We start from the raw sequence: 115,343 nt of genomic DNA on the forward strand, positions 1-115,343 counted from the left end.
ACAAGCCGGCACTCGATGAAACAGGCTTCCGACCTCTCCCGTTCTCGGTCTGATCCCCCTACCGTATATCTGTGCCCCTTTAATGTTCAGGGGCCCGGATGCGGCTTCCGAAAAAACAGGGTTGGACACGGGGCAGGACAAGGCGGACTGACCGTTTGCAACTTTGGGGCTGCACGTATTCGGCCCGCCGTTGCGTTATCGTCATGGGGTTGCGGAGCGGCGCAGGTCGAGCGTCATCGGGAATTCCGGATGCGTCGTCTCAGGCGGTGGCCAGAACAGGCCCGGCGTGTGGCCATGTGTCTGAAAACGCGCCAGCCGCCGCGCCTCGGCTTCATTGCCGTTGACCGGGAATGTCTCGTAATTACGCCCCCCCGGATGCGACACATGATAGACGCAACCCGCCAGCGCCCTGCCAGACCATGTATCGAAGATGTCGAACGTCAACGGTGCATCGACCGGGTGCTCGGGGTGCAGTGAGCGGGCAGGCTTCCACGCCTTGAAACGTACGCCCGCAACCGCGACGCCATTTGTCCCGGTTCGAGACAGCGGCACGCGCCGTCCGTTACAGGTGACGATGTAGCGCTGCGTATCCGCCGCCTCCAGCGTGACTTGCAGCCTTTCCGTCGAACTGTCGGCATAACGCACCGTGCCGCCGATGGCTCCGGTTTCTCCCAGCACATGCCACGGTTCAAGCGCCTGACGCAGTTCAAGCCGCATGCCTTCGCAGGCAATCTCGCCGCAGAAGGGAAACCGGAATTCGGCCTGCGCTTTATACCATTCTTCCCGAAGATTGAACCCATGTTGGCTAAGGTCTGCCAGCACGTCGCGGAAGTCCGCCCAGAGATAATGCGGCAGCATGAAGCGGTCATGCAGCGCTGTTCCCCAGCGCGTGCAGGAGCCTTTCAGCGGATGATGCCACAGGCGCGCGATGATCGTGCGGATCAGCAATTGCTGGGCAAGGCTCATGCGCGGGTCAGGCGGCATCTCGAAGCCGCGGAATTCGACAAGGCCCAACCGGCCTGTCGGGCCGTCCGGCGAATACAGCTTGTCGATGCAGATTTCGCTTCTGTGGGTGTTGCCGGTCACGTCGACCAGCAGGTTGCGCAGCAGCCTGTCCACGAGCCACGGCTTCGGCGGCGGGCCTGCATCGGGCGCGGGAATGCTGGCCAGCGCGATTTCCAGTTCGTACAGGCTGTCGTGCCGCCCTTCATCAATGCGCGGCGCTTGCGATGTGGGGCCTATGAACAGGCCAGAGAACAGATAGGACAAGGCAGGGTGGCGCTGCCAATAGAGAATAAGGCTTGCCAGCACGTCCGGCCGACGCAGAAACGGGCTGTCGAGTGGCGTCGCTCCGCCGACAACGACATGATTGCCGCCGCCGGTGCCGTTATGCCGCCCGTCGATCATGAACTTGTCCGCGCCAAGCCGCGTCTGCCGCGCTTCCTCGTAGATGCCCTGTGTGATGGTTACGCACTCATCCCATGACGCCGCCGGATGGACGTTGACCTCGATAACGCCGGGGTCCGGCGCGACGCGGATGACGTTCAGCCGGGGATCATGGGGCGGCGCATAACCTTCGACGTGGATTGGCAGCCCGGTGCGTTCCGCCGCGACTTCCGCGGCCGCGATGAGTTCAAGGTAATCCTCCACGGCAGCCACCGGCGGAAGGAAGACGCACAGCCGGTTTCCGCGCGGCTCCACGGATATGGCGGTGCGCACAACACCTTCGATCTGCGATATCTCCTGCTCCACGAGCGTCTGGCCGCCTTCCGCCGCCGCGATGTGCGCCACGGGTTGCTCTCTTGCTCGGCGTGCCGTCTCAACGTCACCCCCCGCGTCGGGCACATCACCGCCGGGCAAGGGGCCGCGCGGCTCCGTGGGGTCGGCGGGAATGATGTGAGGGTAATTCGCCTCGGGCACGAACGGCAAGGCACCGAGCGGCAGGCGATATCCCACGGGGCTGTCGCCCGGCATCAGAAAAAGATGCCCGCGCCGTGTCTGCCATTTTTCAGATACCCAGCCGGACGTCGCTTTGCCTTGCCAGTGTTGCACGGGCAGCACGAATCCTTTGGGGGATGTCAGGCCATTGCTGAAAACGGTGGCGATGCGGTGGCGTTCCTCTGGATCTTCCAGACGCGAGTTGGCCGGGGTCACGTTTTCAGGCAGTTGAGCCTCGCGCAACACCCACTCGGCAGGATCTTCATAGGCCGGGGCCACGAAATCCGCGTCCAAACCAAGCTGCTGCGCGAAGGTTGTCAGATATCGCTGCGCATCGTCCGGCGCGAGCGGGGTAGACGTTTGCGACGCCTCGTCGGTCGTCTCGGGGGCGATCAACCCGGCATCGCGCCAGAGGGGTCTGCCGTCGCGCCGCCAGTAGAGCGAGAAGGTCCAGCGCGGCAGGCTTTCGCCCGGATACCATTTTCCCTGCCCGTAGTGCAGCAGGCCGCCGGGCGCGAAACGGTCGCGAAGGCGGCGGATCAGCTTGTCGGCCAAGGCCCGTTTGGTCGGGCCGTTGGCGGCGCTGTTCCATTCATCGCTCTCGAAATCATCGATTGAGACGAACGTCGGCTCACCGCCCATGGTCAAGCGAACGTCCCCGGCTGCAAGGATCGCATCGACCCGTTTGCCCTCGGCATCGAGCGCCTGCCAGCTTTCCTCCGGGAAGGGCTTGGTAATGCGCGGATGCTCCGCCATGCGCATGATATGCATGTCGAAGGTAAAATCGACCTCGGCATAACTGGCGCCGCCGCAAACAGGCGCGGCATTGCGATAATGGGGCGTGGCGGCAAGCGGAATATGGCTTTCGCCCGCCAGCAGGCCGGATGTCGGGTCCAGCCCGATCCAGCCAGCGCCGGGAATGTAGGCCTCCGCCCAGGCGTGCAGGTCCGTGAAGTCATGATCGGTGCCAGCCGGCCCGTCGATGGCGATGAGGTCGGGCTTGAGCTGGATCAGGTATCCCGACACGAAGCGGGCGGCGATGCCCAGATGCCGCAGAACCTGCACCAGCAGCCAGCTTGAATCGCGGCATGAGCCGGTGCCGCGTTCCAGTGTTTCCTCCGGCGTTTGCACGCCAGGCTCCATACGGATCACGTAACCAACATCCGCAGCGATGCGCTGGTTCAGCGACACCAGAAAATCAGTGGTGCGCATGCGCCCGCGCGCGATGGAGGCGAGGAAGGCTTGAAACCGTGGCCCTTCGGAATCGCGTGCCAGATAGATCGACAGATCCTGCTCTATCTCGGATGCATAGGCGAATGGCCAGAATTCCGCCGCCTCTTCGACGAAGAAATCGAACGGGTTGTAGACCGTCATATCCGCGACAAGATCGACCTCGATCAGCAACTCGCGCACCGGCTCGGGAAACACATACCGGGCCAGCCAGTTGCCATAGGCATCCTGCTGATGATTGACGAAATGAGGCTGCGGCGCGACCTTCAACGAATGCGAGATAATGCGTGTCCGGCTGTGCGGAGCAGGGCGCAGCCGAATGATCTGCGGCCCTAACGTGACCGGGCGGTCGTATCTGTAATGGGTTACATGGCGTATGGCAGCCTTGATGCTCATACCGGGCCTCCAGTTCAAGGTCGACCGGGCGGGGACATATCCCGTCCGGCCATTCCACTGAAAAAGCAAGGTGCATGCCAGAATCCCGGCCGGCTGCTTGCCGGGATTCGGCTTTAGAAGTAGGGCGGATCCGGAATGGCCTTATGGGCGGCTCGCAGCGCAGCCGACCAGCGTTCACTGAGATCGTGGAAATAATGGTCGTCAACCTCCACGCGAAAGCTGGTTTCCACTTTCAGTGCGCCGCGCCGCACCGTCACGAGATCCAGCGGCATGCCCACGCTGATGTTGGATCGCAATGTCGAGTCCATCGATATCAGGCCCAGCTTCAGCGCTTCATGCAGACTGGTGTCGTAGGTGATGGAGCGGTCCAGTATCGGCTTGCCATACTTGTGTTCTCCAACCTGAAGGAACGGTGTTTCCGGCCCGCATTCGATGAAGTTGCCCGCGGAATAGACCATGAAAAGGCGCAGATCCTCGCCCGCGACCTGCCCGCCGAGAAGAAACGTAACATCTGCCGACACATTCGCCCGCGCCAGTGCATCTCCCTGTTCCTCAACGAGTTGCCGCGCCGCGCGGCCGATAAGCTGCGCCGCATGGAAGGTCGAGGTGACATCAAGCAGACGCTCCCGCTCTCCGGTTTGTTGATCGACGAGCCCCTCCTCCAGCAGGTTGATGACCGATTGCGATATGGACAGGTTGCCTGCCGTGGCAATTGTGAAGATCTTTTCTCCCGGAACCGAGAACAGAAACAGTTTGCGGTAGGTCGAGATATTGTCGACCCCCGCGTTGGTGCGTGTGTCGGCGATGATCACCAGTCCATCTTTCACGCATATGCCTACACAATAAGTCATTCTGGTTTGCTCCGTCGTGATGCATTCTCAGCGGGTATGGGGCTGCTGCCGCCGTCAGGCATTCTGCGCTGCGTGCGGATAGGGGTCGTTCGGCCCGCTGGGAGCCGGACGTGCAGGAATCGTGGCGATCAGATATTGTTGCGCAATTCTGTCGCCGAGCTTGTTGTTGCGCCCGATGAACGCGGTGATGAACTCGTGCAGCCCTTCCTGGAAAAGGCGTTCAACGCAGTGCCCGCGCAACTCCGCGAATGTCTCCCGCGCGATCGTCTGCGCCTCGCCGGACTGGTCATAGGTATCTGCCAGCAGATCCAGATATTGCGTCAGCACGCCGTAGCAGCCGGTCAGCGACCGTGGCATCTGGCGGTTGAGGATGAGCAGATCCGCCACGAGCCACGGTTTGATGCTTTCGCGATAAACCCAGTGATAAGCCGTCAGTGCCGAGACCTCGCGCAGGATGGTGCTCCACTGGAAGTAATCAAGGCTGCCGCCAACGGTTTCGCTTGGCGGAAGCAACAGGTGATACTTGACATCGAGGATGCGGGCAGTGTTATCGGCCCGCTCGATCGAGCCGCCGATGCGTGTAAAATAAAACGCATCGTTGCGCAGCATCGTGCGATGCGCCGCACCCTCGAAGCTCTGTGCGACGTTCTTGACCCACGCGATGAACCGCGCGAACGCATCCCTGTCCATGTCTCGCCCGGTGCCGTTGCCCAGTTCGAGCCAGGCGTCGTTGATGACCTCCCACATCTCGCTGGTCAGCGCCGTACGCACAGCACGGGCGTTGTTGCGCGCGGTCATGAGACAATTGCTGATGGACGACGGGTTGGCCGGGTTGAAGGCAACGAAATCGCGCACGGTCCATTCGTCGACGCGGTCATAGAGCGTACGAAAAAACTGCGCGCCGCCCGTTGAAGCGATTGCTCCATCCCACGCGCTTCCCTTGCCCGTATAGTTCGCGGGCAGGGATGAAAGTCTTATACATGCATCGAGAATTCTGGCCTGGAAATCGGCGCGTTCCAGATATCGGGAACTCCAGTAAATGTTTTCTGCTGTTCTTGATAGCATCGGCGCCCCCTTTGACGAAAAAACCTGTCCGGTACGGAGCTATGATTTTGTATCAGTGCTCATTTGCTCAACTTTATGCCGCTTTATTAGTCATCGATGATCCAGGTATCTTTTGTTCCGCCGCCTTGGCTTGAATTGACGACAAGGGACGCTTCTTTGAGCGCAACGCGCGTCAGTCCGCCGGGCACCACCTGGATTCCATCCGCGCCGGACAGCACGAAGGGGCGCAGGTCGACATGGCGCGGGGCGATGCCGGACGATACGAATGTGGGACATGTCGACAGTGCCAGTGTCGGCTGGGCGATGAATTGTCCCGGCGCATGTTTCAGCTTCCTGCGGAACTGGTCGACCTCCGCTTTCGTGGCCGCCGGCCCAACAAGCATGCCGTAGCCGCCCGACCCGTTCACCTCCTTCACGACCAGTTCGTGCAGATGCTCCAGCACGTAGGCCAGGGCTTCCGGCTCCCGGCACCGCCATGTCGGAACGTTCCCCAGCAATGGATCCTCGCCCGTAAAAAAGCGTATGATCTCCGGCATATAACTATAAATAGCCTTATCGTCCGCAATGCCGGTGCCGACAGCGTTCGTCAGTGTGACATTGCCGGCGAGATAAGCATCCATCAGCCCCGGCACGCCCAGAACCGAATCTTCCTTGAAGGCGAGGGGGTCGAGGTACTCGTCGTCGATGCGCCTGTAAATCACGTCGACCCGGCGCAAACCCTGCGTCGTGCTCATATACACCACATCGTCGAGCACGATGAGATCGCGGCCTTCCACCAGTTCCACGCCGAGTTTGTCAGCCAGAAAAGAGTGCTCATAAAAAGCCGAATTGTACTGCCCCGGCGTCAGCAGCGCGATGGTCGGACTCGCCGGCGCTCCATTGGGCGCGACAGATTGCAACGTTGCCAGCAGCGCCTCGGGATAATCTTCCACCGGCGCGATCCTGTGCGACGAGAACAGCTCCGGAAACAGCCGCATCATCGCTTCCCGGTTTTCAAGCATGTAGGACACGCCGGACGGTGTGCGGACGTTGTCTTCCAGCACATAGAAGCTGTCCTCATCCACGCGGACGATGTCGATGCCCGCGATATGGACGTAGAGATCATGCGGGACACTGCGCCCGGCCATTTTGCTTGAATAACCGGCGTTTTTGTAGATGAGTTCGGCCGGCACGATACCGGCGCGGATGCATTCGCCCGCGCCATAGACGTCCGCCAGAAACATGTTCAGGGCGGTGACGCGCTGGCGCAACCCCTGTTCGAGCGTAGACCATTCCGTCCGTCGCAGAATGCGGGGAATGATGTCGAAAGGAATGATCCGTTCATTGGCCTCCGCCTCGCCATAGACGGAAAAGGTTATGCCGATACGCCTGAAGAACAGCTCGGCCTGGCTACGGCGAACGGCAAAATGTTCACGGGGCGTGGTTTCGAGCCAGTGCTGCAGGGACTCGTAAGGCGCTCTTGTGCTTCCCGCTCCGGGAGCACCATACATCTCGTCGAAAGCTACCATCGCATCCCTCCGTCGTGATTGTGCTTCTGTGCACGACAACAGGGACAAGCAAGAGCCGGGCCAGATGACGCATCCCGGGTCTTATCAAGATGGAAACGACCGTCATCATGGTGGATCCGCCGTCAAGCGCCCGGTCTGGCGCTGACGCTGGACCTGAACGACGCTATCGTCGTCATCAGTAACGCGTCTGACTAATTTATGGTTTCACGGAAACAGAAAACGATTTGATAAACACCCTCTGCCGATTATTTGTCGCTTGATGAAATAACATCTCCCTGAAATCAGGCTTCAGCTTTCTCGATGCTTTGCATTTCCTGAGACCACGCGGCAACCTCGGCCACAAGCCAGTGCCGGAATGCGACGACGGGTGGCAGGTCCGCCCTGTCATGCGGCGACAGAAGGTAATAAGATCGCGGGCTTCTGACGGGATGATCGAAAGCCACGACCAACTGGCCGCTTTCGATTTCCGATGTAATCAGGAATTGCGGCAGCAGCGCTATGCCCACCCCGGCGATACACGCCTGCGTCACGATGGAAAACTGCTCGAAACGCATGCCATGCATGGCCGGTGCCTCCACGCCGACGCTGCCGAACCAATGTTCCCATGCCTCGGGGCGCGATTCCAGATGCAGCAGCGGCAACCGCGCCAGATCGCCCGGTGCGGCAATCGGGTTATCGCGAAGAAATGCCGGGCTTGCCATCGGCGCCACGGTCTCGTGCATCAGGAAGGTCGTCTCCATCCCCGGCCATTCCGGTGAGCCGATCTGGATGGCGGTGTCGAAATCGTCGTGAGCAACATCGAAATGCCCGATGCGCGTCGCGAAGTTAAGCGTCACCTCCGGGTGCTGCGTGATGAAGGATGGAATGCGCGGCATCAGCCAGCGCGTGCCGAAAGTCGGCAATATGGCGAGGTTCAGCGTTTGGCTTGCCTTGCCAGACATGGCCCGCAGCGAGGCAGCGCGGATCATCGCCAGCGCCTCCCTGATGGTGGTGGCATAGGCGGCGCCTTCTTTCGTCAGCACAACGCCCCGGCCCCTGCGCTCGAACAGCACAATGCCGAACTGCCCCTCAAGGGTCGCCATCTGCTTTGAAACAGCGCTTTGTGTCAGCGACAGTTCTCGCGCCGCTTCGGAAAAGCTGCCCAGTCTCGCCACGGCTTCAAAAGCCGCCAGTGCCCCCATGGCGGGCAGCAGGCGACGTTGCATCGTACTCATGACATATGAATATATCTCATGAGATCGGTGAGTAAACGTCGTTTGAGGCACATGCTGAATCCGTGCATATTGCGCCAATCAAGGGCGGAGCACGCTTGACACCTGGCGCGCTACCGACACGCCGGATGGGGAGGAACATGCCGTGGCGGAATATAGCTCTTTTCAGTGGAACGACCCTTTTCTGCTTGATGCCCAATTGACGGAAGACGAGCGCATCATCCGCGATGCCGCAGCCGCCTTCGCCGCCGACAAGTTGGCGCCGCGCATTCAGGACGCATACCTGCATGAAACAACCGACCCGGCCATCTTCCAGGAGATGGGGCAGGCGGGTCTGCTCGGCCCGACAGTGCCGGAGGAATACGGCGGCGCGGGTGCGAGCTATGTCGCTTACGGCCTTATTGCCCGCGAGGTGGAGCGCATCGACAGCGGCTATCGCTCGATGATGAGCGTGCAGTCGTCGCTGGTCATGTATCCCATCTATGCCTACGGCTCTGAAGAGCAGCGGCACAAATATCTGCCCAAACTGGCCTCGGGCGAATGGATCGGCTGCTTCGGCCTCACCGAGCCGGATGCCGGTTCGGACCCCGGCGGGATGAAGACGCGGGCGGAAAAAATCGACGGCGGCTATCGCCTCAATGGTTCCAAGACGTGGATCTCCAACTCGCCAATCGCTGACGTCTTCGTCGTATGGGCGAAATCGGCAGCACACGATGGCCAGATTCGCGGTTTCGTGCTGGAGAAAGGCACAAAGGGCCTGTCCGCGCCCAAGATCGACGGCAAGCTCAGCCTGCGCGCGTCCATCACCGGCGAAATCGTGCTGGCGGATGTCGAAGTGGGTGAGGATGCGCTGCTGCCGAATGTCGCCGGTCTCAAGGGGCCGTTCGGTTGCCTCAACCGCGCGCGTTACGGCATCTCGTGGGGTGCGCTCGGTGCGGCCGAGGACTGCTGGTTCCGCGCGCGCACATATGGGCTGGACCGCAAGCAATTTGGCAAGCCGCTGGCCGGCACGCAGCTTTACCAGAAGAAGCTTGCCGATATGCAGACGGAAATCGCGCTAGGGCTTCAGGCCAGCCTGCGCGTTGGCCGGTTGATGGACGAGGGGTCATTCGCGCCCGAGATCATTTCCATCGTCAAGCGCAACAATTGCGGCAAAGCGCTGGATATCGCGCGGCAGGCCCGTGACATGCACGGCGGCAACGGCATCCAGATCGAGTATCACGTCATGCGCCACGCGCAGAACCTTGAAACCGTGAACACCTATGAGGGCACGCACGATGTGCACGCGCTCATCCTCGGTCGTGCGCAAACGGGGTTGCAGGCTTTCTTCTAAGCCCATCCACGCCATTCGTTCGCTTCCCTCCACTGCGCCCGCGCCGGCTGTCCATCGGGCAATGTCGATGCGGGCATTTTTTCAAGGTGTTCAGTGATGCCAGACATCAACCGCGCTGCCGGCAGCGACGATGCGCCTCTTGCGGGGCTGAAGGTCATTGAGTTGGCGCGCATCCTCGCCGGGCCATGGATCGGCCAGACACTCGCTGATCTTGGCGCGGATGTCATCAAGGTGGAAAGCCCGCAAGGCGACGATACACGCCGATGGGGACCGCCGTTCATCACCGTCGACGACGAACAATCGGCTGCCTATTTCCATGCCTGCAACCGGGGGAAACGCTCGATCACCGCCGATTTCGCCAGCGAGGAAGGGCAGTCTCTCGTGCGCCGTCTCGTGCGCGATGCAGACGTTCTGATTGAGAACTTCAAGGTCGGCGGTCTGGCGAAATATGGCCTGGATTACGACAGCCTTCGCGAGATCAATCCACGGCTGATTTATTGCTCGGTGACGGGCTTTGGCCAGAATGGCCCTTACGCGAAACGCGCGGGCTATGACTTCATGATTCAGGGCATGGGCGGCATCATGGATCTGACCGGCGAGATGGATGGGCCGCCGGAGAAAATCGGCGTCGCCTTCGTCGACATTTTCACCGGGGTTTATGGTGTCGTCGCCATTCAGGCCGCGCTATGGCAGCGCGAGCGCACCGGCCTTGGCCAACATGTGGACATGGCGCTGTTCGATTGTATCACCGGCGTTCTGGCAAATCAGGCCATGAATTATCTTGCCTCCGGCATTGCCCCGAAGCGCCTCGGCAATGCGCACCCGAATATCGCGCCTTATCAGACCTTTTCTGTCGTGGATGGCTTCATCATCCTCGCCGTGGGCAATGACGGCCAGTTCCAGCGCCTCCTTCAGGTGCTTGGCCTCAATGCGCTTGCATCAGATCCGCGCTTTGCCAGCAACGCCAGCAGGGTCAGCAATCGGGATGCGCTGGCAACGCTTCTGGGTGAGGCTATCGCGCAATGGCCACGCGATAAGCTGTTATCCGCGCTGGAAGCTGAAGGGGTGCCGGCGGGGCCGATCAACACCGTGGCGGATGTCTTCGCCGATCCTCAGATCAAGGCGCGTGGCATGCAGATTGCGCCGCAGGGGGTGCCCGGCGTTCGTACGCCGATCACACTGAGCGGCGCAAGCCTCACTCTGGACAAGCGCTCTCCGCGTTTGGGGGAGCACACAGCGGAGATTCTGGCTGAACTCGACGCAGCCGAGCAGGTCAAGAGCACATCGTAACGGCGGTCCAGTCACCAGTTTCCTTCCGCATTTCAATGAGATGCGGAAGGAAGCTTATCGGGTGAAACAGGGCGCTGCTGCCTCAGGCCACGCCCACCTCGGCCTCGACTTCACGCAGCGATCGGGCGACGATCTCGAACATATCGTCCGCCTGCGCGCGGGTGATGATGAGCGGCGGGCAGAAAGCCACTGCATCGCCCATGCCGCGCGAGATCAGGCCATTGCGCTGCATGGTTTCGTTCATCAGGCGACCAAGCTTGCCAGCAACCTTGACGGACTTCGCGGCCTTGTCATCGACCAGTTCAAGCGCGGCAATGAGGCCGACGCCGCGAACCTCGCCCACCAGCGGGCTTTCCGACAAGGTGTGCAGGCGATTAAGGAAGTGCGTGCCCGTTTCCTTGGCGTTTGCCACGAGATCGCGTTCCTTGATGATAGCGAGGTTCTCCAGCGCGACGATGGCGCCAAGCGGATGGCCACCCCCCGTGAAGCCATGACCGAACGTGCTGATCCGGTGGCTCTCGTCAGCGATGGGCTGGTAGAAACGGTCGTTCATCATGATGGCCGAGAACGGCACGTAGCTGGACGTGATCTGCTTCGACATCACCATGACATCGGGGCGGATGTCATAGGTTATGGAGCCGAACATCTCGCCGGTGCGGCCGAAGCCGCAGATGACTTCATCGGCAACGAAAAGCACGTCGTATTTTGCCAGAACGGCCTGAATCTTCTCAAAATAGGTGGCTGGCGGCACCACGACGCCACCGGCGCCCATGACCGGCTCCGCCCAGAAGGCCGCAACCGTGTCCGGCCCCTCGCGCTGGATCAGGGCATCAAGCTCATCCGCACAGCGGGTGGCGAACTGCTCTTCGGTTTCGCCGTTCTGGCCCTCTTTCCAGTAATGCGGCGCGAGGGTGTGCAGCACGCCGTTCAGGGGAAGATCGAACGACCGATGATTGTTCGGCAGGCCGGTAAGGCTAGCGGCCGCAATGGTAACCCCGTGATACGCACGGTTGCGGGCAATGACCTTTTTCTTCTCCGGCTTGCCGAGCGCGTTGGAGCGATACCACACCATCTTTAAAACGGTGTCGTTCGCTTCCGAACCGGAGTTCGTATAAAACACCTTCGACATTGGCACGTGTGCAAGCTTGATGAGCTGCTCCGCCAGTTCGATGGCCGGACCATGAGTTTTGTGGCCGAAGTTATGATAATACGGCAGCTGCCGCATCTGCTTGACCACGACATCGATCAACCGCTGTTCCTGGAAACCAACGGCCACGCTCCACAACCCGGCCATGCCTTCGATAAAGCGCTTGCCGTTGTTGTCCTTCACGTAGATGCCCTGACCGCTTTCGATGATCATCGGCCCCACTTCCTCGTGGCGCCGTGCATCGGTATAGGCATGGAAATGGTGCGCGATATCGCGCTCTTCAGGGGTTTTATCGAAGTTCTTCAAGTCACTCATGGTCGAGATTCCTTTGGTCATGCATGCAGCCCGCATGCATGAGGCAACATTTTTCCGGTTGCCTGTTCAGACGCGCGATTTTTTTGTGTGCTTTCGTTTGCTGCTCGCAGCCTGCTTCGCCGTCCAAGGCATCTGCTATCTCATCCATTCGGCTTCGTCGATATTCGTTTGCTTGACCAAAGTTTGATAAAATGAAAACGATTAGCCGGACTAAGGAGTGTGGCATGAAACTGATTCCCAAACCTTTTCGCGGCAATCTTTCGGAGGCCGATATCGCCGGCTTGCGCGAGTTCGTCGAGATCGTCAAGGCAGGCGGGATCACGGCGGCGCAAGCACGTCTGGGAAAAGGTAAATCTGCCATAAGCTTGAGTCTCAGCCGCCTTGAAGGGCGTCTTGCGATGCGTCTTTGCGAGCGGGGCCGTTCGGGGTTCAGCCTGACGGAGCAGGGGCAGATGGTGCACTCCGCAGCCGTCCAGCTTCTCGCCGATATCGGGCGCTTCAATGACTTCGTTGGTGCCGCGATTCACAAACTGGAAGACACGGTCACGTTGCTCGCCGACGACAGCTTCCTGTTTGAGTTCACCGAACCGCTCACCCGTGCCATCGCCCGCATTGGTGACCGCTATCCCGATCTTGGCCTGAACGTGCGCATGACATCGCCCGATCATATCTATGCCTCTGTTTTGGAAGGCACGGGCGATCTGGGGTTCACGACCCTGAACCGGCTCAACGATGCCCTTGATATTACGCCGGTTTGCATGGAGCGGATGGGTATCTTCTGCGGCAAGGATCATCCGTTGTTCAATTGTGACGATGCCGAGCTTACCCCGGAAACCTTCCGTCAATATGGTTTTGTCGCCCCCGAAGTTACGCAGGAGGAGCTGTATTCAGAGTTCGTGCGTGGTCTTAAAATAAAGGCGCGCGCACCGACGATTCTCTCCCGTATGTTGCTTGTTCTGTCATCGCGATACCTCGGTATTGTGCCACTCACCTTTGCGCAACATTGGGTAGACAAGGGGGATATTCGCGAACTCCGGGTCGACGGCAGCCGGACGGATAACATCTGCCATCTCGTGCATCGCAAGGCACGCCCGCTCGGTCTGGGAGGCACGATCTTTCGCAGCATATTGATTGAAGAGTTAAGCAACAAGACCTGAATATCCGGAGTTAAATCCTCTTACGATCACTATATTCAATCAAATCCAGCCGCGTTTTAATTCAAACAATCATCTGTGCTTGACCTTTGACCGGCGCGGATTAAGCGCGTCGCGCATGGCAAGGCTCGAATGGATACGCGTCACACCGGGAAGACGCGACAGCACCTCGCCGTGAAGCGCTTCATAGGCTGCGGTGTTTTCAACCTCGACACGCAGCCAGTAGTCCACCGCGCCAGTCATAAGAAAACATTCTTTTATTTCCGGACGCTTACGAACTGCAGACTCAAAGCGGGCCAGAAAGTCCTCCGTCTGCCGCTCAAGCGTCACCTGCACCACAACGCTGACAGCATCTTCGCCCTGGCTCACCCCGCTCGTCAAAACCGTATAGCCACGGATGACGCCAATTGTTTCAAGCAGCTTGATCCGACGATGGCAGGCAGATGGCGACAGCCCGACCTCTGCTGCAATCGCGGCATTTGTACGCCGCGCGTTTTGTCGCAGCAGCAACAGGATGGCGCGGTCCACTGCATCCAGGGTTGTGGTCATTTATTTCAGCCTGTCTCGTTTTTATATCAAAATGGCATTATTTTTCGCATAAAATTCGACGAATCGATAACATAATTCACGATCATCCGCATACCATTTAAGAAAAATGGGGGAATGCGGGATGATCGGTCTCGTTCATATTGCCGGTGCGGTGTTGCGCATCGATCTAGGCGCAATCGTTGCTAATTATCACATCATTCGGAAACAGGCCGCCGGTGCCGAGGTGGCGGGCGTCGTTAAAGCCAACGCATATGGGCTTGGCGCGCCGGAAGTTGCGGCGGCATTGGCACAGGCAGGTTGCCGCCATTTCTTCGTCGCGCAGCTCAGTGAGGCTGTGTCGTTGCGTCACGCACTTGACGCGAGTGGGGCGCTCAGCAATGCCACGCTGTACGTTTTAAACGGCCTTCAGCCGGGCGCGGAGTCGGTTGCAGCGGAAATCGGGGTCACCCCGGTCCTCAACTCGCTGGATCAGGTTGATCGCTGGTCCGCCGAAGCTGCCGCGTGCGGACGCGCTCTCCCGGCGGCGCTTCAAGTCGATAGCGGCATGTCTCGCCTCGGCCTGCCGCCTGCGGAGGTGGAGACGCTGGCATCCGCTCCCGAGCGGCTGAATGGCATCGACCTGCGCGTGATCATGAGCCACCTTGCTTGTGCGGACGACGCTACGGCGAAGGCTAATAAAGCGCAAACCGAGGCTTTCGAGGTACTCGCCAGCCGTTTTCCGGGAGTGCCGCGTTCGCTCGATAATTCCGGCGGCAGTTTCCTGCCCCGCGGCCATTTTAATATCGTCCGTCCAGGTATCGCGCTTTATGGAGGGGCACCGCAGGCGGGAAGTCCGAATCCCATGCACCCGGTCGTGACGCTTGAAGCACGGATCGTGCAGGTTCGTGATGTCCCGGCCGGCGTCGGTGTGGGGTATGGTCTCAGTTCCGTTGCCGGCTATGCACGCCGTATCGCCACCATCGCCGTGGGCTACGCCGATGGATGGCCGCGTCATCTGAGCAATTGCGGTTCGGTTTTCATCGGCGGGCACCGGGCACCGATTGCCGGCCGCGTCTCGATGGACAGCATCACAATCGACGTGACTGAAGTGCCTCCGGCGCTGTTGTATCCAGGCGCGTCGGTCGAGCTGCTCGGGCCGCATCAGACTATTGATGACGTAGCGTCCGATGCCGGCACCATCTCCTATGAAATCCTCACCCAACTCGGCCAGCGCTACGCACGGGAGTACATCCCGGTGGCGGAGGGCTGAAATCGGCACGGGGACGCGTCAGAAAATTAATTTGGATGAATCCAATTGCTGAATACATCCGAATTCGAAATATTTAAGAATAAAACTTCTCAATAGTTTGAATAAAAATTCAAGAACAGAGAAATACAGAAAGTAAACCGTCGTTCAACATAAAGATCGCTATCTCCAGAGGTCACAGTCTTATGAAAATCGCTATTCTTGGAAGCGGTGTGATCGGCGTCACATCCGCGTGGTATCTGGCGGAGGCAGGGCACGAGGTGGTCGTTATCGATCGCCAGCCCGGTCCTGCGCTCGAAACAAGTTTTGCCAACGCAGGTGAAATATCACCCGGCTATGCTTCGCCATGGGGCGCGCCAGGCATCCCCTCCAAGGCGCTCCGCTGGTTGTTCATGGAGCACGCGCCGCTGATCCTGCGCCCACAGGCCGATATGGCCATGGTGCGGTGGCTTCTGGCGATGCTCGCCAATTGCACGGAAGCGGCCTATCACGTCAACAAAAGCCGCATGGTTCGTCTTGCCGAGTTCAGCCGCGATGAGTTGATCGCGCTGCGCACCCGCACGGGCATCGCGTATGACGAGCGCAGCCTTGGCACGCTTCAGCTTTTCCGCGAGCAGAAGCAGATGGACGGTATCGCGAAGGACATTGAGGTCTTGCGGGAAGACGGCGTGCCGTTCGAAGTTCTGGACCGCGCGGGCTGCATCGCGGCTGAGCCAGGTTTGGCTAATAGCGCCGTGCCCTTCGTCGGGGGGCTGCGCCTGCCGAACGATGAAACCGGCGATTGCTTCAAGTTCACAAACGCGCTCGCCGATATGGCAAAGGCGAAAGGCGTTACCTTCCTTGCGGAACACTCCATCAAGAGGCTTGTGTCCGAAGGTGGCAAAATAACCCGCATTGAGACGGACAAGGGTAACGTTTCAGCCGATGTCTATCTGGTGGCTTTGGGAAGCTATTCGCCCCATATTCTGGCGCCGCTCGGCATCAAGCTGCCAGTTTATCCGGTGAAAGGTTACTCGATTACCGTGCCGATTACCGAAGAAGCACGTGCTCCGGTTTCGACCATTCTCGATGAGAGCTTCAAGGTGGCCATCACCCGGCTTGGCGACCGCATCCGGGTTGGCGGCATGGCCGAAATTTCCGGGTTCAATCTTGATCTGCCGCCAAGGCGGCGGGCGACACTGGAACATTCCGTCGGTTCGCTTTTCCCCGGTGCCGGCGATCTGCGACAGGGAACCTTCTGGAGCGGTCTGCGTCCCATGACGCCCGACAGCACGCCGGTTATCGGGCCGACATCCATCTCCAACCTGTTCCTCAATACGGGCCACGGCACGCTCGGCTGGACGATGGCATGTGGCTCGGCAAGCTTGATTGCTTCCCGGATCAGTGGCACGACACCACCCGTCGACCCCGAGGGCCTTGACATCACGCGCTACTCCAACTGACCCCTTTATCATTAAGGAGATCTGCTATGAGCATCCAACGTCTGAAATCCGGCCCGCGCATGAGCCAGGCCGTCATCCATAACGGCATCGTTTATCTCGCAGGGCAGGTGGGAACCCCCGGCAAGGACACCGAGACGCAGACCCGCGAAGTGCTGGCCTCCATCGACGACCTGCTTGGCCTGGCCGGAACCAACCGCTCGCGCATTCTTCAGGCGACCGTCTGGCTTGCCGATATGGCCGACTTCGATGTCATGAACGGCGTGTGGGAAGAGTGGACCGGCGGCAAGGATACGCCCGCCCGCGCGACCGGCGAGGTTCGCCTGGCGACGCCTGAATATAAGGTCGAGATCATCGTCGTCGCTGCGCTTCCCTGATAATAGATGCAGGGTGCGGCAAGTTGTAGCATTGAGCGATCAAGGCGACAGCTTGCACGCATCCTGCATTGATTTTTTCATTAAATATATTATTAGACAGGATGCTGCTGCTTCTGTTCCGGCAATTGTCTGCCGATGTCTTCTTTGAGCACCCCCATGCCCGGCAATGAATGCTGCCGTTGATTGCGGGGGAGGTAAGCGTATCAAGGCGCTGTAGAGCGCGACTCCGGACGCTATAGAAAGCCGCAGTTCGCAGTTCAACCGCTCCCTGACGGGGCGTGCACAATTTGCGATGTGTATAAGTCGACACTTCTATTCCGGCCAGGCAGCATCTGCTCTCCGTGGAAAAGAACTATACCTTATGTTCTATCGAAAATGTTTCCGGTGCAATGAATAGCGCTGGATAACCTTCACATTCATGTGGCAGGAGACTCGACCTGCCGGTGCAAATGTCGCACGTATCGATCCCGTAGCTCGACTGGAGCTGCGATCGTCATCCACTCCAAATGCACACTTCAAATCTATAATGGCAGGATCGTTCGATTAGCTGTGGATAGTTATCGAAAATCCATCAATTTGTCGTCAGATGTTTGCAGCGTCTCTAAACTGTAATTCTCGGTTGTTAGGGTTTGCACGCGGCCATTTGCAATGACATACGAGCGGTTTCTGTCGCGCCCGGTCATGTGAGCTATCCGCCAGAACTTCGGGACTGTCCTGACGCCATAGGCCATCTGGGCTCCCGCAATTTTCCAACCATTTAACAAGATGGGACTAGGATCATGAAGAACGCACTCAAGGTAAGCGTTGCCGCTCTCGCTATTGCTGGCGTCTTCTCCGCCACCGGAGCCATTGCCCAGCAGAACCGCGACACCATTCAGATCGCCGGCTCGTCCACGGTTCTGCCGTTCGCATCGATCGTCGCTGAGGAATTCAGCGCCGCGAACCCGCAGTTCAAGACGCCGGTCGTCGCTTCGGGCGGTTCGGGCGGTGGTCTGCGCCAGTTCTGCGAGGGCGTCGGCCCCGCCACCATCGACATCGCGAATGCCTCGCGCCGCATCCGCGCCGGTGAAGTCGAGACCTGCAACAAGAACGGCGTCAACGACATCCGTGAAGTCCGCATCGGTTATGACGGCATCGTCTTCGCCGTTCCGCTGGAAAAGGGCGACTTCGCGCTGGAGCCGGTCCACATTTATAAGGCAATCGCCGACAAGCTCTATGTTGACGGCAAGTGGGTCGCCAACCCCAACAAGACCTGGAAGGACGTTGACGCGTCGCTTCCCGATCAGCCGATCGTGCTCGCCATCCCGGCTCCGAACCACGGCACGCGTGAAGTGTTCGAAGAGCGCGTGATTGCACCTGGCTTCAAGGCCAGCAACCCGCCGGCCGATGCGCCGAAGGAAGCTCAGTCCGCTCTGCGTCAGGACGTCGTCGTCGAGATCGCCGGCGATTACACCGAGACGCTGGCTCGTCTGAAGTCCGACCCCAACACCGTCGGCGTGTTCGGTCTGTCGTTCTACGACCAGAACCGCGATTCGCTGAAGGTTGCCACGGTGTCGGGCGTCGAGCCCACGCTTGAGACCATTGCCAAGGGTGAATACCCGGTGTCGCGTCCGCTCTTCTTCTACGTGAAGGGCGAGCACGTCGGCGTTATCCCCGGCATCAACGAGTACGTCGAGTTCTTCCTTTCCGACGACGTCGCCGGTGAGGGTGGTCGTCTTGAGAGCGCCGGTCTGATCCCCGCTCCGAAGGATGAGACCGCAGCCGTTCTCGAAGCCTACAAGGCAGGCACCAAGCTCACGGCTGACGACGTGAAGTAATCCTGCCGCGGCAATGGCCGGCAGGTTCCACCCGCTGGCCGTCACCGTGACGATATGAACCGATGCATCTGCCGGCCTGAGCGCGGGCAGATGCATTCCCGTTCACTGCGTTCGAGAAGATCATAAAACGTGACATCCTTCATCGTCGCCGCGCTGCTTTTGATCCTGCTGGGGTTGTCTTACAGTCAGGGCTATCTCGGTGGTCGGGCGCTGGCGGCCACAGGTGTGCGTCTGCATTCGCGCCCGCGCTATCACGGCATTCTCGTTGCGATCTGGTGTCTGCTGCCCGCTATTCTCGTGCTCGGCGCATGGGCATTGCTCGGGCCGGGCCTGATGCGCGCATTCGTCATGTCGTATCTGCCGCCGGACGTGCAGGAGCTTGGTCCGCATCAGCTCAATGCCGCCATTCGCCGTGTCGAGGCAATTGCCTCCGGCTATGGCGTTGCAGGGGCGATGGAGCCATGGGAAACCGCCGCCGGCGTTGCGTTGCGCCGCATGCGGGAGTTCGCGTTTCTGGTTGTGATCGCCTCAGCAGCCGGCCTCGGTATTCTGGGGCTGCTTTTTGCCCGCCGCCGCATTTCGCCGCGCCTGCGAGCGCGCAACAGCGTGGAATGGCTGATCCGGCTCTTGCTGCTGGCCTGTTCCGTGGTGGCGGTAATGACCACGCTGGGCATCGTGGTGTCACTGTTCAACGAGGCGATCCAGTTCTTCACCTTTGTTCATCCGTTCGACTTTTTCTTCGGCACGGTATGGAATCCCGGTTTCAGCACCACCGGCACGGCGGCCATCGGCCAATACGGGTTGCTGCCGCTGTTGTGGGGCACCGTGATGGTCGCGGGCATCGCCATGCTCGTCGCGGTTCCAATAGGGCTGTTTACGGCCATTTATCTGTCGCAGTACGCATCCGGACGCCTGCGCGCGGTCGCCAAGCCGGTGATCGAGGTGCTCGCAGGGATTCCTACCATCGTCTATGGCTTTTTCGCGCTGGTGACGGTGGGGCCCTATCTGTCCCGCGTGGGTTCGGTTCTTGGCATCGGAATCAACGCCACCAGCGCCCTTACGGCTGGGCTGGTGATGGGGATCATGATCATCCCGTTCGTGTCGTCGCTGTCGGACGATATCATGCGCCAGGTTCCGCGGTCGCTGCGTGACGGCTCGCTGGGGCTGGGGGCGACGCCTTCGGAAACGATCCGCCGCGTGCTGCTGCCGGCCGCGCTGCCGGGTATTGTGGGCGCGCTTCTGCTGGCCGTCAGCCGGGCCATTGGCGAAACCATGATCGTGGTTCTGGCGGCGGGTAACAGCCCCGTGCTACGTTTCAACCCGGCTGAACCTGTTTCGACGATCACGGTCACCATCGTCAACCAGCTCACCGGCGACTCGGACTTCTCCGGCCCGCAATCGCTCGTCGCCTTTGCGCTCGGCCTGACGCTGTTCATGATCACGCTGGTTCTCAACATGGTTGCGCTCTACATCGTGCGCCGCTTCCGGGAGCAATACGAGTAAAATGGCCAGCCCTTCCAGCACCAGCATCAAAGCACAGGCCGATCGTCGGCGCGTGCGGGTCCGCGCGTCGCTTGGCCGCCGCCATCTCGTCGAATGGCTCTTTCGCGGCGCGGGGCTGACAGCGATTGTTATCGCCCTCGGCATGGTCGTGGGGTTGTTCTGGATCATGATCAGCAAGGGCCTGCCTGCTTTCACGCAGGCAACGCTCTCGGCTGAAGTGACCTTCGATCCCGATATCATCACCGCTGGCCCGCCCCCGGTGCGCGAATCCGGGCAGTCCGAGGCGGACTATCGCGCGGCGCGAATGGCCTGGGAAGGGCAGGTTGCGCGGCTGAACTGGAATGCGCTTGTCGAGCAGGCGGTGCGCAATACCGCGCCGGCGGGGATGGAAGTCGACCGCCGCACGGCGCTGGCGCTGGTGTCGAACATCGACCGGCACAATCTGCGCGACATGTTCGTCGCCAATCCGCACCTGCTGGGCCGCACGGTGAAGGTGGACCTGCTGGCCTCCGCCAATACCGACAACTGGCTCAAAGGTACGATCAACCGCGATCTGCCGGATTCCCGCCAGCAATTGTCGGCAGCGACGCGTCAGCTTGCGGATGCGCTCTATGCGGATGGCAAAATCCGCTTCACCTTCGCGTGGCAGATCTTCACCAACACGGATTCGCGCTCGGCGCCTGCCGCCGCAGGTCTTGCCGGCGCTTTCGTCGGCTCGCTCTATATGATGCTGATCGTGATCGTGCTCGCGGTGCCCATCGGCGCGGCCAGTGCGATTTACCTTGAAGAGTTCGCGCCGAAAAACAGGTTTACCGACTTTATCGAGGTGAACATCAACAATCTCGCGGCCGTGCCATCGATTGTTTTCGGTCTGCTGGGTGCGGCTGTGTTCATCCGTTACTTCGGGCTGCCGATGTCGGCACCCATCGTCGGTGGTCTTGTATTGACCCTGATGACGCTGCCGACGATCATCATCGCTACGCGCTCGGCGTTGCGGGCGGTACCGATGTCGCTGCGGCAGGCGGCGCTTGGTATAGGCGCATCCCATAATCAAACAGTGTTTCACCATGTGCTGCCGGTGACGTTTCCCGCGATCCTGACCGCGTCGATCATCGGCGTGGCACAGGCGCTGGGCGAAACAGCGCCGCTGTTGTTGATCGGCATGAATGCCTTCGTCGCCGCCATTCCGGCGACCCCGTTCGACAAGTCCACGGCGCTGCCGGCCCAGATATTCCTGTGGCAGGGCAACGAGAACCGCAATTTCTTCGAAGCCCGCACCTCGGCGGCGATCATGGTGTTGCTCGCGCTCATGATTACACTGAACGCCCTGGCCATTTTCCTGCGTACCCGACTGGAGCGCCGCGTATGACCTCTTCTCACCCGTCCGACGCCCAAGCCGTCAGCGCCAGTTCTTCCGCCCGTGACGCCGCGCTTCACGATGTCGGCGCGACGAAGCCGGTATTAGCCAATCCGCTGACGGAGAAGGACGAGACTGTCCGCTCACCGGATCTGGAGACGCGCGAATATCGGCTGCAGGCGCGGGACGTCTGTGTTTTCTATGGCGAGAAGCAGGCCCTGTTCGACGTGTCGCTCGACGTGCCGGAAAAGGCTGTCACGTCGCTGATCGGCCCGTCGGGTTGCGGCAAGACCACGTTTCTGCGCTGCATCAACCGCATGAACGACACCATCGAGGGCTGCCGCGTCACGGGCAAGATCACGCTCGACGGGGAAGATATTTACGACCCTTCTCTCGATGTGGTGGAACTGCGTTCGCGCGTCGGCATGGTGTTTCAAAAACCCAATCCGTTCCCCAAATCGATTTATGAAAACGTGGCCTATGGCCCACGTATTCACGGCCTTGCGCGTTCGCGTACCGAGATGGACGAAATCGTCGAGGCCAGCCTCAAGCGCGCCGGCCTCTGGAGTGAGGTCAAGGATCGCCTGCGCGAATCCGGTACGGGCCTGTCAGGTGGCCAGCAGCAGCGCCTGTGCATCGCGCGGGCTATTGCCGTCAGCCCCGAGGTGATCCTGATGGACGAGCCATGCTCCGCGCTCGATCCCATCGCGACCGCCGTGATCGAGGAACTGATCGACGAATTGCGCGCGCATTACACGATCATCATCGTCACGCATTCCATGCAGCAGGCCGCGCGCGTGAGCCAGAAAACAGCATTCTTCCATCTCGGCAAACTGATCGAGGAAGGGCCGACGGAAGTGATCATGCAGACGCCGCGGCACAAGAAAACGCAGGACTACATCACGGGGCGCATTGGCTGAAACGCCGGGCGCACGCCTGTACTCTGGTGTGGTTTATTCTTATTTGCGCCCAATTCGGATCGCCGGATTGGGCGCAAGCTTTTTCAAAGGCATGCAGGCCCTCATGATGATTGACATGATTAATCAAACGTATTGTGTCGATTATAATTTCATGCTGTTGACGTTATTCCTATAGAGGCACGCGATGCGCAGCCTTGAAGATGAATGTGGCGACATAAATCCTTTGCGCGATCAAGTATATTGTTATTGAAGCATTCGAATTCGCAAGCTGACATGTTGCATTAACGTGTAAGTTGGAATCGACTGTCGTCACAGATCGAATCGAGCCTATTCGAGGAATGATGAATACCGTTTCGAACCAGCCCGCCGATGCCCCTGACCAGAAGCAGACGACAGCCACAGGTTCAGCGCCTGTCCCGCCACCTGCCGCGCCGAAAACATCGGATCACAAGGGGTTCAGGACGCTGTTGCTCGCGGGCGCGGCCGTTGTCGTGCTGGCTGTCGCGGCATGGGCGGGGTGGCAATACTGGACGGTGTGGCAATATGAAATTTCGACCGACGACGCCTATCTCCATGCGGATTTCGTCAATGTCGCGCCCGAGGTGTCCGGTTACGTCATCGCGGTCAACGTGCAGGACAACGAGCCGGTGAAGAAGGGTGACGTGATTGCCGTCATCGACCCGGTGCCGTATCAGGCCGCAGTGGCGGAGGCGGAGGCCACGGTCAGCTATAATCAGGCGCTTGCGGCGCAGACACAGGCGGAGCTGGATGCTCAGCCCGCGCTGGTCGACGAGGCGAAGGCATCCGTGGCGGTGAGCGAGGCGGCGCTGAAATTCGCGCAAGAGAACATGGCGCGTTTCGGTACGCTGGCAAACGAGGGTTTCGGCACGCAGCAGGCCCGGCAGGAAGCAACGTCCCAGCTGGGCCAAGCGCAGGCGCGGTTGGATCTGAACCGCGCTGCCGTCATTGCGGCGGAGCGCAGGATCGCGACTTTGAAAGCGGGCCTGGCCGCGTCTGAAGCCTCCATCAAGGAAAGCCAGGCGGCGCTCCAGAAGGCCAGGTTCAGCCTTGAACGCACGACGCTGCGCGCGCCGATTGACGGCGTGGTCGGCAATCGCGCTTTGCGTCTTGGCATGTTCGTGCAGCCTGGCAGCCAGTTGCTGGCCATCGTGCCGCTGGAAGCGATTTACGTCCGGGCCAATGTCAAGGAAACAAACCTTGCTGTGGTGGAGCCGGGGTTGCCGGTGTCCATCAGCGTGGACGCCTTCCCAGACAGGCCGCTGCGCGGGGTCATTGCCTCCATTGCCCCTGCGGCGGGCCAGATATTCGCGCTGCTGCCGCCTGACAACGCCACGGGCAATTTCACCAAGGTCGTGCAGCGCGTGCCTGTGCGGATCGCTATCGATCCGCACGACGAACTGGCCGGACGCTTGCGTCCCGGCATGTCGGTCACGACGACGATCCAGACGCGGGGCGAGCGGGTGGACCCGGCAACATTTGGGGCTGGACGCACTGCCGCGAACGGGGCCGACGCCGGCGCCGCAGGTCATTAAACATGAGCGCCGTCACGGCCGCGCCCGCGCCGGAGAAGGAAGACGCCAGCCTGCGCACGTGGCTGGCAATGTTCGGCTGCATGCTCGGCGCGCTCATGTCGGTGCTCGACATTCAGGTGACGAATGCGTCACTGCCGCAAATCGAAGGCGGCATCGGTACGGGTGAAGCCAACGGCACGTGGATATCGACGGCCTATCTGATTGGCGAAATCATCATGATTCCGCTGGCGGATTATCTCAGCCGCGTGTTCGGATTCCGGCGACTGCTGCTGGGCAGTACGGTGATGTTCCTCGTCTTTTCGGTCAGTTGCGCTTTCGCCACCAGCATCGACCAGATGATTTTCATGCGGGGTTTTCAGGGCTTCTCCGCCGGGGCGATGATTCCGCTGGCGTTGACGTTCGTGCTGTCGCAACTGCCGCGCCGGCAGCAGCCCATCGGCATGGCGGTGTTCGCAATGACGGCGACGTTCGGCCCGGCATTCGGCCCGACGCTGGGCGGGTATCTCACCACCCACTTCGACTGGCGCTATGTGTTCTTCATCAACCTGGTTCCCGGCGCGCTGATGCTGTCGCTGCTCTATCCCACGCTGAAGCCGGAGAAGATGCGGCTATCGCTGTTGAAGGAGGGCGACTGGTGGGGCATCGCGTTTCTCATTGTGGGCCTCGCGAGCTTGCAGACCATGCTGGACGAGGGGAACCGCTATAACTGGTTTGGCTCGTCCTATATCGTGCAACTGGCGTTGGTCGCCGGCATCAGCCTCACCATCTTCGTCATCATTGAACTGGTGGTGGAAAAGCCCGTCGTGCACCTGCGGTTGCTGGGTTATTACAATTTCACGCTGGGCACTATCGCCAATATCATCGTCGGCGTAACGCTTTACGGGTCGATCTACGTATTGCCGACCTATCTGGGCGAGGTGCAGGGCTACAGCTCGCAGCAGGTGGGCATGGTGATGGCATGGGCCGGCATTCCGCAGCTTTTCATCATTCCCTTCCTGCCGCTGCTCCAGAAGCATGTCGACGCCAGGCTGCTGATCGGTGTCGGGCTGCTGATATTCGCGTCGAGCTGCTTCATGGATATCTGGCTGACGGCCGATTTCGGCGGCGAACAGTTGCGGCAGAGCAATATCGTGCGCGCTATCGGCCAGGCCGTGGTGATGGCGCCGCTGACACTCATCGCGCTTTATGGATTGCCGAAGGAACTCTCCGGGCAGGCCTCCGGCCTGTTCAACATGATGCGAAACATCGGCGGGGCGGTGGGCACCGCTATGCTGGCCACGATCATCACCAAGCGCACCGATTATCACGCCAACATCATCGGCGAGTCCGCCACCAGCACCAATCCCACCGCGCTTGAAATGCTGAAGCAGATGCAGGCCTATTTTCTGGAGCGCGCCACGACGGACGCGGATCTGGCCTATCGCAAGGCGCAGGTACTTCTGGGGCGGATCGTGGAGAAACAGGCGCTCATCATGGGCTATTCCGATGCGTTCTTCGTGATGGGAATCCTGCTGCTGATAGCGATCGTCGCGGTGGCCTTTACACGCGCGCCTAATTGATGATCAATATAATGCATCATCGACGGAACGTTTTACGATTGAACGGCATCGGTGTTCGAAGTATTTTTCCTGATGGAACAAGACTGTCTGGCGCTCTGGTAAAGTCAAATTCCATTATGCATGCTTTGCCACGGAGAGTTGGATGTCATCATCCCGGCGGTCGAATGTCTGGCTGACGAACCTGCCGGTTCAATGGCAGCTCGTTAGCGTCATCGCTTTTCTGGTCGCCATTCTGGTGCTGGTGCTCGGCTTCAACACGCTCGCGATAAGAAGCGCGAGCGATGCCCAGATCGAGGCGGAAAATCTCACCCGGATCATCAACCAGAGCAACGTGGCCGCCCGTGCGGTGGCGGCGCGGAAAATCGCGTTGACGCGATTGATGTTCGAGCACAACGATGCAACCCGGCACACGTTCGAGGTATCGAATACGGATGTCCAATCAGAGATCGCCCGGTTGTCAGAGATTACGGGCAAGATACCCAACCTGCTGATCAAGGCGCAAAGTGCATCCAACGTGAATCAGGAATGGGTGCTTGAGGCCGCCTTGCCCATGGTTGCGTTCGCGGAGCGCATGCAGCGGGATAACGCCGTCGAAAGCGAGCGCGACGCACGGCTGAGTGCCTTCTTTGCCGCTGAGGCCAATGAAGGCGGCAGCCGCAGGATCATTACGTTTCTCGACGAACTCGCTGCGGGCGCCAACACGCGGCTGGAGGAAACCCGCCGCGAGGTCGATGCGCGCAAGGACCAGATCGGATACCTCAACGCCATCGCCCTCATCCTGACGCTCGTTGCCGGTGTCGCGTCGCTGTTTCTGGCAAATGCGCTGATCGCCCGGCCACTGCGGCAGCTGGCTGGCCTGATGGAGCGTCTCGCCCGGCACGATCACAAGATCGACATTCCGTTTCAGGACCGGGGCGACGAGGTGGGCACTATCAGCCGCGCGCTGGGTGTATTCAAGGAAATGTCCATCGCCACCCACCAGAACGAATGGGTGAAGACGAGCATCGGCGAATTGTCCGCGCGGATACAGCAAGCGGAGACCATGCGGGACTTCGCGCAGGCGCTGCTGGAAGATCTGGTGCCGCGTCTTGATGCTGGCGTCGGGCTGTTCTTCCGGTATGATGAGGCCAGCGGGGAACTGGCCCGCGTCGGCAGTTACGGCTATCGCGAGCGCCGGCACACGGCAACCACCTACAAGCCAGGCGAGGGGCTTGTGGGACAGTGTGCGCTTGAGCGCAAGTCCATTCTTCTGAGCCCCGTTCCTGACGACTATATCAACATTCACTCCGGTTCCGGGGAGGCAAGCCCCCGCAGCGTGCTGCTGATGCCTGTCCTCGCGCACGACAGGCTGCTCGGCGTGCTCGAACTTGCCAGCTTCAAACCCTTCGAGGGGAAGCGGCAGCGTCTGGTGGAAGAGGCTGTCGAGGTCGTGGCGTTGTCGCTGGACAATCTCGGCCGCGCCATCAGAACTACCGAACTGCTTGAGCAGAGCCAGCAGCAGACGCAGCAGCTTCAGGTCGCCGAAGAGGAACTGCGCATCCAGCAGGAGGAATTGCGCACGACGAACGAGCAGTTGCAGGAAAAATCGCAGCGGCTCATTGCTTCTGAGGAGGAGTTGCGCGTTCAGGCGGAGGAATTGCAACATTCCAACGACGATTTGCGTCGCCATTCCGAAGCCGTCAACCAGCAGAAAACACGACTGGAAGCGTTGCAGAAGGAAACGGAGCTGAAGGCGGCCGATCTTGAACGCGCCAACCAGTACAAGTCCCAGTTCCTCGCCAATATGTCTCACGAGTTGCGCACGCCTCTCAACAGCATGCTCATTCTGTCGCAGCATCTTGCGGAAAACCGGACGGGTAATCTGGATGAAGAGCAGGTGGAATCGGCAACGATCATCCATTCCAGCGGCTTCAACCTTCTCCAACTCATCAACGATATCCTCGACCTGTCGAAGGTGGAAGCGGGCAAGATGGAGGTCGCGCATGACGTTATCTCGCTTCCAGCGTTCCGCCAGCGTCTTGAACGCAACTTCCGCCATGTTGCGCAGGAGAAGGGGCTCGCTTTCACCGTCTCGTATGAGGGCGACGTTCCTGAGCGGGTCGTGACCGACGAGGGCAAGCTGGAGCAGATCACCAACAACCTGTTGAGCAACGCCTTCAAGTTCACCCGCGAAGGATCTGTCAAAGCAACGTTTTCTGCGATTCCCGATGAAGGAGTCCTCGTTATCGATGTGTCGGACACAGGCATCGGCATTCCCGAGGACAAGCTCGAAACCGTCTTCGAGGTGTTCGAGCAGGTCGATGCGAGCACGCGGCGGGAATTTGGCGGCACTGGCCTAGGGCTGACAATATCCCGCAATCTGGCTGTTCTGCTGGGGGGGACGCTGACGGTGCGGAGCGTCGTCAACGAGGGAACGACCTTCCGCCTGACATTGCCACTGGAGGAAGCCAAGGAACAGGACGATCGTGCAAAAGACATGCGGGGCAATGAGGTCCGCGGGAGGAACGGGCGGTCTGCGCCTGCCCCCCGGCCCGTGCCGATACCGCGCCGTGCGGTGCACGACATCGAGGATGACCGGAACGATCTGACAGAGGGCACGCCGCGCATCCTGATCATCGAAGACGATCCTGCCTTCATCCGCATTCTTGTTGGCGTCGTCCGGCGTAACGGCTGTCAGGCATTGGCGGCAACGGACGGCGAGAGTGGACTGGCGCTCGCACGCAGTTTCACCCCGACTGGCATCCTGCTCGACATTTCGCTGCCCGGTATGGATGGTTGGACCGTTATCGAAAATTTGAAGCAGGATGCGGCGACCCGTGGCATTCCGGTGCACATCGTCTCGGCCAACGATGACGTGTCACGTGGCAAACAGATGGGCGCTATCGGCTTCCTCACGAAACCCGTGAGTTCGGAGCAGCTTTCCGAGGCGCTTGGCGCGCTGGTGCGGTCCACGGCGGACCGCAGGCAGCGCATTCTCGTTGTGGATGATGACGAAAGCGCGCGCATCGCCGTGCAGAAGCTGTTGCACAAGGATGGTGTCGAGGTGGTGATGGTGGCATCCGGTGAGGAGGCACTGGAGCGCATTGCCGGCAGCGAATTCGATTGCATGGTGCTCGATCTCGGGTTGCCCGGCATGTCCGGCTTCGAACTTCTGGAAAATCTGGTCGAAGAGAAGCGGCATCTGCCCGTGGTGATTTACTCGGCACGCGATGTTTCCGCTGAGGAAAGTCTTCGCCTTCGCAGCTATACGGACAGCATTGTCATCAAGGGAGCGTTGTCTCCCGAACGCCTCATTGATGAGGTGAACCTGTTCCTGCATAGCGTGCGGAAAGATCCGGTCGCGGTGCAGGCATATCCTGAGGGTGAACTGTCGGGACGGCATGTTCTGCTGGTCGATGACGACATGCGCAACATATACGCCCTTGCCAAGGTTCTGAGGGCCGAAGGCATGACCGTCATCCTCGCGCAGGATGGTGCTAAAGCCTTGTCCCAACTTGATGCTCATCCTGAAACCGAACTGGTGTTGATGGATATCATGATGCCGGTCATGGACGGATATGAAGCCATAGCCGCCATCCGGGCGAGAAAGGGGACGTTCACCGATCTTCCCATCATCGCCCTGACGGCGAAGGCGATGAAGGACGACCGGGAAAAATGCCTTGCGGCCGGGGCCAATGATTACATGTCCAAGCCGGTCGACATTCCGCGGTTGATGTCCATGATGCGGACATGGCTGTTCAGATGACGCCCGACGACGCCTCTGTCGATCTCGAAGAGATTGAAATCGATCTCTTCATTGAAGCGATGTTGCGGCGATATGGCTACGATTTTCGCGACTATGGCCGTGCCTCTCTCACGCGCCGTGTGCTCAACCTGACGCGCAGGTTCGGCGTGCGCAATATCAGCGAACTGACGGCGCAGGTGCTGCATACGCCTCAGCGGCTGGAGGAAGTGATCTCGGGGCTTTCGGTTCCGGTATCGGAGTTTTTTCGCGATCCGCTGACTTTTCGGGCGCTGAAGACGCAGGTGTTTCCGTTCCTGGCCTCGTTTCCGCAGATCACGATCTGGCAGGCCGGGTGTGCGCACGGTGAGGAAGTCTATTCCCTCGCCATCCTGCTGACTGAAGCAGGGCTTTATCCGCGCTGCCGGATTTTTGCCACCGACATGTCCCAGCAGGCGCTGGTAGAGGCCAGAAAGGGAATCGTACCGCTCGGCGACATACGGCAGGCAAGCAGCCGCTATCTCGAAAGCGGCGGTGGCAGGAGCCTCTCACAGTATTTTCATGCCCGTTACGATCTTGCGAAGTTCGACGAAAAGCTGATCGAGAACGTCACCTTCGCCCGGCATAATCTGGCCACCGACGGTGTTTTCTGCGAAGCGCACCTCGTTCTTTGCCGCAACGTCATGATCTACTTCAACGACCAGCTTCAGCGCCGGGCGCTGCAACTCTTCGCGGAGACGCTGGTGCGCAGCGGTTTTCTGTGCATCGGTGATCGAGAGAACTTGCACGTTCACGCGGATGTGCCATTTGAACATGCGGACAAGACCTTGCCGATCTATCGTCTCCGCCGTGCGGTGGATGCGCCGTGATAACGCTCGTGATTGGCGGTTCTGCCGGGGGAACGGTTGCGCTGCGGCGTTTTCTGCCGCGTCTGTCGTCGCAATTCGACGGGGCGATAATCGTCATGAGCCATCTGGGGCCGGGTGGCGGCGATCTTCTGGTGAACGGCCTTCGGAATATCTGTGGGCTGCCTGTTCGTCTGGCGATGGAGCGAGAACCAGTTGAGCGCGGTGTTATTCACATCGCTCCGGAGGGTTATCACTTGCTCATCGAGTATAGCCGCCGCTTTTCCTATTCTGTTGACGAACGCGTGTCTTTCTCGCGGCCGTCTATTGATGTATTATTCGCGAGCGCAGCCCGGGTCTACAGGAAAGAGCTGGTTGGGCTTGTTTTGAGCGGTGCCAATGCAGATGGCGCGGAGGGCTTGCGTATCATTCGTCGTCTCGGGGGAAAGGCATTGGTTCAAGACCCTCGGGAGGCTGAAATGCAGGCGATGCCGCTTGCGGCAGTCTCTCATGCCGGTTGTGATTTATGCGCCCCCGTAGCCACGCTTGCAGACTATATCAACAACGACATGGATTGATGATCTTGGCAGAGCTTGCATGTTCCGATGCTATCGTCCCACAGCCGAAAATTCTTGTGATCGACGATATCAAGGCCAATCTCGTCGCCATGCGGCGGGTGCTCGGCAGCATGAGCGCGACCATTTATGAAGCAAGCTCCGGAAACGAGGCGCTGGCGCTGTGTCTCGATCACGACTTCGCCCTCATCCTTCTCGATGCGCACATGCCCGACATGGACGGTTTCGAGGTCGCCAGACTGCTGGCTGACGATCCGAAAACATGCAGCATCCCCGTCATCTTCGTGACAGCCGCGTATCTGGACGATCTCAACCGTCTGAAGGGGTACACGTTTGGCGCCGTGGATTATATCGCCAAGCCGATCAACGACGCGGTGCTGCTCTCCAAGGTGACGGTCTTTCTCGATCTACACGTCAGCAAGCTGCGGCTGACCGCCGCATTGCAGGAGCTTGAGAAACGCACCCGGCAGCTTGAGGAAGAGATTCACGAGCGCAAGCGCATCGAAAAGCAGATCCGCCACATGGCCATGCACGATGCGCTGACGGGGCTGGGCAACCGTATGCTGTTTCTGGATCAGCTATCCCGTGAGGCGTCTTTCGCGACGCGCCACGGCAGCATGTTCGCGCTGCTCTACATCGATATTGACGGCTTCAAGCAGGTCAACGACAACTTCGGGCATGTGGTCGGCGACAGGCTGCTCGCGGCCATCGCCACACGGTTGCGCTCGGCGATACGGCACGAGGACGTCGCGGTGCGTCTGGGCGGCGACGAGTTCGCGGTTATCATGTCTCCCGTATCTGGTAGCGAGGCAGCGCAGCAGAAAGCGCAAATGATCGTCGCATGCATCAACGAGCCTTTTTCTCTTGCCTTCAACGATGCGCAGGCGACCGTCACGATCAGCGCCAGTATCGGCATTGCTCTGTTTCCCACCGACACCGAAGATACCGATGAACTGATCCGCCTGACCGATCAGGCAATGTATGCCGTCAAGAAAAGCGGGAAAAGCGGCACTCTGCTGGTTTCGGATCTGGCCGCCGGCGTCTGAACCGCAGCGGTGTCGGATGCCTGCATCGGTTTTCCATCAAATCGGTTCATCGAACTGAATACAAGTTGCGATAGACTCTCAAATCAATGCCCGCCGGCACCGTTTTCCGTCAGGAGAGCCTGGGGCAGAGGTGGAACGTCCGAACGACAACGATATGGCTGGAAAAGCATGAGCACGAACATTCTCGGGTTGACGCGCGCGCTTGTCTACGCCGCCGATGCCCATGCCAATCAGCGGCGCAAGGGAGCGGCGCAGGAGCCTTATATCAACCATCTGATCGAAGTGCTCGATCTCGTCGCCAAGGCCACGGGCGGCGAGGACGAGGAATTGCTCATCGCGGCGCTGTTGCATGACGTGGTTGAAGACACGCCGACTTCGGCTGAAAATCTGGCTGCTGCCTTCGGGGAGCGGGTGGCGCGGATCGTCACCGAAAATTCAGACGACATGACCCTGCCCAAGGATGAACGCCGCCGGCAACGGATTGCGGCCATGACGCATAAGTCTGCGGATGCGCGCATCGTCAAGATCGCCGACGTGATCTCGAACCTGCGCGCCATCGCCGTATCGCCGCCGGCTGGCTGGACCGTGGATTATCGTCTTGGCTATCTTGAGGGGTGCCGGCAACTGATTGCGGCGGGCCGGGGCGCCAATGCGGCAATCGAGAGGCTGTTCGACGAAACTGCCGCCGTTGCCGAGCGGACGATCCGCGCCGATGCAGCTTTCGAGGTCGATGGGGCCGAGGTGATTGCACGGCATCTCGACAGCGTCATCGGGCAGGCGGTGCATTTGATTTACGTGCCGAACACCGAAGAACGGGACATCACCGACGCGGATATGGAATTGTTGTGCCAGACCATCTCGCGCAGTTTCCCGTCCGCCACGGTGCAGCATGCCGATTCGATCTTTGATGGAAGACGGCGGCAAATACTGCTTGCACGCATCCGCAGCGATAGCACCGATGCGGTGGTGGCGCTGGCGCAGCGGCTCTGCATCGTTTTCAAGCAGCGCTTTGTCGGGATCGAGGTCGGCGGGCGGTATATCCGCGTCTATGCCGACGATACCGGCGCATAACGATATGAAATACAAAGCGCCGGGACGCTCCTGTGGAACGTCCCGGCGTTTTTGATATCAGTCGAGGCCGAGCTTGCCGCGCAGGGTCGAGAGGTCTTCCGCCAGAGTGTTGACAGCGCCTGCGAGCACCTTGCGGTCAGCTTCGGTCAGCTTGTCATAATCCTGGAAGCCGTCGCCGTCCTTGTACTGAGCGAGGATGACATAGACGCGGTCGAAGTTGCCGTTGACCTTGGCGATGAACTCATCCTCGTTGACGAGCAGCGGCTTGAACAGATCGAAGATCTTGCGCGAACCGTCGAAGTTGGCCTGGAAATCCCACAGATCCTTGAGGCTGTAGCGGTTTTCCTCGCCGGAAATCTTGGTCGCAGCAACTTCTTCCATCAGAACCGCAGCGCCGCCGGCCACTTTCTCCGGCGGGAAGGTGAGGCCGGCAATGCGGCTGTTCAGCTCTTCCACGTCGGCCTGAAGCTTGTCGGCATATTCGGTGAGCCCTTCGGTGCTGTTCTTCTCCCACAGGCCATATTCGATGCGGTGGAAGCCGCCGAACGCCGGATCAGCCTCGGCCTTCTCGTGGTCGTCGGCGCGGGAGTCGATAGCCACGTCGAGGTCCGAGAACAGTTCGGCTATGGGCTCGATCTTCTCATAGCTTACGCGGGTGGGCGCATAGAGAGCCTTGGCCTTTTCCACGTCCCCGGCCTTGACGGCATCCGTGAAAGCCTTCGTATCCTTGACGAACTGCTGCGTGAGCTTGCTCACGTAGATCTTGTATTCAGCCACCGGCGCAACGAGATCCAGCGGCGCGACTGCCGTAGCCGTGGCCTGTGCCAGCGCGGGCAGCGGCCCGGCAAGGGTGAGGGAGCCGAGCGCGATTGCGGCGGCAGCGGAAAACGACAGCAGATGCTTCTTCATGATACGTCTCCATGGATTGAAAACTGGGAAAAACCGAAACGCCGCGCTCAACCCTTCGCGGGCAGGATGCCTGCCGCAGTGAGCAGCGGCCGGGCGTAGAAATCTTCCTGGTCGCGCACTCCCGGCAGCGTGAAAAAGTAGCCGCCGCCAACGGGCTTGATGTATTCCTCAAGCGGCTCGCCATCGAGCCGGCGCTGAACGGTGATGAAGCCGTCGAACAGGCTCGCCTGATAGCAGATGAACAGCAGACCCATATCGAGCTGGCCGGATTTCGTGACGCCGTTGGAGTAGTTGAAGGGCCGGCGCAGCATGAGGTTGGCATCGCTCTCAGGCGTGCGCGGATTGGCCAGCCGGATGTGCGAGTCGAAGGCCGTGACCTTGCCTTCGGGATCGCGCGTGAAGTCCGGCACGTCGAACTCCGTGGCGTGCGGCCCACCGTCCAGCGGCGCGCCGCTGTCGCGCGTGCGGCCGAAGATCTGCTCCTGCTCACGCAGGGGCGTCCTGTCCCAACGCTCGACGAAATTGCGGATGATCCGCACCGCCTGATATGTGCCGTTCGCCGTCCACGCCTGATCGCCGGGGCCGGGATGCACCCACAGAATGCGGTTCATCAGCGCGGTATCGTTGGCATCGGGGTTGGCCGAGCCATCGCGAAAGCCCAGAAAATTGCGCGCGCTTTCCGGTGGCTGTCCGGGCTTTTCCGGCAGCACCGGCACGGAGCCTTCCTGCTTCCACCGCAGCCAGAGCAGGTCCGGCAGGTTCTTGATGATGTCCCGCAGCGCGTGGATCACAGTGTCGGCGGTGTTGGCGCTGAACTGGATAGACAGATCGCCGTGGCACAGGTCGGCATTCAGCGCGTCGTTTGGAAAGGCCGTCATCCGCTCCAGTTGCTCCGGGCGGTAGGGCGCAAGGCCATACCTGTCATCGAACAACGAAGAACCGACAGACACCGTAACCGTGAGATTATCCGGAATGACAACCGGCCCGAGGATGCCGGAATCGGCTGGCGGATAACGCGGATCGCGCTCTGGCACAGGGCCGCCTTCCATCAGGAAACGCGCGCGCTCCGTCAGCGTGCGAAAGAGACGCACGAGATCCTCCGGCGACGTGGCGAGTACGTCGAACGCGGCGATCATGCCATAAGCGGGGCGGGGTGTGACGATCCCAGCCTGATGCAGGCCATAAAATGGCTGGGTCTCGGCAGTGCTGTCGCTCAAGGGAGCGGTGGCGACGTTGCCGCTGCCGGGTTCACGCGCCAACGCTGCCTGCGGCCTGAGGGCAGGGAGAAGCCCCAGCAAGCCAAGCCCGGCGAGAACCTCACGCCGCGCCAGCGATCCCGGTGTTTGAGTCCCGGCGGGCTCCGGCGCGTCAAACAATGGCGTCTTGCCTGTCGGTAAACCAGTCATCGACAGTCCCTCACTCCAGACCGATGGCGGCATTGAGCCGCGTGGTTGCTTCCGCCAGCGCCCGCAAATCATCGGCGATCGCAGCACGCTGCCCGGCATCCAGAGCATCGAAACGCGGGTAACCCTGCGGAGTGCGCAGCGCTTCAATCCGTGCGGTGGCCGCGTCGAGTTTCGCCTGCGCATCGGCCGCTATGGCCGGATCGGCTTTCACCACCAGCGGGTTGAGCAGCGAAATGATCTTGGCGGTGCCGGCCAGTGTCGCCACAAGCGAGTCCAGGTCGGTGCCGCTGTATCGCTCCTCACCGTCGCTGCCAAAGCTGCCTGCAACGCGCGTCAACAGCGTATTGGCCCCATCGGCCATGCGCTCGGGCTGCAGTTGCAGGGTGCCGAGCCGCTCTTCCAGTGTCGCGATATCAGCCACCAGCTTGTCGGCGATGGGGGCGAGGCCGGTCAGGCTGCTCTGATCGAACAGGCCGTATTCCAGCCGGTGGAACCCGGTGAAGGCGGGATCGGCCTCCCGCCTGTCGAGATAGTCCGCGCGGGCGTTGATCGCCGAATCGAGATCGACGAACCTCTGCGCGACAGGCTCGATATGGCGATACAGCGCGCGGGCAGGGCCATAGAGCTGGCGGGCGCGGTCGATATCGCCATCGCGGATCGCCTGCGCCAGATCGGCGGCAGCCGCACCAAGGGCGCTGGTTTCCAGCGCAAGGTAGACCTTGTATTCTGCAAGCGGCCCGATGAATGCCGTCAACGGCGGGCGGGCGGAGTCGGTGCTTTCGGCCGATGGCGTCACGACCAGCCGGCCTCGCGGGTTGCTCAGCAGGCCGCAGGTGATTTCATAGGTGCCGGCTTCCAGCCGTGCATTGAGGATCGATGAGAAGCCCGGTGCGATGTTCTCGCGCTCTTCGAGCACCATCACCCCGTCGAGGATTTCCCATTCCACGGTGCGGTCGGAGTTGTTGATGATCTTGAACGTGCGCCGCCCCGCTGGGACGGTCAGATCGTTGGGATCGCAGGTCTTGCCCGTGATCGTGACGGTGACGGCATCGTCCGGCACCGGCTGTACGGCTTTTTTCGATGCAAAATAGAACGCCGCACCGCCCGCGATGACCAGCACCGCGCCGCCGACAAGCGCGAGCGTCGTCAGGCGTCCGGAAGGCGGCGAAGCCTGTGGAGGCGTGCTTTGCGGGGTTTTCGTGCCGGAACCGTTGGGGGAAGATGCCATGACAATAGCCTGAGTTGCGTGCGGATAGGGCAGGAGAGGTCAGCCGATAGACCGGGCCGGCACGGAGGGTGACACAGCCGGCGCTTTCAGGAACCAGGGCAGCGTCAGCGCGAGAAAGGCGACATACACGATGACCTCGCCGACCGTGGGCGTTTCCTGATAGCCGAGGACGCCGGAGAGCACGCTGCCCAGTATGCTGTCGAGCGGCAGCACGTGGCTGGCGTCGAAAACAACGGTTTGCAGGCTGTTCCAGAGCCCGGCCTCGTGAAGTGCGCGTAGCGAGCCCGCAAGGATGCCAGCGGCCACGAAAAGAATGAAGACGCCGGTCCAGCGGAAAAAGCGGCGCAGATCCAGCCGCACGCCGCCAACATAGATGCCGTACCCAAGCAATGCGGCGACCAGCAGACCCAGCAGCGCGCCCACAGGCACGGCTAGCCCTTCGCTTTGCTGGAAGATGGCGAGCAGGAAGAACAACGACTCCAGCCCCTCGCGCGCCACGGCGAAGAACACCATACCGATCAGCGCCAGCGCGGTGTTTCCCTGTCCCGAAAAGGCCGCGTCGATATCCTGATGCAGCCCGCTCTTGACCGAGCGCGCCACCTTGCGCATCCAGAACACCATGGACGTCAACACGATTACGGCGACGAAGCCAATGATCGCCTCGAACAGTTCCTGCGTCTTCTGCGGATATCCGGATGCCAGCGTCTGCACAGCCGCGCCGACGAACAACGTCAGCGCAAGCGCAAGCAGAATGCCGATCCAGACGGCGGGCAACCATCCGGCACGGCCCGTCTGCTTGAGGTAGCTCGCAATAATCCCGACGATCAGAGCCGCTTCGAGCCCCTCGCGCAGCATGATCAGAAACGGCGCCAGCATTGATCTACATTCCAAACTGTCTGTGATGCGGCATGCTGCCGGGAAAAGCGGCGAATACTTTGCCGGATCCTGTGGGCCAAACAGTCAAGTGCTCTTGTCAGTCAAGCGCCCTTGGCACGAAGGGCACACCGACCCGCAAGGAATGATTCATTCTCCATGACAGTGCCGTTGAATTCATTGATACAAAATAACATTGTAATTCGAATACTTATAATCTGATGCCGATTGTTTATGGTTGGTATCCATTATTTGCAGTTCACATCAATCATACGCTGGATAAATGATGTATTATAAGGCAGGCAAGCGCGTTTTTGACGAATATTAGCAAATTGATATTCGCCGGCTTATTTGTTTGGACAGTATACGGCGCGTTATCCTGCGTCCGTCGATGCGAGAGGCTCACCCATGACTGACAGCGCCATCCGGTTGAAGCGCATTTACGATCCGGCATCCCCGGACGACGGCGCGCGTATTCTCGTGGATCGCCTGTGGCCGCGCGGTATTCGAAAGGATGATGCGGCCTTGACGCTCTGGCTGAAGAATATCGCCCCGAGCACTGATCTGCGACATTGGTTCAACCACGACCCCGCGCTGTGGGAGGAGTTTTGCCGCCGGTATCACGCAGAACTTTCCACAAGCGGGGAGGCGGTCCATACCCTTCGCGATTATCTGGCAAAGGGCCCGGTGACGCTTCTTTACGCCGCGCATGATACTGTGCACAATAACGCCGTCGCGCTCGCCGATTATCTGCGAAAAGCCCGGGAAGCAGACTGATCGCGCCGTGTGCGGTGGATTATGACGAAATGGAATGCGGTTGGTCTCTTGCGCCGCCGCGGCGACACGCCTATCGTGCGGCAATAGTGGACAATATCGCCTTGTTGCCGCTGATCTGAGTCGCGGAACACACAAGCAAGAGAGAATGACTTTTAATAACCTTCCCCCGCTTCTTTCAGAAGCGCTAGCGACGCGCGGCTACACTGCGCCTACCCCGGTGCAGGCTGCTGTACTTGAAGCCAATGCCGAGGGGCGCGATCTTATCGTTTCCGCCCAGACAGGCTCTGGCAAAACCGTGGCTTTCGGCCTCGCCATCGCTGGCGATCTGCTGGATGAAGACAGCAAGGCGTTGCAGGCCGCGACGCCGCTTGCGCTCGTCATCGCGCCAACGCGCGAACTGGCTTTGCAGGTCAGCCGCGAGCTGGAGTGGCTTTACAGCGCGACCGGCGCGCGCGTGGCCACCTGCGTCGGCGGCATGAATCCGTCTCTTGAGAGGCGGGCCCTGTCGCAGGGCGCACAGATCGTTGTCGGCACGCCCGGCCGCCTGCGCGACCATCTGGAGCGCGGCGCGCTGGACCTTCACGGCCTCGCCACCGTCATCCTCGACGAAGCCGACGAAATGCTCGACATGGGCTTTCGCGAGGATCTGACCGAGTTGCTGGACGCGACGCCGGAAACGCGGCGCACGCTGCTGTTCTCGGCAACGATGCCCAAGCCGATCATCGCGCTCGCGCGCCGCTATCAGCGCGATGCGTTGCGCATTTCGACGCTTGAGGAAAACCACGGCCACGGCGACATCAGCTATCAGGCGATGGCGGTTGCGCCTTCCGATATCGATCATGCGGTCGTCAATCTGCTGCGTTTTCACGAGGCGGAAACGGCCATGCTGTTCTGCGCGACGCGTGAGAACGTGCGGCGTCTGAACGCCAGCCTCACCGAGCGTGGTTTCGCCACGGTGGCGCTCTCCGGCGAGCACACCCAGAGCGAACGCAATCAGGCGCTTCAGGCGCTGCGTGACCGGCGCGCACGGGTCTGCGTCGCCACCGACGTTGCCGCGCGCGGCATCGATCTGCCCAGCCTCTCGCTCGTCATCCACGTCGAGATACCGCGCGATGCTGAAGTGTTGCAGCATCGCTCCGGGCGCACGGGCCGGGCCGGCAAGAAGGGCACTGCGATCCTGCTCGTGCCCTATACGCGTCGCCGGCGCGTTGAATCTATGCTGAGGGGCGCACGTATCGATGCGGAATGGGTGACGCCGCCCTCCGCGGAAGAGATCCGCCGCGCCGATAGCGAGAGGCTGATTGCCCGTCTGCTCGCGCCGGTTGAAGTCAGTGATGACGATCGCCCGCTGGTGGATAAGCTGCTGGCGGAGCGCAGTCCTGAGGAAATCGCCGCCGCGCTGGTCCACGTCCACCGTGCGACGCTGCCGGAGCCGGAAGAGTTGCTGGCGGATAACAAGGCGCCCGCACCGCAGCGCGCCGCTCGCTCGGACTTCGAGGACGGGGTGTGGTTCCGGCTGAACATCGGCCGCCGCCAGAACGCCGATCCCCGCTGGATATTGCCCTTGCTCTGCCGGCACGGCAATGTCAGCCGCAGCGAGATTGGCGCGATCCGCATTACCGAAAACGAGACGGTTTTCGAGGTGCGGCAATCCGTGGCTGCTCGCTTCCTGACGAAGTTCCGCAAGAAGGCCGAAGAGGACGAGGGCGTCGAGATCGCTCCCGTGGATGGCCCGCCCCGTGCCGCGTCTCGGCCTGCTCGTGCAAGGCCGGATAAGGCTGGCGGACATAAGGCAGGTCCGCGCCCGCCAAGGCCGGATAAAGCCCGCAAGCCGGCAGCGCCAGGCTCTCGCAAGCCCAGCGGCAAGGCAGGACCACGCAAAAAGCCTGACCGCCAGCGGTAATGAACATTCTCGTCGATGCCGATGCCTGCCCCGTGAAGGAGGAGATCTACAAGGTCGCCTTCCGTCACGCGGTGCCGGTGACCATCGTGAGCAACAGCCCCATGCGCGTCCCCGCGCATGATTTGGTCAACAGCGTGGTTGTCGGCGCCGCCTTCGATGCGGCAGACGACTGGATTGCCAGCCACGCGGACGCAACCACGATATGCGTGACGGCAGATATCCTGCTCGCAGATCGCTGTCTGAAGGCCGGTGCGACGGTGATCGCACCGAATGGCAAGCCCTTCACCGATAATTCCATCGGCAGCGCAATCGCGGTGAGAGCTATCATGGCTGATTTGCGCGCCAACGGGGATGCCATCGGCGGCCCGGCTCCGTTCAGCAAGAGCGACCGTTCGCGCTTCCTCTCGGCGCTCGACGAGGCGCTTGTCCGGTTGCGGCGAAAAGGGGCTTGATAACGGCCTTTGTCCCAAACACGCATTCCATCATAGCCCAAAATAATATACGCGCAGAGGGCGCGCCAGACATCAGGCCGTAATCACTCATCTGGCAATTCTGGTTGCGAATCTCTATCGTCGGCGGTCTGGCCATCGAGGCCGGAACCTCGGTATTCTTGCGGACATTTCAATGCGTTCGGCGCTCGTTCCCATCATTTCCCTGCTGATGTCCACGTTCTTCATGATGGTGGGGGCAGGGCTTGCCAGTATCGTCCTGCCGGTGCGCGGCGCCATGGAGGGGTGGCCGATCTACATGATCGGCCTGCTCGGCACCGGCTATGCTTTGGCCTTCACCGCCGGTTGCCTTATTGCGCCGCGTATTGTGAGGCGAGCGGGACATGTGCGCGCGTTCGCGTCGCTCGCCGCGCTGCTCGCGATTGCGGCGCTGTTGCACGGGCTGATCGTGCATCCGGTGTTCTGGATTCTGGTGCGTGGTGTCAGCGGATTTGCGCTGGCCGGGGCCTTCATGGTGATCGAAAGCTGGCTGAACGAACGCGTTACCAATGAAACGCGCGGGCTCGTTTTCTCCATCTACATGATTGCGTCGCTTGGGGCGATGATGACGGGGCAGTTCATCATGCCCCTGACGAATCCGGCGTTGACCATTCCCTTCATGCTGTGTGCGATCATGTTTGCCGCCGCGGTTATTCCCACGGCGATGTCCCGCCAGCAGCATCCCAAGCCGCTGACTGAGGTGCGGCTGGATCTTCCAGATCTTTTCAGAACCTCACCCGCTGCTGCCGTCGGCGTCATTCTGGGCGGCGTCATGGAAGGCTCCTGGAATAATATGGCGCCGGTGTTCGGCAAGGAGATCGGTTTCAGCACCACCCAGATCGCCACTTTGCTCGTCGTGACGATGGCAGGCGCGATTGTTTTTCAGTATCCGCTGGGACGCCTGTCGGATCGTATTGACCGCCGCCTCGTGATGTCCGGCGCTGGCGCGCTGTGCTGTGGCATCGCCGCGGTGGCGGAGTTGTTGTCGCCCACAGATGCCTCGACCATTTTCGTGCTGGCATTTCTGTTCGGCGGGTTGGTCTATCCGGTCTATTCCATTGCCGTCGCCCATGCTAACGATCACGTCGATAGTGCCAGTTTCGTCAAGATATCGGGCGGCCTGCTCATTCTGTATGGCATCGGCACCATGTTCGGGCCTCTGCTCGCGGCGGGACTGATGGGATGGTTCGGCCCGCACGGCATTTTCCTTGTCTTTGGCGCTGGTAGTGCGTTGATGGCGATCTTCTCCCTGTTCCGGACTGTTCATGCCGCACCGGCACCGGAGGAAACGCAGGATGAATTCGCGACGATGCCGCTGACGCCAACACAAAGATCGGCCCCTCTCGTTCTCGATCCACGCGCCGGAAACACAGACGACGACAGCGCGGAGCAGGCCGCTCAGCAAACCGACGATGAGCAGGGCCCAAGCGGGCAGGCGGGACCAGCGGGATGAACAGCACAAGCCGGTGACGTCAGTTTGCGTCAAGCTCAAGTATAAACACTGTTCCGCAAAAGATAATACGGCCGAAATCGAGGCGATAAGCTTATCTGTACAGCCTGAAGAAGCAGGCACGATTAGCTAAAAAGGGGAACAATCCGGCGACCGGACTGTTACGGCAGCATAGACAATCCATGTTCAACCGAACAGGGAGGTCTGACCGAACAGGAGGTCGCATGAGCGAATCCCATCCCGATCCCGTCGCCCTTCACGTCGACGATACCGGCGGCGACGGCCGTGCTGTTGTGCTTATTCACGGCTGGCCATTGTCCGGCGAAGCCTGGCATTTTCAGGTGCCGGCGCTGCAATATGTCGGATACCGCGTCATCACCTACGACCGCAGGGGCTTTGGCCGCTCCGGCAAGAACAGCACCCGCTACGACTATGACGTGCTGGCGGATGACCTTGCCAGCATTCTGGAAGAGCATGACCTGAACGACGTCACGCTGGTCGGCTTTTCGATGGGGGGCGGTGAAGTCGCCCGCTACATCGCCCGCCACGGTGAAAAGCGTGTGCGCAGCGTGGTGTTTGCAGGCGCTGTCACCCCCTACATGCTGAAAACGGAGGATAACCCGGAAGGGCCTCTGTCCGAGGAAGATGCGAAGGCGATGGAGCAATCCTTGCGCCGGGACCGCGATGCTTTCTTCGATGATTTCACGACAAAGTTCTTCAGCTCCGAAAAAGGCATTCAGGTCGAGGAAAGCGCCCGCCAGCAGGCGATCGACCTCTGCAAGCAGGCTGACCAGACCGCGGCGCTGGCATGCATGAAATCCTTCGGCACAACGGATTTCCGCGAAGACCTGACAAAAATATCGGTGCCGACACTGGTGCTGCATGGCGGTGAGGATCTCATCGTCCCCATCGAAGGGTCTGGCGCGCGCACCCACGACGCCATCGCGGGTAGTGAACTTGTCACCGTTCCGGGTGCGCCGCACGGCTTCAACGTCAGCCACGCGGATGACTTCAACGAAACGCTGCTGGCGTTTCTGGACAAACACGGGAGCTAATCATGAAACTTGATGGAAAGAAGGTCGCAATTCTGATCGCGCCGCGCGGCAGTGAGGACTCAGAGTTCGCAAAGCCGAAAGAGGCGCTGGAAAAGGCCGGTGCGCACGTCACTGTCGTCGGGCTGGAAAAAGGCAAGGCCAAGACGGTGAAGAACGATATCGACCCTGCGGCCGAGTATGATGTCGACCAGACGGTCGAAGCCGTATCCGCCGAGGACTTCGACGCCGTGGTTATCCCCGGCGGCACCGTTGGCGCGGATAAGCTGCGCGGCGATGAAAAGACGGTTGCTTTCGTGCGCGACTTCTTCGAGCAGGGCAAGCCTGTTGCCGCGATTTGCCATGGCCCCTGGGTGCTCGCCGAGGCGGATGTCATCGAAGGCCGCGAACTGACCTCGTTCAAGAGCCTGCGCACGGATCTCATCAATGCCGGCGCCGATTGGGTGGATGAGGAAGTTGTCGTGGACCAGGGCCTCGTCACCAGCCGCACCCCTGACGATCTGCCCGCTTTCATCGACAAGATCATCGAGGAAGTGGCTGAAGGCGAACATCCCGGACAGTCAGCAAGCGTTTGACGCGGGATTGCGCGTCATTGCGATTGTATCTGTCTTCGTTGAAATCATACGCACACGCAGGCCGCGTGTGCGTTTTTCATTTTCTGCCGTGATCGGAACGAGCGCTCTAAACTCTATATTTGAGCGCAAACTGCGTTAATGAGCCGCTGCCGCTACGGCATCGTCCGTCACGTGACGCAGCACAGCGCCACTTTCGATGATTTTGACCTGATCCAGATCATTGTCGGCAACAGCGATGCAGATCTGGCCGCTATCGGTCTTCAACGTTCTGGTGCTTCCATCGAAAGACTCGATGACGATCCGGACTTTATTCTGCTCGTCGATATAGAGGTGGGTGTTTGATTTTGCGTCAGAGTGCATATCGAAATCCCGCCAGTGTGAGAAATTAACAAATCATGACAATTTGTAGCCGTTTTGTCCATCACGATTTACAATCAAATGCAAGCAACGTATTTATATGTTTTCGTCATTTTACTCATCCGCTTTATAAATCAATATGATGTAATCATTCCGCACGGAATTGAAGGAATATTTCTGCCAAAAAAACACCCCCGCCTTTATTGAGCGGGGGTGTTATTTCAAGCCGGCGCAGAAATACAAGCTATCAATCGTCAAAGCGTTGCCAACTGCCGATTATCGATGCGCTCTTGCGACTCCGTCTGTAGCAGCACTTTTTTCTCAACAGACTTGATGATATGGCCGCTGAAATCGACGCCGCTCTGCTCGCGTATGTTCCAGAGGCCGCCGGGCGTGAACACGTTGACCTCCAGTATCTTGTCACCGACGATATCGATGCCGACCAGAAACATGCCGTCCATGACCAGCTTGGGACGGACATGCTCCGCTAGTGACAGAATTTCGTCGGTAATGACCGCCGGCTCCGCCGTGCCTTTGGCATGGATGTTGGAGCGCAGATCTCCCTTGGCGGGAACCCGGCGCATAGCGGCATAGGTATCGCCCTGTTTCAGCGGCTTGCCGTCCAGCAGGAAAAGCCGGATATCGCCCTCGCGGGCTTCGGCAATATAGGGCTGCGCGATCAAATAGCCCTCCACGCTGAGGGCCTCGACGATCTGGTTGAGATTGGCCTCCGAGATGGAGTTAATCTTGAAAACGTTCTTGCCGCCGGAACCCTGCAAAGGTTTCAGGATGACACCTTTCCGGTGTTTCTCGACAAAGCGGCGCACTTCATCGATGTTGCGCGATATCAGCGCCGGAGGACGCACGATCTCCGGAAAATTTTCGAAATAAAGCTTGTTCTGGGCCAGCGCCAACCCTTCCGGGTCGTTCAGCACAATAACACCTCGCTGCGCGGCGAGGCGGCCGAACAGGATGCCTGCATAGGCTGCCCAAGGCCGTGTTACGAGGTCCAACGAGGGGTCGTTACGCAGCAACAGGGCATCGATCTCGGTGACGTCGATGGTGCGGCTTTCCAGTGCTTTGTCCTGCAAGGCTGCGTGAAACGTTTCCGGTTTCTTGTATTTCGTTGCCGGCAGAACCTTGACGTGAACGGCAAGTTTACCATTAGCCAGCAATGAAAAGTCACCGGGTGTGACGTATACAACCTCATGATCCCGGTTGAGCGCCGCCATGGCCAACAGGGATGTGGCGAAGCGCGGGCCTTCCCCTGCGATAGAGTTGACGAAAAACGCAATGCGCATTGGCGTCTCCTTCCAGAACGTCGGACGTGCTGACGAAATCAGAACGTGCGCTCCTTTTTTTGTTCTACGGTGACTTGAGTTCAGTGCAGTTTGCGTTCGGCTGCCGGTTTGCTCCGAACGCAAAATGCTTTGGGCGTCATACGGCCATGTCGGTGATTTCGAGGCCGTCGCGAACCGCGCGCAGCCGCTGCTTTGCCTCGGCGGACGCCAGGAAGAATGGCGTCACCGCAGGTTGGCGCAGAAGGCCACGAAGCGCAAGCTCCTGCATGACGGGGAAATGCCGCGCAGCGATCTTGCCCATCCAGAAGGGGCTCAATGCGCCCCCGGCACGCAGATGCGCCAATATTTCCGTCAGCCCCCTGAGATAAATGGCATCCTTGGACAGACCCCCGCCGCGATAGATCCGCAGGGCAATACCAAAAGCCACAGATGCCTCGAAACCATGCGTGCTGGTGAGCAGGGAATATGTCTCGTCGAAGGTGGCACCGTCGAGCATGGCCGCGCAACCCACCACGCGACCGGCGATGAGGCGTAGGCGTTCGCGCGTCATGCCGCCGGCAAGATATTCAGCCAGCACGGCCAAGCCTTCCTGCACGCCCTCATAGCCGGAAAGCCCGGTGCGGAACAGGCGCAGCCCCTGGACAGAGCCATTGAAGTAAGTCAGCAGATGCACGCCGACTTCATGGCAGAGCAGGGCGTGCAGGCGGTTGCTGTCGACGGTGGTGGCGCTGGCGACCAGCAACCGGCTGCCGGTGACCATGAGACCCGCCGGAAGATCGCTGCGGATTTCGACACTGGCGTTGAACTCCGGCATCTTCTCGCGGTAAGCGCCGATCATGGCGCGGGCGGCTTCCGCGACGGTGTCGCGGTTGGCTGTCTCAGCTTTTTCGCGCTGCGCGCGCGTGCGTGGTGGCAGGGCTGTCAATATGGCCTCGGCCAAGGCCTTCAGCTCTTTCTCCACTGGGCCATATAGTGCGCGGCTGAACTCCGTGAATCGCGGCGTATGCATGGCCGCCAGCATGGTGAGCTGAAGATCCACTTCCTGCTGCTTCTCGCGGAAAAGCTGATAGAGCACTGGGTCTTCCAGATGCTCGAAGGAAACAGCATAAAGCTTGCGCTTCTGTGCCTCTATGTCGACGGCCAGCGGGCGATAATAAAAGCGCGGCGGCTCGCGATAGAGGCTTTTGCGGAACTCCGTCCATGCCTGGCCGGCGTTGATCGGAGTGAGCGTCGGCAGAAAATCGAACGACGAGACGATGTCGTCGATGGAGCGATCAAGGCGTCTCACTGCATCGATAAAAGCCTTACGTCCGAACGCCCGGTGCGACGTAACGGTGAATGCGCCCGTGTTGGATGCGAAAGCCTCATAGGCTTGTAGGCAGGCATCGACCACGTTCGCGATCAAACGCTGCCGCAGCTCAGGATAGCTCGCGCCGGATTCGGGCTGGCGATAAATCGGTGCGAACCGCACCGCGATGCATGGCCATCGCACGCCGGCGCGCTGTAACGCCGTCAAAGGGTCTCTGTCCGGCTCCGGCCATGCAATGAGAGGTGTGCGGAACCTGACCTCTGCCGCCTGAATGGCACGGACGAACACCCGGCGCGCATCACGGGTTTGCGGCTCATCGCTGGCCGAAACAAACATCTCGTAAGGCGGCAGATAGGGCGAGGCATCCGTGAGGAAGATGTCGTTCTTGCGCTCGCCAACGCTCATAACGATGAAAGCGCCGAACCGCTCTTGCATCACCGTGCCAACGGCCTCGATGAGCGGCGCGGCCTCTTTCAGATCGCGCGCTATCAGATAGGACGCATGGGCCGATGCAACGTCATCGGCGGCCGAGTCCCGCTTCTTATCGAAGATATGGACGCACAGGAACGGCAGAGGGCGGTCGACATGCAGGCGGCCGCCATCCGGCAACTCTTTTCGAACCGATTTTCCAGCGCGCAGGCACGCGACAATGTCTTCTATGAACGCATCATTCGCCGGTGCTTCGGCCTGTAGGGCTCGTTGTTGCTTGTTCACCGGCCTTCTCCAGCCGTTTTTCCTGTTTCGAGCGCCTTTTCGATAACCGGAGTGGCATCGGCCAGCAGCGAACGCAACTGCGCAAGCACGTTCAGGTTGGGTCGGCCCGTCCATTCATCCATGAAAATCTTCTTGAATTCGATGGCGATCGCGCACCCGCTCTGCGGAAACGCATGATGGATGAAGCGTGTCTGCTCGCCCATGCCCTTGAAGGCGACGTTCTTGCGCACATCGAGCCTTCGCCCATCGATCAATCCGCGTGCAAGGTGTTCCATCAGTGCATCGACCACGTGACCCCAGCGTCCTTCATCCATCGAATAGGTGCCGATGTTGATATCCGGCGCTTCGTCCTGCGGGGTCGGCAGAGCGTCAGGCCCATGCCGACGGTGGTTGTAGCTGTGAACATCGAGGACCACGAATGCGCCGTGCCGCTGCTCCATTTGGCGCAGCGTCGTGGCAAGCATCTCATAATAGTCGTCATGCTGGCTGCGGGATGTTTCGACGACATCATCCGGCAATTGCTCTCGCCATGCCGTCAGCCCCCAGCATTGTTCCGGTGTGAGATAGACGGATTGGTCGCGGCCTCGGTTAAGGTCTACCTCGAAGCGGGAGCGATGGACGACGATGCGGTTGGGCAAATCCCGGATCAGGTATTCCGTGAACGGATCTTCCTCGCGCAGCCGCTGCTCGTCGGACAGGGCCGTGAGCGCCAATGTGTCCGGCCGCATGCCGTGCCCGTCATGGATGGCGGTTCCAAGAATGGCTGAGGCACTGCGATGAACAGACCACAAGGCGGGTGAGGTGGTGGGACGGTCGGGCCAGTTATCGGCTCTCATGGTTTCTCCCTCTGGCATGCCCCGCCACCCGCGCCCGTCAGCGCTGGATAGATCCGGGGCGAATGACCCATCGGCATTGGCGTTTGCCGATCAGGCTGCCATCATCGTGCAACGTCTTTCTGTAACGCACAATAATATTGTCGTTTCTCAACAACGCGTAAGGGCTGTTGGTTCCGGTGAGGCCTAAAAAGACTGCGCCCGATTTGTTGACCAAACCGGGCGCATATTCTCATTGGTGACGGAAGGCTGGGCTTGTCAGCTGAACAGCCGGATCAACGCCGGAGCTGTCAGGACCGCGGTGTAGTAACCCATGAACTGCACACCAGGATTGAAGTTCAGGATGCGATAGAGAAGGCCACCGACCAACCCCATGACGGTGACGACCAGCACACCGAGGAACCCGCCTTCCCACAGCCCGATGACCAGCGCCAACCCGACGAAGGTGGAGACGATGGCTTCATGGCTGATATTACGCGACACGAAAGCCGCCGCGCCGCGCGCGTAGTTCATGGCGAAGGGATAGGCCACGAGGGCCGCCAGCACCACCGCGATCAGGCCATATCCAAGGAACTCCAGCGGCGTCAGCATCGTGTGCAGGTTGTTCACTGTGCCGGTCGCCGTATCGATGGTGAAGCGGGGCGGGGCGTTGAACAGCGGCGCGGCCGGTCCCGCCGCAACGGGGCTGAGGGGTAGGCCGAAAGCGATCAGCGGAATCAGCGCCTCGGCGATGTACGTCGATTCCGTCACGCCGTTCCGCACCGCCAGTACGCTGGTGATGCGGTGGTAGGCATGCTTGATGCGCGAGCCGACCAGCTCGCCCATGATCACCGCCATGGCCACCGGGCTGAACACGAAGGTCGCGCTGGTGATACCGGCTGCGCCGGCTGTCCACTGTGCCTGTTTCCTGTCCAGAACCTTGAACGGATTGGGGAAATATCCGCCCCAGGACTTCACATCCGGCGCAAGAGCGAACTGGCGCAGGTTGTCGCGGTGCATGCGCTTGCGCTCGGCGGGCGACAGCACGGTAAACAGATCCGCGATCAGCGGGCCGATGGCGATGCCAAGGAAGTAACTGACGCCCAGCTTGACGTTGTACTGCCCGGTCAGCGCTTGCAACGCCAGAATGATGACAACGAACGGCACCAGCGCCGCGACGGATGCGAACCGGCCTGCGGAGGAGTAGGCGATCAGCACCGCGGCGCCAAGAAACAACCACGGCGCTGCCTGCGTGATGGTCTGCCCGAACGGGGCGAGGACCAGCGCGAAAGCGACGGCCAGCGGCAGCGAGACGAATGCGGCGATCACCGCACCCGAGATCATCTTGCGCAGCGCGATATGTGGCACGCCAAGATTGCGCAGGGTCGTGGCGTCCTGCAACAGCGGTGTCGCCATGGTATCGCCGGGTATGCCCAACAGCGCGGTCGGCACGGCATGCGTCATGTGCTTCGAAACGGCAGCAGCCATCCAGAAGCTGAAGATACCCGCAGGCGGCGCGCCAAGAAGCACCACGAGGAGCGTGATGGGAGCGATGGTTGCCGTCTCGTCGGTGCCTGAAACGAGGCCGACGAGGGAGAAGAGAACTGCGCCGAAAAGGCCGAAGCCGGCGGCGACGATGATGTCGTAAACCAATCCGTCCATGACATCACTCCTTCCGCTGTGCGGGCGCGTTGGCGCCGCCGTCGCCGTAGGATGCGAAGAGCTTGCGCAAGCCAAGCTCCTCCATTTCCCGGATCACGGCGGGGTCGAGATCACGCTCGGACATCGTCGTGTTGGGGTTTTCAGCCAGATCACGCATGATCTGATCGCGCCATGCGTCGTCGTTCGTGCTTTCGATCACGACGCGCTTGGGCGGGAAAAGAAGCGCGGACACGACGCCGCTGACGATGCAGCCGAGAACGCCGGCGAGCATCGCATAGGCTTTGGCGATGGCCGGCGTATCCACGACGGACGCCAGAATGCGCTCTGCAATAAGAAACGTGCCGACGCTGATGACCGCGCCGATGATCACCGACCACAGCAGGTGGCGCGTGTCGACGACATCATTCCACACCTCGACCAGATCATAGTCGGAGGCCGGAAGCGCGGCGCTCCCCGGAGGTGAGCTGGCAGGGGTGCCAAGGGTTCTATGTCCCATGAACGTATCCTCTTAACAACCTGATTATTATATGATTATCGTCTTCCGCCGGATATGCTCCGGCGGGTATCTGTCGCGTTGTCCCGCAGATTGCGGTCTTCAGCCGCGAATGCGGGCGAGGATTTCTTTGGCCCTGTCCGTGCGCACGTCATGGGCTTCGGCCAGCTCGCGTGCCACCTGATCGATCTCATCGCCCTCGGCCCCGGCGACGATGGCAATGTTGCGCGCATGCAGCGCCATGTGGCCGCGCTGGATGCCTTCCGTCGCGAGGGCACGCAGGGCGGCCATGTTCTGGGCAAGGCCAACGGCGGCGATGACTTCCGCCAGCTCCTGAGCGCTGCCGACATCGAGAACCCGCAGCGCGGCCTGCGCCGCCGGATGCGTTTTTGTCGCGCCGCCAACGAGGCCTACCGCAAGCGGCAGTTCGAGCGTGCCCACGAGTTGCCCGGCTCCGTCCACTTCCCAGGTGCTCAGCGAGGTGTAGCGCCCGTTCTTGACGGCATAGGCATGCGCGCCGGCTTCGATTGCGCGCCAGTCGTTGCCGGTGGCGACGACAACGGGGTCGATACCGTTCATGATGCCCTTGTTATGCGTCGCGGCGCGATAGGGATCAATGGCGGCGAATTCATAGGCGTCGAGAATGCCGTCGATGATCCGCTGTCCCGAGAAATCCTTCGTCGCCAGCGCTGCTTCGGGAATACGAACCTGAGCACGGGCGATACGCAGATCTGCGAGGTTGGAAAGGATGCGCAGGCGCACTTCGCCGCCTGTCAGATTCTCAACCAATGGTGCAACAGATTCCGCCATCGTATTGACGGTATTGGCACCCATGGCGTCCCGCACGTCGACGAGAAGATGCAGAACCACCATCGGCCCACGCGCGGATGACGGGAAAACGTGGACCTCGATATCCTGACAGCCGCCGCCAAGGCCGATCAGCACCTTGTCGCGGGAGTTGGCGAGAGCGATGATATCATCGCGGGCCGCAAGCAGGCTGAGGCGCGCGCCGTACGGATCTCTGACGCGCAGAACCTGCACCTGCGCCCGCATGATGGGCCGCGTGCTCGACGTTCTGAAACCGCCGCCCTCGCGCGCAAGGCGCGCCATATAGGACGCGGCCGCAACGACCGAGGGTTCTTCAACGACCATCGGAATGAGATAGTCGCGCCCGTTGACCTGGAAATTCGTTGCGACGCCAATCGGCAACTCGAACGTGCCGATGACGTTCTCGATCATGCCGTTGGCCCGTTCGACAGGCAATGCGCCCGGTTGGCCAAGCGCCGCGACATCGTCCGCAGACAGGCTGGCTGCTTCCTTGAGCTGCGCAAGACGCTCCGCCGGAGACTTGTTGCGGTAGTTCTCCAGGCGTGAATTGAGCTGCCGCCGCGTGGCGGGAGCCGCAGCGGTTGTCGTTTCCTTATCACTCTTTTCCTGGGCCATGATGCCTCCCGATCTGTGACTCTAGCCGTATCTCTTGTTGGATACGTCAGCAAATTGTCCTATAGTCAGCGGGACAATCAAGGGACAGTTGGGGGCAATTTCCCGCACACTGTCCCCGTTTTTCGATCATGACGGTTTTTGACGAAACTATTCCGTAGCATCCGGCGGGTTCATGGCTTCAGGCAAACGCATCACCCAGGCTGAAACGATCGTGCAGCATGTTGCGCGCCAGATCGCGGCTGGCACCTTTGCCTTCGGTGGCCGGCTGCCATCGGTGCGGCAAATGGCCTGGGATCACGGCGTATCGAAGAATACCGCCGCAGAAGCCTATGATCGTCTCGTCGCGCAGGGGCTGGTCCACGCGCGGCCGGGGTCTGGATATTTCGTCAACGAGCCTGTGTCCGCCGAGCCATTTCCCGGCAAGCCGCACGTGGATGCGGCGGTAGACATCGTTTCTCTGCTGCGCGAGCAGCTTGACCAGTTCTATGAGTTGCGCCCCGGCGACGGGCGGCCACCGCCGTCGTGGATGGAGGGTTCGGAGCTGCGCCGCCATTTCGCCGGATCGCGCGGGAGTGACGCGGAGGAGGTCGACTACGGCTATGGCAGCTCGTGGGGCTATGTACCGCTGCGTGAGCGCCTGCGCACCATGCTGATGGAGCGCTCGATCAAGGCTTCCCTCGATGGCGTTCTGCTGACATATGGCGCGAACCACGCGCTGGACCTGATCATCCGCCATATGCTTGAGCCGGGTGACGTGGTGTTCGTCGATGACCCCGGATATTATCCGTTGTTTGCCAAGCTGACGCTGGCACGGGTGACAATCGTCGGCATCAGGCGCGCGATGGATGGGCCGGATCTCGACGACCTCGCCCGAAAGCTCGGCGCTTATAGGCCGAAGCTGTTTTTCACCCAGTCTCAGGCACACAATCCCACAGGAAGCGCCCTGTCGCCGGCAGTTGCCTTCGGCCTGCTGCAATTGGCGTCGCGCATGGGTTTCCATGTCGTAGAGGATGACGCCTTTGCCGACATGATTCCCAATGCGTTGCCGCGTCTGGCGGCGCTGGATCAGCTTGATCGCGTGCTTTATGTCGGTACATTTTCCAAAACGCTGTCCGCCAACCTGCGTTGCGGCTTCATCGCCGGCAAGCCATCGCTGGTGTCGGCGCTGGCCGATCTCAAAATGCTGACGATGGTGGCTTCGTCGGATTATATCGAGCGCCTGATTGCCCATCTTATCAACAGCGGCCAGTATCTGCGTCATCTGAGGCGGCTGCGCAAACGGGTCGATGATGCATTCGCCCGCTCCATTGCCGCGCTTGGCGATCTTGGATTGCAGTTTGAGGTGCCGCGCGCGCCCGGCTTCTATTTGTGGGTGTTTCTACCCGAAGGGGTCGATGAACTGGCGCTTCATGCCGAAGCTGTGGCGCAAGGCATTTTTCTGGCTCCCGGGCGGGTGTTCCACCCGGATCGCCTGTCGACGCACCCGCAGGCCATGCGCGTGAATGTGGCCTATGGCGCCGACCCGAAGTTCCTGGCGCTGATGCGCCGACATGTTGCACAGAATAAGAACTCCTAACAAAACCAACGGTGAGGAAACGATGTCCAACTCTCTGCCTGTTCTGCCTTTTCCGGTACGGTCGCTGCCGAAATCCGTCACCATTGTCGATGTCGGGCCGCGCGACGGTTTGCAGAATGAGGCCGTCACCGTGCCAGCCGCCGTCAAGCGCGAGCTGATCGAGCGGCTCGCGGACGCTGGCGTGCGCATTATCGAGGCCGGCAGTTTCGTATCGCCGCGCTGGGTGCCGCAAATGGCAGACACGGCTGAGGTTTTGCAGGGCTTGAAGCAGCGGGAAGGCGTGAACTATCCGGTGCTCGTGCCTAACCTGAAAGGGCTTGAGGCCGCGATTGCCAGCAACGTGGAAGAAGTCGCGATCTTTGCCTCCGCATCGGAGACTTTTTCGCAGCGCAACATCAACTGCTCCATCAGCGAAAGCCTTGAGCGTTTCGAGCCGGTGTTGGAACGCGCACGGGAAGAGGGCATCCGCGTGCGCGGCTATGTCTCCTGCGTGCTGGGGTGCCCTTGGGAAGGCGCTATCGCTCCGGATGCCGTTGCGTTCGTGACGGCACGACTCCACGCACTCGGCTGTTATGAAGTCTCGCTTGGCGACACCATTGGTGTGGGCACACCTGCAAAGGCGGCGGAGATGGTTGCCCGCGTCAGCAAGGATGTCCCGCCCGAAGCGCTGGCGCTGCATTTCCACGACACCTACGGTCAGGCACTGGCAAACACACTGGCCTGTCTCGATAGTGGTATCACCACATTCGACGCGTCTGTCGGTGGGCTTGGCGGATGTCCCTACGCCAAGGGCGCAACCGGCAACGTCGCCACCGAGGATCTGGTCTATATGCTGAACGGGCTTGGCGTTGAGACGGGCATCGACCTGGCCAAGCTTGTCGAAGCGGCTTGGTTCATCGCCGGTCATCTTGGCCGGCCGCCAGCGTCCAGTGTTGCAAAGGCGATGTCTGCCAGCGCTTGATTGCTGGCATAAAGCGGGTCGGACTCATCCTGATGTCACGGCCCGCAGCCAGTCTCGCACCGCCTGCACGTCTTCGCAGGCCATGTTGTCCTGTGTCGCCACCAGATGATACGCGTGCCCGTCCAGCACCGGGCCAAACGGATGCACCAGCACCCCGCGCGACAACTCATCCTCGACATGGATGAGGCTGGTGATCGCAACGCCATGCCCTGCGATGGCCGCCTGAATGGTATGGCTCTCGTCAGTGAAGCGCAGGCCTGCCTCTACGTCGATATCCGTGATGCCGGCCAGCGCGCACCATCTGGCCCAATCGGGCTGCACATCCTTGCGCCGCCATTCGGAGTGGATGAGGGTCTGCTCGCGCAGATCCGCCGGCTGCCGCAACCGGAGAGACGGGCTGCAGACAACGCCAAAGCGCTCCCTGCATAGCGGCTCACTGACAAGGCCGGGGAACGGCCCAGATCCATAACGCACGGCGATATCGGCGGCTCCGCCCGCCAGATCGACGGCATCGTCCGAAGCATATAGCCGCAATTCAAACTGCGGCCATGCCTGCTGAAACTGTCCCAGCGCCGGTATGAGACGGCGGGCGGTGAACAGCGTCGTGGCGGTGACCGTGACGGCCTTGCGCCTGCTCTGGGGGTAAAGTTCTGCAATCGCATGCGCAAAATTATCCAGCCCCTCGCGCAGTACCGGATAAAGGTGCGCACCTGCCGCCGTTAGCGAAACACGCCTGACGTGCCGCTCGAAAAGCGGCAGGCCGAGCGTCTGTTCGAGCAGCCGTATCTGGTGGCTGACGGCAGTGGGCGTAACCGCCAGTTCCTCCGCCGCCTTCTGAAAGCTGAGATGTCGCGCAGCGGCCTCGAAAGCCCGCAGCGCGCTCAGGGGTGGGAGTTTTCTCGGCTGGTTCATAAATGAATTTTGATCATCTATCGGTTGAGATATTCGCCTTTGTCTTCGTTAAATCATAATGCCAAACCTGCTGACAAGCGACGGTGTCGCATGAATTTTTCATTCTCATACTCACGGAGATTGTCATGCCGATTCAGCATCTGCTGCATATCGATGCCAGCGCCCGCGCTGGCCGTTCGGGAACCGATCCGAGGGGATCGCACACGCGCCGCTTGACGCATCGTTTCGTGGAACGCTGGCAGGCTGCGCGCCCGGCCGATGTCGTCACATATCGTGATGTCGGGCAGAACCCGCCTTCAGCGGTTAGCGGTGAATGGATTGCCGCCGCCTTCACCCCGCCGCAGCGCCGGGATGCAGCGGCAACGCAGCGCTTGGTGGAAAGCGATGCACTGGTTGCGGAATTGCTGCGCGCCGACATTCTGGTGGTTGGCGCGCCGATGTACAATTTCGGTGTTCCCGCCCAGCTCAAGGCATGGATCGATAATGTCGTGCGTGTCGGGCTTACGTTCGGCTTCGACCGGGGCCGAGAAGGTGAGCCTTACTGGCCCATGCTTCCACAAGGCAAGCAACTCGTCATACTCGGCGCGCGGGGCGATTACGGCTACGATCCGGGCGGGCGGCTTGACCATATGAATCTCGTCGAGCGCGGCATCACGGTACCGATGGCCTACATTGGATTGACGGAAAGCCGCTCGATCGGCATCGAATACGACGAGTTCGCGGATGAACGCCTTGCCGCATCCATCAGCAGCGCGGAAAGCGCCGTCGACCGTCTCGCCGACGAACTGGTGGGCCAGAGGGGCAGGGCGTCATAACCCATAGCCACGTCGTTTGCGGTCACCGGCTGCCGCGCTTGCGGCATGGAACGTTTGAGCCCGGCCAAGCATTGAAGCGCTATATATGTCCGATATGCGATAACGATGCCTATCGTAACGCATCTCCAGCCGTTTGTAGCGCCGAAGCAAAACAATGCTTATGAGCTGCAAGCCGGTAATAATGGTCTTCTTTATCGCCGTATATCGCCTGATATGCGGCGATAACGTGTTGTATCATCGTGAATCATAAAACACGATCCATAATTGTATTTAAATTATTATCCGACTTTACGTGGAACCATCCGTTTCGTTTTGCATTTTCTGTTCAAGCGATCGCTGATCGCATCGGAAAGGAGCGAAACAATGAAAAAGATATTCCTGACTGTCGCCGCGATTTCATTGGGGTCCGTTGCCGCGTTCGCGCAGCAGCCTACGCCAGCCCCCTCGCCATCCACGGAAACCGGGACTGCGCCGCTGCTCGCACCCGCCACGCCGGATCGCAAAGCGCTCGTGGCAGGCGAGAACAGCTTCACCGAGACACAGGCACGCGATCGTATCGCCGATGCCGGTTATGCAGATGTCAGCGCTCTGGCGCTCGACTCCAATGGCATCTGGCGCGGAACCGCCACGAAGGGCGGTCAGGTCGTGAACGTCGGCCTTGATTATCAGGGCAATGTGGTTGAGCAGTAAGGAGGATATGATGACAACGGTAACCGGACTTTTCGATAACTACGATGACGCTCGCCGTGCAGTCGATGCACTTGAAGAAGCCGGCGTCGCATCCTCCGACATCAGCATCATTTCCAACAACGAGACTGTCGATAACGGCAATCTCGCTGCCGAAGGCGCAGGCACGGGTGCCGGCATCGGCGCGGTCGCCGGCGGAGCTGGTGGCCTTCTCGCAGGGCTCGGCCTCGTGGCCATTCCCGGCGTCGGCCCGGTCGTGGCAGCCGGTTGGCTTGCCGCAACTCTCGCCGGTGCCGCCGCAGGCGCCGCAGTTGGTGGCGCAGCGGGCGGAATTATCGGCGCGCTGACGGACTCCGGTGTTCCCGAGCAGGAAGCGGAGTTTTATGCCGAAAGCCTGCGTCGCGGTGGTACGGTTGTGATCGCTCGTGTCAACGAAAGCCACGTCGATATCGCGACCAGCATTCTTCAGCGTTCGAACGTGGTGGATCCCGTCGCCCGTCGCCGCCTGTATGAGGATGAGGGCTGGACCCGCTTCGACGAGGCAGCTCCTCCGTACTCCGCCGAAGAGCGCCAGCGTCTGCGCGACAGGTATCGTCAGGTATAATCCGACGACGAGTAATAGAACCTCTCTGATAACCTAAAACGCATGCCGCGCCTCCGTTTTCAAACGGAAGCGCGGCATAAGCTTTTATATTACTCTTCCGGCTCCAGCACCTTTGCCAGGAACGTGTCGATGCTGGCGGTAAGCTTGCCGGCATTTTCGCCCATCTGCTTCGATGCCTGCGCGACGTGAGCGGCCGATGTTGCGGTTTCTTCAACGTCCGTTTTCACGGAACTCATGTCAACTGCGATATCGCGCGTGCCGACAGCCACCTCGTGTACGGCAGTGGAGATGGCATTGGTGGCGCCTCCCTGCTGGCTGAGTGCACTCATGATTGACGTCGTGTATGTGTTCACTTCGTCCATTACCTGGGCGATGTCCTGAATGATGCTGACGGTAGCGGCGCTGTCGGACTGTATCACGCCGATCTGGGCAATAATCTCTTCCGTAGCACGTGCTGTCTGGCCGGCAAGGTTCTTGACCTCCGTTGCCACCACCGCAAATCCTCGTCCTGCCTCGCCAGCACGGGCAGCCTCGATTGTTGCATTGAGCGCAAGAAGATTAGTCTGTTCGGTGATTTCCCGGATAAGGTCGACCACGGAACCGATCCGCTGTGCCGAATGAGCGAGTCTGCCGACCTGATCGTTGGCGCTGCTCGTTCGCGTGTTGGCATCGCTGACGATGGAGCTGGTCCGCGTTACCTGCGCGGAGATTTCGGATATGGAGGCCGACAATTCCTCCACCGCCGAAGCCACGGTCTGGGCGTTCATATTGACTTGCTCGGTCGCAACGGCGACCGACGTCGTGCGCGCCTGAGAGCCGGCAGAGACCTTGAGCAAGGTGCCGGAAACGGAGGCCATCGTCTGCGCGCTGTCCGCCACAGGCTTGAGAAGGCTGGCGGTATCGTCTCTGAAGCCGAAAACGAGATCCTCAACGAAAATCTGGCGCTTGCGTCTCTTTTCGAAGTCCTCGCGCCGTTCGGCTTCCATCTCAAGCTGCCGGCGGGCGTTGTCGCGGAAGACGGTGAGGGTGCGGGCCATCTCGCCCATCTCGTCCGTGCGCTCGGTGTAAGGGATGTTGGCGGCGAGATCGCCCTTGACCAGCGTCACCATGGTTGCGCACAACCGGCGGATCTGCCCGGTGATGCGGCCAAGCAGGCCGATCAGCGTCAGGCAAACGATCCCGATCGTGCCGACAGTGAGCGCTGCGGTGACCATCAGCGTTTCATTGCGCGCATCGCTCACCGCCGAGCGGTCGAAGGCGATCACGACATCGCCGATTTCCATGCCGTCGCGGACAACCGACAATGAACCGATCTCGAACCTGTCTGTTGAACGAAACTGCACCGTATCACTCGTATTATCGGCGAGGACATTGATTCCGATGGCCTTCAGCTCTGCTTCGGCATCTACATCTTCTGCGTCGATAGATGCGAATATGGCGCCGTTTGGCTCCAGCACGACCGCCCAGGCAAAATTCGGATTGGCGGACAGCGGCGACAAAATGGTCGCGGCGAGATCTCCATTGAACTCGAAGATGGCATTGCCGAGCGGCTGGTGCGCCATCACCGCGCTGAGACCGATCTCGGAACGGAAGGACTCCAGAAGATGGTTGATGCGCTGCGTCAGATTGAGGGCGGAGAACCCTACGAAAGCTACGGTCACGACAGCGACAACCGGCACCACCGTCTTGAACTTGATCGATTGCCAGAATTTCACGGGTGAAACCTCCGCCACTCCCAAAACGACGCCTGACAGCCCGGCTGAGAAAGACGACCCGGGGATGCCGCGTGAACGGCATCCCCCGGTCGACAAGGCTGTGTCAGTTGCCGATAGCGGCAAGGATAGCGTCGGCGGAGAAGGTGTAGTCCGTCACTCCGGCTTTGACCTTGGAGAATTTGGAGAAGTCGATGCTCTCCCAGTCCTCGTTGCCAAGCTTGGTGAGGAATTCGTCCACGTTCTCGCTCGTTATCGCCGACATCAGATATTTCACGTCGGGATTGTCGCCGGCTGCGAAATCCTTGCCGTTGAAATAATCGTAGAGCAGCACCATGGCCCACGCACCGCCGAACAGATGGCCGCCGTGGGTCAGCGTCATCTCACCGGCCTTCACGGCTTTCTGCGCATCCGTCGACCAGTTGAGGCCCACGACGCTGATGTCCGTGCCGGGCTTCAGGCCCTTTTCCCGTGCTGCATCCATGGCGCCGAAAGCGATGGGGTCGTTGGCCGCCCAGATTCCGTCCGCCTTCTCGCGGTCGAGGAATGCGGAGACGCGCTCCTTGGCGGTGTCGCGCTTCCAGTAAACGGAAATCGCGCGGACGATTTTCGCCGAAGGCTCTTCCGCAACGGCACGCTTCAGGCCATCCTCGCGCTCGGTCGCAGCAGGTGTCGCCGTATCGCCGAGAAGGGCGAGGATCGAAATGCCGTCCTTGTCCTTGCCGGACGCTTTGGCAGCGGTGATCAGCGACTGCGCCATTTCATAACCCGCGACTTCATAGTCGGGCGTGAGCGAGCCGATCAGGTTAGGGATGTCCTTGCGGGCCTTGCCAGTCTTGGCTTCCTGTTCGTCCGTCAGCTTGCTCGCCAGGAAGAACGTCTTGATGCCAGCCTTGTTAAGCGTGTCAAGCAGTTCCGGCCCCTGTCCCTGCTCGTTGACGATGACCGCGATGTCGGGTTTCTTGTCACGCGAGGCGACATCCTTCGCGGCCTTCGAGGCGCTGAAACGGTCGCGGGATGTGCTCTCGTCGGCGGTGTGGATGATTTCCAGATCGATGTCGAGATCGTTCGCGGCGGCCTGCATGGTTCCGGCGACGTTGCCCCAGAACGACGTGCCATTGCCGGGATTGATGAAGACGACGGAAAACTCACCAGCCTGAACAGGCGTCGCGGCCAGAAAAGCAAGCGTGGCGAAAGTGGAGAAAATGGCTTTCATGGTATCCTCCGCGTCCCGGCCTACCCCGGGAGGCTTTCAAATGAATTAAATAGTCAAACTGATAGACTAGAGCGCTAAATTCCCTGCTCTAATTGAGAGGCATCAAGAATGTTGCTGACGCAAGAAACTCATGCTTAAAGAAACTCATGCCTTAAAGTAAATAACACTCATCAAACAGGGAAAAACTACGAAGTGAAATTTGGCGGCTATATTTATTATATGCGCCTGAAATTTATGCACTTCCTCAATGAAAGTCAACATATATATCTACATGATTATATTTATTTATTTGCGTAATAGAAATATATATTTTACAAAACTGTCACTTTATTTACTTGTTTTATCGATTTTTTCTTTATTATGTTTAGGTATGTGGCATTTATTTAAGTAATAATGTCGTTTTTATTTATTCATCATTCTTTGGGATGCTTCCATTCATGCGGGTGGGGACATTCGGTGCTGGATGCGGGCAAAGGCCAGGACGCACAAGGCCGCCATCGAGAGGGCAAACGCCAGCAGGATGAGGAGAATCTGAAAGCCGGACGCTGCGGATGCCGCCAGCGGACCGATACTCGCGCCAATGAAAAGAACGAATCCGTTCAACGACATGCCGCCTGCGCGGTTGGGGGCGGCAGCAGTGCCGAACAGCGTAATCATCGACGGCACAGCCAGCGCGACGCCGGTGACAAAGATCAGACTGCCGAAAGCGATCCCGGCCAGTGTGTTGGCCAAAGCCGCTTCTGTCGCAAGTCCGGCTGCCGCCATCAGGAAGCCTGCGCGCGCCACTCCGGCCATGCCGATCTGTGTGGCAAGCCATCCCACTGATAGTGCGGCGAACATGCCGGGCAGTCCAACCATGCGCAGGGCAATGATGCCCGAAGGATCGAAGCCGAGCCCGGCAAGATGCGGCCCCAGTGCGCTATACATAGCCACGAAAGACAGCAGCAGCGTGATGTGAGCGCAACAGAGCAACATGATGCGTGGCTGTGCGGCGAGTTTCAGCAGTCCGGCGAAGCGTTGACCGAGGTGCGCCGGGGGGCGGTCATTAACCGGCTCGTCAACGATCAGCCAGATGAGTACGCCCGCGCCGAGCAGTGTCACACCCGTAATGATGAAGACCCAGCGCCAATCCAGCCAAAGCGCCACTGCCGACGCCAGAACCTGCCCGAAGATGCCAGCGACGAGAAATGCTGTCGACATGGCCCCGATGGCGGTCGCCCGCCGCTGTGGTGGAAGCGCCTCCGTCAACCACGCAAGCGCGATTGGCGCGAAGCTCGACGCCACCACTCCCTGAGCGCCGCGAAGCACCGCCAGCCAGCCGAGGTTCGGCGCTGCCGCACATGCGACTGTGGCGACTGCCAGAACGATGACGCCGGGCGCCATGACCCGCTTGCGCCCCCAATGATCGGAAACCGGCCCCCAAATCAGGAAGCCGACGGCATAGAACAGGCTGAACACGGTGGCGAGCGCAAAGTCCGCTCCCGCGCCGCCCAGGTCGGCGGCAACAGGCCCGGCGAGCGGAATGGCGAGATAAAGCTGGGTGAGAACGAACAAGGCAGTGAACACAAGCAGCCCCGTCGCCAGCCGTCCTGACGCAAAATCGGTCGAGGTCATATGCGAATCTACAACGTCAACGTTGGAGTTGACAGTAATGCCGGATTGACGCGAAATCAATCCTCAACCATGAGGGGAAAGGCGATGGCCTGGGACATCGAAGGCACCAAACAGAAGATTCTGGCGGCTGCGGTCACTGAATTCGCGCGTCATGGCCCTGATGCGACCACCATTGAGCGGATCGCGAAGCTGGCGGGCGTGAACAAGGAGCGCGTCTACAATTACTTCGGCGACAAGCGCGCGCTGTTTTCCACTGTTTTGCGCGGTGAACTGGCGAAGGTCGCTCTGGCGGTGCCGGTGACGTCTTTCGCCAATGACGATATCGGCGATTATGCCGGCCGTTGCTTCGACTATCATTGCGAGCACCCGGAGCTTGGTCGTTTGTTGCGCTGGGAGGGGCTGATCTTTGACAGCGAAGTGCCGGACGAGGAGCTTCGGCGCGAGTATTATGGCTACAAAACCAAGGCTGTAGCCGAAGGCCAGCAGCATGGGGCGATCACGGCGGCATTCGATGCCGATCATCTCGCGTTTATCGTGCTTGGCCTCGCAAGTTGGTGGTCGGCCGTGCCGCAGGTGGCGCGGATGCTGACCGGCCCGGACACCGGCGCTGAACGCGCGCGTCGGCGCGCTTCAGTCATGAAGGCGGCCCGTCGTCTTGCCGCGAAGCCTTGACGCATTCATAGCGCCGAGGCCATGTCTCGCGGACCCCGACGGCATCATTCCTTCGTGGAATGCCACGGGCTGTTGCCGAAGAGCGACCACACGGAAACGAACAGCGCTGCGATCAGCGGGCCGATGACAAGGCCGTTCATGCCGAAAAGCCATATGCCGCCGACAGTGGAAATAAAGATCAGATAATCGGGCAGGCGCGTGCCCTTGCCTACAAGCGTGGGCCGGAGCAGATTGTCGATGACGCTGATGACGAACAGGCCGATCAGGAACAGGATTCCGCCTCTGATATAGTCACCGGAGAAAAACAGAATGGCTGAAGCCGGCACCCACACCAGCGAGGCGCCGACCGCCGGCAGCAGCGACAGCACCGCCATGACCACGCCCCACAGCATGGCAGCCTGAATATCCAGAAACCAGAATGCAACACCGCCGATGGTGCCCTGAATCGCCGCGATAATGATGTTGCCCTTCACTGTTGCCTCGACCACGGAGGCAAACTTGTTCAGGATGTGGTCGGTGTACTGCTGATTCAGTGGGCTGGCGGTGCGGATGACGGAGATCAGCTGCCTGTTGTCGCGGAACAGAAAAAACAACAGATACAACATGATACCCAGACCAACGATGAACTGCGCCGTGTTCTGGCCGATCGCCACGGCCCGCGTGGCCGCCATCTGGCTGGCCTGCAAGGCCATCGTCGTCAACCTGTTCTGGATTTCCGCCAGGTTACCCAGATTCAACGCCTCGATACCATGATGCACAAAGGGGGGCAGGGCGTTGTGAATGTTGGCGATAATCTGGCTGAGATTGAGTTCTCGCGTACTCATCCGCATATAAATGCTCGTGGCCTCCTGACCGATCGACGCCAGAATCGCGGAAACGGGAATCACGACGATGCAGATGCAGGCCAGCATGCTGATGCCAGCCGCGATGTTTCGCCTTCCACCGAGCCAACGCTCCAGCTTCACCTGCAACGGGTTGAACAGAATCGCCAGTATGACAGCCCACAGGATAGCGCTGTAGTATGGCATCAAAAGCCAGATGAATGCCGCCGTCACGATGACGACGACGGCGATGAAGCTGAACGTTTCTACAGTTCCCTTGGACATAGGAAGCCATTCGTTTGCGGTACATGGAAGCTGCCGGCGCCGGCCGCACCGGGGAAAGCGCATTGCATCAGAGCGTTATAGCACCGCCAGGTTTCAATGGAATGTCGGAAAACTGACGAAGCAATGCCCGTCCATCAACCGCAGTCGCGATAGCACGGCTCGCTTGTATGCATTGTGCCTTCGGCGCATGCAGCCGCGTCATCCGGCTTCAGCAAGCCCGTAATGAGGCGTGCGATCAGATCTTCGACCTCCCCACCTTTATCGTGTTGAAGCGGTTCGACCCGAATGACTTCCCGCATGACACCGATTCCGGTCAGCACTGCGGCGAGCAGCGCCGCCCGCTGCTCCGTCAAACCCGGGTGCTGATTGAGAAGCGGCGCGATGAAGTTGTCGGCCAGTACCTTGCGAAGGACGCCGGCAGCACCGGGGCTGGAGAAGGAGTGGACGAGAATGTCAAACGGGCGAATCTCATTCTCGCCCCTGTCGTCAAGAATTCCCTGCGCCAGCGCGCTGGCCTGTTCTTCTGCGCTGTCCGTGGAAATAAAATCCGGTCGGCAGGCCGCCTTGACCGTTTCATAGAACAGTTTTTCCTTGGACCCGAACGAGCGATGAACGTAGGCCATGTCGATACCGACGTCGGCGGCAATCTCGCGCAAACCCGTTTCTTCATAGGATTGCGTGGAAAAACGCAACATGGCGGCCTTCAAAATCCGGTCCCGTGTCGTGTCGTTCGATGCCGAACGAATAATCTGCCTCCTCATTGTTTCCCCTCGAAACATGCGGCTGATAGATCAATATTGTTGATGCTCATTTCGTATCATGCACATTCATCATGATGAATATGACATTCACAGACAGATGTCCAAATGTTGGATGCACTATACACAACAATAAACAACAAAAATATGCATGAAACGTTCAAATATCCATCACCCCAGAGGATACACAGGTATCATCGCGTACAGGTGGCGGATGCAGCGACACTGACGCCACAGATTTTCTTGTATCGGAGGATGGTGCATTCATACCCTGCGAGCATGCAGGAGGAATAGAAGAAATATAAATGAACCACCGCATCGGTTCATTGCGGATAATGCTCTACAGTATTAAAAATGCATTAACGGTTCGATCGAGTGAATTTATCCCCTGTACCAGGCCGCCATCCGCCAAAAGAGGCAAAAAAATGGCGTCTGAACTTTGTTGTGCGCAAAATCACATATCAGCGACGCGGCGGTCATCAGGCGTTGATGGGGCGTGAATATTGATGTAGTTCATAAGCTACGCCGACTGAAAAGCGGGGTGACACGCTGAAGAAAGCCAATATGGCCCGGCCCCTTTGATTCCGGGGCGTGGGCATGTCCATAGGGGGTCTTTGCCGCGCTGTCCTACGCGCTCTCTGGTTGCAGGGGCGTCATGGTTGCCCGGAGGTTGCTTCGCAAGAGGTTACTCCGCCGGGCCGATAGTTAATGGAGGTAACTCATGAAACAGGTTTTCGAAATGAAGAAGGTTCTGATCGGCGGCGTCGTGGCCACCGGCCTGCTCGCATCGGGTGCTGCTTTCGCGGCCGATCTTCCCAGCCGTCAGGTTGAGCCTGTTGCTCCGGTCTATGCCGCTCCCGCATTCACATGGACCGGCTTCTACGTCGGTGTGAACGCAGGTTATGCGTGGAACGCCAACGACAACAACAACAACACGTTCTATGGGTCCAGCAGCAATGACGGCGGCTTCACCGGCGGTGGTCAGATCGGTTATAATTACCAGATCAACCAGTTCGTTATCGGTGCCGAGGCCGACATCAACTATGCCGACCTGAAGAACAAGAATAACGGCTGGGCCTATACCGGATTCGCTTCCAATTCCTCCAACGGCATCGAGTGGTTCGGCACCGTCCGCGCCCGCGTCGGTTTCGCCATTGACCGCGCCCTGATCTACGCCACGGGTGGTTTCGCCTATGGCGGCGGTGGCAACGACAACAACTTCGTGTACAACGGCGTGTACTACTCGCAGAGCAACGACACCCGCACCGGCTGGACCGTCGGCGGTGGTGTTGAGTACGCCTTCACCGACAACATCACGGCCCGCATCGAAGGTCTGTATGTCAACCTCGGCAAGGAAAACCGCAACTACTTCGTGCCGGTCGTCAACAACAGCCGCAAGGACAACGAGTTCGGCGTCGTCCGCGCTGGTCTGAACTACAAGTTCAACACGTTCTGATTTCAGACCCAAAAGGGTTTGATGTCTTGAATTGTTGATATGAATAAAACGCAGGCCCGGGAGAGATCCCGCTGGCCTGCGTTTTTGCATGTGACAGACGGCGCGACCTTTCTGGGTCAACGCCAAGCTTGGCAGGTCAGTATGGGCTTGCTCACCATCGTCATAAAGCAGCCGCATAAGGTTATTTGGACGCAAACACCTATCAGGTTGCCGCGAGTGAAAAATCCGCGACGGCCGCTGTGTGATCGCGCATTGTCTGAATCAGTGGCCGGGTATCTCCGCGACGCGACTGAAATGTGTATGTCAGCGATGCCAGCGGAACCGTGTCCTGAAGGCGGACCAACTGCCCGCTTTCAGCAAATTTGGCAGCCCAACTTTCCGGGATGATTCCCACGCCGACCGATAGTGTCAGCATGCCGGCCACAGCTCCCCAGTTATTGCAGCTTATGCGCTCGAAACGGGTGACGCGATGTGCCGTCAGCCAGTCGTCGATCAGCCGCGTGGTTCCTGCAGACGGCGGCAACGCGACGAGGGGCACGCCGTCGGCGAGCAAATCGGCGCAGGAGGCGTTGCGCGCGTGAATCGCTGGCGACGCCATCCACGCAAAATCGCACGTGACCAACGGTTCCGATACAATGCCGGGCCGCGAGGAGCGCCCGGCCACGACGGCAAAGTCAATTTCCCCTCGTTCCAGCCGCTCCTGCAAGACCGCACCGACATCGACATAGGCGTTCAGCATCAGTTCAGGGTGCGCCAGCCGCGCTTTCGCAATGAGATACGGAAGCCACGTCAACGCCGTCAACTCGCCGATTCCGAAGACGCAACGCCCGGTCAATGTCGACAGCTGCGTGGCCTGGTTCTTGAGGTCGTTCATGTTCTCAAGCAGCTCGATCACGCGCGGAAGAAGTCTAACGCCCGTATCCGTTAACGTCGCTCGCTGCCCAGAGCGGTTAAAGAGCGTGGTATTGAGTGATTCTTCAAGTTCAGAAATCCGCTTTGATAGTGATGATACGGCGATATTCAACCTGTCAGCCGCAATAGCGAAGCTTGAGCACGTTGCACACCAATAAAATGCCTCAAGTTGCTTCAACGTCATTGTGGACTCTATATGTTCGATATAATCGAATAAAAATATTCCATAAAAATCACTTTTATTCAAGCTCACAATCGAGTTGATCGATACATCAAGAAAATTGTCGAAGGGCAGGGAGGAATGCATGACTGTCCGGCGCATTGCCGTCATCGGGGCCGGGATCAACGGATTATCCGTTGCACGCCAGCTTCTGATCGATCACCCGGATGTTCAGCTAACGGTATTCGAAAAAGAATCCGAGGTTGCGCAACATCAGTCCAGCCATAATTCGGGTGTTGTACACGCCGGTCTCTATTACGAGCCCGGCGGTCTGAAAGCGCGCCTCTGCACGCGCGGCATACAGCTTGTGCGCGAGTATTGCGCCGCACAAAACCTGCCCTATGACGCATGCGGCAAACTTGTTGTGGCGCTGGAGTCCGAAGAACTGCCGCGGCTCGACGCGATCTATCGCAAATCCATCGCCAATGGCGTTCCGGATGTTCGTCTGATCGATGCTGGCGAAATGCATGAGATCGAGCCGAATTGCATCGGCATCAAGGCGCTGCATTCGCCGCATACGGCGATTGTCAGTTATGGCGCGATAGCCCGGCGCATTGCCGAGGAAATTCAGGAATGGGGGGCGACTATTCGCTTGAGCAGCCCCGTTGCGCGCCTGCGGGAAAGTGCGGATGGCGTCTATGTCGAAGGGGAGGCCGGCCCACTGAATGACACGCCGTTCGACCGCGTGATCGCGTGTTCTGGCCTTCAGTCAGACAGGCTGGCCACAGCGTCTGGCGATGAAGACGATCCACGCATCGTGCCGTTCTTCGGCCAGTATTACGTCATCGATCCGGCTTTCCGCGAGCATGTCAAAGGATTGATCTATCCCGTTCCCGATCCGCGTTATCCGTTCCTCGGCGTGCACTTCACCAAGCGGATCGACGGTGAAATGACGATCGGCCCCAACGCTTTCATCTCATTGGGGCGGGAGAATTATTCCGGAGACGGAATCAATCTGCGCGATGTCGCGGACTTCATCGGCTACCCCGGTTTCTGGAAGTTCGCCGCCCGCAACATGGCGGTGACGCTGCGCGAGCTGAAAACCGTTGTCAGCAAGGCGACCTTCGTCAGGGAGGCCGCGAAATACGTCCCCTCTCTCGCCACGGTTTCGGTCAAGCCAGCGGTGCGCGGTATCCGCGCCCAGGCCATGCGCCAGGACGGCCAGCTTGTCGACGACTTCGTGATCCGCCGCAGCGGCCGCATCACGCACATCCGCAACGCGCCATCGCCGGGGGCGACATCCTCGATGGCCATTGCCGAATACATCGTGAGGGAAGTGCTCGATTTCAACTGAAAAATATAAACTGGAGGAAACAATAATGCAGACAGCAACACCCGTTAAAGAAACACCCGCCGAAGCCAAGAAGCGCAACCGCAAGGTTGCCGTGGCGACCATCGTCGGATCGATGCTCGAATGGTACGACTTTTATTTGTACGCCACCATGGCATCGATCATATTTGCCCGCGTCTTTTTCGATAACAGCGATCCGAATGCTGCCGGGCTTGCGGCGTTTTCCACCTTTGCCATCGGCTTCATCGCGCGGCCCTTCGGCGGCATTTTCTTCGGATACCTCGGCGACAAGCTCGGCCGCAAGCGCATGCTTGCTTATACCTTTGCCTTGATGGGCATTTGCACGGCCTGTATCGGCCTGATCCCGTCCTATGACATGATCGGCCTGTGGGCGCCGGTTTTGCTGGTGATTTTCCGTATCGCGCAAGGGCTTGGCGCCGGGGCAGAACTGGCGGGAGCGGCGGTGACCTCGTATGAGCACGCGGACGAAAGCCGCAAGGGCCGTCAAGGGGCATGGCCGGCGCTGGGGCTCAATCTCGGCCTGTTGCTGTCATCCTTGACGATCTACGCCTTGACGATGTTCGGAGACGACTTCCTGCTGAACGGCGGCTGGCGCATTCCCTTCATTCTCAGTTTCGCGCTTGTGTTCATCGGCGTCTGGGTTCGCCGTTCGCTGCCGGAAACGCCGGAATACGCGCAGACCAACGTGCAGGAGCACAAGCGGGCGTCGCTGAAGGAACTGTTCGCAACAAGCCTGCCAAGCGTCATCGTGGTGTTCGTGCTGGCTATCGGCTACAATTCGCTCAGCTATATCTACAAGACGTTCTCGCTGGCCTATCTGACCCAGTTCCAGGGCGTGTCGCCCAGCGTGACCTCGCTGTCCGTGACCATCGCCAGCCTGATTGCCATCTTCGCCGTGCCGACATTCGGCTGGCTCTGCGATCGTTACAGCAGCCGCGCGGTGCTTGTTGTCGGCGGTTTGCTGGCAGGCGCTTTCGGTTATCCGTTCATGGCACTGCTCGGGACGGGGCAGGATACGGCGGTTTACCTCGCCCTGATTATCGGCACCGGCGTTATTGCGCCAATGATGTTCGCGCCGCAGGGGTCGTTTCTCAGCCGCCAGTTCCCGGTTTACATCCGGTCGACGGGTGTCGGCACCTCGCGTGAAATCGGTACGGCGATTGCCGGCGGTCTCGCTCCGCTCGGTGCTTTGACACTGGTCGCAAACTCCCCGACGAATTCGACGACCGGCGTTGTCATAATCCTGGTTATCTCGGGATTGCTCGTCACCGTCGCCGCCCTTTTCGATCAGGGATATCGATACAGCACCGGGAAAAACTGAAACATCCGGCGCTCAATCGCTGCTGAAATCAGGTTGCTCGGGCAGGCATCACTGCCTGAGCAACTCCGCCGCCGCCTCGCCGGCGGTTTCCATGTAACCCGGGTCGCGGTGCAGCAACACAACGGCGAAGGCTCCATCCAACAGCAGGATGACTTGCCGTGCCAGCCGGCGAGCGTGTTCCGGGGGCTTGTCCTGCTCAAGAACCGAACACAGCCAATCTTCAACACGCTTCTTGTGCGCGCGGGCGGCTACAATGGCCGGATGCCCCGGCAGGTTGATGAGTTCGACCGAGGTGCGTAAAAATCCGCAGCCTTTCCATTTTGGATGCCGTGCGGACGCCGCGAGCTGCCGGAATATGCCTTCCACCTTGTCCGCCGTGTCTCCCGGCGTTTCGGCGAACCAGCGTTGAAACAGCAGCAGATTAGGCTGGTCGCGGGTTTCGAGATAGGCGGCGATCAGGTCATCCTTGCTGCGAAAGTGATAGTAGAGCGTCCGTTTCGTCAGCCCTGCCGTTTCGGCCACTGCATCGACGCTGACGGCGCGAATGCCCTCAGCATGAAATAATTTCCCGGCTGCCCGAATAATACGATCGCGCGTTGATAAGGTCGTTGTCGTCATGCCCGCCATCTATCATGCCCGGATGTATACTGACCAGTGAATATACACACGCGGCCGGCGCATCTATGGTTGCAACATGAACGATTTGACGCACCATCGAACCATCCAGGAAGCGCAGCCGGTAGAGATCGACTGCCGCGACGGCGTTCGCCTTGGCGGGCACCTGTGGCGGGCGGAGAGCCCGAAAGCAGCCGGAACAATTGTCGTCAACCCGGCGACTGGCGTTCTGGCGCGGTACTATCACCGTTACGCCCGTTTCCTGGTTCGGCACGGGTTCGATGTGCTCACATACGACTATCGCGGCATTGGCCTGTCCCGCCCCGCAAGCCTGAGGAGCAGCGGTTATCGCTGGCGCGATTGGGGCGAGTGCGACTTCGACGCCGCTCTGCGATTGGCCCAGCAACAGGGGCGCGGTGACAGGTTGATGGTGGTGGGGCACAGCATCGGCGGGTTTTTGCCGGGGCTGGCGGAAGGCGCGGGCGCCATCAACCGGATGCTGACGGTGGGGGCGCAATATGCATGGTGGGGAGATTACGCCTCCCGGCAACGGCTGAGCCTGCTGCTAAAATGGCATGTGGCCATGCCGATGCTGACAGCGATGTATGGCTATTTTCCCGGCCGCAGGCTGGGCTGGCTAGAGGATCTGCCGGCTGGTGTCGCCCACGAATGGAGCTTCCGTGGCCCGCGTTTCGAGCGCAGCCATCCCCGCGCCGCGCGGCAGACAGTGCTGGACAGCATGTCGGCGGTGAGGGCACCGATTTTGGCGGTCACGGTCTCTGACGATGAATTCGCGACCGAGCCGGCCATTCGGCGCACGCTGGGTTACTACACGGGAGCGGAGCGCACCGCCGTCATGTTGCAGCCCTCGGATTACGGCCGTGACTCCATTGGCCATTTCAGTCTTTTCCACGAAAGCCACGCCGCCGGATTCTGGCTCGATACTTTGCTGTGGCTGCGGGACGGACGCAACCCGTGGCCGCGCCACGTCATCCCCATTCAACCGTTCACAAAACCTCGTGGGGCTGGCTGACGCGTCTTTCGTCGGGAGCAGCGAAGAGGTCGCATTATAACCGGAGGTCCAACATGCATCGTCTCTATTATTCACCCGGCGCATGCTCGCTGGCTGTGCATATCGTGCTGGAGGAGGTCGGCGTTCCCTATGAGCTGGAGCTGCGCTCGGCAGCAAATAGTGAGGGCACGACAACGGCGGAATATCTGGCGCTGAACCCCAAAGGCCGCGTGCCTGCTTTAACGGGCGTGCGGGGAGGGGCCGGCGGCGCACCGGAGTTGTTGACAGAGGCCGTCGCCATTATGCTCTTTCTCGCCCGCAGCCACCCGGAGGCAGGACTTTTGCCAGATGATGCGGCAGGCGAGGCGCGGTGTCTGGAATGGTTGAGCTGGATCTCCGTCGACCTTCACGGAATTGGCTACGGCCAGCTATGGCGTCCGCATCGGTTTGTCAGCGATGAAGCGCTGTATGGTGCGGTTCAGGCGAAGGGGCGGGACAATATCCGCGCCGGATACGATCACATCGAAAAAATCCTGTCCGATGGCCGTGACTGGGCCGTGCCGGGTCAGTTTACGGTTGTCGATGCCTATCTGACGGTGTTCTGGCTGTGGGGCCGGCGCATTGGCCTCGACATGGATGCCGGTTGGCCCGTTTGGCAACGGCTTATGACTAAGGTGCTGGATCGCCCTGCGGTCAGACGCGCGCTTGCGCAGGAGGGGCTTGCGTCATGAACGGGATCAGGGCGTTGGCTTGTGGCGGAAACCGGGAGGCCGCATCCCCGAATTATTCGCTCGCAAGCGCTTTCCCGTTATTCGCTCGCAAGCTCTTGACCGAGCGTGGACAGGTGCTCGAACAGGCTCCTTGCGTGCGGGTTCAGCTCCTGTCCGCTGCATGCGCAAACTGAGAGCCGGCGCGTCGCCCAGGCATCCTGAAGCGGAATGGCCGCGATCATCGCCGATTGCGCGCCACGCCGTGCCGCTGACTGCGGAATGATGCCTATTCCAACACCTTCACCGGCCATGCGGCAGATGCCGTCGAAGCTGCGCAAAACGATACGCGCCTTGAGCTTCGCGCCATAGCGCGCTGCCTGGGCATCGATGTGATCCTGCAACGCCCCGCCCGCCAGCCCGATGAACGGCTGGTCCAGAACATCGGTAAACTTCGCGCTCGCCTTTTCCGCCAGAGGATGGGCGGCGTGCGCCACCACGACGAGCCTGTCGATGGCAAAGGGGTGCAATTCGAGACCGGCTGTGTCAACCGCGCTCGACAAAATCCCGATATCAGCGAAACCGGCAGCGATGCTTTTCGCCACTTCCGGGCTTTGCCGCTCCCGCAGTTCGATGTCCACTTGCGGATGAGCGGCCATCCACGGCGCGAGCCTTTCCGGCAAAAATTCCGTGATGGCGGCGGTGTTGGCGTACACGCGAATGCTGGTGCGCAGGCTCTTGGCGTAATGCCCCAGGTCGCCGCGCATCCGCGCCATCTGGTTCAGGATCGCGCGGGCGTGGTGGACGAGCGCATCGCCGGCTTCAGTCGGCGTCACACCGCGCCGCCCACGATTGAGCAGCACGACTTCGCCGGCCGTCTCCATATCACGCAGGCGTTCACTTGCGGCGGCCAGCGACAGACCGACGTCAGCCGCGCCGTGAGTGATGCTGCCCGCATCCACCACAGCCAGAAAAAGGCGAAGATCCGTCAGGTCAAAACGCATGGTGCGAGATTAGACGTTTATCAGCCTTCGGTATAGCCGAAACCTCAAATCGGAACATCCGCATTGTCTTCGCAACCTGTTGCGGTATGCCTTTGGCATGATTGATCTCTCGATACCTGTCCTCATCGCTGTCATTGCCACGTTTTTCGCCGCCGGGCTCGTGAAGGGCGTCACGGGCATGGGCCTGCCTACGGTGGCGATGGGCATTCTCGGCGCGCTCATCTCGCCACTGGCGGCGGCAACCCTGCTAATCGCGCCCTCCTTCGTCACGAACGTATGGCAGCTTGTGTCCGGGCCGGATTTCATTGGGCTTCTGCGGCGCTTGTGGCCCATGATGGTCGCCATCGTCGTGGGAACGGTGCTCGGCTCGTTCTGGATCGCGACCGGCGATACCGGCCTGACCACCGCCATGCTCGGGTGTGCGCTCGTCATCTATGCGGCTTACACGCTCTTTGCGCGCCAGATCACCGTACCGGAGCGTGTGCAGACGTGGCTGTCACCGATCATCGGTGCCACGACGGGCATCGTGACGGGTGCAACGGGCGTGCTCGTCATTCCGGCGGTGCCTTATTTGCAGGCGCTGAACCTGTCGAAGGACGATCTCATTCAGGCGCTTGGCCTGTCGTTCACGGTGTCGACCGTCGCACTGGCGGTGGGGCTGGGCGCGCATGGAGCGTTCGACGCCAGCGGCCTCGTGCTATCCGGGCTGGCCGTCATCCCGGCGCTCGCGGGCATGTGGGCCGGGCAGCGCATCCGAAACAGGATCAGCCCGCCGGCGTTTCGACGCGGTTTTCTGATATGCCTGCTGCTGCTGGGATGCGAAATGGCCCTGCGGCCGTTGCTGTAAACCCAAAATGCAAGTTGCGGCCTGTTTGGCCGGCCACTCACAAAGAGATCTTTGCGAGATCAGTTGGGAACGACGTGAATATCGCCCTTGCGCAGCGCCAGGCGAACGGTCGTGCCGGTCGACAGCTCCGCCGAGTCATAGCGATTGGGCGCTTCCACCTTCAGCGTCAGCCCCTTGGCCTCGACCAGATAACGGATGGTCGGGCCGGAGAGGCTGACATCCGTCACGACACCCTGCACATGTATTTCCCCATCGGGCGCGGGAGCCATGGTGGCGGTTGCGCCGTTGACGCTCTCGAAACGCAGATCCTGCGGCTGGATGATGGCAGACCCGGAAGTGCGGATTCCGGTCAGGCGCTCGATCTCGTCCGGCGTCAGCAGGTTGCCATCGCCGATAAAGCCGGCGACGAACAGGCTGTCAGGGCGGTGATAGATCTCGCGCGGGGTTCCCGTCTGGGCGATGCGGCCGGCGTTCATCACCGAAACACGGTCGCCCAGGGTGAGCGCCTCATCCTGATCGTGCGTCACCAAAATGCTGGTGAGGCCGCTTTCGCGCTGGATGCGCTTCAACTCGTCGCGCAGGCGCTTCCTGATCTGGGCATCGAGAGCGGACAACGGCTCGTCGAGCAGCAGCAGCGCCGGCTCCAGCACAAGCGCGCGGGCCAGCGCAACACGCTGCCGCTGGCCACCGGAAAGCTGATGCGGACGCATATCCGCCCGCTGCTCAAGCGCCACCATGGCCAGCGTCGCATCCACCTTACGGGCCACTTCCGCGCGCGACAGCCGCTTTTGCTCAAGACCGAAGGCGAGATTCTGCCGCACCGTCATATTCGGGAACAGGGCGTAGTGCTGAAACACCATCGCGATGCCGCGTTCCTTGGGCGGCAGGTTGTCGATGCGCCGATCGCCGAGGCGGATCTCACCGCCCGATGGCGCGGTAAGCCCGGCGATCGAGCGCAGCAGCGTGGTCTTGCCGCAGCCTGATGGCCCCAGCAGGATATGCATTTCGCCCTGTCCGATGGACAACTCGATCCCGTCGAGAATGGTCATCGCGCCGTAGGTCGCGCTGACGTTGGCAATGGTGAGATAGCTCATCGCTGCGCGCGCTCCGTTTCCGCCAGCCTCAGCGAGACCAGCGTCATCAAAAGAAGAAGAATGAAGTAAATCAACACGATGACGCTGGTGATGCGCCCGCTCAGGTTACGCTGGGCATACATATAGAGTTGCAGCGTCTCGAAGTTGCCGCCAACCAGCATCTTCGCATAGACGAACTCGCTGAACAGAATGGCGAAATTCAGCACCACCGCGATCATGATCCCCGGCAGGATGCAGGGCAGCACAACCCGCCGCAGGATGACGGCATCGTTGGCGCCCACCAGCCGCCCGGCATTGAGCAGGTCGTCAATGGCAAGCCCGCGCAGGCTGTTCTTGACGGAGATGTAGAACATGGGAAAACACACTGGCACGTAGACCAGCACAAGCACCAGCGGCGTGCCGTTGATCTGAAGCGGCGGGTTGGAGAATACGCGCAGATAGCCCACGACAAGCACGATTGCGGGCACCGCATAGGGCAGAATAACGAGGCGTGCGAACCACCTATCAAGCGCAGGCCAATAGATATGTGCGCTCACGATGGCGGGCACGATCAGCACCGTCGCAATGGCCAACGCAGCGGCGGCAACGGTGAGCGAGCGCCCCATGGCGGCAATGAAACGCGGGTCGCCGACCACCGTCATGAAATATTCGGTGGTGTAGCCTGTGGGAAGCAGCGTGTGTGCCCATTCCGCCGCGAAGGCATCGATAGCGGTCGCGACAACGGGCAGGGCCATCACTGCCGCGACGGCGATCAGAAACACGCGAGACAGCACGCCATTGGAAAGGGTCATCGCTGAGGTCCTGCTGACGGGTCTTTCCCGAGCCGCTTTTCGCCGGCAATGATCTGGCTCGCGATGATGGGCACAAGCAGCACGATCAGGAGCAGCAGCGAGATGGCGTTGGCAAGGTTCGGGTCCGAGAAGATATCGCCGGAGACGAGGCTGCTGATGGCCACGGTGACGACATTGACGCTGGTGCCGGTGAGGGCGAACGTCGTCGCGAAAGTGCCCATGGCGTTGGCGAACAGCAGGATGGCGATAGCGACGATCTGACGGGCCAGCATCGGCACGCCGATCCGCGCCCAGAAGCGGGCGGACGATACGCCCATCAGCGACGCCGCTTCCTCGATCTCCACCGGCACCGCATCGAAAGCCGGGGTCAGCAGCAGCGTCGCCAGCGCGATCTGGAAATAGCAGTAGGCGATGGTGAGGCCGATGATCGAATAAACGTTGAAAGCCCCGGGCAGGCCGAGCTTGCCGACGAGGATGGTGAAGAAGCCGTTCATGCCGAACAGGATGATGATCGCCATTGCAAGCGGCACGCCAGCAAAGTTCGCGCCCATGCTGCCGAAGGCGAGGGCGAAACGCCGGACGCCTCTGCCGCGCGCCCGCAGAGCAATCGCGAGCAGGATGCCGAACACGATGCCGATGACGGTCGTCAGCGCCGATATCCATAGCGTGGTGATGAACGACTGTTGATAATAGGCGCTCGACAGCACTTCGGTATAATTGCCGAAGGACACCTCGCCCTTTGCGTCGAAACTGTCGATGACCACGCTGGACAACGGCCACAGAATGAGGACGGCAAACGCCACAATCAATGGCAAAGCCAGAAGACGCATCCGCATTCCGTTCCGATCCGTCATCGTGCAGGCGCCGTTGCCGAGAGCAGCGGCCGCTCGCCGTGGGGCCGTTCACCATGGCGAAAGACCCCGGTGGGCGTGGGCAAACCGTGGCCGGGAATGGCGAGCAGGGCGGCTATCAAGCCCGCGATGTCAGTCTGCCGAATGGTGGCTGTAGGGTCGAGCGAGAACACATCGCCGATAACGTAGAACGGCACTTCGGTTTCATCGCCCTCGGGCCCGCCGTGATTGCCGTCGTCGCCCATACCGTGGTCGCTCGTCACGATCACCGCATAGCCCCGTGCCAGCCATTGCGGCACATAACGCGCCAGAAGATCACCCGCGTTGCGCGCCGCATTCCGATACGCAACGGACCCGCCGCCATGCTTGTGGCCGGCGTCATCGATATTCATCGGATGAAGCAGCAGGAAATGCGGCGTGTGCCGCGCCACGAGATCTTCCGCATCGGCAAAAAGATGATCGTCCGGATAATCGTCGCGCCAGTAAAACGTGCCGTGGACGATGCCGCCGTCCGCATTCTCGATGTGGCGGAAACGCGGCTCGAAGGGGGCGTGGTTGTACAGCTCAAAGAACCAGTGGTACGCCGCAGCCGCCGTCACCAGCCCCGCGCGCCGCGCAAGGGAGAAGACGTTGGGAAATTGCGAGCGCCGCACAACGGCATTACTGGTAACGCCGTGCTCAACCGGCACGAGGCCCGTCATCAGCGTTTCGTAGAGGGGCCGCGACAGCGAGGGCAGGGCGCTGCGCAGGCGATAAACCTGCGCCTTGCCGGCCTCGACGAGCGCCTCCGGATAGCCAAGGCACGCACGCGCGGTGGCATAGCGCAACCCGTCGAGAACGATGAGAACGACCGGCTGCATGATGGTCATCCGTATGACTGGCTGGGCAGTTTGCGTTCAAGCCGGTTTACCGAATTAAACGCAAGCTGCGATACAATAGAAATGATAGGGCCCACGTTCCGAATGGTTCGGAACGTGGGACGTTGCGGTCTTAGCGCTGCGAAGCAACCTCATCGCGCCACTTGGCGGCGATGGTCGGAGCGTTCTTCGTCCAGGCCTCGGTGTTGATCGGCTTGGCCTTGGCATACTGATCAGCCGGCAGCAAACGTGCCTTCGCCGATTCCGGCAGCGTGACGTGATCGACGCGGATCGGGCGGGCGTAACCTTCAGCGAGGTTGATCTGGCCCTGGTCGCTCAGGATGTATTCGCGCGTCAGCTTGGCCGCGTTGGGATGCTTGGAGTACTTGTTGATGATCGTCGCGTAGCCGCTGGTGATGGACCCGTCGGAGGGGATAAGCACCGTGAACTTGTCGCCGCCAACAACGTCGCGATAGTTGAGCGCGTTGAAGTCCCACAGCGCCGCGACCTGGATCTCGCCCTTTTCAAGGCTGGCCGGGTTGGCTGCGTTCGACACGAGGCGCTTCTGCTTGGCCAGCTCGATGAAAAGGTCGATGCCCGGCTGCAGGTTGTTTTCATCGCCCCCGCGCGCCACGGCGGCGGCGAGCACGGCAGCGTTGTCCTGCGCGGCGGAGCCGACCTGTGCGATGGAGAACTTGTAATCGCCGGTCAGCAGATCCGCCCAAGACTTCGGCGGGTTCTTGACGTCGTTAGAAATGATGAAGGCAATGGTGCCCGTGTAGCCGACGACCCAGTCGCCGTTCTCATCCTTCGCCCAGTCGGGGATCTGATCCCACGTCGTCGGCTTGTAAGGCTGCGTCACACCGCGCTGCACGGCGATGGGGCCGAACTCAAGACCAACGTCACCGATATCGGCCGTGGCATTCTTGCCTTCGTTGGCGAACTTGGCGATTTCCTCGCCGCTGCTCATGTCGGTGTCGGTGTGCTTGAGGCCATACTTCTGGGTGAGCTGCTCCCAGGTGGCCTTCCAGTTGGCCCAGCCGTCAGGCATGCCAACGCTATAAACGGCGCCTTCCGCGCGCGCTCCCGCCTCAATAGCGGCGATATCCTGAGCCCGCACGGGCGCGGCGGCAACAGCCACAAAAGCGGCAGCGAAAAACAAAGAGGACGTGAACTTGCGCATGGCGGCATCCCGGATTCAGACAGCAGGATCGGAAGAAAAGCGCCGATTGTGTGCCACCCGGCAATGACGATGATATGACGGTTTTCATAACCAGAAAAATTAACTTTGTAGTCCACTAACATTTTTAGGCTTAATTTTAAATTTAATATTGAATTTCATGAAAATATTTCAATTTCGGTGAAATAAATACAATAGAATTATCGCTCTGACACTGGACTTATCGATATCATGTTCTGGCCGCAGTTGGTGGCGGCTCATGCGACACATCAACTCTTTATCGCTTATGAATTTGACAAATACCAATTTAAATTCAACGAAAACAATATAAATTTCATGACATATGTTTGTTATGTTGGGTATGTAGATAAATTTTTCTGGTTTTTGTTTGCGACAGATTTTTAATAATCTGATGCAAGCAAAATCGGCAATATCCGGGTGAAGAAACATGCCTCTATTGATGTCTATGCCATACGCCGACAGATTTTCCGCATGAATATTCACTTTGCCTGGTGGCCCGGATCGATCCGCTTGCATCCTTCCGATGATAAGGCACCCCTGATCCGCTCAGCGCAAGTCCGCTCATCGCAAGCCATTCCTGACAATCTGAAAGAGTTCGGTGCAACTCTTGCCCGCAGCGCTCCAGAGCGCTTTGCGGAACTCAATCGTCTCGACCCTGCTGCGCGGACGAGGGAGAATGCGCACCGGATTCGCGCCACACTGCGCGAACTCAATACTGCCCAGCAGCAGGGAGACAGCATGACTCCCGCGGCCCGCTGGCTGCATGAAAATGCTCATGTCATCGAAGACACGATTTCCTCCGTCCTGCGCGATCTTCCCTCGACCTTCTACCGCCAGTTGCCGCAACTGAACGGCGGGGAGGGCGAACGCAGATCGCGCGCGGCGCGAACGCTGGCAATTGCATGGCAGTATGTCGCCTACACCGATAGCGCTGTGACGGAAAAAGCCTTCACGACGCTTGTGGAGGGCTTCCAGAGCGTGAAACCGCTCGACATTGCGGAGCTATGGGCACTTCCATCCCTGCTGCGCTTTGTTCTGCTCGAAAATCTGCGACGTGTGGCAGACAATGTGCGGCACGGTCAGGCCATGCGAGAGGCTGCGGACATCGCCGCCGACAGGCTGGCGGTCGCCCAACCAGGCAACGAGGCTGCAATCCTTGCCGAATACGCAGGGCAGGCAACCGACGGCTCTTTCGCAACCCGGTTTCTGCATTGCATGCGCAAAGGGCCTGTCAATGCCCACGAAGGACTTGTCTGGCTGGAAAACAGCCTGAGAACGACAGGTAACGATGCAAGACAAACTGCCATAGACGAACACGCGCGGCTGTCAGCTTGCGGCCTGACGACTGCGAATATTTTCGGCAGCCTGCGTCTTATCGACGACATTGATTGGACCCTGTGGTTCGAGCAGATCAGCGCCGTTGACCGGCTGCTGCGGGCGCGCACGGATTTCGCGGCGCTGGATTTCGCCTCGCGCGATGCCTATCGCCGAGCGATCGAAACACTGGCCCGTGGCTCCGGGCAGGATGAGCATGCTGTCGCACAACAGGCAATCGAACTTGCAGAGACCCAGACGAAGGACATCAGCCCCGGCAGCGTCGATGCGGGATGCTATCTCGTCGGTCCGGGGCGGGAGAGGTTTGAAAAGCTGCTCGGCTACTCCCCGTCGCCAGGTGAGCGTCTACACCGCGCGTGGTACAACAGCAAATGGCTTGGCATGGCGCTGCCGGTCGGGTTTCTGGCGCTTCTGCTGCTGATCGCGGCATCCCTGCCGGCAACGGCGGCATATGGCGCGGCCGGGGCGGCGTTTCTGCTGGTGTTGTTCATCGTGCCGGCGGCAGGTGCGGCAGCCGGGCTGTTCAATGCGCTGGTATCCTCATTCGTCTCTCCGCACCGCCTGATCGGCTATGAATACAAGAATGGCGTCCCTGAGGATGCGCGCACGTTCGTTGTCGTGCCCATTCTGATAAGCAGCCGCGACGATGTGGAACAGGCGGTCTCCGATCTTGAAATTCATTACCTCACCAACGCCAGCGGCGCGTTGCATTTTGCGCTGCTGTCCGACTGGTGCGATAGCGATGCGGCGGAAACCGTTATGGACCGCGCGTTGCTGACGTTCGCGCGCGAACAAATAGCTACCCTGAACCGCCGCTATCCTGTCATTGGCGCCGCGCCGCGTTTCTATTTTCTCCATCGTAACCGGCTTTATAACGCGGCGGAAGGCTGCTGGATGGGCTGGGAGCGCAAGCGCGGAAAACTTCAGGAGTTCAACACGCTGCTGCGCGGCGATGGCGTGACCACCTTCATGATGCCGGACAATCCGCTGCCCGCCGGCGTGCAATATGTCATGACGCTCGATGCCGACACCCGCACCTCGCGCGATGTGGTGGCACGCCTCGTCGGCAAGCTGGCGCATCCGCTCAATCGGCCGGTTTTCGATGTAGAATGCAGGCGGGTGGTCTCCGGTTACGGTGTTTTGCAACCGCGCGTCACGCTGGCGCTCGCCGCTACCGGCAGGGCGACGCTTTTCCAGCATATCTTCTGCGCCAGTCGGGGCATCGACCCCTACGTGCTCGCCACATCGGATGTTTATCAGGATCTGTTCGGCGAAGGCATTTTCACTGGCAAGGGCCTTTATCATGTCGATACGATGCGTGCCGCACTCAACGGCCGCATCCCGGATAACAGCGTCCTCAGTCACGATCTGCTGGAAGGGGCATATGCCCATACCGCGCTGGTCACGGATGTCGATGTCATCGAGGACTATCCTTCACGATATCTGACCGACGCATCGCGTATCCATCGCTGGGTGCGCGGCGATTGGCAGTTGCTGCCGTGGCTGCTGAACCCCGGCTCGGGCGTGCCGGGGCTGTCGCGCTGGCAGATGATCGATAACCTGCGCCGGTCGATCTCTCCCATCATGTGGGTGGCGGCTTCGGTCGCCGGATGGACCGCGCTGCCCGCAGGGCCTGCGTCACAATGGCAGTGCCTGCTCATTCTGTGTCTGCTGCTACCCCATGTTTTATGCCTGCTCGACATCTTACCGCCGCGTGACAAGCGAACGACGCCGGACAGTCACTTCGCCGCCTTTGCGCGCGATGTATCGCTTGCCGTGACACAAGTCGCCGCGCAGGTCATATTGATGGCGCACGACGCCTGGTTGAAGGGCGATGCTATCCTGCGCGCGCTCTACCGGATGCTGCTGAGCCACCGGCAGCGACTCGAATGGCGCACGTCCTCACATCAGGCCCGCATGCGTGCTCCCGGACTCACGGGCCATTTCCGCGCGATGGCGGGCACGCTGCCCGTGGCAATCGCAGGGCTTGCGATCCCGCTTGCCTTTGGTGGCAGTGGCGCAGTGGTGGCAGTGCCGTTCGTCGCGCTGTGGTCTCTCTCGCCACTGTTCGCATGGTGGATCAGCCAGCCCCGAAAACCCGAAAGCCGGGTACGGGTGAGGCCCGCCGACCTCGCGGCCTTGCGGCGCGTTGCGCGCAGGACGTGGTTCTATTTCGAGACCTTCGTCACCGCGGAGCACAATATGCTGCCGCCCGACAACTTTCAGGACGATCCGGAGCCGGTCGTAGCGGGGCGTACATCGCCCACCAACATCGGGCTTTATCTGCTGTCCGTGATCTCGGCGCGCGACTTCGGCTGGATCGGGCTGGTCGAGACGGTCGACCGGCTGGAGCAGACACTGGCAAGCATGCACAGAATGCAGCGTTATAGCGGCCACCTTTATAACTGGTACGACACACAGAGCCTGGAACCGTTACAGCCGCTCTATATCTCGTCAGTGGACAGCGGTAATCTCGCGGGTCATCTTGTGGCGGCGGCGGCGGCTTGCAACCAGTGGGCCGAAGCGCTGGCGGTTCATCTTCCCGGTGACCTCGAAGGCATTGTGGATGCCGTGGAGATTCTGCGCGAGACGCTGGACGACCTGCCTGATGATCGGACATCGCTGCGTCCGCTGCGCAAACGCCTTGCCGATCGTCTGGACGGTATGCACCGCGCGGTCGATAAATTGCGTGAGGATCCCGGTCTGGCCTCGATCCGCAGCGCCAATCTGTCCGAACTCGCCGCCGACATCGACAATATGGCAAAGGCGCTTCATGAAGAAATCCGCTCATCGGCCAGCGAAGAACTCGTGCTCTGGGCGCAAAATCTGGAAAAGACTTGCGGCGCGCATCTCGATGACGCCCATATCGTTCCATCCACGCTCGATCCGTTGCGGCAGCGACTTTTCAACCTGAAGGAAGGCTTGCGCCGGTTTGCCTTTGAGATGGATTTCCGCTTCCTGATGCGACCGGAGCGCAAGCTGCTGTCCATCGGATACCGCGTTCAAGAGGGGCAACTCGACGAAAGCTGCTACGATCTGCTGGCATCGGAAGCCCGTCTAACGAGCCTGTTCGGCATCGCCAAGGGGGATCTGCCAGCCCGGCACTGGCTGCGCCTTGGCCGCTCCATGACGGCCATCGGATATTCCGGCGCCCTGATGTCCTGGTCGGGGTCGATGTTCGAATATCTCATGCCGCCGCTCGTGATGAAGGAACCGATGGGTGGCATCCTTCACCAGACCAACCGGCTGGTCGTGGCGCGGCAGATCAGCTACGCCCACGAAAGGGATGTGCCGTGGGGCATTTCCGAGTCCGCCTATTATGCCCGCGACCGGGAACTGAACTACCAGTACATGACCTTCGGCGTGCCAGGATTGGGACTGAAGCGTGGACTGGCGCAGGATACGGTCATCGCCCCCTACGCCTGCCTTCTGGCCGCCCCGCTTCGCCCGGCGGAGGTGGTTGCGAATCTCAACCGCCTGAAAAAACTCGGCGCGCTTGGCCGCTATGGTTTCAATGACGCGGTGGATTTCACGCCACTGCGTCTGCCGAAAGGCGAAGCCTATGCCGTGGTGCACAACTTCATGGCGCATCACCATGGCATGTCGATCGTGGCTGTTGCCAATGTCGCCTTCGACGGTCGCATGCGCGACAGATTTCACTCGGACCCGGCAATCAAGGCAGCAGAGTTGCTGCTTCAGGAAAAGGCCCCGCGCACGGTGCCCGCACTGCCGGTGCATGTCGAGACCAACGATCGCGCCAAGCCGGAGCCGCTTGAAGAGCGAACGGATTCACGCGCAATTCCAGACCCTCTCACCGCCAGTCCCGCCGTCAGTGTGATGTCGAACGGCCGTTATGCATTGATGCTGACCGCGACAGGAACCGGCTACAGCCGCGTCGGTGACATTGCGGTCACTCGCTGGAATGCCGATCCGGTCGAGGAGCGCACCGGCACGTTTCTGTTCGTCACGGACAGCGCCACGGGCGAATGGTGGTCGACAACCGCCGAGCCGAAGCGTGCCCCCAACGAAAGCTGCCACACCATTTTCGAGGGTGACCGCGCGGTATTCTCCAAGACGGTCGGCACGCTGCGGTCAGAAGTGGAATGCATCGTCATGTCAGAGCATGACGGCGAAGCCCGTCGCCTGACGCTATGGAACGACGGCAACGAGGACCGGCACATCGAAGTGACGTCATTCGCAGAACTGGCGCTGGCCCCGGAGGCCGCTGACGCAGCCCATCCGGCCTTTTCAAAAATGTTCGTCCACACCGATATCGACGGCAACGGCGCTACCATTTTCGCTCATCGGCGCAAGCGTGAGCACGACGAACCGGGGACTGTCCTCGCTCATTGCGTCACATCCGATACCGGCACGATCCGCGGCGCGGGGACCGTCGGCATGGTGGAGGCCGAAACAGACAGACGCGCCTTCATCGGCAGAGGGCGCACAATAGCCAATGCCGCCGCCTTCGACCGGGGTGCATTGTTGTCGGGCGGCGCGGGCTTCACGCTTGACCCCGTTATGGCACTGCGCGTCAAGGTTCGTATACCGGCATGCAAAAAGGTCTCGCTGGTTTTCTGGACCATTACCGGAGACAATCGCACCGAAGTCGAAATCAACGCCAGACGCTTCGCACAGCCTGACAGCTTCCAGCAGCAGACCATATTGACGCGGATGCGCGTGCAGCTTCAGGCGCGCCATATCGGCCTGAGCCTTGCCGAGACAACCGGCGTGCAAAAGCTGGCGCGCTATCTTCTCTATCCCCATCCGGCTTTGCGCGCGCCAGCGGACATCCGTGCCGAAAGCCTCGGTCGCCAGTCCGAGCTGTGGTCCCTCGCGATCTCGGGCGATTACCCGATCGTCACCTTGCAGATCGGCGACATCTCGGAACTCGATATCGTCGCATCTGCCTTGCGCATGCAGAAATATTTGTACCAGCGCGGACTTGTCTTCGACCTTGCCGTCATCAACGACCAGGCCAGTTCCTATGTGCAGGATCTGCAACAGGCCATCGAGCAGCTTTGCGAAAGCGCCCAACTGGTGGACGAGAAGACCATGTCGCGGCGGCAGCATACGTTCGCGTTGCGTCGCGGTCTGATGGACACCCGCGTCTGCCAAACGCTGATGGCAGCGGCATGCGTGGTGCTGCACAGCTCCAAGGGGCCGATTGCCGATCAGATAGCACAGATCGAGGCATCCCTCGCACGCCGTAAACAGATCCGCCCCGCAGCCGGCTCTCCCGTTTCAGGAGGCGTGGAGCCGGCTCCTGTCAGTGGCGATAACCTTTTATTCTGGAATGGATTCGGGGGATTTTCCGATTCAGATCACGATTATGTCGTTCGCCTCTCCGGTCAGCGCGTCACTCCCCATCCATGGATCAACGTCATCGCCAATCGCGACTTCGGGTTCCATGTCTCATCCGAGGGCGCGGCATTCACCTGGAGCTGCAATAGTCGCGATTTTCAGCTAACGCCGTGGTCGAACGATCCTGTTACCAACCGTCCGGGCGAGGGGCTCTATATCCACGACCGCGACACCGGGGCAAGCTTTTCCCCGCTTGCATGCATCGTGCGTGATCCGGCGGCGGAGTACGAAGCCCGCCACGCACGCGGCGTTTCAACTTTCACCACCAGGCACGGAGATATAACCGCAGCCTTGACGCAGCTTGTCGATCCCGTCGATCCGGTCAGGCTGCAGCGACTCACGCTTCGCAATACCGGGACCAAAGCCCGCCGCTTCCGGATTTATGTCTATGCTGAATGGGTGCTGTCCAACAGCCGTCTGCGATCCGCACCTTTCATCATAACTGGCCACGATGCCGTGACAGGCGCGATAACCGCCCGCAATCCGTACCACCTCGAATTTGGAAACGTTACCACCTTTCTGGCCTGTGAGGGCGGCAACCGAAGCTTTACCTGTGACCGTGGCGAGTTTCTCGGGCGCGGCGGCTCGACTGTCGCCCCCCATGCGGTGCTCGGCGGCCTGGAACTCAGCAACAGCGCCACAGCCGGTGATGACGCCTGCGCTGCACTGGCTGTTGACGTGGACGTCGCGCCCGGAGAGGAAACCGCGATCCGTATCGTTATGGGGGCGGCGGATAAACCGCGGCAGGTGCGATCGCTGGTGAAAGCGCATCTGGCGGCAGATTTCGAGGCCCGCCTTGTCGCCAACCAGGCCGCATGGCGTGATTTCGCTGGCGCACTTCAGGTGCAAACACCTGACCCGGCCTTCGACGTCATGATGAATGTCTGGCTGCCTTATCAGGCGCTTGCCTGTCGCATCCGCGCCCGCTCGGCGTTCTATCAGGCCAGTGGCGCTTATGGCTTCAGGGATCAATTGCAGGATACTCTATCGCTGCTTCTGCACGATCCGTCGCTGGCGCGCGGGCAGATCCTCAATGCCGCCAGTCGTCAGTTTCCGCAGGGCGACGTACAGCATTGGTGGTTGCCCCTGAGCGGAGCAGGCGTGCGCACCAGGATTTCCGACGATGTGGTGTGGCTTGCCCATGCCACCCATCATTATATGAAGACCACAGGCGACCGAAGCATCCTGAACGAAGAATTGCCCTTTATTTCCGGGCCTGAACTGGAGAAGGGCAGGGCCGACGCTTTCTTTACGCCGGGCCTTACAACCGAGAGCGCCAGCCTTTATGAGCACTGTGCCCGGGCGCTCGATCTCGCGATCATTCGGACAGGCGATGACGGCATTCCGTTGATCCTCGGCGGCGACTGGAATGACGGCATGAACCGGGTTGGCGAAGACGGAAAGGGCACCAGCACGTGGCTGGGGTGGTTCCTCCTCGCCACACTGCGTGATTTCGCACCTGTTGCGATGCAACGTGGCGACACACAGCGCGCCGAGGCGTGGATGGAGCACGCCCGCCGCCTCGGTACAGCGTTGCAGGCTTGTTGCTGGGACGGGGAATGGTATCGCCGCGGTACCTATGACGACGGCACGCCGCTGGGTTCGAGACTATCCGACGAATGCCGCATCGATTCCATCGCCCAGTCCTGGGCGGTGTTATCGGGCATGGATGATCCCCAGCGCGCAAGACAGGCTGTCGGCAAGGCCGTCGAAATATTGGTCGAGGACGAGTTGAAGGTGGTGCGCCTGTTTACGCCGCCTTTCGACCACACAGAGAAAAATCCCGGCTATATCAAGAGCTATCCGCCCGGTGTACGCGAGAACGGTGGCCAATACACCCACGCGGCAACATGGCTCGCGGCGGCGCTGGCGGAAGTCGGCCATGTCGACGAAGCCTATCGCATCTTTTCCATGCTCAACCCGGTCAACCACGCGCTGGACGAGCGCGCGGCCGTCCGTTACCGCGTCGAGCCCTATGTCGTGGCCGCTGACATCTATTCCGAGGATAGCCGGGCCGGGCGCGGCGGCTGGACATGGTACACAGGCTCGGCCGGCTGGCTCTATCGGGTCGCCGTGGAACATATCCTTGGCATCGTGCGGGAGGGTGAAACCTTACGGCTGAAACCCGCGATCCCGACAGTCTGGAACGGCTTTACCGCCAGCCTTCGCATCAATGGCGCGCACTATCGCATCACGGTCAAACGCGGCCTGACTCCTGGCCTCATGATCGACGGCGTGCCTGCGACCAACGGCGTTGTGCCGCTGGCATCAGAGGGGCAGCACGAGATTGAATTGACCTTGGCGTCGAATTGACCTTGGCGTCCGGGAATTAGAGCGGCTTGCATTCGAGTCGATTCATCGACCCGAATGCAAGTTGCGGTAAAATATAGAATCTGGTGCGCTTGCCAAAAGACCCGGAATGGGAGTGTCTAACAACAATCATCAATTAAAGATGCGATTCCGATAAGCCCCGTTATGGAACCAGATTGATGCGCTTCCCAAGGGGCTACATAAAGGCCGAACGCCCACCGCATCCCCCGGCAATCCGGGAGCTTTACGGTCTCAGCTTCTTGCGTTCTTACCCCGCCCGACAACGCCGGTGAACGCCAGTATCGCGAGAATGAGCGACAGCGGCACATTCCAGCCTGCCAGCGAAATGCCTGCGAAGCGCCATGCTGCCTCTTCGCAGCTCACGACTTGCACCTGCTGAAGACGTTGAAGAAAGGCGTCGGCGTTATCGACTGTCGAGAATGTGTTGGAGCAGCCAGCCAGTCCCGGCCAGAACTTCCACTCCACTCCGGCGTGGAACGCCGCGACTCCGGCCCCGGCGAGAAAACCGAGGCCGATGAGCGCCAGCAATATCCGGGACACCGCTGGCGCGCGGCCCGATGTCCACGCGGCGAGCGCGGCTGCGGGTATCGCGGCGTAGAACGGCCATCGCTGGATCAGGCAGAGCTGGCATGGCGGCAGGTTGAGCACGAACTGAAAATAATAGGCGCTCGCCAGCGAAAGAACCGAAACGGCCAGCAAAAGGGTCGCTACTCTGAACCGCCGCGTTTCTCCGCCTGCTGTCGACAGGATCAAGTCTAGCGCGCCCATTTGCATGTCACCTTCAGATTATGAATTTAACCGCCGCAAACCCGGCGATCACGAAAAATGCCAGCACCCCCAGCACAAGCCCGAAGTGCTTCTCGATAAACGAGCGCATGGGATTGCCGTAACGGTGCATCAGCCCTGCGAGAATATAGAACCTGAGCCCTCGCGTGATCAACGACAACACCATGAACCAGAAAATGTCGTAGCCCGCAAAACCGGATGTGATCGTCACCAGTTTATAAGGGATCGGCGTTATGCCTTTGAGAAGTATGATCCATTCGCCATATTGCGCATACGCCTGACGGAACGCCTCGACGTTGTCGCCATAGCCATATGCGGCAATCAGCCACTGGCCGACGGAGTCATAAAGCATCGCGCCGATGGCATAGCCCGCAAGGCCGCCGAGCACGGATGAAATCGTGCACACCCCTGCATAAAACAGCGCCTTGTCCGGCCGGGACAGCGCCATCGGCAGCAGCAGCACGTCCGGCGGAACGGGAAAAAACGAGCTTTCGGTGAAGGATACCGCCGCGAGCGCCCAGACGGCGTAGGGGCTGGCGGCCAGGGAGATGACCCAGTTATAAAGGCGACGGAACATAGCAGTCCATTCAGAAGAGCACGAATGTCAGGATGACAGCGAGTGTCGCGGCACCGTATGGGAAAATAGTGGATGGACGGTTTCCGCAGCAACGATAACGCGCTATTTTCAGGGAACGGGTCTGGCACACCTCTCGTGCCGGGACAACCATATAGTGAGGCTATTTGCCAATTGGTGCGTTGCGAATTGACGTCTTGCCGGACAAGACGTTATCAACCGATGATGCGACAGTCCCGGTAACAGGACGCATCAAGCGCAACAAAAACGGATAGAAGATACGTGACAGCCGGGGAAGAGAATCGGAAAGCAGCCTCGAAGCCCGATGATGGCAAATCGCCCGATACCCATCGTGGCGATTCAAAAAGACAGGTTTTGCCCATCGGCAACCCGCCGCGCGCGGCACGGCGTCCTTCCGGCGAAGGCTCCGGTGATCGTTATTACGATATCATACAGGCAGCGGCTATCCTGTTCGCGGAGCGAGGCTATCTCGCCACCTCGATGCGCGACATCGCCGAGCGGGTCGGCTTGCTGGGTGGTTCGCTTTATCATCACGTCCGCTCCAAGGAGGATTTGTTCGTTGCCGTCCATGCCCAGGCGCTGGAGATGGCATCCGAACAGATAGCCACGGCGATCTCGCAGTTCGACGATCCGTGGCAGCGTCTCGAAGCCGCCTGCGTGCGGCAGCTCGAAATCCAGCTCGATCCTGATCTCGTCGACATTCCGTTTTTGACGGATTTTCGCAACGTACCGACCGAAATCCTCGAAAGGCTGATCATCAAGCGCGACGCTTTCGAGGCGGCATACGTCAAGCTGGTCGATAGCTTGCCCCTGCCCCCGCATATCGATAAGTCCCTCTATCGCCTGCTGTTGCTCAGCCTCATCAATTCAGTGCCCGCCTGGTATCGGCCTGGCCGCATGAGTCCCGCCGAAATTGGCCGGCAGATCATCCACATCTTCCGCCACGAGCACCTCGCCGGCGCGAGCGCTCCATAGCCTCCTGAAGCCGGGAGCACCGCAAACCAGCCTCCCGTGCGGCTATAAGCCGCCAGCTTTTGTCTGCCATAATACAGCAAGACATTGCCGGATTGGCGATTTCACCGTTGATTCCAGTTTGGAATTCATTCAACCTCGCACCAGATTAGGAGCAAGGAAGGGGTTGACGCACGTGCGGGCTTCTGGTTTGACCAGAGCACCAAACATTTGTTTGGGGCGTTTGGTCGACATTGCCCGCAGCTGTGAACCCGAGGTTTTTGGGAGACGTAACGATGACCGATGCGGGCGACAGCCGCGAATCGATGGATTTCGATGTAGTGATTGTTGGCGCTGGGCCGTCTGGTCTGGCAGCTGCGATCCGCATCCGCCAGCTTGCCGAGCAAAACGGTTCTGACATCAGCGTTGTCGTCGTTGAAAAAGGCTCCGAGGTTGGCGCGCATATCCTGTCCGGCGTTGTGATCGACCCTCAGGGCCTTGACGCGTTGCTGCCGGAATGGCGCGAGGCGGAGGATTGCCCGCTGACGACGCAGGTCACGGACGATCGCTTCTATCTTCTCAGCGCCACTGGCGGCATTCGCCTGCCGAACGTCTTCATGCCGCCGTTGATGAACAATCACGGCAATTACATCGGCTCTCTCGGCAACGTGACGCGCTTTCTCGCAGCGCGTGCCGAAGCGCTGGGCGTGGAGATCTACCCGGGCTTTGCCGCCACGGAGGTTCTGTACGGCGACGATGGCGAAGTGCTGGGCATCGCGACCGGCGACATGGGCATCGACCGCCATGGCGAGCATCGCGGCGATTACACGCGCGGCATGGAACTACGGGGTAAGTACACGCTGTTTGCCGAAGGCGCGCGCGGCAGCCTGACAAAGCAACTCGTTGCCCGCTTCTCGCTCGACAAGGACCGTTCGCCGCAAAAATATGGCATTGGTATCAAGGAGCTATGGCAGGTTGATCCATCCAGGTTCCATTCCGGGCTGGTGCAGCACACCTTTGGCTGGCCGCTTCAGAGCGACACCGGCGGCGGCTCCTTCCTCTACCATTTCGAAGACAATCTGGTCGCGGTCGGTTTTGTCCTTCATCTCGACTATAGCAATCCGACACTTTCGCCGTTCGACGAGTTTCAGCGTTTCAAGACGCACCCGCTGATCAAGGATACATTCACGGGCGGCAAGCGCCTGTCTTACGGCGCCAGGGCAATTACGGAAGGCGGATGGCAATCAGTGCCCACCCTCGCCTTCCCCGGCGGTGCGCTGGTGGGCTGCGCCGCAGGCTTCGTCAACGTGCCGCGCATCAAGGGCAGCCATAATGCTATCATTTCCGGCATGCTCGCGGCCGAGGCTGCGGTGGCGGCTCTTGGCGCAGGACGCGCCAATGACGTGCTTCAGGATTATGAGGATGGCTGGCGCTCCTCCAGCATCGGCAAGGATCTCAAGCCGGTGCGCAACGTCAAGCCGCTGTGGTCGCGTTTCGGCACCTTCGTCGGTGTCGCGCTTGGCGGCCTGGATATGTGGATCAACACCCTGACGGGGCTGTCGCCCTTCGGTACGTTGCGGCATCGCAAGCGGGACTGCGACTCGCTCAAGCGCATCGACGAGGTGACCCCGATTACCTACCCGAAGCCGGACGGCGTGCTGACATTCGACAAGCTCTCATCGGTCTTTATGTCCAACACAGCGCATGAAGAAGATCAGCCCCCGCATCTGAAACTCACCGATCCGTCCATTCCGATCGAACGCAATCTGCCGCTCTATGGCGAACCGGCAAGGCTGTATTGCCCGGCGGGCGTTTACGAAGTCGTCTATGGCGATGAGGAAGCGCGGGCCGATCCCCGTTTCGTCATCAATGCGCAGAACTGCGTGCACTGCAAAACGTGCGACATCAAGGATCCGTCCCAGAACATTACCTGGGTTCCGCCGGAAGGCGGTGGCGGCCCCAACTATCCAAACATGTAATAGCCAGATAACGGGTTCATGGTTGGCTAGCCGGAAACAATAATCATTCCAGAAAGAAAAGAGACGATTGCATATGAAACAAAAATTGCTGCAAGGATATTCATCAAGAGCGATGACGATGCAGTATGAAAGCGTTTCAGCAAGCGTGATTCTTTTCGGAATTTGATATAAGACATGGCTGAGAGCATCAGTTACATGCTGATTGCTTCCAAATAAGATCAATCAGGAGCGCCCGAAATGTCCGACTATACGCCCCCTGTCGCCGACATCGGTTTTCTACTGTCCGATGTGTTTTCCATTGACGATCTCGGCGAGAGCATTCCCTCGTTCGCGGAGGTCAACGCGGAATTCGCCACAAGCATTCTGGAGGAAGCAGGCCGCTTCTTCGCGGAGACGATCCAGCCGCTGAACTTGCCCGGCGACGAAGAAGGCAGCCGTCTCGTCAATGGCGAGGTCCACACGCCTAAAGGATTTGCTCAGGCTTATCGGGCTTTCTCCGAGGCAGGCTGGTCGGCGCTTTCCGGTGAAACCGAATATGGCGGCCAGGGCCTGCCGCGTGTGTTGCAGATCCTGTCGGACGAGATGCTTTCCGCCGCCAACCTGTCGTTCGGCCTGTTCCCCGGCCTGACGCGCGGCGCGAGCGAGGCAATAGCCCACCATGCCAGCGACGAGTTGAAAGCCGCATACTTGCCAAAGCTCATTACTGGCGAGTGGACCGGCGCGATGGCGCTGACCGAAGCTGGCGCGGGCACGGACCTTGGCTTGCTCAAGACGCAAGCTGCGCCGCAGGCGGATGGCTCCTACAAGATCACCGGCAGCAAGATCTTCATTTCTTCCGGCGACCATGATTTCGGCGGCAATATCATCCATCTGGTGCTCGCCCGCCTCCCCGATGCCCCCAAGGGCGTGAAGGGTATCAGCCTGTTCCTCGTACCCAAATTTTTCCTGACCGACGACGGTTCGCAGGGCGCGCGCAACACGTTCTCCGTCGGCGCGCTGGAAAAGAAGATGGGCATTCATGCCCAGCCGACTTGCGTCATGAATTATGACGAAGCCACCGGCTGGCTTGTGGGCGAGCCCAACAAGGGCCTCGCGGCAATGTTCACGATGATGAACGCCGAGCGGCTGTTCGTGGGCATTCAGGGTCTTGGTGTCGCCGACGCGGCTTACCAGAAGGCCGCGCGCTACGCGAAAGAGCGCATTCAGGGCCGCTCTGCCGATGGCAAGACGCCGCTGGTGCCGATCATCGAGCACGCCGATGTGCGCAAGATGCTGCTGACCATCCGTTCATTTGTGGAAGCGGCACGCGGGCTTGCCATCTGGACGGCGCTCGAAATGGACAAGGCCGGCGGACTTTCCGACCCGTCCGAGCGCGCTGTGGCGGACGGCAATGTCGCGCTGCTGACGCCGGTCATCAAGGCGGCCTTCACCGATCTGGGCTTCGAAGGCGCCGTTCTGGCACAGCAGGTGTTCGGCGGCCACGGCTACATCCACGAATGGGGCGTGGAACAGTTCGTGCGCGATGCCCGTATCGCCCAGATCTATGAGGGCACCAACGGTGTGCAGGCCGCCGATCTCGTCGGGCGCAAGCTGTCCATCGATGGCGGCGCGCTGCCAAAGCACTTCTTCAGCCTGATCGAGGCCGATTTGACGGCCGCGCCCGAGAGCATTTCCGATATCTCGGAGCCTGTTCGCGAGGCTTTTGCGCTGCTGCAACGCGCAACCGAGCGCCTGCGCGGCCAGACAGCCGCCGACCCGTCTGCACCGGGAGCCGCCGCCACAGATTATCTGCGGTTTTTCGCACTGGTATCGCTGGGCTGGGTGTGGGTGCGCATCGCTGCCGCGGCGGAAAAACAAGCCGCCGGATCGGACTTCCACCGCAACAAGCTTATCCTCGCCCGGTTCTTCGTATCGCGTGTGCTGCCGCAGGTCTACGGCCTTGATCGCGCTCTTGAAGCCGGCGCACAGACGATTACGGCGCTTCCCTCGGACGATTTCTGAAGCAGGATGCCCAATAAAAAAGGAGGGGCAACACCCCTCCTTCCAAATCAAATATCAGCAACCGCGTGCGCTACTGCCGCCTTATGGCTTGCGGCGCAGCCGAACGATCACGTCCACGCGGGCAACCTCCATTCCATCGGGAACCTCCGGCAGCTTTTCCACGGAGAGACCAGAGTTCGGAATGTCGAAGAGATCGTCCTCACCTTCTACGAAGAAGTGATGGTGATCGGAAACGTTGGTATCGAAATAGGTCTTGGAGCCATCGACTGCGAGTTCGCGCAGCAGACCGGCTTCGGTGAACTGGTGCAGGGTGTTGTAGACCGTCGCCAGAGAGACCGGCACGCGGGCGCGCGTGGCTTCTTCATAAAGCATTTCAGCCGTAACGTGACGGTCGCCTTTGGCGAAGAGCAGCCAGCCCAGCGAAATACGCTGACGCGTGGGGCGCAGCCCCGCGTGACGCAGTTGCTCGCGAAGCTGATGAACAGGGCATCCCCGGCTTGATTCTTGCGGAATGTGGCTGCCGACGATCGCGCCCGGAACCGGCGCATCCAGCTCCGATTCGTCCACAGCGATTGTCCTGACCTGCAAATTCGCCACCCTCGCGACCTCCCGTGCCTGTTTCAATCCTCGTACATTTAACCTATCATAAGAATGGATCGCAATTGCCGCAAGCCCTGAAAGTCATTGTCCTCTGTTTGTTCGTTCACGCCCTCGTGCATTTTATGCATGACTGAGCGGTTTGCCGACGGTCGCCTCCTTCTGATTCAACGTGATTTGTTGTAGAATTTCGGGATTCTGGAACGCACAAGGGAAGCAGCGCAAGGAAAGCGGATGACGGGCCAAAGTGAAACACTGCTGCTCATCGTCGATGTGCAGAACGATTTCATGCCGGGCAGCAGTCTCGCCGTAGCTGGCGGCGACGAGATCATTCCGGTCGTCAACAAGCTGGTGGGGCAGTTCGACAACGTTGCGCTGACGCAGGACTGGCATCCGGCAGGCCACACGTCTTTCGCCGCGTCGCATCCCGGTAAGGTGCCATACGATACAATTCTTTTGCCCTACGGGCTGCAAACACTTTGGCCGAACCATTGTGTGCAAGGGACAGCCGGCGCGGACTTTCATCGCGATCTTGAGGCCACACGGGCGCAGCTTGTCATCCGCAAGGGCTACCACCCGGATATCGACAGCTATTCCGCGTTCTTCGCCGCCGATGGCACGACCGCAACCGGCCTTGCCGGTTACATGCGTGAGCGCGGGTTCTCCCATATCGTCATAGCAGGTCTTGCGACCGATTTCTGTGTCGCATGGAGCGCTCTCGACGCGCGTCGCCTTGGCTTCAGCGTTACTGTCGTGGAGGATGCTTGCCGGGGCATCGACGTCGACGGCTCTCTCGCTGCCGCATGGCGTCAGTTCCAGCAAGCAGGTGTGGAGCGTGTCGCATCGGCACTCCTCGATTAACCAATTGGTTATAACGCGTCGAGATATTGACGGCGTGTGTCTTTTCCAAAGAATCGCCGCCCGCTCCTCCGGAGCGATCTGCCTCACGGGATCGGTTTAGCAACATGTCCAGACGCCTTATTCTGCTTCGTCACACCAAATCAGACTGGCCTGACGGCATTGCCGATCACGAGCGCCCGCTCGGGCGGCGCGGCCTTGGTGATGCGCCCCGCCTTGGCGCTTACATCGAGTCGCACGGCCTCATTCCCGATTTCGCCGTGGTGTCGACAGCCCGCCGCACCCGCGAAACCTGGGATCTCGTCGAGCAGGAATTGAGCCGCTCGGTGCCGGTGCGTTTCGACCGGCGCATTTATGAGGCCCGGCCCGGCGCCCTCCTCTACGTGATCCGCGAGACCGAACCGTCCGTGGGCACGCTGCTGCTCGTGGGGCACAATCCCGGCTTCGAGGATGTCGCCCGGTTTTTGATCGGCAAGGGCAATACGGCAGCGCGCGAGTTACTGGCGGATAAATACCCTACTGGCGGCCTCGCCGTGATCGATTTCGATATTCAGGACTGGCGGGATATTGAAACGCGTTCGGGCAGCCTTGATCGTTTCATTACGCCGCGCAGCCTTTTGGGCGACGACGATTGATGCTGGCGCAGCCGGAACAAAGCGCGTATTCTGCGCGCTTATTCCGCAACCCGAAGTGATGGCCGGTGTGACAGAAGCTGGCCGCTCGCTTTGGCACCGACTTCAACCGCAACTTGCTTTCAGTTTCCCAATAGCGAACTGAAGGCAGACTGTTCCGGGCAGCGCTTTTTGTGAAAGTTCCATCGTCACTCGATTCAGCCGTCGACCTGTTTCGCAACATCGGCTCCTTCGCCGCCAATACAGTGTCGCCGCGCGTGCGCCTTGGCGTTACCGGGCTGTCGCGGTCCGGCAAGACGGTGTTCACCACTGCGCTTATCCATCATCTGGTGGGCGTCTCGCCCATGCCGGTCTTTCGTGCTTCCAGCGAAGGCCGTATCAGGCGCGCTGTTCTCGATGATCAGCCGGATGATGCCGTCCCCCGTTTTCCCTTTGAAGAGCATCTGGCGACGCTGGCCGAACCGCACCGCCGCTGGCCCGAGTCGACGACGCATATCGCGGAACTGCGTGTTCTCATCGAATATGAGCGGCGCACGGGCTGGCGCTCCGGTCCTGCAAGCCTCGCCATCGACATCGTCGATTATCCGGGTGAATGGCTCGTCGATCTGGCGCTGATCGACAAGAATTTCGCCACGTGGTCGCGTGAGACAATGGCCGCGAGCCGCACGCCGCAGCGCGCCGCCATCGCTGGGCCCTGGCTGGCGGCACTGGCCGAACTCGACCCTCGCAAACCGGCGACGGAACCGGAAATTGCCAGATTAAGCAACCTCTTCAAGGATTATCTTACAGCCTTGCGTGAAGGCCCGGAGCGTGTCGCGACGACCCCGCCAGGCCGGTTCCTGATGCCGGGCGATCTTGCCGGTTCACCGGCATTGACCTTCTCGCCGCTTGATCTCGCATCTGGGCAGGAGCCGGTATCGCGCAGCCTGCACGCGCAAATGGAGCGGCGCTTCGATGCTTACCGCACCCACGTCGTGCGGCCGTTCTTCCGCGATCACTTTGCCCGCCTCGACAGGCAACTCGTTCTCGTAGACGTGTTGTCGGCGCTGGACTCCGGCCCTGCGGCGCTGGCCGAACTGGAAGAGGCGCTCGATCAGGTGTTGATTGCCTTCCGCGCCGGTAGCAATTCGTTTCTCAGCCAGCTGTTTTCTCCCCGCATCGACCGCGTGTTGTTCGCTGCCACGAAAGCAGATCACCTGCATCGTACAGACCACGCCCGTCTGGAGGCCATTCTTCGCCTGCTGGTGGACCGCGCCCTGCGCCGCACCCAAGGTGCGGGAGCCAGGGTGGACGTGCTGGCTCTCGCATCGGTGCGCGCCACGCGTGAAGGCAGTGTGCGCTCAGGTCGTGAAACCTTACCAGCCATTATCGGCACTCCAGAGGCCGGCGAGCGCATTGGTGACGAGATATTTGACGGCGAGACGGAAGCTGCCGTGTTTCCCGGCGAGTTGCCGGATGATCCACAAGCCGTTTTCAACGGTGTCATCCCGCCAGGCGCGCTGCGGTTTCCACGTTTCCGGCCGCCTCTGCGCACGCCGGATGCCGCAGGCCGCATACCGGCGCTGCCGCACATTCGTCTGGATCGCGCGATCGAGTTTCTTATTGGCGACCGGCTTTTATAGGGCAAACGGATCATGAGCAGAGCCCCCCGCGCCTTCCGCCTCGACCCGTCCGGCGAGTTGCCTCCGGTGGAGGAAACTCCGCGCGAAACCCGCATCGATCCCGAGACGATTCTGGTCGAGGAGCCGGATACGCCTTACGACGAGCTGCCACCGCCTGCCGCTCCCCGAAAGGCGCGTGCGCCTTGGCTGGGTTTGCTGATATCGGCGCTAGGCGGGCTGGTCTTGCTGTGGATTGGCCTTGGTGTGGAGCAGATGATCTCCCGCCTTTTGGCTACAGCGCCTGCCCTCGGCTGGGGCGCGTTGGCACTGGCAGGGCTTGCGCTCATCGCGCTCATCGCGATTGTTGCGCGAGAGGTGCGCGGCATCCTGCGTGAACGGCGCATTGAAACACTTCACCGCAAGGCCATTGCCGCGCGTGAAGCCGACGATGACAAGGCCGCCGCCGCTGTCGTGGAAAGCCTGCTCTCCATCTACGCCACCAGGCCGGAAACCGCACGCGCCCGCGCGACGCTGAATGCTATCGGCCCAGACACCATCATCGACGCCGCCGACAGGCTTAACGTGGCGGAACAGGAGTTGTTGGCGCCGCTGGACCGCAGCGCCCGCGCCATCGTGGCCAACAGCGCCAAGCAGGTGTCACTGGTAACTGCCGTCAGCCCGCGCGCGATTGTCGACGTTGTATTCGTGATTTATGCCTCCGCGCGCATGGTGCGCCGCGTCGCGGCACTTTATGGCGGACGGCCAGGTCTGTTCGGCTTTTTGCGCCTTTCCGGGAATGTTTTATCGCATCTGGCCGTCACGGGTGGCATTGCCGTGGGCGACGACATCATTCAACAGGTGCTCGGCCTCGGACTTGCCGCGCGCCTCTCCGCAAAGCTTGGCGAGGGTGTGCTCAACGGCCTGCTTACGGCGCGCGTCGGTCTGGCGGCCATAGAGGTCTGCCGTCCGCTGCCCTTCGTAGCGGTGGAGCCGCCACGTTTTACTGACATCGCTGCCGGATTGTTCGATAGCAGCAAAAAGGTCGCGTCGGATGGTCAGCCTTCCGCCTGATCGATAACCGCGTGGCCGCGGGTGATGTCGGTCACCATGCGAATGAATGCGTCAGAGACCGTCACGGGCATTATGACGACGATCCGCACGCCACCGGGCATGAACTCTTCATCATCCACGCGCGCTCCTGCAATCGTATCCAGCCGCGCCCGGATGCGCCCCGCTTCGGCGAAAGCGCAGACGATACGCACGGTCGTCGTGGGAACGATTTCAACACGCTCCGCCTCGCGTAGGCAAGTTGCTGCCGTGCCGCCATAAGCACGCACGAGGCCGCCGGTCCCCAGCAGCACTCCGCCGAACCATCGGCTGACAAGTACGGCAACGTGATCAAGCCCCTGCCCGTCAATCGCTTGCAGAATGGGCTTTCCGGCACTGCCGCCCGGTTCACCATCGTCATTGAAGCGGTAGACACTTCCGGCCCGGAACGCCCAGCAATTATGTCCGGCGCCGGCATCGCCATGCGCCATAAAGAACTGGCGCGCTTCTTCCGCGTCCTGCACAGGCCCAGCGACCGCCCGAAAGCGGCTACGTTTGATATCCTGCTCGAAACGATGCACGCCAGCGAGCGTGAACATGGGCGTCACCTATCGCGGCGGTGTGCCGTTGGCTGCGAGGACATCGCCCGCAAGATAAAGCGAGCCCGCAATCAGCACACGCGGCGGCCGCTCCCACACCGTATCGTGCAGTGAGGCCAACGCTGCTTCAAGACTGCTGAAATGGGCAGCCCGAAGCCCGACCTTCCGGGCAATCTCGGCCACTTGTTCGGCCGGACGCGCCGCCGCTTGTCCGGATATCGGCACGGCGAGCACTTCGCGGGCAAGTCCGCGAAACGGTTGCATAAACCCTTCCGTGTCCTTGGTGCCCAAAGTGCCGCACACCAGCACTAGCGGTGCGGGGTTCTTTTCCTCGATCTCGGCCATAGCCTCGGCCAGCACACGGCCGCCATCCGGATTATGCCCGCCGTCGAGCCAAAGATCGGAACCTTCCGGCAAAAGCGTGATGAGCCGTCCGCGTGTCAATCGCTGCAAGCGGCCTGGCCATTCCACACGCGCCATGCCTTCCTCGAACGCACTGACAGGCAGGTTGCCAAACCCTGCAGCCCGAAGCGCCGCAATAGCCGTGCCGGCATTGATATGCTGGTGACGCCCCAGTAACCGTGGCGTCGGCAGATCCAGCAATCCGCGTTCGTCCTGATACACCAGACGCCCGCTCTCTTCATGCACGGTGAAATCCTGCCCCCCGACGAACAGCCTTGCGCCGACCCGTTCGGCTTCGGCCTCAAGCACCGCAGCAGGCTCAGGATCTTGTGGAGCGATGACGGCAGGCGCGCCGCGCTTGAAAATACCGGCCTTTTCCTTGGCAATGAGCGTCACCCGGTCGCCCAGAAAATCGGCATGGTCGAGCGATACCGGTGTCACCACAGCCGCCGCTGGTTCCGCGATGACATTGGTGGTGTCGAACCGCCCGCCAAGCCCCACCTCAAGCAACAGCACATCCGCTGGATGCGATGAGAATAGCTCGAATGCTGCCGCTGTCGTCATCTCGAAGAAAGTGATCGGCTCGCCAGCATTCACGTCCTCACAGCGGCGAAATGTCTCCACAAGTTCCTTTTCGCCAACGAACTGCCCGCCTCCCGGTTGTCCAAGGCGGATGCGTTCATGGAAGCGCACGAGATGCGGCGATGTATATACGTGCACCACCAGCCCCGCCGCTTCGAGAATCGCGCGCATGAACGCAACAGTCGACCCCTTGCCGTTCGTACCGCCGACATGAATGACGGGTGGCAACCGCTGTTCGGGGTGGCCGAGGCTGGCCAACAGGCGCTGAATTCTCTCCAGCGAGAGGTCGATAGCTTTGGGATGCAGCGCGAGAAACCGCGCCAGCAACGCTTCGGATGATTCCATTCAACTTCCTCGCCCGGCATTCCGAATGCTCGCAGCCGGCAAGTAACATCAGGACATGATTCTGACAGAGCCCCGGATCGCAAATACAGCGACCCGATCAGAGAGATGGCACCTGCCGGGTATCGCTCGCGCTCGCAATATCATCCCCAGCCTCGCCAGCAGCGCCCTCGAGATCCTCGTCGGCTTCCGGCTCTTCAACCACGGGGGGCTTGGGTTGATGGGTCAGGAAGCGGCAAATGCGCGCAAGGGTCGACTTCATCTCATGGCGAGAAACCACCAGATCAACCATGCCATGCTCATGCAGATATTCCGCGCGCTGAAAGCCTTCCGGCAGTTTCTCGCGAATAGTCTGCTCGATAACGCGCGGTCCGGCAAAGCCAACGAGCGCACCGGGCTCGGCGATATGGATGTCCCCCAGCATGGCATAAGACGCCGTCACGCCGCCAGTTGTCGGATTGGTCAGCACCACAATATACGGCAGCCGCGCCTCGCGCAGACGATCCACCATAATTGTCGTGCGCGGCATTTGCATCAGGGAGAGAATGCCTTCCTGCATACGTGCGCCGCCGGACGCCGTGAAAATGATGAACGGCGTATTCCGCTCGATGGCAGCTTCAGCACCGCGAATAAAAGCCTCACCCGCCGCAAGGCCGAGAGAGCCGCCGATGAAGTTGATATCCTGCACGGCAATCGTAACCGGCTGGCCCTCAACCGCACCAATGCCAACCTTGATGGCGTCCGTCAGCCCCGTTTTGGTGCGCGCATCGCGCACGCGATCCGTGTAGCGCTTTTCATCGCGGAATTTCAGCGGATCCAGCGGAACCTCGGGAACAGATACCTCTTCCCACTCTCCGTCATCGAACGTGATCTTGAGGCGCTGCACTGCGCCAAGACGCATATGGTAGTTCGACCCCGGAATGACGTTGAGGTTCGCCTCGACATCCTTATGGAATACCATCTGCCCGGTTTCGGGGCATTTGATCCAGAGGTTCTCTGGCACTTCGCGGCGAAACAGCGTCTTGATCTTCGGCCGAACGACGTCGGAAATCCAGTTCATCGCTACTCTCTCTGAGGCACCCGGAACGTTTTAAGGCGAAGTCAGCGCCGCTTCGCGGGAAAACGCATCAAACAAGAAAATTCACGTATCCTTTGACACAGAACGCACGCCTTCCGCAAGCTCACGCACCAACGCGGAAACAGCAGGCACCGTGTTTTCCGTTGCCCGGCCTTCCGCATCGAGCGAATTGCGCAGAGCATCAACAACCGCCGACCCCACGACAACTCCGTCAGCGCCGCGTGCAATTGCGGCAGCATGGTCGCCGCTGCGCACACCAAATCCGACCACGACCGGCAGATCCGTATGGCGCTTGATGCGTGCAACGGAGGCGGCAACGGCATCGAAGTCCGGCACAGCCGTTCCCGTCACGCCGGTAATGGAGACGTAGTAAACAAATCCGCTCGTGTTAGCGAGCACGGAAGGCAGGCGCGCATCATCGGTCGTCGGCGTGGCGAGCCGCACAAATGAAAGCCCCGCACGAAGCGCCGGCAGGCACAACTCGCCATCTTCTTCCGGCGGCAGGTCGACAACGATAAACCCGTCGACCCCCGCTTCCTTCGCATCAGCCAGAAAGCGGTCCACACCATAAATATATATCGGATTATAGTACCCCATCAGGATGACCGGCGTATCATCATCCTGCTCACGCAGTTCCCGAACGAGATCAAGCGTGCGGACGAGCGTTTGCCCGCCCTTGAGCGCCCTTTGCGCAGCGAGCTGGATCGCCGGGCCATCGGCCATGGGATCGGTAAACGGCATGCCGATCTCAATAATGTCCGCCCCCGCTTCCGGCAATGCCTTGATGACGGCAAGCGAGGTGTCATAATCCGGGTCACCCGCCGTGATGAAGGTCAGAAGCGCGGAGCGGCCTTCGGTACGCAGCAATTCGAAGCGACGTTCGATGCGGCTCATGCCCCGGCTCCTTCTTTTTTCGATGCAGCCAGCAGTTCGGACACCTGATCGATATCCTTGTCACCGCGGCCAGACAAATTGACAACCATCACGTGATCCCGCGGACGCTCTGCCGCGAGATCCACCGCCCGTGCCAACGCATGCGCAGACTCAAGCGCCGGGATAATGCCCTCAAGCCGCGAGAGCTGCTGGAAAGACGCAAGCGCCTCTGTATCGGTGGCAGAAAGATAAGTCACCCGGCCCGTCTCATGCAGCCATGAATGCTCCGGCCCGATACCGGGATAGTCAAGGCCCGCAGATATCGAATGCGCCTCGGCGATTTGTCCGTCTCCATCCATCAACAGATAAGTGCGGTTGCCATGCAGCACGCCCGGCCTACCGCCAGCGATCGATGCCGCGTGCGCGCCGGAGTGAAGGCCATGGCCGGCCGCCTCGACGCCAAAAATCTCCACAGATGCGTCGTCGAGGAACGGATGGAACAAGCCCATAGCGTTGGAGCCGCCGCCAATGCATGCAACCAGCGAATCGGGCAGCTTGCCTTCAAGCGTCTGCGCCTGCTCGCGCACCTCACGCCCGATCACCGACTGGAAGTCGCGTACCATGGCAGGATAAGGATGCGGCCCCGCTACCGTTCCGATGCAATAGAAGGTGTCAGCGACGTTGGTCACCCAATCGCGCAATGCCTCGTTCATCGCGTCCTTCAGCGTGCGTGCGCCGGATTGCACTGGCCGAACCTCCGCGCCAAGCAACTGCATACGCACGACATTCGGCATCTGGCGCGCGACATCAACGGCACCCATGTAGACAACGCATTGAAGGCCAAAACGCGCGCACAATGTCGCCGTCGCCACCCCGTGCTGCCCCGCACCGGTTTCCGCGATGATGCGCTTCTTGCCCATGCGCAGTGCGAGCAGAATTTGCCCCAACACGTTGTTGACCTTGTGGGAGCCGGTGTGATTCAGCTCCTCGCGCTTCAGGTAGATTTTTGCGCCCTGCCCCTCCGGCGCTTTTGCGCGCACCTCTTCGGTCAGCCGCTCAGCGTAATATAGAGGGCTGGGACGACCGATATAGTGCTTCTGTTGACTAGCGATCGCCGCCGCATAATCCGGGTCGGCCTTTGCCTCTTCATAAGCCTTTTCAAGCGAGAGAATGAGCGGCATCAATGTTTCCGCGACGAAGCGTCCGCCGAAAATGCCGAAGTGGCCGTGTTCGTCCGGCCCCGTCGTGTAGGAATTGGGCTTGTTGCTCACTCTGTCGAATCCTCAAAACATTCCGGACAGTACCGCTGCGGGGCATCGCCGCCATTCTTCATCATAGGGTCATGATGGGACATACTGTTATTGCGCAGCGCTGTCCAATGCTTCCCGCGCGGCCCGGACGAACGCATGAATACGCGCAACGTCCTTGACGCCGGGGGCCGACTCCACGCCCGACGACACGTCCACCCCATCAGGCCGCGTGAGCGCTACGGCTTCAGCAACATTATCCGCGTTTAGTCCGCCCGATAGCAAATAAGGCACGCCGAAATCATGCCCTGCGATCAAACGATGATCGAACATGACGCCGTTGCCGCCCGGTAGCGCACCCGCAGTGGGCTTTGCATCCAGCAATAGTCTTTCGGCAACAGTCGCATAGCGAAGAGCATCTTCGGCATCCTCCGCATTGGCAATGCCGATTGCTTTCATAACCGGGGTGGCAAACTCCCTGCGCACTTCGACAACCCGATCCGGCGCTTCCTTGCCATGCAGTTGCAACCAGTTCGGCGCGATGCTCCCACATATCGCCTCAAGATCCGTATCCGATAGGTTCACAGTCAGTGCAACAATCTGCACCGTTTGCGACAGATCACGTGCTTGCGCGACGAGCGCTGTTGCCTGTTCAACGGATATGTGACGGGGGCTTTTGGGGAAAAAAACGAACCCAAGCATATCGGCCCCGGCCGATATGGCAGCTGTCACAGACTCAGAGGTGTTGAGCCCGCAAATTTTCACCAGGCCGCGCGGCATGCTTATTGCCCGCTTTATCTCATCAATCATGAGTGCGCGCGGTCAATGCGAGTGCGCCAGTCGGAACGGGCTGGTGACTGGCAACTTCCGCTTTCACGCGATCGAGCTCACGCGCCTGCTTGCGAGCAGCTTTGCGGTAGCGCCCCTGTGTCCACCACACGACGAAGCCGCCGTACAGAATACCTGCGGCAACAGCCGTGAGTACGATGACGAAAAGTGGCGCCGAGAACGCAACCAGAGGATCGGCTCCGGAGAACGGGTCGAGCGAGACCACCACCGGCGAACGGTTCGCCACCGCCAGCAGCACGATGACAAGTGCCAGCGGGATGATAATCAATACGCGCAACAGCGTTTTCACTTGCTATGCCTCATCTCTGCCCGGCCAAACAAGGCCGGCCTATCTTTACTCGTCGGCGTCGTCATCGCCAGGCAGCACATCGCGGCCTTCGTTCAGACGCAGGCGCATTTCCTTGCCCGTTTTGAAGACGGGGATCATCTTGGCATCGACCTCGACGGTCTCGCCGGTGCGGGGATTGCGCCCGATGCGGGCGTCCCGCCGCTTGACCGAGAAAGCACCGAAGCCGCGCAATTCCACGCGGTCGCCGCGAGACAATGCGCGTGTGATCTCTTCCAGTATGGCATTGACGATATTCTCGACGTCACGCTGGTAGAGATGGGGATTTTGCTCCGCAATCCGCAGAACCAGTTCGGATTTGATCATCAACCCCACTCTTTGATTGGACATCCTAGTGGATACGGAAAGATATACAGTTGGAAAGACAACTATTTTTGCGGTTCAGGGTGCCAGAGCGCCAGCAGGCCGTCAAGTCGGCGGGCATCAATACTGCCTCCAAGACGGTCGACGGCAGCAGCCAGATCGTCAAGGCCGGCCGTGCGTGCGACGAAAGCGCCAGCGCTAAAAACATCCAGCGCCTCGCGCCGCGACCGACGCCTCCACTCCCTGACGGGAAGGTCGTTATCAATCTTCTTTTCGCTGGTCAGCCACGCCCTAGCCTCACGCTCGCCACCGATTTGATCGACGAGACGCAGACCGACGCCCTGATTGCCAGTGAAGACACGCCCGTCGGCCACCAACGCAAGCTGGGTGTCGTCGAGATCGCGCCTTTCGCGCACAAGCCGCTTGAACCAGTCGAAGCTATCACGAACGAGGCTTTCCAGAGCCTCACGCGCCGCAGGCGATGTTTGCTCGAAGGGGCTTGGCGCAGCCTTGAGCGGGCTGGACTTTACCTCTTCCACGCTCACACCGATGGTATCCATCAACCTGGTCAAGTCCGGGTACTGGAAAAGAACACCTATCGACCCAACCAGCGATGTTTCAAGAGCAACAATTCGATCTGCACCGAGAGCCGCGATATAGCCGCCTGAAGCAGCCAGCGCACCGACCACAGCCACGACGGGCTTCTCTTCCGAGAGCCTGCGCAACGAGTCGTACAGCATCTCAGAGCCGGCAGTAGTGCCGCCCGGGCTATCAATCCGAAGCAAGACGGCGCGGACAGCGTCGTTTTTTCTCACATCGTTGATGAGATCGATCGTGCGCTGATCGCCGGTAATGACACCGTTGATATTAATGCGTGCAACGTGCGGGCGGGATCGGGATATCCCGTCTCCAAACACCAAAAAGCTGCCCAGCACGATGACCGCCAGCAGCGCCACAAATGCAAGCACCCGCCAAACGGTAACGCGGCCGCGCAACCGGCGGCGATCAGCAATGAGATCCGCCTCGTAACTCATATCTGCCCTGGCCCGAACCGAGAATCGGCGCCCCGCTCGGAATATCCGATCCGGGACCGCTTATAGATTAGAGCAATTTGCCCGCTTTTGGAAAGCCTATTTTTGATAAGTAATTGATTTGTCCGATCTTCATACAGATTTTACGTGCATGTGTATGGCACGAAAAACGCCGCAAACCAGCATCAGAAAATCGCCGACCCTACAAAATCCCCGCAATCCCCCTTAGTCCCAAACAAAAAGCCCGCACGGTTATACCGGGCGGGCTTTGAGGAGCAAGGGCAAGCGCACAGCGCACACTCGCCCTTGCTTGATCCTATTGGGCGGATCTTACTTGCTTTCGGTCGCCTTCTTCAGCGCAGCGCCGAGAATATCGCCAAGCGAAGCGCCAGAGTCGGCCGAGCCGTACTGAGCGATTGCTTCCTTTTCCTCTGCCTTTTCCAGCGCCTTGATGGAGAGCTGGATACGGCGCGCCTTGCGGTCGAACTGAACCACCCGTGCGTCAACCTTCTCGCCGGGCGAGAAACGCTCGGAGCGCTGCTCGTCACGGTCGCCGGCCAGTTCGGCGCGGCGGATGAAGGCGGTCAGATCGGTGTCGACAATCTTGACTTCGATGCCGGCATCCTTGACTTCCAGCACCTCGGTAGTGACGGTCGCGCCCTTCTTGATGTCTGAAGCGTCAGCGAAGGGGTCACCTTCAAGCTGCTTGATGCCGAGCGAGATGCGCTCCTTCTCGACGTCCACGTCGAGAACAACCGCGCGCACGACGTCGCCCTTCTTGTACTCCTCAATGACCTGCTCGCCCGGACGGTTCCAGTCGAGGTCAGTAAGGTGCACCATGCCATCCACGTCGCCATCAAGACCGATGAACAGACCGAACTCGGTCTTGTTCTTGACCTCGCCCTCGACCTCGGTACCGATCGGGTTCTTCTCTGCGAAGGCTTCCCACGGATTCTGAAGCGTCTGCTTCAGGCCGAGAGAGATGCGGCGCTTGACCGGATCGACTTCAAGGATCTGTACATCCACTTCCTGCGAAGTGGAGACGATCTTGCCGGGGTGCACGTTCTTCTTGGTCCACGACATTTCGGAAACGTGGATCAGGCCCTCGATGCCAGGCTCCAGCTCGACGAACGCACCGTAATCGGTGATGTTCGTGACGCGACCGGAGAAGCGGCTCTCGACCGGATAACGCTCCGCGATGCCTTCCCACGGATCGGCCAGCAACTGCTTGATGCCGAGCGAAATGCGGTGGGTCTCGTGATTGATCTTGACGATCTTGACCTTGACCGGCTGGCCGATGGTGACGACATCGGTCGGGTGGTTGACGCGGCGCCATGCCATGTCGGTGACGTGCAGCAGACCGTCGATGCCGCCCAGATCAACGAACGCACCGTATTCGGTGATGTTCTTGACCACACCCTCGATGACCTGACCTTCTTCGAGGTTGGCAACGAGTTCCGAACGGGCCTCGGCGCGCGTCTCCTCAAGCACCGTGCGGCGCGAGACGACGATGTTGCCGCGGCGGCGGTCCATCTTGAGGATCTGGAACGGCTGCGGTACGTTCAGCAGCGGCGTAACGTCGCGGACAGGACGGATGTCGACCTGCGAGCGCGGCAGGAACGCCACGGCGCCGTCGAGGTCAACCGTGTAACCGCCCTTCACCTGATTGAAGATGACGCCCGTCACCTTCTCGTTGTTCTCGAAAGCCTTCTCAAGCTTGACCCAGCTTTCCTCACGGCGAGCCTTGTCGCGGGAGATGACAGCCTCACCGAGCGCGTTCTCAACACGCTCAAGGTAGACCTCAACCTCATCGCCGATGTTGAGTTCGCTGTCGCGGCCGGGGCCGACGAATTCCTTCAGCGGCACGCGGCCTTCGGTCTTCAGACCGATGTCAATGACGGCAACGTCTTTTTCGATGGCGACGACGATACCCTTGACGACGGAACCTTCCTGAGACTCCTGGCCGCCGAACGACTCTTCAAGAAGCGCGGCAAAATCTTCGCGGGTGGGGGCATGGTTAACGGATACGGACATGAAAACTCCTGACCAACGACGCCGACGGCTCGAAAAACGGGCCGTCCCCGCCTGCCGGCGCCGCGCAGTCTGGCCACCGCGCGATCTTCCGCTGAAACAGCGGGTCGGCGTCTGATGGCCGACAGTAGGGAACAGTATAGGCAGCTTGACACCGCGCCATGGAACTCGACCAAAAAACAGCCAAGACCAAAAACCAAAAGGGCGCGATTGACGCGCCCCGTCGTCACCGGCGGGCGATGACTGCCATAACGAAATTCTCTACACACGAACTGCCCGCGCCACAAGCGTTTTCAACAGTCCGGCAACAGAATTAACGACTCAATAGGTCAATGCGGGCGGAAGCACCTTGGCTTCCTCGATCCACTTTTCGACAACCTTTTCACTCGGGAGCGCTCGCACGAAGTTGCCCTTCTCATTCGCCTCCGCAAGCGCTTTGGTGAGATTGGCCGCATTGCGGTGCTTGAGCTCCTTCACGGTATCAACGCCCGCAGCTTCCAGAAGATCGGAATATTCCTTGCCGACACCGTGGATACGCAGCAAATCTGAAATATTTGCCCAGCGGAGAATCAACGCGGCATCGATGCCTGTGGTCGCCGCCAGTTCCTTGCGCCCCTTGGGGTCATGCGCGTGCTCAAGCAGGGCTGTAGTGGTGGTAATTCCGGCGGCTTTAAAGGCATCGACGTGGGCTGTATCGATACCTTCGATGCTATCGAGTGCGTAAGACGTCATGATTAGCTCCATCACAGCCGATGACAAAATAACTGCCGAAATACAATTTCAGGAGCGGCACGAGAAGCAGCAAGGCAAAGCGACTAGCATCATGCGCTACTGCGTGAGGCTAAGCTGCCGCATGCTCGGGCGCAACCGCAAATGACAGTTCACACGATCCTTGATGAAAAGATTCGCACGATGTTGACAACAGGTCACAACAAAGGCGCACGGTGCCGACCGTTAAAGCTCACGAAATTTGTGAAGGGCCAGGAAGCGGAGAAAATTATCGATCCGCATTAGCATTTTGAATGTGGTAGCAGTGGGCAGACTTGAACTGCCGACCTCCGGGTTATGAATCCGGCGCTCTCACCAACTGAGCTACACTGCCTTACCTCTGCAATATGGCACACATCACTCGGTGTCATCCATACAACAATATCAAAGGGGGCCGCGCCGAAACGCTGCCACTTGCATATTGGCGATATAGTTATTTGCAGATATGGATGTCAAGCGTCTTGGTACCTGATGCACTTGTCATTCACCGCCACTTGGGGAAAACTCATACTGCATGCCGGACACGCGAATTTACCTCGACGGCCCGATCCGAAGAATGCGCCCGTTCTCGCTATCCGTAAGCAGATAGAGATATCCGTCTGGCCCCGTACGCACGTCGCGGATGCGTTCATTCAGTCCTGTCAGAATACGTTCTTCATGCGTAACGGCTTCATCCGCAACTTCCAGTCGAACAAGGGCCTGTCCGGCCAGCGCGCCGACAAAAACACTGTCACGCCACGGTTCAATCTGGCCACCATCATGAAAAGCCAGCCCTGAGGGCGCGATAGAAGGCACCCAATAGTAGATTGGTTGTTCGAGACCGTCGCGTGCATTTCCAATGCCGATGGGCGCGCCCGAATAATCGACGCCGTGTGTAATAATGGGCCAGCCATAATTGAGGCCCTTACGGACGATGTTGATTTCGTCCCCGCCCCGCGCGCCGTGCTCCGATATCCAAAGCTCTCCGGTCTTTGGATTGAGCGCGGCACCTTGCGCATTCCGATGTCCTACCGACCAGATTTCCGGTAGTGCATTGTCCTGACCGACAAATGGATTATCGATCGGAACCGTGCCATCTGTGTTGATGCGCAAAACCTTGCCCAGATGACTATCGAGATCCTGAGCCTTGTCACGGGTTGAAAATCTGTCACCGACCGTGATGAACAAAAAGCCCTCGTCATCGGGTACGAGCCGAACGCCAAAATTCGCATTTCCCCGGCCACTGTCTTTCTGGCTGAAGATGGTTTCGACATCCGTAAGTGCGAGTCGGTCCAGGTCAATGACCGCACGAATCACGACTATCCCGGAGCCGCTATCACGCGGTTCGACAAAGGCGATGTACGCGGTTCTGTTCTCCGGGAAAGCAGGATCGAGCGCAATATCGAGGAGACCGCCCTGCCCGCTGGCGGCAACCGTCGGAACGCCACGAAACGGAGCCGAAACCGCGCCGCCGCGAGAAACATGCCGCAGTCTTCCCGGTCGCTCCGTAACAAGAAAAGAACCGTCCGGCAGAAACGCCAGCCCCCACGGACGTTCGAGCCCGGAAGTGACAGTTGAAACAGCGATTTTCGCCTTTTCCGTCTGTTCTATATGGGCCTGACGTACAGAGCTTTCTTCAGCACTGTCTTGTGCGTAAACAATAGAGGCTGAAGTCAGCGTCGGTGCAGCCACCAAACTACCTAAAAGAGCGGCGCAACGTATGGTTTCAGCAATTTTACGCAACGCCATTCAATGCTCTCCAAAAGCGATCTACGATCAGGAAGGCTGCGAATCGATCACAAAGGTCGCCGGCGCCTGTGCCTGATATGAGGGTTGCGACAAGGTACCAGCCGCAACCGCGGCGGTCGCCATAATAATCGCTCCGGCAAGAACTGCCGATATTCTGAATTGTCGAGCCGCTTCACCCGGTGCATAAGCTATCGCGCGGGGGCGATGAAAATCCGACATACGGATCGGATCGACTTTTTTCATGTCCCTCTCCCGTCGTTTGTCGGCGCTGCACGCCAGCCCATGTGGCTATGTGGTTGTGGATGACTGTCCTGTTTTGACAGAAATCATTGTGCACCGCCTGCCTCAACTAACGACTGGGTTAACGATCGGTTCCACATTTATGACAATCTGGATACGCTTTCTTGCCGCCGAAGAAGCCGGGGCACCTGCCGGACAGAACTCCAGAGCGCGTTTTTCCGTTTTAAAACATGCAATAAAGCGTTTGCCTACTTGCCAGCAGGAAAAGGCGGGACTAGGCTGCCGCGTTTTCTGAATTGACCGTTCCGGAAACGGGTGCAGGGTTATCCCGCCCTGGCCAATTTGTTTTATCCCCACTTCCTGAAGGAGCTTTAGATCATGGCTTTTCTCGCCGATGCTCTGTCACGCATCAAGCCGTCCGCAACCATCACGCTGACGCAGAAAGCCCGCGATCTTAAAGCACAGGGCCGGGATGTCATTTCGCTGTCGGTCGGCGAGCCTGATTTCGATACGCCGGATAACGTCAAGAACGCCGCCATCGAAGCCATCCGCCGTGGCGAAACGAAGTACACTCCCGTAGCCGGTATCCCGCAACTGCGCGAGGCGATCTCGCGCAAGTTCAAGCGGGAAAACGAGCTTGATTACAAGCCTTCACAGATCATCGTTGGAACCGGCGGCAAGCATGTGATTTTCAATGCTTTTCTTGCCACCATCAATCCCGGTGACGAGGTCGTGATTCCCGCGCCTTACTGGGTGAGCTATCCGGAGATCGTCGCGCTGACCGGCGGCACGCCCGTCATCGTCCCGACGCACATCGAAAAAGGCTTCAAACTTCAGCCGGAAGATCTGGAGCGCGCCATCACCCCCCGCACGAAGTGGGTCTTGCTGAACTCTCCGTCGAACCCTTCCGGCGCGGCCTACACGCGTGAAGAGTTGAAGGCGGTGACCGATGTTCTCGTGCGTCACCCCCATGTCTGGGTGCTGACTGACGATATCTACGAGCATCTCGTTTACGGTGACTTTGAATTCGTCACCCCTGCGCAGGTCGAGCCTAATCTCTATGAGCGCACGCTCACCATCAACGGCGTGTCGAAGGCTTATGCGATGACGGGCTGGCGTATCGGTTACGCAGCAGGTGCCGAATCGCTCATCAAGGCGATGGACATGGTGCAGGGTCAGCAGACCTCCGGCACCTCGTCCATTTCGCAGTGGGCAGCTGTCGAGGCGCTTGACGGGCCGCAGGATCATCTGGCGGTGTTCAAGCGCGCTTTTGAGACCCGTCGCGACCTGATCGTGTCCGCGCTCAATCAGACGCCGGGCATCACCTGCCCCACGCCTGAAGGTGCGTTCTACGTTTATCCGTCGATTGCTCCGCTCATCGGCAAAACCGCGCCGTCCGGCAAAGTTATCGCCACGGACGAGGATTTCGTGCTGGAGCTGCTGGCGACAGAAGGCGTGGCAACCGTGCACGGTTCATCGTTTGGCTCGGGTCCAAACTTCCGCGTGAGCTACGCAACCTCCAACGACAAGCTTGAAGAAGCCGGTCGCCGCATCAGGCGGTTTGTCAACGAACTGAAATAAGGTACTGAATTATTTATCTTTCCCTGCCAGTAATGGCAGGGAAAGATATGCTGAACCCATCACGCGCGACGAACGAACCCGGCAAGACCGCATTCAGCTTGTTCTCGTAAAGTGCAAGCCGCTCATCGTCATGCCGGGGATGAAGATGAAAAGCGGCCATAGACTTCACGCCGGCAGCGACGCAAAGCGACAGTCCTGCCTCGCATGTCGAGTGCCCCCAGCCCTTGCAGCGGGCATATTCTTCCGCCGCATACATGGCATCGAAGATAACGAGATCAGAACCCGTTACGAATTCGATCAGGTTGGCAGGTGGCCAGTCAGATCCATGTTCGATATCGCTCACGTAGCACACGCGTCGCCCCCCATGATCGAAGCGATAGGCGGTAGAGCCGTCCGGGTGGAATAGCGGACAGGTCGCGACATCGAAGCCGTCGTCGAAACGGAGCATTTCACCGGCATTAAAGCCGATATGGTTGAATTGCGCTGGTAACTCGTCAAGCGTCACGGGAAACAGCGGCGGCGAGAAAAGACGATCAAGAGCCTTTCGGCCACATGAGCCGCCCATATTCCCCACATGCACACGAATAATATTATTGCATCCCAGCGCGGGCGCAAAAAACGGCAGTCCCATCACGTGATCGAGATGCAGATGGCTCAGCAGCAAGTCAAAGACATTGCCGGGCTCATCGTCCAACGGGCATTTTCCGCCGGATAAAAATTCGCCAAAAGGCGCAATACCCGTGCCTGCATCGACAATGAACAGTCGACTGCCACATCGGATTTCAACGCAACAGGTTCTGCCACCAAACACAGAATACGCCGGTCCTGCCACAGGCAGCGAGCCGCGCACCCCCCAGAAGCGCACCGATAGCGTATCCGCCGTGGGCTGCTGCGAGGGTTGGGCCAAGGAACCCGTCAGGGGCTGCGTCAACACACTCATACAAGCAACCTATCAGCATTCGCACTCTCAAAACGTGCGTCATGACACCTTATAGCTGTATGGCAGCGGCACAGCAAAGCGCAAAACCGATTATCCAGCGCAAACAAATGATATAGCTTCATAAAATGCTTTTGAGCGATCGAAAATACCCTCAAATCAATCTGCTCATATAGTCAGGGTCAAGATACGCCGAAGGGCGTACCCATTGGGGCGGAAGGCAAAACCTCTGACTATTTTAGATCGGGCTTCGTGGCATCGGAAAGCATCACGATACAAGTAAAAAAGCCCGGCAGCCTGTGAACGGGAGGGGGCACCGCAAGCGGTCCGCTCAACAGGCTACCGAGCCAGACACCGACACGGAAACCGCGGCGGCGACATGAACACATGAAACGGCGCAAAATACATCGGCACGGAAAGTGTGGCGCATAGCATCCGTTCTATGGATGCTGACGTAACATTCCAGACTTTCGGAAGTCGGTGCGTTGCCACACATGAGCGCTGTTACAGAGCCGTTGTTATCCGGGCGTTAACATGCTTCCACGATCACAACGTTTTGGGTGTGATTCCACCGAGAAAATCGGGCAAATCCGACGTATGGTGCGCGACGTGCTCTTCTTTGGATAGTGCCTGCTCATGCGCTTCGCGGTGGGGATCGTGAGTCGCAGGCAGCACGAGAACCGTCTGCATGCCAAGTTGATGCGGCACGGCCAGATTGACTGACAAATCCTCGAACATGGCCGCACGCGCCGGATCTATTCCGAAACGATCAAGAAAACGAGCGTAGGTCTGCGCCTCCGGCTTCGGTATGAATTCGGCATCAACGATATCGAACGTATCCTCAAAGAGCGCTTCGATCCCCAACCGCGACACAACGGACCCTGCATGTCCCCGCGAGCCATTGGTGAGGATGAATCGACGGCCGGGAAGACGTTCTATTGCCTGTTTAAGTGGCTCATTAGTCGTGAGAGCCGAATAGTCGATGTCATGGGCGAAATCGAGGAAGGCATGCGGGTCGACATGAAACTCATGCATAAGCCCGCGCAAGGTCGTGCCGTAACGGTAGTAGTAAAACTTCTGCAAGGCCCGGGACGATATTGCATCAAGTCCGAGCAGACTGGAAATATAGAGAGTGATGCGTTCGTCGACCTGGGGCCATACGTTCGATTCATGAGAATAAAGGGTATTGTCGAGATCGAATATCCAGGTATCGACGTGCGTGAAATTGCCGGCGACGGAAGCGCCATTTGCCTTGTCCACCATACGCTTTCCAGGCCCCTTTTGTCTTTTGACCGTCGCCACTCCCTGATCGAATCGCTAAACCAGTCAATGTCAAGCCAATCAATGGTCGAGCCGCCATTTGTGAGCCGTCAAGATGGTATGGACAGGCCAAATTCTCAAGAACAGTTTCGTGTCCCGCGCTCGCAAAAAGCCCGAAAGAATACCGCCCCACAGTTACGCTGAAGGCCGCATTCTTGTTGCACAGCTTGCGATTGAAGCCTGCGGCAATGATGCGCAGGCCGTGCCGGCGCCCGACAGGATGCGATAAACTCTCCGTGGCCGCTTTCGGCGGCGCGGGCAATATGTTAGGAAGCGCCGATCGATATGCGGGTCGAGGGGCGGAATCATTCCCTGTGCCAGCTGTTTCGATACAATGATTTGGATTCGCGATATTATTCGGGATTCGCCGTCAGGTGCTGCTCGTCAGAGAGCGTTAACATTTGCAAC

95 protein-coding genes and 1 tRNA gene are annotated in these 115,343 nt (G+C 59.9%); 46 read left to right on the forward strand and 50 right to left on the reverse strand.

Annotation, left to right across the window (positions count from 1 at the left end):
- Positions 1-201 precede the first annotated feature (201 nt).
- The 5 genes from FHS81_RS08715 to FHS81_RS08735 all read right to left on the reverse strand — a co-directional run bounded on the left by FHS81_RS08715 (position 202) and on the right by FHS81_RS08735 (position 8,202).
- Positions 202-3,564 (reverse strand): transglutaminase family protein, encoded by a 3,363-nt coding sequence (locus FHS81_RS08715; RefSeq protein ID WP_183752060.1) that lies wholly within the window; start codon positions 3,562-3,564, stop codon positions 202-204.
- Positions 3,565-3,677: 113 nt separating this feature from the next.
- Positions 3,678-4,415, reverse strand: coding sequence for a proteasome-type protease (locus FHS81_RS08720; RefSeq protein WP_183752062.1), 738 nt, complete (start codon positions 4,413-4,415; stop codon positions 3,678-3,680).
- Between the two features lie 54 nt (positions 4,416-4,469).
- Positions 4,470-5,480, reverse strand: coding sequence for an alpha-E domain-containing protein (locus FHS81_RS08725; protein ID WP_183752065.1), 1,011 nt, complete (start codon positions 5,478-5,480; stop codon positions 4,470-4,472).
- An 86-nt stretch (positions 5,481-5,566) separates the two neighbouring features.
- Entirely contained in the window at positions 5,567-6,988 is a 1,422-nt protein-coding gene (locus tag FHS81_RS08730; RefSeq protein ID WP_183752067.1) for a circularly permuted type 2 ATP-grasp protein, read from the reverse strand.
- Positions 6,989-7,269: 281 nt separating this feature from the next.
- The gene (locus FHS81_RS08735; protein WP_183752069.1) at positions 7,270-8,202 is read right to left on the reverse strand and encodes a LysR family transcriptional regulator; all 933 of its coding nucleotides are present in this window, start codon (positions 8,200-8,202) and stop codon (positions 7,270-7,272) included.
- 142 nt (positions 8,203-8,344) lie between these two features.
- On the opposite strand from FHS81_RS08735, the gene FHS81_RS08740 reads away from it, so the two are divergent.
- Positions 8,345-9,532 carry an acyl-CoA dehydrogenase family protein gene (locus FHS81_RS08740; protein WP_183752071.1) on the forward strand — a complete coding sequence of 396 codons (1,188 nt, stop codon included), beginning with the start codon at positions 8,345-8,347 and terminating at the stop codon, positions 9,530-9,532.
- Between the two features lie 96 nt (positions 9,533-9,628).
- Entirely contained in the window at positions 9,629-10,822 is a 1,194-nt protein-coding gene (locus tag FHS81_RS08745) for a CaiB/BaiF CoA transferase family protein (protein ID WP_183752073.1), read from the forward strand.
- A gap of 82 nt (positions 10,823-10,904) precedes the next feature.
- Here the strand turns inward: FHS81_RS08745 and FHS81_RS08750 are convergent, their stop codons facing one another.
- Positions 10,905-12,284: an aspartate aminotransferase family protein gene (locus tag FHS81_RS08750; RefSeq protein WP_183752075.1), complete on the reverse strand. Its 1,380-nt coding sequence runs from the start codon at positions 12,282-12,284 to the stop codon at positions 10,905-10,907.
- Positions 12,285-12,508: 224 nt separating this feature from the next.
- Here FHS81_RS08750 and FHS81_RS08755 point away from each other — a divergent pair, with 224 nt between their 5' ends.
- Positions 12,509-13,441 carry a LysR family transcriptional regulator gene (locus tag FHS81_RS08755; RefSeq protein WP_183752077.1) on the forward strand — a complete coding sequence of 311 codons (933 nt, stop codon included), beginning with the start codon at positions 12,509-12,511 and terminating at the stop codon, positions 13,439-13,441.
- A 69-nt stretch (positions 13,442-13,510) separates the two neighbouring features.
- Here FHS81_RS08755 and FHS81_RS08760 read toward each other — a convergent pair whose 3' ends face one another.
- On the reverse strand, positions 13,511-13,987 hold the full coding sequence (locus FHS81_RS08760) for an Lrp/AsnC family transcriptional regulator (protein WP_183752079.1): 477 nt from the start codon (positions 13,985-13,987) through the stop codon (positions 13,511-13,513).
- Between the two features lie 121 nt (positions 13,988-14,108).
- Between FHS81_RS08760 and alr the strand changes: the two genes are divergently transcribed.
- The 14 genes from alr to FHS81_RS08830 all read left to right on the forward strand — a co-directional run bounded on the left by alr (position 14,109) and on the right by FHS81_RS08830 (position 33,016).
- Entirely contained in the window at positions 14,109-15,236 is a 1,128-nt protein-coding gene (alr, locus tag FHS81_RS08765) for an alanine racemase (RefSeq protein ID WP_183752081.1), read from the forward strand.
- A gap of 182 nt (positions 15,237-15,418) precedes the next feature.
- Positions 15,419-16,675 carry a D-amino acid dehydrogenase gene (locus FHS81_RS08770; protein ID WP_183752083.1) on the forward strand — a complete coding sequence of 419 codons (1,257 nt, stop codon included), beginning with the start codon at positions 15,419-15,421 and terminating at the stop codon, positions 16,673-16,675.
- Between the two features lie 26 nt (positions 16,676-16,701).
- Positions 16,702-17,049 carry a RidA family protein gene (locus FHS81_RS08775; RefSeq protein ID WP_183752086.1) on the forward strand — a complete coding sequence of 116 codons (348 nt, stop codon included), beginning with the start codon at positions 16,702-16,704 and terminating at the stop codon, positions 17,047-17,049.
- Between the two features lie 779 nt (positions 17,050-17,828).
- Entirely contained in the window at positions 17,829-18,866 is a 1,038-nt protein-coding gene (locus tag FHS81_RS08780) for a substrate-binding domain-containing protein (RefSeq protein ID WP_183752088.1), read from the forward strand.
- Between the two features lie 129 nt (positions 18,867-18,995).
- Positions 18,996-20,369 (forward strand): phosphate ABC transporter permease subunit PstC, encoded by a 1,374-nt coding sequence (gene pstC / locus FHS81_RS08785; RefSeq protein ID WP_183752090.1) that lies wholly within the window; start codon positions 18,996-18,998, stop codon positions 20,367-20,369.
- Between the two features lies 1 nt (position 20,370).
- Entirely contained in the window at positions 20,371-21,738 is a 1,368-nt protein-coding gene (gene pstA, locus FHS81_RS08790) for a phosphate ABC transporter permease PstA (RefSeq protein ID WP_183752092.1), read from the forward strand.
- Between the two features lie 140 nt (positions 21,739-21,878).
- Positions 21,879-22,646 carry a phosphate ABC transporter ATP-binding protein PstB gene (gene pstB, locus FHS81_RS08795; RefSeq protein WP_343052473.1) on the forward strand — a complete coding sequence of 256 codons (768 nt, stop codon included), beginning with the start codon at positions 21,879-21,881 and terminating at the stop codon, positions 22,644-22,646.
- A 338-nt stretch (positions 22,647-22,984) separates the two neighbouring features.
- Positions 22,985-24,199, forward strand: a complete 1,215-nt coding sequence (locus FHS81_RS08800) for an HlyD family secretion protein (RefSeq protein WP_183752096.1) — start codon at positions 22,985-22,987, stop codon at positions 24,197-24,199.
- A gap of 2 nt (positions 24,200-24,201) precedes the next feature.
- Entirely contained in the window at positions 24,202-25,758 is a 1,557-nt protein-coding gene (locus FHS81_RS08805) for a DHA2 family efflux MFS transporter permease subunit (protein ID WP_183752098.1), read from the forward strand.
- A gap of 142 nt (positions 25,759-25,900) precedes the next feature.
- The gene (locus tag FHS81_RS08810; RefSeq protein ID WP_183752100.1) at positions 25,901-29,503 is read left to right on the forward strand and encodes a response regulator; all 3,603 of its coding nucleotides are present in this window, start codon (positions 25,901-25,903) and stop codon (positions 29,501-29,503) included.
- Positions 29,488-30,348, forward strand: a complete 861-nt coding sequence (locus FHS81_RS08815) for a CheR family methyltransferase (protein WP_183752102.1) — start codon at positions 29,488-29,490, stop codon at positions 30,346-30,348. The genes FHS81_RS08810 and FHS81_RS08815 overlap by 16 nt, the downstream gene beginning before the upstream one ends.
- Complete coding sequence (locus FHS81_RS08820; RefSeq protein ID WP_183752104.1) at positions 30,345-30,902, forward strand: chemotaxis protein CheB; 558 nt, start codon at positions 30,345-30,347, stop codon at positions 30,900-30,902. The genes FHS81_RS08815 and FHS81_RS08820 overlap by 4 nt, the downstream gene beginning before the upstream one ends.
- Before the next feature lie 56 nt (positions 30,903-30,958).
- Positions 30,959-31,945, forward strand: a complete 987-nt coding sequence (locus tag FHS81_RS08825) for a two-component system response regulator (RefSeq protein WP_210281617.1) — start codon at positions 30,959-30,961, stop codon at positions 31,943-31,945.
- A gap of 168 nt (positions 31,946-32,113) precedes the next feature.
- Entirely contained in the window at positions 32,114-33,016 is a 903-nt protein-coding gene (locus tag FHS81_RS08830) for an HD domain-containing protein (protein WP_183752109.1), read from the forward strand.
- A 57-nt stretch (positions 33,017-33,073) separates the two neighbouring features.
- Here the strand turns inward: FHS81_RS08830 and efeO (FHS81_RS08835) are convergent, their stop codons facing one another.
- Genes efeO (FHS81_RS08835) through efeU form a run of 4 tightly spaced genes read right to left on the reverse strand, consistent with a single transcriptional unit; the run spans position 33,074 to position 37,435 of the window.
- A complete protein-coding gene (gene efeO / locus FHS81_RS08835; protein WP_183752111.1) occupies positions 33,074-33,925 on the reverse strand; it encodes an iron uptake system protein EfeO in 852 nt (283 codons plus the stop codon).
- 47 nt (positions 33,926-33,972) lie between these two features.
- Positions 33,973-35,331 carry an iron uptake transporter deferrochelatase/peroxidase subunit gene (gene efeB, locus FHS81_RS08840; protein ID WP_183752113.1) on the reverse strand — a complete coding sequence of 453 codons (1,359 nt, stop codon included), beginning with the start codon at positions 35,329-35,331 and terminating at the stop codon, positions 33,973-33,975.
- Between the two features lie 10 nt (positions 35,332-35,341).
- Entirely contained in the window at positions 35,342-36,559 is a 1,218-nt protein-coding gene (gene efeO, locus FHS81_RS08845) for an iron uptake system protein EfeO (RefSeq protein ID WP_183752115.1), read from the reverse strand.
- Positions 36,560-36,598: 39 nt separating this feature from the next.
- The gene (gene efeU, locus FHS81_RS08850; RefSeq protein WP_183752118.1) at positions 36,599-37,435 is read right to left on the reverse strand and encodes an iron uptake transporter permease EfeU; all 837 of its coding nucleotides are present in this window, start codon (positions 37,433-37,435) and stop codon (positions 36,599-36,601) included.
- A 405-nt stretch (positions 37,436-37,840) separates the two neighbouring features.
- On the opposite strand from efeU, the gene FHS81_RS08855 reads away from it, so the two are divergent.
- The 7 genes from FHS81_RS08855 (at position 37,841) to FHS81_RS08885 (ending at position 44,019) form a co-directional block, all read left to right on the forward strand.
- Positions 37,841-38,209 (forward strand): DUF488 domain-containing protein, encoded by a 369-nt coding sequence (locus FHS81_RS08855; protein WP_183752120.1) that lies wholly within the window; start codon positions 37,841-37,843, stop codon positions 38,207-38,209.
- 145 nt (positions 38,210-38,354) lie between these two features.
- Positions 38,355-40,112: a DEAD/DEAH box helicase gene (locus FHS81_RS08860; protein ID WP_183752122.1), complete on the forward strand. Its 1,758-nt coding sequence runs from the start codon at positions 38,355-38,357 to the stop codon at positions 40,110-40,112.
- Positions 40,112-40,564, forward strand: coding sequence for a YaiI/YqxD family protein (locus FHS81_RS08865; RefSeq protein WP_183752125.1), 453 nt, complete (start codon positions 40,112-40,114; stop codon positions 40,562-40,564). Before FHS81_RS08860 ends, FHS81_RS08865 begins: the two co-directional genes overlap by 1 nt.
- 172 nt (positions 40,565-40,736) lie before the next feature.
- Positions 40,737-42,053 (forward strand): MFS transporter, encoded by a 1,317-nt coding sequence (locus FHS81_RS08870; RefSeq protein ID WP_183752127.1) that lies wholly within the window; start codon positions 40,737-40,739, stop codon positions 42,051-42,053.
- Between the two features lie 221 nt (positions 42,054-42,274).
- A complete protein-coding gene (locus FHS81_RS08875; protein WP_183752129.1) occupies positions 42,275-43,105 on the forward strand; it encodes an alpha/beta fold hydrolase in 831 nt (276 codons plus the stop codon).
- Between the two features lie 2 nt (positions 43,106-43,107).
- The gene (locus tag FHS81_RS08880; RefSeq protein WP_183752131.1) at positions 43,108-43,677 is read left to right on the forward strand and encodes a type 1 glutamine amidotransferase domain-containing protein; all 570 of its coding nucleotides are present in this window, start codon (positions 43,108-43,110) and stop codon (positions 43,675-43,677) included.
- Between the two features lie 138 nt (positions 43,678-43,815).
- Entirely contained in the window at positions 43,816-44,019 is a 204-nt protein-coding gene (locus tag FHS81_RS08885; RefSeq protein ID WP_183752133.1) for a hypothetical protein, read from the forward strand.
- A 269-nt stretch (positions 44,020-44,288) separates the two neighbouring features.
- On the opposite strand, the gene FHS81_RS08890 is transcribed toward FHS81_RS08885, so the two are convergent.
- The 6 genes from FHS81_RS08890 to FHS81_RS08915 all read right to left on the reverse strand — a co-directional run bounded on the left by FHS81_RS08890 (position 44,289) and on the right by FHS81_RS08915 (position 51,768).
- The gene (locus FHS81_RS08890) at positions 44,289-45,335 is read right to left on the reverse strand and encodes a glutathione synthetase (protein ID WP_183752135.1); all 1,047 of its coding nucleotides are present in this window, start codon (positions 45,333-45,335) and stop codon (positions 44,289-44,291) included.
- A 136-nt stretch (positions 45,336-45,471) separates the two neighbouring features.
- A complete protein-coding gene (locus FHS81_RS08895; RefSeq protein WP_343052459.1) occupies positions 45,472-47,358 on the reverse strand; it encodes a flavohemoglobin expression-modulating QEGLA motif protein in 1,887 nt (628 codons plus the stop codon).
- Complete coding sequence (locus tag FHS81_RS08900; protein WP_183752139.1) at positions 47,355-48,194, reverse strand: N-formylglutamate amidohydrolase; 840 nt, start codon at positions 48,192-48,194, stop codon at positions 47,355-47,357. The genes FHS81_RS08895 and FHS81_RS08900 overlap by 4 nt, the downstream gene beginning before the upstream one ends.
- A gap of 255 nt (positions 48,195-48,449) precedes the next feature.
- Complete coding sequence (locus FHS81_RS08905; protein WP_183752141.1) at positions 48,450-49,832, reverse strand: tripartite tricarboxylate transporter permease; 1,383 nt, start codon at positions 49,830-49,832, stop codon at positions 48,450-48,452.
- Positions 49,833-49,836: 4 nt separating this feature from the next.
- The gene (locus FHS81_RS08910; protein WP_183752150.1) at positions 49,837-50,328 is read right to left on the reverse strand and encodes a hypothetical protein; all 492 of its coding nucleotides are present in this window, start codon (positions 50,326-50,328) and stop codon (positions 49,837-49,839) included.
- Between the two features lie 99 nt (positions 50,329-50,427).
- Positions 50,428-51,768 (reverse strand): hydroxymethylglutaryl-CoA reductase, degradative, encoded by a 1,341-nt coding sequence (locus tag FHS81_RS08915; RefSeq protein WP_183752152.1) that lies wholly within the window; start codon positions 51,766-51,768, stop codon positions 50,428-50,430.
- 172 nt (positions 51,769-51,940) lie between these two features.
- Here FHS81_RS08915 and FHS81_RS08920 point away from each other — a divergent pair, with 172 nt between their 5' ends.
- Complete coding sequence (locus tag FHS81_RS08920; RefSeq protein ID WP_183752154.1) at positions 51,941-53,344, forward strand: aminotransferase-like domain-containing protein; 1,404 nt, start codon at positions 51,941-51,943, stop codon at positions 53,342-53,344.
- A gap of 22 nt (positions 53,345-53,366) precedes the next feature.
- Positions 53,367-54,305, forward strand: coding sequence for a hydroxymethylglutaryl-CoA lyase (locus FHS81_RS08925; RefSeq protein ID WP_183752156.1), 939 nt, complete (start codon positions 53,367-53,369; stop codon positions 54,303-54,305).
- Positions 54,306-54,329: 24 nt separating this feature from the next.
- Here the strand turns inward: FHS81_RS08925 and FHS81_RS08930 are convergent, their stop codons facing one another.
- Positions 54,330-55,217 carry a LysR substrate-binding domain-containing protein gene (locus tag FHS81_RS08930; RefSeq protein WP_183752158.1) on the reverse strand — a complete coding sequence of 296 codons (888 nt, stop codon included), beginning with the start codon at positions 55,215-55,217 and terminating at the stop codon, positions 54,330-54,332.
- Positions 55,218-55,342: 125 nt separating this feature from the next.
- Between FHS81_RS08930 and FHS81_RS08935 the strand changes: the two genes are divergently transcribed.
- The 3 genes from FHS81_RS08935 to FHS81_RS08945 all read left to right on the forward strand — a co-directional run bounded on the left by FHS81_RS08935 (position 55,343) and on the right by FHS81_RS08945 (position 57,323).
- The gene (locus tag FHS81_RS08935) at positions 55,343-56,032 is read left to right on the forward strand and encodes an FMN-dependent NADH-azoreductase (protein WP_183752160.1); all 690 of its coding nucleotides are present in this window, start codon (positions 55,343-55,345) and stop codon (positions 56,030-56,032) included.
- Between the two features lie 363 nt (positions 56,033-56,395).
- A complete protein-coding gene (locus FHS81_RS08940) occupies positions 56,396-56,722 on the forward strand; it encodes a PepSY domain-containing protein (protein ID WP_183752162.1) in 327 nt (108 codons plus the stop codon).
- A 10-nt stretch (positions 56,723-56,732) separates the two neighbouring features.
- A complete protein-coding gene (locus FHS81_RS08945; RefSeq protein ID WP_183752164.1) occupies positions 56,733-57,323 on the forward strand; it encodes a general stress protein in 591 nt (196 codons plus the stop codon).
- 89 nt (positions 57,324-57,412) lie between these two features.
- On the opposite strand, the gene FHS81_RS08950 is transcribed toward FHS81_RS08945, so the two are convergent.
- From FHS81_RS08950 to FHS81_RS08960, 3 genes are all read right to left on the reverse strand, one after another.
- The gene (locus FHS81_RS08950) at positions 57,413-59,038 is read right to left on the reverse strand and encodes a methyl-accepting chemotaxis protein (protein WP_183752166.1); all 1,626 of its coding nucleotides are present in this window, start codon (positions 59,036-59,038) and stop codon (positions 57,413-57,415) included.
- A gap of 103 nt (positions 59,039-59,141) precedes the next feature.
- Positions 59,142-60,251 carry an ABC transporter substrate-binding protein gene (locus tag FHS81_RS08955; RefSeq protein WP_183752168.1) on the reverse strand — a complete coding sequence of 370 codons (1,110 nt, stop codon included), beginning with the start codon at positions 60,249-60,251 and terminating at the stop codon, positions 59,142-59,144.
- Between the two features lie 435 nt (positions 60,252-60,686).
- Positions 60,687-61,865 (reverse strand): MFS transporter, encoded by a 1,179-nt coding sequence (locus FHS81_RS08960; RefSeq protein ID WP_183752170.1) that lies wholly within the window; start codon positions 61,863-61,865, stop codon positions 60,687-60,689.
- 84 nt (positions 61,866-61,949) lie between these two features.
- Between FHS81_RS08960 and FHS81_RS08965 the strand changes: the two genes are divergently transcribed.
- Entirely contained in the window at positions 61,950-62,537 is a 588-nt protein-coding gene (locus FHS81_RS08965) for a TetR/AcrR family transcriptional regulator (RefSeq protein ID WP_183752172.1), read from the forward strand.
- Positions 62,538-62,581: 44 nt separating this feature from the next.
- Here the strand turns inward: FHS81_RS08965 and FHS81_RS08970 are convergent, their stop codons facing one another.
- Positions 62,582-63,643, reverse strand: a complete 1,062-nt coding sequence (locus tag FHS81_RS08970; RefSeq protein ID WP_183752174.1) for an AI-2E family transporter — start codon at positions 63,641-63,643, stop codon at positions 62,582-62,584.
- 134 nt (positions 63,644-63,777) lie between these two features.
- Positions 63,778-64,422, reverse strand: coding sequence for a TetR/AcrR family transcriptional regulator (locus FHS81_RS08975; protein ID WP_343052460.1), 645 nt, complete (start codon positions 64,420-64,422; stop codon positions 63,778-63,780).
- 700 nt (positions 64,423-65,122) lie between these two features.
- On the opposite strand from FHS81_RS08975, the gene FHS81_RS08980 reads away from it, so the two are divergent.
- Positions 65,123-65,857: an outer membrane protein gene (locus FHS81_RS08980; RefSeq protein ID WP_428982446.1), complete on the forward strand. Its 735-nt coding sequence runs from the start codon at positions 65,123-65,125 to the stop codon at positions 65,855-65,857.
- Between the two features lie 202 nt (positions 65,858-66,059).
- Here FHS81_RS08980 and FHS81_RS08985 read toward each other — a convergent pair whose 3' ends face one another.
- Positions 66,060-67,076 (reverse strand): LysR family transcriptional regulator, encoded by a 1,017-nt coding sequence (locus tag FHS81_RS08985; protein WP_210281618.1) that lies wholly within the window; start codon positions 67,074-67,076, stop codon positions 66,060-66,062.
- Here FHS81_RS08985 and lhgO point away from each other — a divergent pair.
- The gene (gene lhgO, locus FHS81_RS08990; RefSeq protein WP_183752179.1) at positions 67,075-68,283 is read left to right on the forward strand and encodes an L-2-hydroxyglutarate oxidase; all 1,209 of its coding nucleotides are present in this window, start codon (positions 67,075-67,077) and stop codon (positions 68,281-68,283) included. The genes FHS81_RS08985 and lhgO overlap by 2 nt on opposite strands.
- 25 nt (positions 68,284-68,308) lie before the next feature.
- Positions 68,309-69,622, forward strand: coding sequence for an MFS transporter (locus tag FHS81_RS08995; RefSeq protein WP_183752181.1), 1,314 nt, complete (start codon positions 68,309-68,311; stop codon positions 69,620-69,622).
- A 48-nt stretch (positions 69,623-69,670) separates the two neighbouring features.
- On the opposite strand, the gene FHS81_RS09000 is transcribed toward FHS81_RS08995, so the two are convergent.
- A complete protein-coding gene (locus FHS81_RS09000) occupies positions 69,671-70,240 on the reverse strand; it encodes a TetR family transcriptional regulator (protein WP_183752183.1) in 570 nt (189 codons plus the stop codon).
- A 76-nt stretch (positions 70,241-70,316) separates the two neighbouring features.
- On the opposite strand from FHS81_RS09000, the gene FHS81_RS09005 reads away from it, so the two are divergent.
- Both FHS81_RS09005 and FHS81_RS09010 read left to right on the forward strand, forming a co-directional pair.
- Complete coding sequence (locus FHS81_RS09005) at positions 70,317-71,270, forward strand: alpha/beta hydrolase family protein (protein ID WP_183752185.1); 954 nt, start codon at positions 70,317-70,319, stop codon at positions 71,268-71,270.
- A 53-nt stretch (positions 71,271-71,323) separates the two neighbouring features.
- The gene (locus tag FHS81_RS09010) at positions 71,324-71,980 is read left to right on the forward strand and encodes a glutathione S-transferase family protein (RefSeq protein WP_183752187.1); all 657 of its coding nucleotides are present in this window, start codon (positions 71,324-71,326) and stop codon (positions 71,978-71,980) included.
- Between the two features lie 77 nt (positions 71,981-72,057).
- On the opposite strand, the gene FHS81_RS09015 is transcribed toward FHS81_RS09010, so the two are convergent.
- Positions 72,058-72,960, reverse strand: coding sequence for a LysR family transcriptional regulator (locus FHS81_RS09015; protein ID WP_183752189.1), 903 nt, complete (start codon positions 72,958-72,960; stop codon positions 72,058-72,060).
- Positions 72,961-73,057: 97 nt separating this feature from the next.
- On the opposite strand from FHS81_RS09015, the gene FHS81_RS09020 reads away from it, so the two are divergent.
- A complete protein-coding gene (locus tag FHS81_RS09020) occupies positions 73,058-73,807 on the forward strand; it encodes a sulfite exporter TauE/SafE family protein (RefSeq protein ID WP_183752191.1) in 750 nt (249 codons plus the stop codon).
- 59 nt (positions 73,808-73,866) lie between these two features.
- Here FHS81_RS09020 and FHS81_RS09025 read toward each other — a convergent pair whose 3' ends face one another.
- The 5 genes from FHS81_RS09025 to FHS81_RS09045 all read right to left on the reverse strand — a co-directional run bounded on the left by FHS81_RS09025 (position 73,867) and on the right by FHS81_RS09045 (position 78,583).
- Positions 73,867-74,901, reverse strand: coding sequence for an ABC transporter ATP-binding protein (locus FHS81_RS09025; RefSeq protein WP_183752193.1), 1,035 nt, complete (start codon positions 74,899-74,901; stop codon positions 73,867-73,869).
- Positions 74,898-75,692: an ABC transporter permease gene (locus FHS81_RS09030; protein ID WP_183752195.1), complete on the reverse strand. Its 795-nt coding sequence runs from the start codon at positions 75,690-75,692 to the stop codon at positions 74,898-74,900. Before FHS81_RS09030 ends, FHS81_RS09025 begins: the two co-directional genes overlap by 4 nt.
- A complete protein-coding gene (locus FHS81_RS09035) occupies positions 75,689-76,522 on the reverse strand; it encodes an ABC transporter permease (RefSeq protein ID WP_210281619.1) in 834 nt (277 codons plus the stop codon). Before FHS81_RS09035 ends, FHS81_RS09030 begins: the two co-directional genes overlap by 4 nt.
- Before the next feature lie 20 nt (positions 76,523-76,542).
- Positions 76,543-77,403 carry an alkaline phosphatase family protein gene (locus FHS81_RS09040; protein WP_210281620.1) on the reverse strand — a complete coding sequence of 287 codons (861 nt, stop codon included), beginning with the start codon at positions 77,401-77,403 and terminating at the stop codon, positions 76,543-76,545.
- Positions 77,404-77,533: 130 nt separating this feature from the next.
- The gene (locus FHS81_RS09045; protein WP_183752198.1) at positions 77,534-78,583 is read right to left on the reverse strand and encodes an ABC transporter substrate-binding protein; all 1,050 of its coding nucleotides are present in this window, start codon (positions 78,581-78,583) and stop codon (positions 77,534-77,536) included.
- Between the two features lie 489 nt (positions 78,584-79,072).
- On the opposite strand from FHS81_RS09045, the gene FHS81_RS09050 reads away from it, so the two are divergent.
- Positions 79,073-87,613 carry a glycoside hydrolase family 94 protein gene (locus FHS81_RS09050; RefSeq protein WP_183752200.1) on the forward strand — a complete coding sequence of 2,847 codons (8,541 nt, stop codon included), beginning with the start codon at positions 79,073-79,075 and terminating at the stop codon, positions 87,611-87,613.
- A gap of 249 nt (positions 87,614-87,862) precedes the next feature.
- On the opposite strand, the gene FHS81_RS09055 is transcribed toward FHS81_RS09050, so the two are convergent.
- Positions 87,863-88,399: a disulfide bond formation protein B gene (locus FHS81_RS09055; protein ID WP_183752202.1), complete on the reverse strand. Its 537-nt coding sequence runs from the start codon at positions 88,397-88,399 to the stop codon at positions 87,863-87,865.
- A 13-nt stretch (positions 88,400-88,412) separates the two neighbouring features.
- The gene (locus FHS81_RS09060; protein WP_183752204.1) at positions 88,413-88,994 is read right to left on the reverse strand and encodes a YqaA family protein; all 582 of its coding nucleotides are present in this window, start codon (positions 88,992-88,994) and stop codon (positions 88,413-88,415) included.
- Positions 88,995-89,273: 279 nt separating this feature from the next.
- On the opposite strand from FHS81_RS09060, the gene FHS81_RS09065 reads away from it, so the two are divergent.
- The 3 genes from FHS81_RS09065 to FHS81_RS09075 all read left to right on the forward strand — a co-directional run bounded on the left by FHS81_RS09065 (position 89,274) and on the right by FHS81_RS09075 (position 93,943).
- Positions 89,274-89,987 (forward strand): TetR/AcrR family transcriptional regulator, encoded by a 714-nt coding sequence (locus FHS81_RS09065; protein ID WP_343052461.1) that lies wholly within the window; start codon positions 89,274-89,276, stop codon positions 89,985-89,987.
- Between the two features lie 272 nt (positions 89,988-90,259).
- Positions 90,260-91,942, forward strand: coding sequence for an electron transfer flavoprotein-ubiquinone oxidoreductase (locus FHS81_RS09070; RefSeq protein WP_246374933.1), 1,683 nt, complete (start codon positions 90,260-90,262; stop codon positions 91,940-91,942).
- A gap of 237 nt (positions 91,943-92,179) precedes the next feature.
- Complete coding sequence (locus tag FHS81_RS09075; protein WP_183752206.1) at positions 92,180-93,943, forward strand: acyl-CoA dehydrogenase C-terminal domain-containing protein; 1,764 nt, start codon at positions 92,180-92,182, stop codon at positions 93,941-93,943.
- Positions 93,944-94,024: 81 nt separating this feature from the next.
- On the opposite strand, the gene irrA is transcribed toward FHS81_RS09075, so the two are convergent.
- On the reverse strand, positions 94,025-94,495 hold the full coding sequence (gene irrA / locus FHS81_RS09080) for an iron response transcriptional regulator IrrA (RefSeq protein WP_183752743.1): 471 nt from the start codon (positions 94,493-94,495) through the stop codon (positions 94,025-94,027).
- Positions 94,496-94,774: 279 nt separating this feature from the next.
- Here irrA and pncA point away from each other — a divergent pair, with 279 nt between their 5' ends.
- From pncA to FHS81_RS09100, 4 genes are all read left to right on the forward strand, one after another.
- Complete coding sequence (gene pncA, locus FHS81_RS09085; RefSeq protein ID WP_183752208.1) at positions 94,775-95,401, forward strand: bifunctional nicotinamidase/pyrazinamidase; 627 nt, start codon at positions 94,775-94,777, stop codon at positions 95,399-95,401.
- Between the two features lie 104 nt (positions 95,402-95,505).
- On the forward strand, positions 95,506-96,033 hold the full coding sequence (locus FHS81_RS09090) for a SixA phosphatase family protein (protein WP_183752210.1): 528 nt from the start codon (positions 95,506-95,508) through the stop codon (positions 96,031-96,033).
- Between the two features lie 170 nt (positions 96,034-96,203).
- Positions 96,204-97,652 carry a YcjX family GTP-binding protein gene (locus tag FHS81_RS09095; RefSeq protein ID WP_183752212.1) on the forward strand — a complete coding sequence of 483 codons (1,449 nt, stop codon included), beginning with the start codon at positions 96,204-96,206 and terminating at the stop codon, positions 97,650-97,652.
- Positions 97,653-97,664: 12 nt separating this feature from the next.
- The gene (locus FHS81_RS09100; RefSeq protein WP_183752214.1) at positions 97,665-98,702 is read left to right on the forward strand and encodes a YcjF family protein; all 1,038 of its coding nucleotides are present in this window, start codon (positions 97,665-97,667) and stop codon (positions 98,700-98,702) included.
- On the opposite strand, the gene FHS81_RS09105 is transcribed toward FHS81_RS09100, so the two are convergent.
- The 14 genes from FHS81_RS09105 to FHS81_RS09170 form a co-directional block, all read right to left on the reverse strand.
- Positions 98,687-99,277: an IMPACT family protein gene (locus FHS81_RS09105; RefSeq protein ID WP_183752217.1), complete on the reverse strand. Its 591-nt coding sequence runs from the start codon at positions 99,275-99,277 to the stop codon at positions 98,687-98,689. The two genes, FHS81_RS09100 and FHS81_RS09105, sit on opposite strands and share 16 nt — an antisense overlap.
- 9 nt (positions 99,278-99,286) lie before the next feature.
- Positions 99,287-100,606 carry a bifunctional folylpolyglutamate synthase/dihydrofolate synthase gene (locus tag FHS81_RS09110; protein WP_183752219.1) on the reverse strand — a complete coding sequence of 440 codons (1,320 nt, stop codon included), beginning with the start codon at positions 100,604-100,606 and terminating at the stop codon, positions 99,287-99,289.
- A gap of 97 nt (positions 100,607-100,703) precedes the next feature.
- A complete protein-coding gene (gene accD, locus FHS81_RS09115; RefSeq protein WP_183752221.1) occupies positions 100,704-101,663 on the reverse strand; it encodes an acetyl-CoA carboxylase, carboxyltransferase subunit beta in 960 nt (319 codons plus the stop codon).
- Between the two features lie 81 nt (positions 101,664-101,744).
- Entirely contained in the window at positions 101,745-102,575 is an 831-nt protein-coding gene (trpA, locus tag FHS81_RS09120; protein WP_183752223.1) for a tryptophan synthase subunit alpha, read from the reverse strand.
- Entirely contained in the window at positions 102,572-103,825 is a 1,254-nt protein-coding gene (gene trpB, locus FHS81_RS09125; protein ID WP_183752225.1) for a tryptophan synthase subunit beta, read from the reverse strand. Before trpB ends, trpA begins: the two co-directional genes overlap by 4 nt.
- A gap of 87 nt (positions 103,826-103,912) precedes the next feature.
- Positions 103,913-104,611, reverse strand: coding sequence for a phosphoribosylanthranilate isomerase (locus FHS81_RS09130; RefSeq protein WP_343052462.1), 699 nt, complete (start codon positions 104,609-104,611; stop codon positions 103,913-103,915).
- On the reverse strand, positions 104,604-104,939 hold the full coding sequence (locus FHS81_RS09135) for a lipopolysaccharide assembly protein LapA domain-containing protein (RefSeq protein ID WP_183752229.1): 336 nt from the start codon (positions 104,937-104,939) through the stop codon (positions 104,604-104,606). The genes FHS81_RS09130 and FHS81_RS09135 overlap by 8 nt, the downstream gene beginning before the upstream one ends.
- Before the next feature lie 45 nt (positions 104,940-104,984).
- A complete protein-coding gene (gene ihfB / locus FHS81_RS09140; RefSeq protein WP_183752231.1) occupies positions 104,985-105,302 on the reverse strand; it encodes an integration host factor subunit beta in 318 nt (105 codons plus the stop codon).
- A 62-nt stretch (positions 105,303-105,364) separates the two neighbouring features.
- Positions 105,365-106,333 carry a signal peptide peptidase SppA gene (sppA, locus tag FHS81_RS09145; protein WP_183752233.1) on the reverse strand — a complete coding sequence of 323 codons (969 nt, stop codon included), beginning with the start codon at positions 106,331-106,333 and terminating at the stop codon, positions 105,365-105,367.
- A gap of 327 nt (positions 106,334-106,660) precedes the next feature.
- Positions 106,661-108,364 carry a 30S ribosomal protein S1 gene (rpsA, locus tag FHS81_RS09150; RefSeq protein WP_183752235.1) on the reverse strand — a complete coding sequence of 568 codons (1,704 nt, stop codon included), beginning with the start codon at positions 108,362-108,364 and terminating at the stop codon, positions 106,661-106,663.
- Positions 108,365-108,682: 318 nt separating this feature from the next.
- Entirely contained in the window at positions 108,683-109,093 is a 411-nt protein-coding gene (locus FHS81_RS09155) for a DUF4332 domain-containing protein (RefSeq protein WP_183752237.1), read from the reverse strand.
- Between the two features lie 293 nt (positions 109,094-109,386).
- Positions 109,387-109,463 (reverse strand) — tRNA-Met (locus FHS81_RS09160).
- 197 nt (positions 109,464-109,660) lie between these two features.
- Positions 109,661-110,857: a PQQ-dependent sugar dehydrogenase gene (locus FHS81_RS09165; RefSeq protein ID WP_183752239.1), complete on the reverse strand. Its 1,197-nt coding sequence runs from the start codon at positions 110,855-110,857 to the stop codon at positions 109,661-109,663.
- A gap of 27 nt (positions 110,858-110,884) precedes the next feature.
- The gene (locus FHS81_RS09170) at positions 110,885-111,100 is read right to left on the reverse strand and encodes a hypothetical protein (RefSeq protein ID WP_183752241.1); all 216 of its coding nucleotides are present in this window, start codon (positions 111,098-111,100) and stop codon (positions 110,885-110,887) included.
- Between FHS81_RS09170 and FHS81_RS09175 the strand changes: the two genes are divergently transcribed.
- On the forward strand, positions 111,099-111,392 hold the full coding sequence (locus FHS81_RS09175; RefSeq protein WP_183752243.1) for a hypothetical protein: 294 nt from the start codon (positions 111,099-111,101) through the stop codon (positions 111,390-111,392). The two genes, FHS81_RS09170 and FHS81_RS09175, sit on opposite strands and share 2 nt — an antisense overlap.
- Positions 111,393-111,475: 83 nt before the next feature.
- Positions 111,476-112,678, forward strand: a complete 1,203-nt coding sequence (locus FHS81_RS09180; RefSeq protein ID WP_183752245.1) for a pyridoxal phosphate-dependent aminotransferase — start codon at positions 111,476-111,478, stop codon at positions 112,676-112,678.
- Between the two features lie 13 nt (positions 112,679-112,691).
- Here FHS81_RS09180 and FHS81_RS09185 read toward each other — a convergent pair whose 3' ends face one another.
- Together FHS81_RS09185 and FHS81_RS09190 are read right to left on the reverse strand one after the other, a co-directional pair.
- Entirely contained in the window at positions 112,692-113,618 is a 927-nt protein-coding gene (locus FHS81_RS09185) for an MBL fold metallo-hydrolase (RefSeq protein ID WP_183752247.1), read from the reverse strand.
- Positions 113,619-114,161: 543 nt separating this feature from the next.
- Positions 114,162-114,878, reverse strand: coding sequence for a pyrimidine 5'-nucleotidase (locus tag FHS81_RS09190; RefSeq protein ID WP_183752249.1), 717 nt, complete (start codon positions 114,876-114,878; stop codon positions 114,162-114,164).
- Between the last annotated feature and the right edge of the window lie 465 nt (positions 114,879-115,343).

It is taken from the genome of Pseudochelatococcus contaminans (assembly GCF_014195635.1).
Taxonomy (GTDB): domain Bacteria; phylum Pseudomonadota; class Alphaproteobacteria; order Rhizobiales; family Beijerinckiaceae; genus Pseudochelatococcus; species Pseudochelatococcus contaminans.

Bases quoted from the DNA above. Each gene is read 5' to 3' on its own strand.
- FHS81_RS08915 (WP_183752152.1), bottom strand. From the start codon at position 51,768: ATGGCCCAGGAAAAGAGTGATAAGGAAACGACAACCGCTGCGGCTCCC.
- FHS81_RS08920 (WP_183752154.1), top strand. From the start codon at position 51,941: ATGGCTTCAGGCAAACGCATCACCCAGGCTGAAACGATCGTGCAGCAT.
- FHS81_RS08735 (WP_183752069.1), bottom strand. From the start codon at position 8,202: ATGAGTACGATGCAACGTCGCCTGCTGCCCGCCATGGGGGCACTGGCG.
- FHS81_RS08975 (WP_343052460.1), bottom strand. From the start codon at position 64,422: ATGTTTCGAGGGGAAACAATGAGGAGGCAGATTATTCGTTCGGCATCG.
- efeB (WP_183752113.1), bottom strand. From the start codon at position 35,331: ATGACTGGTTTACCGACAGGCAAGACGCCATTGTTTGACGCGCCGGAG.
- FHS81_RS08745 (WP_183752073.1), top strand. From the start codon at position 9,629: ATGCCAGACATCAACCGCGCTGCCGGCAGCGACGATGCGCCTCTTGCG.
- FHS81_RS08960 (WP_183752170.1), bottom strand. From the start codon at position 61,865: ATGACCTCGACCGATTTTGCGTCAGGACGGCTGGCGACGGGGCTGCTT.
- FHS81_RS09015 (WP_183752189.1), bottom strand. From the start codon at position 72,960: ATGCGTTTTGACCTGACGGATCTTCGCCTTTTTCTGGCTGTGGTGGAT.
- FHS81_RS08805 (WP_183752098.1), top strand. From the start codon at position 24,202: ATGAGCGCCGTCACGGCCGCGCCCGCGCCGGAGAAGGAAGACGCCAGC.
- FHS81_RS08730 (WP_183752067.1), bottom strand. From the start codon at position 6,988: ATGGTAGCTTTCGACGAGATGTATGGTGCTCCCGGAGCGGGAAGCACA.
- alr (WP_183752081.1), top strand. From the start codon at position 14,109: ATGATCGGTCTCGTTCATATTGCCGGTGCGGTGTTGCGCATCGATCTA.
- FHS81_RS09170 (WP_183752241.1), bottom strand. From the start codon at position 111,100: ATGAAAAAAGTCGATCCGATCCGTATGTCGGATTTTCATCGCCCCCGC.
- FHS81_RS08935 (WP_183752160.1), top strand. From the start codon at position 55,343: ATGCCGATTCAGCATCTGCTGCATATCGATGCCAGCGCCCGCGCTGGC.
- FHS81_RS09165 (WP_183752239.1), bottom strand. From the start codon at position 110,857: ATGGCGTTGCGTAAAATTGCTGAAACCATACGTTGCGCCGCTCTTTTA.
- FHS81_RS08940 (WP_183752162.1), top strand. From the start codon at position 56,396: ATGAAAAAGATATTCCTGACTGTCGCCGCGATTTCATTGGGGTCCGTT.
- FHS81_RS09110 (WP_183752219.1), bottom strand. From the start codon at position 100,606: ATGGAATCATCCGAAGCGTTGCTGGCGCGGTTTCTCGCGCTGCATCCC.
- FHS81_RS09090 (WP_183752210.1), top strand. From the start codon at position 95,506: ATGTCCAGACGCCTTATTCTGCTTCGTCACACCAAATCAGACTGGCCT.
- FHS81_RS08800 (WP_183752096.1), top strand. From the start codon at position 22,985: ATGATGAATACCGTTTCGAACCAGCCCGCCGATGCCCCTGACCAGAAG.
- FHS81_RS08965 (WP_183752172.1), top strand. From the start codon at position 61,950: ATGGCCTGGGACATCGAAGGCACCAAACAGAAGATTCTGGCGGCTGCG.
- FHS81_RS08925 (WP_183752156.1), top strand. From the start codon at position 53,367: ATGTCCAACTCTCTGCCTGTTCTGCCTTTTCCGGTACGGTCGCTGCCG.
- FHS81_RS08930 (WP_183752158.1), bottom strand. From the start codon at position 55,217: ATGAACCAGCCGAGAAAACTCCCACCCCTGAGCGCGCTGCGGGCTTTC.
- FHS81_RS08900 (WP_183752139.1), bottom strand. From the start codon at position 48,194: ATGAGAGCCGATAACTGGCCCGACCGTCCCACCACCTCACCCGCCTTG.
- FHS81_RS09050 (WP_183752200.1), top strand. From the start codon at position 79,073: ATGAATATTCACTTTGCCTGGTGGCCCGGATCGATCCGCTTGCATCCT.
- lhgO (WP_183752179.1), top strand. From the start codon at position 67,075: ATGACTGTCCGGCGCATTGCCGTCATCGGGGCCGGGATCAACGGATTA.
- FHS81_RS08715 (WP_183752060.1), bottom strand. From the start codon at position 3,564: ATGAGCATCAAGGCTGCCATACGCCATGTAACCCATTACAGATACGAC.
- FHS81_RS08910 (WP_183752150.1), bottom strand. From the start codon at position 50,328: ATGGGACATAGAACCCTTGGCACCCCTGCCAGCTCACCTCCGGGGAGC.
- FHS81_RS09105 (WP_183752217.1), bottom strand. From the start codon at position 99,277: ATGTTCACGCTCGCTGGCGTGCATCGTTTCGAGCAGGATATCAAACGT.
- FHS81_RS08725 (WP_183752065.1), bottom strand. From the start codon at position 5,480: ATGCTATCAAGAACAGCAGAAAACATTTACTGGAGTTCCCGATATCTG.
- FHS81_RS09180 (WP_183752245.1), top strand. From the start codon at position 111,476: ATGGCTTTTCTCGCCGATGCTCTGTCACGCATCAAGCCGTCCGCAACC.
- FHS81_RS09070 (WP_246374933.1), top strand. From the start codon at position 90,260: ATGACCGATGCGGGCGACAGCCGCGAATCGATGGATTTCGATGTAGTG.
- FHS81_RS08980 (WP_428982446.1), top strand. From the start codon at position 65,123: ATGAAACAGGTTTTCGAAATGAAGAAGGTTCTGATCGGCGGCGTCGTG.
- FHS81_RS08860 (WP_183752122.1), top strand. From the start codon at position 38,355: ATGACTTTTAATAACCTTCCCCCGCTTCTTTCAGAAGCGCTAGCGACG.
- efeO (WP_183752111.1), bottom strand. From the start codon at position 33,925: ATGAAGAAGCATCTGCTGTCGTTTTCCGCTGCCGCCGCAATCGCGCTC.
- efeU (WP_183752118.1), bottom strand. From the start codon at position 37,435: ATGCTGGCGCCGTTTCTGATCATGCTGCGCGAGGGGCTCGAAGCGGCT.
- FHS81_RS09030 (WP_183752195.1), bottom strand. From the start codon at position 75,692: ATGACCCTTTCCAATGGCGTGCTGTCTCGCGTGTTTCTGATCGCCGTC.
- FHS81_RS09040 (WP_210281620.1), bottom strand. From the start codon at position 77,403: ATGCAGCCGGTCGTTCTCATCGTTCTCGACGGGTTGCGCTATGCCACC.
- ihfB (WP_183752231.1), bottom strand. From the start codon at position 105,302: ATGATCAAATCCGAACTGGTTCTGCGGATTGCGGAGCAAAATCCCCAT.
- pncA (WP_183752208.1), top strand. From the start codon at position 94,775: ATGACGGGCCAAAGTGAAACACTGCTGCTCATCGTCGATGTGCAGAAC.
- FHS81_RS08955 (WP_183752168.1), bottom strand. From the start codon at position 60,251: ATGAAAGCCATTTTCTCCACTTTCGCCACGCTTGCTTTTCTGGCCGCG.
- FHS81_RS08985 (WP_210281618.1), bottom strand. From the start codon at position 67,076: ATGCATTCCTCCCTGCCCTTCGACAATTTTCTTGATGTATCGATCAAC.
- FHS81_RS08770 (WP_183752083.1), top strand. From the start codon at position 15,419: ATGAAAATCGCTATTCTTGGAAGCGGTGTGATCGGCGTCACATCCGCG.
- FHS81_RS08775 (WP_183752086.1), top strand. From the start codon at position 16,702: ATGAGCATCCAACGTCTGAAATCCGGCCCGCGCATGAGCCAGGCCGTC.
- FHS81_RS08995 (WP_183752181.1), top strand. From the start codon at position 68,309: ATGCAGACAGCAACACCCGTTAAAGAAACACCCGCCGAAGCCAAGAAG.
- FHS81_RS08830 (WP_183752109.1), top strand. From the start codon at position 32,114: ATGAGCACGAACATTCTCGGGTTGACGCGCGCGCTTGTCTACGCCGCC.
- trpA (WP_183752223.1), bottom strand. From the start codon at position 102,575: ATGAGCCGCATCGAACGTCGCTTCGAATTGCTGCGTACCGAAGGCCGC.
- FHS81_RS09020 (WP_183752191.1), top strand. From the start codon at position 73,058: ATGATTGATCTCTCGATACCTGTCCTCATCGCTGTCATTGCCACGTTT.
- FHS81_RS09035 (WP_210281619.1), bottom strand. From the start codon at position 76,522: ATGCGTCTTCTGGCTTTGCCATTGATTGTGGCGTTTGCCGTCCTCATT.
- FHS81_RS08720 (WP_183752062.1), bottom strand. From the start codon at position 4,415: ATGACTTATTGTGTAGGCATATGCGTGAAAGATGGACTGGTGATCATC.
- FHS81_RS09130 (WP_343052462.1), bottom strand. From the start codon at position 104,611: ATGATTGATGAGATAAAGCGGGCAATAAGCATGCCGCGCGGCCTGGTG.
- accD (WP_183752221.1), bottom strand. From the start codon at position 101,663: ATGAACTGGATTTCCGACGTCGTTCGGCCGAAGATCAAGACGCTGTTT.
- FHS81_RS09060 (WP_183752204.1), bottom strand. From the start codon at position 88,994: ATGTTCCGTCGCCTTTATAACTGGGTCATCTCCCTGGCCGCCAGCCCC.
- FHS81_RS08870 (WP_183752127.1), top strand. From the start codon at position 40,737: ATGCGTTCGGCGCTCGTTCCCATCATTTCCCTGCTGATGTCCACGTTC.
- FHS81_RS08890 (WP_183752135.1), bottom strand. From the start codon at position 45,335: ATGCGCATTGCGTTTTTCGTCAACTCTATCGCAGGGGAAGGCCCGCGC.
- FHS81_RS09005 (WP_183752185.1), top strand. From the start codon at position 70,317: ATGAACGATTTGACGCACCATCGAACCATCCAGGAAGCGCAGCCGGTA.
- FHS81_RS08945 (WP_183752164.1), top strand. From the start codon at position 56,733: ATGACAACGGTAACCGGACTTTTCGATAACTACGATGACGCTCGCCGT.
- pstA (WP_183752092.1), top strand. From the start codon at position 20,371: ATGGCCAGCCCTTCCAGCACCAGCATCAAAGCACAGGCCGATCGTCGG.
- efeO (WP_183752115.1), bottom strand. From the start codon at position 36,559: ATGGCATCTTCCCCCAACGGTTCCGGCACGAAAACCCCGCAAAGCACG.
- FHS81_RS09055 (WP_183752202.1), bottom strand. From the start codon at position 88,399: ATGGGCGCGCTAGACTTGATCCTGTCGACAGCAGGCGGAGAAACGCGG.
- FHS81_RS08815 (WP_183752102.1), top strand. From the start codon at position 29,488: ATGGCTGTTCAGATGACGCCCGACGACGCCTCTGTCGATCTCGAAGAG.
- FHS81_RS08750 (WP_183752075.1), bottom strand. From the start codon at position 12,284: ATGAGTGACTTGAAGAACTTCGATAAAACCCCTGAAGAGCGCGATATC.
- FHS81_RS08810 (WP_183752100.1), top strand. From the start codon at position 25,901: ATGTCATCATCCCGGCGGTCGAATGTCTGGCTGACGAACCTGCCGGTT.
- FHS81_RS08905 (WP_183752141.1), bottom strand. From the start codon at position 49,832: ATGGACGGATTGGTTTACGACATCATCGTCGCCGCCGGCTTCGGCCTT.
- FHS81_RS09100 (WP_183752214.1), top strand. From the start codon at position 97,665: ATGAGCAGAGCCCCCCGCGCCTTCCGCCTCGACCCGTCCGGCGAGTTG.
- FHS81_RS08865 (WP_183752125.1), top strand. From the start codon at position 40,112: ATGAACATTCTCGTCGATGCCGATGCCTGCCCCGTGAAGGAGGAGATC.
- FHS81_RS09155 (WP_183752237.1), bottom strand. From the start codon at position 109,093: ATGACGTCTTACGCACTCGATAGCATCGAAGGTATCGATACAGCCCAC.
- FHS81_RS09175 (WP_183752243.1), top strand. From the start codon at position 111,099: ATGTCCCTCTCCCGTCGTTTGTCGGCGCTGCACGCCAGCCCATGTGGC.
- FHS81_RS09185 (WP_183752247.1), bottom strand. From the start codon at position 113,618: ATGAGTGTGTTGACGCAGCCCCTGACGGGTTCCTTGGCCCAACCCTCG.
- sppA (WP_183752233.1), bottom strand. From the start codon at position 106,333: ATGAGTTACGAGGCGGATCTCATTGCTGATCGCCGCCGGTTGCGCGGC.
- FHS81_RS09045 (WP_183752198.1), bottom strand. From the start codon at position 78,583: ATGCGCAAGTTCACGTCCTCTTTGTTTTTCGCTGCCGCTTTTGTGGCT.
- FHS81_RS09190 (WP_183752249.1), bottom strand. From the start codon at position 114,878: ATGGTGGACAAGGCAAATGGCGCTTCCGTCGCCGGCAATTTCACGCAC.
- FHS81_RS09025 (WP_183752193.1), bottom strand. From the start codon at position 74,901: ATGAGCTATCTCACCATTGCCAACGTCAGCGCGACCTACGGCGCGATG.
- FHS81_RS08780 (WP_183752088.1), top strand. From the start codon at position 17,829: ATGAAGAACGCACTCAAGGTAAGCGTTGCCGCTCTCGCTATTGCTGGC.
- FHS81_RS09000 (WP_183752183.1), bottom strand. From the start codon at position 70,240: ATGACGACAACGACCTTATCAACGCGCGATCGTATTATTCGGGCAGCC.
- FHS81_RS08880 (WP_183752131.1), top strand. From the start codon at position 43,108: ATGAAACTTGATGGAAAGAAGGTCGCAATTCTGATCGCGCCGCGCGGC.
- FHS81_RS08760 (WP_183752079.1), bottom strand. From the start codon at position 13,987: ATGACCACAACCCTGGATGCAGTGGACCGCGCCATCCTGTTGCTGCTG.
- FHS81_RS08970 (WP_183752174.1), bottom strand. From the start codon at position 63,643: ATGTCCAAGGGAACTGTAGAAACGTTCAGCTTCATCGCCGTCGTCGTC.
- FHS81_RS09010 (WP_183752187.1), top strand. From the start codon at position 71,324: ATGCATCGTCTCTATTATTCACCCGGCGCATGCTCGCTGGCTGTGCAT.
- FHS81_RS08875 (WP_183752129.1), top strand. From the start codon at position 42,275: ATGAGCGAATCCCATCCCGATCCCGTCGCCCTTCACGTCGACGATACC.
- FHS81_RS08855 (WP_183752120.1), top strand. From the start codon at position 37,841: ATGACTGACAGCGCCATCCGGTTGAAGCGCATTTACGATCCGGCATCC.
- FHS81_RS08755 (WP_183752077.1), top strand. From the start codon at position 12,509: ATGAAACTGATTCCCAAACCTTTTCGCGGCAATCTTTCGGAGGCCGAT.
- FHS81_RS08885 (WP_183752133.1), top strand. From the start codon at position 43,816: ATGAGCCGCTGCCGCTACGGCATCGTCCGTCACGTGACGCAGCACAGC.
- FHS81_RS09075 (WP_183752206.1), top strand. From the start codon at position 92,180: ATGTCCGACTATACGCCCCCTGTCGCCGACATCGGTTTTCTACTGTCC.
- rpsA (WP_183752235.1), bottom strand. From the start codon at position 108,364: ATGTCCGTATCCGTTAACCATGCCCCCACCCGCGAAGATTTTGCCGCG.